At 69.9% G+C, this 98,287-nt stretch carries 94 protein-coding genes, 7 tRNA genes and 1 pseudogene; 40 read left to right on the top strand and 62 right to left on the bottom strand.

The window, feature by feature from the left end; genetic code table 11:
* Positions 1-7: 7 nt before the first annotated feature.
* On the bottom strand, positions 8-1,624 hold the full coding sequence (gene aceB / locus ACYVK3_RS17890; RefSeq protein ID WP_460498685.1) for a malate synthase: 1,617 nt from the start codon (positions 1,622-1,624) through the stop codon (positions 8-10).
* A 43-nt stretch (positions 1,625-1,667) separates the two neighbouring features.
* Complete coding sequence (gene aceA / locus ACYVK3_RS17885; protein WP_460498684.1) at positions 1,668-2,969, bottom strand: isocitrate lyase; 1,302 nt, start codon at positions 2,967-2,969, stop codon at positions 1,668-1,670.
* Positions 2,970-3,107: 138 nt separating this feature from the next.
* Here aceA and ACYVK3_RS17880 point away from each other — a divergent pair, with 138 nt between their 5' ends.
* A complete protein-coding gene (locus ACYVK3_RS17880) occupies positions 3,108-4,628 on the top strand; it encodes a helix-turn-helix domain-containing protein (RefSeq protein ID WP_460498683.1) in 1,521 nt (506 codons plus the stop codon).
* Positions 4,629-4,677: 49 nt separating this feature from the next.
* On the top strand, positions 4,678-5,520 hold the full coding sequence (locus tag ACYVK3_RS17875) for an alpha/beta hydrolase (RefSeq protein ID WP_460498682.1): 843 nt from the start codon (positions 4,678-4,680) through the stop codon (positions 5,518-5,520).
* A 66-nt stretch (positions 5,521-5,586) separates the two neighbouring features.
* Here ACYVK3_RS17875 and ACYVK3_RS17870 read toward each other — a convergent pair whose 3' ends face one another.
* Entirely contained in the window at positions 5,587-6,543 is a 957-nt protein-coding gene (locus tag ACYVK3_RS17870) for an acyl-CoA desaturase (RefSeq protein ID WP_460498681.1), read from the bottom strand.
* Between the two features lie 602 nt (positions 6,544-7,145).
* On the opposite strand from ACYVK3_RS17870, the gene ACYVK3_RS17865 reads away from it, so the two are divergent.
* A complete protein-coding gene (locus tag ACYVK3_RS17865; protein ID WP_460498680.1) occupies positions 7,146-7,724 on the top strand; it encodes a dihydrofolate reductase family protein in 579 nt (192 codons plus the stop codon).
* Positions 7,725-7,845: 121 nt separating this feature from the next.
* On the opposite strand, the pseudogene ACYVK3_RS17860 reads toward ACYVK3_RS17865, so the two are convergent.
* From ACYVK3_RS17860 to ACYVK3_RS17850, 3 genes and pseudogenes are all read right to left on the bottom strand, one after another.
* Positions 7,846-8,424: pseudogene (locus tag ACYVK3_RS17860) on the bottom strand (IS5 family transposase); the annotation flags it as partial.
* Between the two features lie 125 nt (positions 8,425-8,549).
* Entirely contained in the window at positions 8,550-9,191 is a 642-nt protein-coding gene (locus ACYVK3_RS17855) for a response regulator transcription factor (RefSeq protein WP_460498679.1), read from the bottom strand.
* A gap of 22 nt (positions 9,192-9,213) precedes the next feature.
* A complete protein-coding gene (locus ACYVK3_RS17850; protein ID WP_460498678.1) occupies positions 9,214-10,479 on the bottom strand; it encodes a sensor histidine kinase in 1,266 nt (421 codons plus the stop codon).
* Positions 10,480-10,590: 111 nt separating this feature from the next.
* Between ACYVK3_RS17850 and ACYVK3_RS17845 the strand changes: the two genes are divergently transcribed.
* The gene (locus ACYVK3_RS17845; RefSeq protein ID WP_460498677.1) at positions 10,591-11,394 is read left to right on the top strand and encodes an SDR family NAD(P)-dependent oxidoreductase; all 804 of its coding nucleotides are present in this window, start codon (positions 10,591-10,593) and stop codon (positions 11,392-11,394) included.
* On the opposite strand, the gene ACYVK3_RS17840 is transcribed toward ACYVK3_RS17845, so the two are convergent.
* The 7 genes from ACYVK3_RS17840 to ACYVK3_RS17810 are packed head-to-tail and all read right to left on the bottom strand — an operon-like array spanning position 11,382 to position 19,124.
* Complete coding sequence (locus ACYVK3_RS17840; RefSeq protein ID WP_460498734.1) at positions 11,382-12,326, bottom strand: glycosyltransferase family 9 protein; 945 nt, start codon at positions 12,324-12,326, stop codon at positions 11,382-11,384. The genes ACYVK3_RS17845 and ACYVK3_RS17840 overlap by 13 nt on opposite strands.
* Positions 12,317-12,997, bottom strand: a complete 681-nt coding sequence (locus ACYVK3_RS17835) for an SDR family oxidoreductase (protein ID WP_460498676.1) — start codon at positions 12,995-12,997, stop codon at positions 12,317-12,319. The genes ACYVK3_RS17840 and ACYVK3_RS17835 overlap by 10 nt, the downstream gene beginning before the upstream one ends.
* Positions 12,998-13,021: 24 nt before the next feature.
* On the bottom strand, positions 13,022-14,398 hold the full coding sequence (locus ACYVK3_RS17830) for a bifunctional HldE family protein (RefSeq protein WP_460498675.1): 1,377 nt from the start codon (positions 14,396-14,398) through the stop codon (positions 13,022-13,024).
* Positions 14,395-14,985 carry a D-sedoheptulose-7-phosphate isomerase gene (locus tag ACYVK3_RS17825; protein ID WP_460498674.1) on the bottom strand — a complete coding sequence of 197 codons (591 nt, stop codon included), beginning with the start codon at positions 14,983-14,985 and terminating at the stop codon, positions 14,395-14,397. The genes ACYVK3_RS17830 and ACYVK3_RS17825 overlap by 4 nt, the downstream gene beginning before the upstream one ends.
* A 19-nt stretch (positions 14,986-15,004) precedes the next feature.
* Positions 15,005-16,027, bottom strand: a complete 1,023-nt coding sequence (locus ACYVK3_RS17820; protein ID WP_460498673.1) for a glycosyltransferase family 9 protein — start codon at positions 16,025-16,027, stop codon at positions 15,005-15,007.
* Complete coding sequence (locus ACYVK3_RS17815; protein ID WP_460498672.1) at positions 16,024-17,502, bottom strand: HAD-IIIA family hydrolase; 1,479 nt, start codon at positions 17,500-17,502, stop codon at positions 16,024-16,026. The genes ACYVK3_RS17820 and ACYVK3_RS17815 overlap by 4 nt, the downstream gene beginning before the upstream one ends.
* Entirely contained in the window at positions 17,499-19,124 is a 1,626-nt protein-coding gene (locus ACYVK3_RS17810) for a carbamoyltransferase family protein (RefSeq protein ID WP_460498671.1), read from the bottom strand. Before ACYVK3_RS17810 ends, ACYVK3_RS17815 begins: the two co-directional genes overlap by 4 nt.
* Before the next feature lie 156 nt (positions 19,125-19,280).
* Between ACYVK3_RS17810 and ACYVK3_RS17805 the strand changes: the two genes are divergently transcribed.
* Positions 19,281-20,174, top strand: coding sequence for a glycosyltransferase family 2 protein (locus ACYVK3_RS17805; protein WP_460498733.1), 894 nt, complete (start codon positions 19,281-19,283; stop codon positions 20,172-20,174).
* The gene (locus ACYVK3_RS17800; protein WP_460498670.1) at positions 20,171-21,064 is read left to right on the top strand and encodes a glycosyltransferase family 2 protein; all 894 of its coding nucleotides are present in this window, start codon (positions 20,171-20,173) and stop codon (positions 21,062-21,064) included. The genes ACYVK3_RS17805 and ACYVK3_RS17800 overlap by 4 nt, the downstream gene beginning before the upstream one ends.
* Before the next feature lie 27 nt (positions 21,065-21,091).
* On the opposite strand, the gene ACYVK3_RS17795 is transcribed toward ACYVK3_RS17800, so the two are convergent.
* The 3 genes from ACYVK3_RS17795 to ACYVK3_RS17785 form a co-directional block, all read right to left on the bottom strand.
* Entirely contained in the window at positions 21,092-22,273 is a 1,182-nt protein-coding gene (locus tag ACYVK3_RS17795; RefSeq protein ID WP_460498669.1) for a glycosyltransferase family protein, read from the bottom strand.
* A gap of 19 nt (positions 22,274-22,292) precedes the next feature.
* Positions 22,293-23,267, bottom strand: a complete 975-nt coding sequence (locus tag ACYVK3_RS17790) for a glycosyltransferase family 1 protein (RefSeq protein WP_460498668.1) — start codon at positions 23,265-23,267, stop codon at positions 22,293-22,295.
* Between the two features lie 129 nt (positions 23,268-23,396).
* A complete protein-coding gene (locus ACYVK3_RS17785) occupies positions 23,397-24,065 on the bottom strand; it encodes an O-methyltransferase (protein ID WP_460498667.1) in 669 nt (222 codons plus the stop codon).
* Between the two features lie 427 nt (positions 24,066-24,492).
* Between ACYVK3_RS17785 and ACYVK3_RS17780 the strand changes: the two genes are divergently transcribed.
* Positions 24,493-24,927, top strand: coding sequence for an SsgA family sporulation/cell division regulator (locus ACYVK3_RS17780; RefSeq protein WP_460498666.1), 435 nt, complete (start codon positions 24,493-24,495; stop codon positions 24,925-24,927).
* 61 nt (positions 24,928-24,988) lie between these two features.
* Here ACYVK3_RS17780 and ACYVK3_RS17775 read toward each other — a convergent pair whose 3' ends face one another.
* From ACYVK3_RS17775 to ACYVK3_RS17765, 3 genes are all read right to left on the bottom strand, one after another.
* Positions 24,989-26,173: an acetate/propionate family kinase gene (locus tag ACYVK3_RS17775; RefSeq protein WP_460498665.1), complete on the bottom strand. Its 1,185-nt coding sequence runs from the start codon at positions 26,171-26,173 to the stop codon at positions 24,989-24,991.
* 10 nt (positions 26,174-26,183) lie between these two features.
* Positions 26,184-28,232 (bottom strand): phosphate acetyltransferase, encoded by a 2,049-nt coding sequence (gene pta / locus ACYVK3_RS17770; RefSeq protein ID WP_460498664.1) that lies wholly within the window; start codon positions 28,230-28,232, stop codon positions 26,184-26,186.
* Positions 28,233-28,308: 76 nt separating this feature from the next.
* On the bottom strand, positions 28,309-29,448 hold the full coding sequence (locus ACYVK3_RS17765; protein ID WP_460498663.1) for a citrate/2-methylcitrate synthase: 1,140 nt from the start codon (positions 29,446-29,448) through the stop codon (positions 28,309-28,311).
* 226 nt (positions 29,449-29,674) lie between these two features.
* On the opposite strand from ACYVK3_RS17765, the gene ACYVK3_RS17760 reads away from it, so the two are divergent.
* The 3 genes from ACYVK3_RS17760 (at position 29,675) to ACYVK3_RS17750 (ending at position 32,216) form a co-directional block, all read left to right on the top strand.
* Positions 29,675-29,857: a hypothetical protein gene (locus ACYVK3_RS17760; RefSeq protein WP_460498662.1), complete on the top strand. Its 183-nt coding sequence runs from the start codon at positions 29,675-29,677 to the stop codon at positions 29,855-29,857.
* A 151-nt stretch (positions 29,858-30,008) separates the two neighbouring features.
* The gene (locus tag ACYVK3_RS17755) at positions 30,009-31,478 is read left to right on the top strand and encodes an efflux MFS transporter permease (RefSeq protein WP_460498661.1); all 1,470 of its coding nucleotides are present in this window, start codon (positions 30,009-30,011) and stop codon (positions 31,476-31,478) included.
* A 93-nt stretch (positions 31,479-31,571) separates the two neighbouring features.
* A complete protein-coding gene (locus tag ACYVK3_RS17750; protein ID WP_460498660.1) occupies positions 31,572-32,216 on the top strand; it encodes a TetR/AcrR family transcriptional regulator in 645 nt (214 codons plus the stop codon).
* A 78-nt stretch (positions 32,217-32,294) separates the two neighbouring features.
* On the opposite strand, the gene ACYVK3_RS17745 is transcribed toward ACYVK3_RS17750, so the two are convergent.
* From ACYVK3_RS17745 to ACYVK3_RS17730, 4 genes are all read right to left on the bottom strand, one after another.
* Positions 32,295-32,395, bottom strand: a tRNA-Gly gene (locus tag ACYVK3_RS17745).
* Between the two features lie 58 nt (positions 32,396-32,453).
* Positions 32,454-32,554: transfer RNA gene (locus tag ACYVK3_RS17740), tRNA-Gly, on the bottom strand.
* A 158-nt stretch (positions 32,555-32,712) separates the two neighbouring features.
* Positions 32,713-32,788 (bottom strand) — tRNA-Gly (locus ACYVK3_RS17735).
* A 57-nt stretch (positions 32,789-32,845) separates the two neighbouring features.
* Positions 32,846-33,514: a GNAT family N-acetyltransferase gene (locus tag ACYVK3_RS17730; protein WP_460498659.1), complete on the bottom strand. Its 669-nt coding sequence runs from the start codon at positions 33,512-33,514 to the stop codon at positions 32,846-32,848.
* 108 nt (positions 33,515-33,622) lie between these two features.
* Here ACYVK3_RS17730 and ACYVK3_RS17725 point away from each other — a divergent pair, with 108 nt between their 5' ends.
* From ACYVK3_RS17725 to ACYVK3_RS17710, 4 genes are all read left to right on the top strand, one after another.
* The gene (locus ACYVK3_RS17725) at positions 33,623-33,958 is read left to right on the top strand and encodes an ArsR/SmtB family transcription factor (RefSeq protein ID WP_460498658.1); all 336 of its coding nucleotides are present in this window, start codon (positions 33,623-33,625) and stop codon (positions 33,956-33,958) included.
* Entirely contained in the window at positions 33,958-34,203 is a 246-nt protein-coding gene (locus ACYVK3_RS17720) for a hypothetical protein (RefSeq protein WP_460498657.1), read from the top strand. The genes ACYVK3_RS17725 and ACYVK3_RS17720 overlap by 1 nt, the downstream gene beginning before the upstream one ends.
* A gap of 156 nt (positions 34,204-34,359) precedes the next feature.
* Entirely contained in the window at positions 34,360-36,738 is a 2,379-nt protein-coding gene (locus ACYVK3_RS17715) for a phosphoketolase family protein (protein WP_460498656.1), read from the top strand.
* Positions 36,739-36,814: 76 nt separating this feature from the next.
* The gene (locus tag ACYVK3_RS17710) at positions 36,815-37,291 is read left to right on the top strand and encodes a DUF4188 domain-containing protein (protein WP_460498655.1); all 477 of its coding nucleotides are present in this window, start codon (positions 36,815-36,817) and stop codon (positions 37,289-37,291) included.
* Here ACYVK3_RS17710 and ACYVK3_RS17705 read toward each other — a convergent pair.
* Entirely contained in the window at positions 37,288-38,265 is a 978-nt protein-coding gene (locus tag ACYVK3_RS17705) for a phosphotransferase family protein (protein WP_460498654.1), read from the bottom strand. The genes ACYVK3_RS17710 and ACYVK3_RS17705 overlap by 4 nt on opposite strands.
* A gap of 174 nt (positions 38,266-38,439) precedes the next feature.
* Here ACYVK3_RS17705 and ACYVK3_RS17700 point away from each other — a divergent pair, with 174 nt between their 5' ends.
* Positions 38,440-38,910, top strand: a complete 471-nt coding sequence (locus tag ACYVK3_RS17700; RefSeq protein WP_460498653.1) for an Hsp20/alpha crystallin family protein — start codon at positions 38,440-38,442, stop codon at positions 38,908-38,910.
* 106 nt (positions 38,911-39,016) lie between these two features.
* Here the strand turns inward: ACYVK3_RS17700 and ACYVK3_RS17695 are convergent.
* The 3 genes from ACYVK3_RS17695 to ACYVK3_RS17685 all read right to left on the bottom strand — a co-directional run bounded on the left by ACYVK3_RS17695 (position 39,017) and on the right by ACYVK3_RS17685 (position 39,311).
* A tRNA-Cys gene (locus ACYVK3_RS17695) sits at positions 39,017-39,090 on the bottom strand.
* 50 nt (positions 39,091-39,140) lie between these two features.
* A tRNA-Val gene (locus ACYVK3_RS17690) sits at positions 39,141-39,212 on the bottom strand.
* A 26-nt stretch (positions 39,213-39,238) separates the two neighbouring features.
* Positions 39,239-39,311, bottom strand: a tRNA-Gly gene (locus ACYVK3_RS17685).
* A gap of 126 nt (positions 39,312-39,437) precedes the next feature.
* On the opposite strand from ACYVK3_RS17685, the gene ACYVK3_RS17680 reads away from it, so the two are divergent.
* The 6 genes from ACYVK3_RS17680 (at position 39,438) to ACYVK3_RS17655 (ending at position 47,325) form a co-directional block, all read left to right on the top strand.
* Positions 39,438-41,780 (top strand): Tex family protein, encoded by a 2,343-nt coding sequence (locus ACYVK3_RS17680; RefSeq protein WP_460498652.1) that lies wholly within the window; start codon positions 39,438-39,440, stop codon positions 41,778-41,780.
* A 9-nt stretch (positions 41,781-41,789) separates the two neighbouring features.
* Positions 41,790-42,932: a sensor histidine kinase gene (locus ACYVK3_RS17675; RefSeq protein WP_460498651.1), complete on the top strand. Its 1,143-nt coding sequence runs from the start codon at positions 41,790-41,792 to the stop codon at positions 42,930-42,932.
* Entirely contained in the window at positions 42,929-43,600 is a 672-nt protein-coding gene (locus ACYVK3_RS17670) for a response regulator transcription factor (RefSeq protein ID WP_460498650.1), read from the top strand. The genes ACYVK3_RS17675 and ACYVK3_RS17670 overlap by 4 nt, the downstream gene beginning before the upstream one ends.
* A 108-nt stretch (positions 43,601-43,708) precedes the next feature.
* Positions 43,709-45,847, top strand: coding sequence for an MMPL family transporter (locus ACYVK3_RS17665; RefSeq protein WP_460498649.1), 2,139 nt, complete (start codon positions 43,709-43,711; stop codon positions 45,845-45,847).
* A gap of 155 nt (positions 45,848-46,002) precedes the next feature.
* On the top strand, positions 46,003-46,707 hold the full coding sequence (locus ACYVK3_RS17660) for an RDD family protein (RefSeq protein WP_460498648.1): 705 nt from the start codon (positions 46,003-46,005) through the stop codon (positions 46,705-46,707).
* 84 nt (positions 46,708-46,791) lie between these two features.
* Positions 46,792-47,325 carry a hypothetical protein gene (locus tag ACYVK3_RS17655; protein ID WP_460498647.1) on the top strand — a complete coding sequence of 178 codons (534 nt, stop codon included), beginning with the start codon at positions 46,792-46,794 and terminating at the stop codon, positions 47,323-47,325.
* A gap of 125 nt (positions 47,326-47,450) precedes the next feature.
* On the opposite strand, the gene argH is transcribed toward ACYVK3_RS17655, so the two are convergent.
* The 22 genes from argH to ACYVK3_RS17545 all read right to left on the bottom strand — a co-directional run bounded on the left by argH (position 47,451) and on the right by ACYVK3_RS17545 (position 68,082).
* Positions 47,451-48,848 (bottom strand): argininosuccinate lyase, encoded by a 1,398-nt coding sequence (gene argH / locus ACYVK3_RS17650; protein ID WP_460498646.1) that lies wholly within the window; start codon positions 48,846-48,848, stop codon positions 47,451-47,453.
* A gap of 1 nt (position 48,849) precedes the next feature.
* Positions 48,850-50,061 carry an argininosuccinate synthase gene (locus tag ACYVK3_RS17645; RefSeq protein WP_460498645.1) on the bottom strand — a complete coding sequence of 404 codons (1,212 nt, stop codon included), beginning with the start codon at positions 50,059-50,061 and terminating at the stop codon, positions 48,850-48,852.
* On the bottom strand, positions 50,054-50,632 hold the full coding sequence (locus ACYVK3_RS17640) for an arginine repressor (protein ID WP_460498644.1): 579 nt from the start codon (positions 50,630-50,632) through the stop codon (positions 50,054-50,056). Before ACYVK3_RS17640 ends, ACYVK3_RS17645 begins: the two co-directional genes overlap by 8 nt.
* A gap of 58 nt (positions 50,633-50,690) precedes the next feature.
* Positions 50,691-51,638 (bottom strand): ornithine carbamoyltransferase, encoded by a 948-nt coding sequence (gene argF, locus ACYVK3_RS17635; protein ID WP_460498643.1) that lies wholly within the window; start codon positions 51,636-51,638, stop codon positions 50,691-50,693.
* Positions 51,635-52,837, bottom strand: a complete 1,203-nt coding sequence (locus ACYVK3_RS17630) for an aspartate aminotransferase family protein (protein ID WP_460498642.1) — start codon at positions 52,835-52,837, stop codon at positions 51,635-51,637. Before ACYVK3_RS17630 ends, argF begins: the two co-directional genes overlap by 4 nt.
* Complete coding sequence (argB, locus tag ACYVK3_RS17625) at positions 52,834-53,736, bottom strand: acetylglutamate kinase (RefSeq protein ID WP_460498641.1); 903 nt, start codon at positions 53,734-53,736, stop codon at positions 52,834-52,836. The genes ACYVK3_RS17630 and argB overlap by 4 nt, the downstream gene beginning before the upstream one ends.
* Complete coding sequence (gene argJ, locus ACYVK3_RS17620) at positions 53,733-54,887, bottom strand: bifunctional glutamate N-acetyltransferase/amino-acid acetyltransferase (protein WP_460498640.1); 1,155 nt, start codon at positions 54,885-54,887, stop codon at positions 53,733-53,735. The genes argB and argJ overlap by 4 nt, the downstream gene beginning before the upstream one ends.
* Positions 54,884-55,897: an N-acetyl-gamma-glutamyl-phosphate reductase gene (gene argC, locus ACYVK3_RS17615; protein WP_460498639.1), complete on the bottom strand. Its 1,014-nt coding sequence runs from the start codon at positions 55,895-55,897 to the stop codon at positions 54,884-54,886. The genes argJ and argC overlap by 4 nt, the downstream gene beginning before the upstream one ends.
* A gap of 88 nt (positions 55,898-55,985) precedes the next feature.
* Entirely contained in the window at positions 55,986-56,627 is a 642-nt protein-coding gene (locus tag ACYVK3_RS17610; protein WP_460498638.1) for a transcriptional regulator, read from the bottom strand.
* Between the two features lie 67 nt (positions 56,628-56,694).
* Positions 56,695-57,852, bottom strand: a complete 1,158-nt coding sequence (locus tag ACYVK3_RS17605) for a sensor histidine kinase (protein ID WP_460498637.1) — start codon at positions 57,850-57,852, stop codon at positions 56,695-56,697.
* Positions 57,853-57,949: 97 nt separating this feature from the next.
* Positions 57,950-58,363, bottom strand: coding sequence for a DUF4190 domain-containing protein (locus ACYVK3_RS17600; RefSeq protein WP_460498636.1), 414 nt, complete (start codon positions 58,361-58,363; stop codon positions 57,950-57,952).
* On the bottom strand, positions 58,360-59,094 hold the full coding sequence (locus tag ACYVK3_RS17595) for a phosphatase PAP2 family protein (protein ID WP_460498635.1): 735 nt from the start codon (positions 59,092-59,094) through the stop codon (positions 58,360-58,362). The genes ACYVK3_RS17600 and ACYVK3_RS17595 overlap by 4 nt, the downstream gene beginning before the upstream one ends.
* Positions 59,095-59,103: 9 nt before the next feature.
* Positions 59,104-60,681, bottom strand: a complete 1,578-nt coding sequence (locus ACYVK3_RS17590; protein WP_460498634.1) for a penicillin-binding transpeptidase domain-containing protein — start codon at positions 60,679-60,681, stop codon at positions 59,104-59,106.
* A 120-nt stretch (positions 60,682-60,801) separates the two neighbouring features.
* A complete protein-coding gene (gene pheT, locus ACYVK3_RS17585; protein ID WP_460498633.1) occupies positions 60,802-63,267 on the bottom strand; it encodes a phenylalanine--tRNA ligase subunit beta in 2,466 nt (821 codons plus the stop codon).
* A 3-nt stretch (positions 63,268-63,270) separates the two neighbouring features.
* Positions 63,271-64,338, bottom strand: a complete 1,068-nt coding sequence (pheS, locus tag ACYVK3_RS17580; RefSeq protein WP_460498632.1) for a phenylalanine--tRNA ligase subunit alpha — start codon at positions 64,336-64,338, stop codon at positions 63,271-63,273.
* A gap of 146 nt (positions 64,339-64,484) precedes the next feature.
* Positions 64,485-65,291 (bottom strand): TrmH family RNA methyltransferase, encoded by an 807-nt coding sequence (locus ACYVK3_RS17575; protein ID WP_460498631.1) that lies wholly within the window; start codon positions 65,289-65,291, stop codon positions 64,485-64,487.
* The gene (rplT, locus tag ACYVK3_RS17570; protein WP_460498630.1) at positions 65,292-65,675 is read right to left on the bottom strand and encodes a 50S ribosomal protein L20; all 384 of its coding nucleotides are present in this window, start codon (positions 65,673-65,675) and stop codon (positions 65,292-65,294) included.
* A 46-nt stretch (positions 65,676-65,721) separates the two neighbouring features.
* Positions 65,722-65,916 (bottom strand): large ribosomal subunit protein bL35, encoded by a 195-nt coding sequence (gene rpmI, locus ACYVK3_RS17565; RefSeq protein ID WP_460498629.1) that lies wholly within the window; start codon positions 65,914-65,916, stop codon positions 65,722-65,724.
* 79 nt (positions 65,917-65,995) lie between these two features.
* Positions 65,996-66,568, bottom strand: coding sequence for a translation initiation factor IF-3 (gene infC, locus ACYVK3_RS17560; RefSeq protein ID WP_460498628.1), 573 nt, complete (start codon positions 66,566-66,568; stop codon positions 65,996-65,998).
* Positions 66,569-66,887: 319 nt separating this feature from the next.
* Positions 66,888-67,361 (bottom strand): PH domain-containing protein, encoded by a 474-nt coding sequence (locus ACYVK3_RS17555; RefSeq protein ID WP_460498627.1) that lies wholly within the window; start codon positions 67,359-67,361, stop codon positions 66,888-66,890.
* Positions 67,362-67,384: 23 nt separating this feature from the next.
* A complete protein-coding gene (locus tag ACYVK3_RS17550) occupies positions 67,385-67,756 on the bottom strand; it encodes a hypothetical protein (protein WP_460498626.1) in 372 nt (123 codons plus the stop codon).
* A 20-nt stretch (positions 67,757-67,776) separates the two neighbouring features.
* Complete coding sequence (locus ACYVK3_RS17545; RefSeq protein ID WP_460498625.1) at positions 67,777-68,082, bottom strand: hypothetical protein; 306 nt, start codon at positions 68,080-68,082, stop codon at positions 67,777-67,779.
* A 121-nt stretch (positions 68,083-68,203) separates the two neighbouring features.
* Between ACYVK3_RS17545 and ACYVK3_RS17540 the strand changes: the two genes are divergently transcribed.
* The 4 genes from ACYVK3_RS17540 to ACYVK3_RS17525 all read left to right on the top strand — a co-directional run bounded on the left by ACYVK3_RS17540 (position 68,204) and on the right by ACYVK3_RS17525 (position 74,805).
* The gene (locus ACYVK3_RS17540) at positions 68,204-69,697 is read left to right on the top strand and encodes an aminopeptidase P family protein (protein ID WP_460498624.1); all 1,494 of its coding nucleotides are present in this window, start codon (positions 68,204-68,206) and stop codon (positions 69,695-69,697) included.
* A gap of 429 nt (positions 69,698-70,126) precedes the next feature.
* Complete coding sequence (gene acnA, locus ACYVK3_RS17535; protein WP_460498732.1) at positions 70,127-72,850, top strand: aconitate hydratase AcnA; 2,724 nt, start codon at positions 70,127-70,129, stop codon at positions 72,848-72,850.
* Positions 72,851-72,940: 90 nt separating this feature from the next.
* Positions 72,941-73,666 (top strand): sulfite exporter TauE/SafE family protein, encoded by a 726-nt coding sequence (locus ACYVK3_RS17530; protein WP_460498623.1) that lies wholly within the window; start codon positions 72,941-72,943, stop codon positions 73,664-73,666.
* A gap of 86 nt (positions 73,667-73,752) precedes the next feature.
* Complete coding sequence (locus ACYVK3_RS17525; protein ID WP_460498622.1) at positions 73,753-74,805, top strand: NAD(P)-binding domain-containing protein; 1,053 nt, start codon at positions 73,753-73,755, stop codon at positions 74,803-74,805.
* Here the strand turns inward: ACYVK3_RS17525 and ACYVK3_RS17520 are convergent.
* The 6 genes from ACYVK3_RS17520 to ACYVK3_RS17495 form a co-directional block, all read right to left on the bottom strand.
* Positions 74,798-75,634, bottom strand: a complete 837-nt coding sequence (locus ACYVK3_RS17520) for an endonuclease/exonuclease/phosphatase family protein (protein ID WP_460498621.1) — start codon at positions 75,632-75,634, stop codon at positions 74,798-74,800. The genes ACYVK3_RS17525 and ACYVK3_RS17520 overlap by 8 nt on opposite strands.
* An 85-nt stretch (positions 75,635-75,719) precedes the next feature.
* Positions 75,720-76,634: an endonuclease/exonuclease/phosphatase family protein gene (locus ACYVK3_RS17515; protein ID WP_460498620.1), complete on the bottom strand. Its 915-nt coding sequence runs from the start codon at positions 76,632-76,634 to the stop codon at positions 75,720-75,722.
* Positions 76,635-76,797: 163 nt separating this feature from the next.
* Positions 76,798-78,210, bottom strand: a complete 1,413-nt coding sequence (locus ACYVK3_RS17510) for an FAD-dependent monooxygenase family protein (protein ID WP_460498619.1) — start codon at positions 78,208-78,210, stop codon at positions 76,798-76,800.
* 225 nt (positions 78,211-78,435) lie between these two features.
* Positions 78,436-79,602, bottom strand: a complete 1,167-nt coding sequence (locus ACYVK3_RS17505; protein WP_460498618.1) for a VLRF1 family aeRF1-type release factor — start codon at positions 79,600-79,602, stop codon at positions 78,436-78,438.
* 83 nt (positions 79,603-79,685) lie between these two features.
* On the bottom strand, positions 79,686-80,393 hold the full coding sequence (locus ACYVK3_RS17500) for a DsbA family oxidoreductase (protein ID WP_460498617.1): 708 nt from the start codon (positions 80,391-80,393) through the stop codon (positions 79,686-79,688).
* A 47-nt stretch (positions 80,394-80,440) separates the two neighbouring features.
* Positions 80,441-81,187 carry a class I SAM-dependent methyltransferase gene (locus ACYVK3_RS17495; protein ID WP_460498616.1) on the bottom strand — a complete coding sequence of 249 codons (747 nt, stop codon included), beginning with the start codon at positions 81,185-81,187 and terminating at the stop codon, positions 80,441-80,443.
* 93 nt (positions 81,188-81,280) lie between these two features.
* Here ACYVK3_RS17495 and ACYVK3_RS17490 point away from each other — a divergent pair.
* From ACYVK3_RS17490 to ACYVK3_RS17475, 4 genes are all read left to right on the top strand, one after another.
* Positions 81,281-81,355 (top strand) — tRNA-Val (locus ACYVK3_RS17490).
* A 130-nt stretch (positions 81,356-81,485) separates the two neighbouring features.
* Positions 81,486-82,232, top strand: a complete 747-nt coding sequence (locus tag ACYVK3_RS17485; protein WP_460498615.1) for a sensor histidine kinase — start codon at positions 81,486-81,488, stop codon at positions 82,230-82,232.
* Positions 82,229-82,891 (top strand): transcriptional regulator, encoded by a 663-nt coding sequence (locus ACYVK3_RS17480; protein WP_460498614.1) that lies wholly within the window; start codon positions 82,229-82,231, stop codon positions 82,889-82,891. Before ACYVK3_RS17485 ends, ACYVK3_RS17480 begins: the two co-directional genes overlap by 4 nt.
* 237 nt (positions 82,892-83,128) lie before the next feature.
* On the top strand, positions 83,129-83,314 hold the full coding sequence (locus tag ACYVK3_RS17475; protein ID WP_460498613.1) for a sigma factor-like helix-turn-helix DNA-binding protein: 186 nt from the start codon (positions 83,129-83,131) through the stop codon (positions 83,312-83,314).
* A gap of 382 nt (positions 83,315-83,696) precedes the next feature.
* On the opposite strand, the gene ACYVK3_RS17470 is transcribed toward ACYVK3_RS17475, so the two are convergent.
* From ACYVK3_RS17470 to ACYVK3_RS17455, 4 genes are all read right to left on the bottom strand, one after another.
* Positions 83,697-83,984 carry a hypothetical protein gene (locus ACYVK3_RS17470; protein WP_460498612.1) on the bottom strand — a complete coding sequence of 96 codons (288 nt, stop codon included), beginning with the start codon at positions 83,982-83,984 and terminating at the stop codon, positions 83,697-83,699.
* A gap of 8 nt (positions 83,985-83,992) precedes the next feature.
* Positions 83,993-84,982 carry an aldo/keto reductase gene (locus ACYVK3_RS17465; protein WP_460498611.1) on the bottom strand — a complete coding sequence of 330 codons (990 nt, stop codon included), beginning with the start codon at positions 84,980-84,982 and terminating at the stop codon, positions 83,993-83,995.
* 160 nt (positions 84,983-85,142) lie between these two features.
* Positions 85,143-85,445, bottom strand: a complete 303-nt coding sequence (locus ACYVK3_RS17460) for a hypothetical protein (RefSeq protein WP_460498610.1) — start codon at positions 85,443-85,445, stop codon at positions 85,143-85,145.
* A 268-nt stretch (positions 85,446-85,713) separates the two neighbouring features.
* Entirely contained in the window at positions 85,714-86,301 is a 588-nt protein-coding gene (locus ACYVK3_RS17455) for a TetR/AcrR family transcriptional regulator (protein ID WP_460498609.1), read from the bottom strand.
* 134 nt (positions 86,302-86,435) lie between these two features.
* Between ACYVK3_RS17455 and ACYVK3_RS17450 the strand changes: the two genes are divergently transcribed.
* The 9 genes from ACYVK3_RS17450 (at position 86,436) to ACYVK3_RS17410 (ending at position 94,211) form a co-directional block, all read left to right on the top strand.
* A complete protein-coding gene (locus ACYVK3_RS17450; RefSeq protein ID WP_460498608.1) occupies positions 86,436-86,924 on the top strand; it encodes an SDR family oxidoreductase in 489 nt (162 codons plus the stop codon).
* Between the two features lie 61 nt (positions 86,925-86,985).
* Positions 86,986-88,056, top strand: a complete 1,071-nt coding sequence (locus ACYVK3_RS17445) for an aldo/keto reductase (RefSeq protein ID WP_460498731.1) — start codon at positions 86,986-86,988, stop codon at positions 88,054-88,056.
* Positions 88,057-88,125: 69 nt separating this feature from the next.
* On the top strand, positions 88,126-88,872 hold the full coding sequence (locus ACYVK3_RS17440) for an SDR family oxidoreductase (RefSeq protein ID WP_460498607.1): 747 nt from the start codon (positions 88,126-88,128) through the stop codon (positions 88,870-88,872).
* Between the two features lie 221 nt (positions 88,873-89,093).
* Positions 89,094-89,381: a transposase gene (locus tag ACYVK3_RS17435; protein ID WP_460498730.1), complete on the top strand. Its 288-nt coding sequence runs from the start codon at positions 89,094-89,096 to the stop codon at positions 89,379-89,381.
* A gap of 582 nt (positions 89,382-89,963) precedes the next feature.
* Positions 89,964-90,908, top strand: a complete 945-nt coding sequence (locus tag ACYVK3_RS17430) for a P-loop NTPase family protein (RefSeq protein WP_460498606.1) — start codon at positions 89,964-89,966, stop codon at positions 90,906-90,908.
* On the top strand, positions 90,905-91,741 hold the full coding sequence (locus ACYVK3_RS17425) for an ABC transporter permease (protein WP_460498605.1): 837 nt from the start codon (positions 90,905-90,907) through the stop codon (positions 91,739-91,741). Before ACYVK3_RS17430 ends, ACYVK3_RS17425 begins: the two co-directional genes overlap by 4 nt.
* 53 nt (positions 91,742-91,794) lie before the next feature.
* Complete coding sequence (locus tag ACYVK3_RS17420; RefSeq protein ID WP_460498604.1) at positions 91,795-92,997, top strand: sensor histidine kinase; 1,203 nt, start codon at positions 91,795-91,797, stop codon at positions 92,995-92,997.
* Positions 92,994-93,668: a transcriptional regulator gene (locus tag ACYVK3_RS17415; protein ID WP_460498603.1), complete on the top strand. Its 675-nt coding sequence runs from the start codon at positions 92,994-92,996 to the stop codon at positions 93,666-93,668. The genes ACYVK3_RS17420 and ACYVK3_RS17415 overlap by 4 nt, the downstream gene beginning before the upstream one ends.
* Before the next feature lie 141 nt (positions 93,669-93,809).
* Positions 93,810-94,211 carry a hypothetical protein gene (locus tag ACYVK3_RS17410; protein ID WP_460498602.1) on the top strand — a complete coding sequence of 134 codons (402 nt, stop codon included), beginning with the start codon at positions 93,810-93,812 and terminating at the stop codon, positions 94,209-94,211.
* Between the two features lie 12 nt (positions 94,212-94,223).
* Here ACYVK3_RS17410 and ACYVK3_RS17405 read toward each other — a convergent pair whose 3' ends face one another.
* Complete coding sequence (locus ACYVK3_RS17405; protein ID WP_460498601.1) at positions 94,224-94,352, bottom strand: hypothetical protein; 129 nt, start codon at positions 94,350-94,352, stop codon at positions 94,224-94,226.
* A 176-nt stretch (positions 94,353-94,528) separates the two neighbouring features.
* Between ACYVK3_RS17405 and ACYVK3_RS17400 the strand changes: the two genes are divergently transcribed.
* A complete protein-coding gene (locus ACYVK3_RS17400; protein WP_460498600.1) occupies positions 94,529-94,786 on the top strand; it encodes a transposase in 258 nt (85 codons plus the stop codon).
* A 433-nt stretch (positions 94,787-95,219) separates the two neighbouring features.
* Here the strand turns inward: ACYVK3_RS17400 and ACYVK3_RS17395 are convergent, their stop codons facing one another.
* Entirely contained in the window at positions 95,220-96,362 is a 1,143-nt protein-coding gene (locus ACYVK3_RS17395; protein WP_460498599.1) for an amidohydrolase family protein, read from the bottom strand.
* A gap of 205 nt (positions 96,363-96,567) precedes the next feature.
* Entirely contained in the window at positions 96,568-96,822 is a 255-nt protein-coding gene (locus ACYVK3_RS17390; RefSeq protein WP_460498598.1) for a glycosyltransferase, read from the bottom strand.
* Between the two features lie 1,136 nt (positions 96,823-97,958).
* On the opposite strand from ACYVK3_RS17390, the gene ACYVK3_RS17385 reads away from it, so the two are divergent.
* The gene (locus ACYVK3_RS17385; protein ID WP_460498597.1) at positions 97,959-98,123 is read left to right on the top strand and encodes a hypothetical protein; all 165 of its coding nucleotides are present in this window, start codon (positions 97,959-97,961) and stop codon (positions 98,121-98,123) included.
* The last annotated feature ends 164 nt before the right edge of the window (positions 98,124-98,287 follow it).

Genomic DNA, 98,287 nt, shown 5'->3' with positions numbered 1-98,287 from the left:
AGCGATTTCAGCACAGGTGGCGGGCGTACGCCGGCAGGGTCATGAACGTCGGGTACTCCTCCCCCATCGCGCACTCGGTGAACACCGCGAGCGCGTCGTCGAACCGGTCGCCGTCGAAGCGGTCCATGCGCGCGAACTCCTCGCGCATGAGCTCGTCGACCCATTCGCGCGTCACGGCGCGCCCCTCGGCGGTGGTCGAGCCCGCGTTGATCCACTGCCAGATCTGCGAGCGGGAGATCTCCGCGGTCGCGGCGTCCTCCATCAGGTTGTTGATCGCGGCGGCCCCGTTGCCCCGCAGCCAGGACTCCATGTACCGGATGCCGACCTCGATGTTGGCGCGGATGCCGCGCTCGGTGATCTCGCCTTCGGCCGAGGCGACGTCGAGCAGCGCGTGCTCGTCGGGGACGACGTCCTCCCGGAGCCGGTCGATCTGGTTCGGGACGCCGCCGAGCGCCTCGTCGAAGACCTCCATCGCGACCGGGACGAGGTCCGGGTGTGCCACCCAGGAGCCGTCGAAGCCGTCGTCGGCCTCCCGGTTCTTGTCGGCCCTGACCTTCTCCAGCGCGGCGGCGTTGGCCTCGGGGTCGCGCCGGTTCGGGATGAACGCGGCCATGCCGCCGATGGCCGAGGCGCTGCGCCGGTGGCAGGTGCGCACCAGCAGCTCGGTGTAGGCCCGCATGAACGGCTGGGTCATCGTCACCTGCTCGCGGTCGGGCAGCACGAAGCGCGGTCCCCGCTCGCGGAAGTTCTTGATGACCGAGAAGATGTAGTCCCAGCGCCCGGCGTTGAGACCCGCCGAGTGTTCGCGCAGTTCGTAGAGGATCTCCTCCATCTCGAAGGCGGCGGTGATCGTCTCGATGAGGACGGTGGCGCGGATGGTGCCGCGCGGGATGCCGAGCAGCTCCTGGGCGAGGACGAACACGTCGTTCCACAGCCGCGCCTCGAGGTGCGATTCGAGCTTCGGCAGGTAGAAGTAGGGCCCGCGCCCGAGCTCGATGAGCCGGTGGGCGTTGTGGAAGAAGTACAGGCCGAAGTCGACGAGGCTGCCGCTCATGGGCACGCCGTCGACGCGCAGGTGCCGCTCGGCCAGGTGCCAGCCGCGGGGCCTGACGATGATCGTCGGCAGGTCGGTCAGGCTCGCTCCGGTGAGCCGGTAGGACTTGCCCTGCTCGCTGGTGAAGTCGATGCGCCGCTCGATCGCGTCGATGAGGTTGGCCTGGGACGCGATCACGTTGGGCCAGCAGGGCGTGGCGGAGTCCTCCATGTCGGCCAGCCAGCACTTGGCACCGGAGTTGAGCGCGTTGATCGTCATCTTGCGGTCGCACGGGCCGGTGATCTCGACGCGCCGGTCCTCCAGGCCCGGCGCGAGCGTGGCGACGCTCCAGGAGATGTCGTCGCGGATGTCGGCGGTCTCGGGCAGGAAGCGCGGGTCGACGCCGTTGGCGATCTGGGTCCGGCGCTCCTGGCGGCGCTGGAGCAGTTCCTGGCGGCGGCAGATGAACGCGCGGTGGAGCTCGGCGAGGAACTCCAGCGCCTCGGGCGTCAGGATGTCGTCCTGGCGGTCGACGGTCGGTCCGGTGACGGTCGCCGCCTCGACGGTGCGGGTCTCGATGAGGGAGCCCATGTGCCTCTCCTTGTGTCGTGAGTGTCTGGGTGACGCTGCTTGTCTAGAATTGTCCGGATTCGGTGGAACCCGCCAGCGCCAAGGTGGAGCCGCTCGGGTTGAGCGCGCTGGTGACCTGGTCGAAGTAGCCGGTGCCGACCTCTCGCTGGTGCTTGGTGGCGGTGTACCCGCGTTCCTCGGCGGCGAACTCCCGTTCCTGGAGGTCGACGTAGGCGCTCATGCCTTCGCGGGCATAGCCGTGGGCGAGGTCGAACATCGAGTAGTTCAGCGCGTGGAAGCCGGCGAGGGTGATGAACTGGAAGGTGAAGCCCATCGATCCGAGCTCGCGCTGGAACTTGGCGATCGTGTCGTCGTCGAGGTGGCGCTTCCAGTTGAAGGACGGCGAGCAGTTGTAGGCGAGCATCTGCTCGGGGTACTCGGCCTTGACCGCTTCGGCGAAGACGCGGGCGGTCTCGAGATCGGGCGTGCCGGTCTCCATCCACAGCAGGTCCGCGTAGGGCGCGTAGGCCTTGGCGCGGGCGATGCACGGCTCGATGCCGTTTCGGACCCGGTAGTAGCCCTCGGCGGTGCGCTCGCCGGTGAGGAACTCGCCGTCGCGCTCGTCGACGTCGGAGGTCAGCAGCGTGGCGGCCTCGGCGTCGGTGCGGGCGATGATGAGGGTCGGCACGCCCTCGACGTCGGCGGCGAGGCGCGCCGCGCCCAGGGTGCGGATGTGCTGCGAGGTCGGGATGAGGACCTTGCCGCCGAGGTGGCCGCACTTCTTCTCGGAGGCGAGCTGGTCCTCCCAGTGCACGGCGGAGGCGCCGGCGTCGATCATGGCCTTCATGAGCTCGTAGGCGTTGAGCGGTCCGCCGAATCCGGCCTCGGCGTCGGCGACGATCGGGACGAGCCAGTCCTCGACGCTGCTGGTGCCTTCGGCGTACTCGATCTGGTCGGCGCGCATGAGCGCGTTGTTGATGCGGCGCACGACCTGGGGGACCGAGTTCGCCGGGTACAGCGACTGGTCGGGGTAGGTCTGGGCGGCGAGGTTGGCGTCGGCGGCGACCTGCCAGCCCGACAGGTAGATCGCGCGCAGGCCGGCCTTGACCTGCTCGACGGCCTGGTTGCCGGTGAGCGCGCCGAGGGCGTGGGTGTAGCCGCCGGTGGCGGCGTCGTTGGTGAGCCGCTTCCAGAGCTTCTCGGCGCCGCGGCGGGCCAGGGTGTGCTCCTCGGTGACGCGGCCGCGCAGCTTCACGACGTCGGCACTCGTGTAGTCGCGGACGACGTGCTCCCAGCGCGGGTCGGCGGCCCAGTCGAGGGCCAGTCGCTCGGCGGCGATGGACTGCTCGCGTGCGGTGTCGGACATCGTGTTCTCCCAAGGTCGCCCGTGGCCGCCGTCAAGGTCGGCCATTACTTGCAGGTAACAGGATCTTTTCCCGTTTGGAGTCGGGAAGTAAGGCGTTTGGGCTAGAAAGATCGGCATTTCTTCGCTCATAATGAAGAAATGGCAAAGAATTTTCCAAGCGAGCGCTCCCAAGCGCCGGAGCACCGTCCGTGGGGCGCGGTCGAGGCGGCCGAACTGTCGGCCGAGGACGATCCCCTCGACCTCATCAGCCTCGGCAAGCAGATCCGGCACCTGCGCAAGCAGCGGGAGCTGAGCCTCGACGAGCTCGGCGAGACGGTCGGGACGGCGCCGTCGCAGCTGTCGCTCATCGAGAACGGCAAGAAGGAGCCGAAGCTGTCGATGCTGCGCGCGCTGGCACGCGCGCTCGGGGCGAGCTCGGACGAGCTGCTCGGGGCCGAGCCGCCGAACCGGCGCGTGGCCCTGGAGATCGAGCTCGAGCGCGCCCAGCGCTCCAAGCAGTACCAGTCGCTGGGGCTGCCGAGCGTCAAGCCGTCCTCGCGCATCCCCACCGAGGTGCTCGAGGCGCTCGTCGGCCTGCACCGGGAGGTGGACCGGCAGGTGAACCTGCACGCGGCCACGCCCGAGGAGGCGCGGCGGGCGAACACCGAGCTGCGCCGCCGGATGCGCGGGAAGGACAATTACTTCGGCGACATCGAGGCCGAGGCGCGCCGGCTGCTCAAACTGGTCGACTACAGGAGCGGCCCGCTCTCGCAGCACCAGATCTCGAACCTGGCCTCGCACCTGCGGTTCACGCTGCACCACGTCGACGACCTGCCGCACTCGACGCGTTCGGTGACGGACCTGCGCAACCGCCGGATCTATCTGACGCCCAACAAGGACAGCTCGCACGATCCGCGGACCGTGCTGCTGCAGGCGATCGCGAGCCACGTGCTGCAGCACGAGGTGCCGCGCACGTACCTGGAGTTCCTGGGGCAGCGCGTGTCCACGAACTACCTCGCGGCGGCGCTGCTCATCCCCGAGTCGAGCGCGGTGAAGTTCCTGCGGGCGGCCATGGCGGAGAAGGAGATCGCCGTGGAGGACCTGCGGGACAACTTCGCGGTGTCGTACGAGGCCGCCGCGCACCGGTTCACGAACCTGGCGACGCACCATCTGGGCATCCGCACGCACTTCCAGAAGGTCCACAAGTCCGGCATCATCTTCAAGGCCTACGAGAACGACGACGTGGCGTTCCCGGCCGACGCGACCGGCGCGATCGAAGGCCAGCCGGTGTGCCGGTACTGGACGAGCCGCCAGGTGTTCGACGTGCCGGACAAGTTCAACTCGTTCAACCAGTACACCGACACGGCGACGGGCACGTACTGGTGCACCGCCCGGACCGAACGCGGCCCCGACGGGGAGTTCTCGCTGAGCATCGGGGTGCCGTACGAGTCGGCGAAGTGGTTCCGCGGCAAGGAGACGCAGGCGAGGTCGGTCTCGCACTGCCCGGACCCGGACTGCTGCCGGACGCCGCCGCGCTCGCTGGCCGAGACCTGGGCCGGACAGGTCTGGCCCACGGCGCGGGCGGCCTCCTCGCAGCTCGCGGCGATACCGCTGGGCTCCTTCCCCGGCGTGGACGAGACGGAGGTCTACCGCTTCCTGGAGAAGCACTCGAGGGAATGAGCGAGGAACCGCCGCCGCCCAGCGGTGGGGCGGGTGTGAAAATGGCGGCATGACGCCCACCTTCGTCCTCGTCCACGGCTCCAACAGCAACTCCTTCACCTGGGCGCCGCTGCAGCGGGAGCTGGCGCTGCACGGCCACCGCTCACTGGCGCTCGACCTGCCCGGCCACGGCTTCGACGCGAGCTACCCGACGGCGTTCCACACGCAGGCCGACCCCGCCGCGCTCGCGGCGGCGCCGTCCGGCATGGCCGGACGCACCCTCGCCGACAATGTCGAGCACTCGGCCGGAATCCTGCGCCGCGCCAAGGAGCACGGGCCGGTGATCGTCCTCGCTCACAGCCGCGGCGGCGTCACCCTCACCGCGCTCGGCAACGAGCATCCCGAGCTGATCGACCGCATGGTCTACATGTCCGCGTGGTGCTGCGTGGACCACACGCCGGGCGAGTACATGGACGGGCCGGAGTACGCCTCGAGCGTGCTGGGCGAGTCCATGGGCGCGCTCGCGGCCGACCCGGCCGCGGTGGGCGCGATCCGCATGAACTGGCGCACCGCCGACCCCGCGCTGCTCGAAGCGCTGAAGCGGTCGATGCTCCAGGACGGCACCGACGACGAGTTCCTCGTCTTCCTGGCCACACTCCAGCCCGACGAAGGCCTCGACGCCGGCACCGCCGAGGACCGGGCGCGCGCCGAAACGTGGGGGCGGCTGCCCCGCTCCTACATCCGGCTCGCGCGGGACACCTCGCTGCCGCCCGCGCTCCAGGACCGGTTCATCAAGGAGGCCGACGCGCTCACCCCGGACAACCGGTTCGACGTCCACACGCTCGACGCCGCGCACGTCGAACCGCTCGTGCGCCCCGAGCCGCTCGCGGCGATCCTCGCGTCCCTGGCCTGAGCCGGACGCGAACGATGCCGTCGAGGAGGACCTCGACGGCATCGGATGCCTTGCCCGAACCGGTGTTCAGGCGTGGGCGAGCTTGGCCAAGCGGTCGGCGGTGGGCCACTTGACGTCCTTCGCCCAGCCGGCCTTCTCGAACATCCAGATGAACCGGGCCGAGGTGTCGATCTGCCCGCGCTTGACGCCGTGGCGGGCGCAGGACGGGTCGGCGTGGTGGGAGTTGTGCCACGACTCGCCGAACGACAGCATCGCCAGCGGCCAGAAGTTCGCGGCCCGGTCGCGGCTCTTGAAGGGCCGCTCGCCGATCATGTGGCAGATCGAGTTGGTCGACCAGGTGACATGGTGCAGCACCGAGACGCGCACGAGACTGGCCCAGAAGAACGCCGTCAGCGCGCCGATCCACGAGCCGGTGATCATCCCGCCGAGCAGCGCCGGCATGAGGAAGGTCACGACCGTCCACAGCCAGAAGAGCTTGTCGACCGCGACGATGTCCTTGTCGCGCATCAGGTCGGGTGCGAAGCGCTGCTGATTGGTGGTGTTGCCGCGCTGGAACATCCAGCCCATGTGGGCGTGCCAGAAGCCCTTGCTGAGCGCCCAGGCGGAGGTGCCGTACAGCCACGGCGAGTGCGGGTCGCCCTCCTTGTCGGAGTAGGCGTGGTGCCTGCGGTGATCGGCCACCCAGTTGATGAGCGGGCCCTGCACCGACATGCTGCCGAGGACCGCCAGGGCGATCTTCAGCGGCCGGTTCGGTTTGAAGGAACCGTGCGTGAACAGCCGGTGGAAGCCGACCGTGACCCCGTGCCCGGTGAGCTGGAAGAACACGAAGGCGAGCATGATGTCGGTCCAGCTGAGCAGGCCGGTCGTCCACGCGAACGGGACGGCGGCCGCCAGCGCGGCCATGGGGATGATCAAGAAGAGGTAGACCAGCGACTGCCGTCCGGCGTCGCGGTGCTCGCCCAGAATGGGCTTCGGTCCGGCGGCCGGTGCGGCCGCGGGACCGGTGTCGGTCAATACCGCCATGGACGTCCTCGCTCTCGACTGGATGGACTTCTCAATCGTCGTCGAAACAGGACAAGAGCGCAGTGGGGCGAGCACATGCTTCCGGGGACGCCACCTCCCCCTCCGGCAGGGGGTCTGAGCCCCCTAGGCCGTGTTTGAGAATTGAGAAAGCCTCCGGTTGATCTGTTGTGCTGCAACAAGGTTCACCCGGAGGCTTCAATTGTCGCCGCCGGAACCCGACACCGAACGGCACCTGGCGAGCCAGGCGACCACGCTCTGGGCCGCTCGCGCGGGGGCTGGTCGACCAAGCTCCACCTCGCGGTCGATATCGCCGGGTACACCGCCAAGGAGTCGGTCGCAGGAGGCCTGCACCCAGGGCCGGGACGGTTCCGAGGATCTGGGAGCCTGTCTCGGGCACGCATCCGGTGGTTGACGCCTTCGGCGAACCGGGCGCGGCAGGTGCGCGGCGCGGTCGCGGTGTCCGGCGCCGTGTTCCCGATCCTGGACTTCACGGGCGTCGGCGGCCTACGAGGCGGGCGGGTGGCCGGAGTGCGGCGAGCTTTCGAACAGCGGTGGCGGGCAATGCGGCGCGGAGTGTCGGAGGCCGGTGATTGGCTGTCCGGATGGCGAAAACCATCTACAACACCGCGACCAGTATCGACGGATTCATCGCGGACCCCGACAACTCGCTGGAATGGCTGTTCGCCGTTCCCGGAGGACACCCTGAGGAGGTGGGTGAAGGCGAGGAGACGCCCCTGGACGAGATGGGCGAGTTCTTCGCCGGCGTGGGGGCCGTGTGCATGGGATCCACGACCTACGAGTGGATCCTCGAACACGAGAAGGCGCTCGAGCACCCCGAGAAGTGGGAGTACACGATGCCGACCTGGGTCTTCACGAGCCGGGACCTGCCGGCGGTGCCCGGGGCCGACATCCGCTTCGCGTCGGGCGACGTCGCATCGGTCCACGCCGAGATGGCCGCCGCCGCGGGCGAACGCAACCGGTGGCTCATGGGCGGCGGTGAACTGGTCGGCAAGTTCGCCGACGCCGGGCTCCTGGACGAGATCGTGCTCTCACTGGCGCCGGTCTTCCTCGGCGCGGGGGCACCGCTGCTCCCCCGCCGCCTCCTCGCCGACCGCCTCGAGCTGGTCGAGACCAAGGCGATCGGCCAGTTCGCCTGCCTCACCTACCGAGTGAAGAAATAACGCTCCGCCCCCTCTCGTCCGGCCTGCCGCGCAGGGCGGTCCCGGACAAGGCGGGGCGGATGTTCCGTTCAATTAGCAACGCGAAAAAGCTCGACCGCTCCGAGCACCGCCTAGGCAGCGTTTAGGAATGTGGGGTGCGGTCGAGCAGGATCGCGATCTGGATGGTGGCCTCGTAGCGGATGGCGAGCTTGTCGTACCTGATCGAGACGGCGCGGTAGCGCTTGAGTCGGCCGATGGTCCGCTCGACGGTGTTGCGTTCTTTGTAGGCTTCGCGGTCGAAGGCGGGGGGCCGCCCGCCGGAGCGGCCCTTGGCGATCCGGTTCCGGCGCTGGTCCTTCTTTTCGGGGATCACGGCCTGGATGCCGCGGCGGCGCAGGTAGGCGCGGTGGGCCCGGCTCGCACAGGCCTTGTCGGCCAGGACCTTCCGCGGCCTGGATTTGGGGCGGCCGGGTCCGGGCCAGGGCACGCTGACCGCCTCCAGCACCGCAGCGAACTGCGGGTAGTCGCCCCGCTGCCCGGCGGTGAGCTTGAGGCCGATCACGGTCTGGTCGGCGTCGGCGGCGAGGTGGATCTTGGTGGTCCAGCCGCCCCTGGAGCGTCCGAGCGCGTGGTCGGCCGGCTCGCCGGGCACGGGTGCCTTGCGGGCTCCGGCCGCGGCCTGGTGGGCGCGGACGGTCGTGGAATCGACGCTGACCGTCCAGGTCAAGCGGCCCCGACCGTGACCGACGGGCAGTGGGCGCGGCTTGCCAAGGAAGCCTCCTGTTATTTGGATCTTGTTGCGACACAACAGATTCAACAGGAGGCTTCCTCATTCATAAACGCGGCCTAGTTGTCCTCAAGATAGGCGAGGACGGCGAGGACGCGCCGGTTGTCGTCCTCGGACTGGTTGAGCCCGAGCTTGCGGAAGACGTTCGCCGAGTGCTTGCCGACGGCCTTCTCGCTGATGTACATCTGCGAGGCGATCGCGGCGTTGGTGCGACCCTCCGCCATGAGCCCCAGGACCTCCTGCTCGCGGGCGGTGAGAGCGTCGAGCCGGTTCTGCTGCTTGCCGAGGAGCCGGGCGACGACCTCGGGGTCCATGGCGGTGCCGCCGGCGGCGACGCGACGCAGCGCCTCGATGAACTCGCCGACGTTGGAGACGCGGTCCTTGAGCAGGTAGCCGACGGCGCCGCGCCGGTCGCCGAGGAGCTCGCGCGCGTACAGCTGCTCGACGTACTGCGAGAGCACGAGGATCGGCAGCCCCGGGATGGTGCGACGGGCCTCGATGGCGGCGCGCAGGCCCTCGTCGGTGAACGTCGGCGGCAGCCGGATGTCGACGACGGCGACGTCGGGGCGGTGCTTGAGCAGGGCCGCGGTGAGGGCGGGCCCGTTGTCGACGGCCTCGACGACGGTGCAGTCGTGGGCCTCGAGCATGCGGGTGAGCCCGTCGCGCAGCAGTGAGTGGTCTTCGGCGAGGACGACGTCCATGGTGTTCCCTTATGATTCTGTCTCAGCTGACGGCAGTGGTGGGGATGTGCATCGACACGACGGTCGGGCCTCCGACGGGGCTGACGACGTCGAGGGAGCCGTCGAATGCCGCGAGGCGCCGGCGCACACCGTCGATGCCGCCGCCGGCGACGGCGGTGGCGCCGCCCTTGCCGTCGTCGTAGATCTCGATGAGGAGCTCGGCGTCCACGAGGCCGACGAGAACGCGGACCTTGGTGGCCTCGGCGTGCTTGGTGATGTTGGTGAGGATCTCATTGGTGGCGAAGTAAGCGGCGGCCTCCACTGGAGCGGGGAGTTTGTCGCGGAGCCGGTCGACGACGGCGACCGGCAGCGGGTGGTCGAGCGTCATCGCCTGGAGCGCGCCGGAGAAGCCGCGGTCGGCCAGGACCGGCGGGTGGATCCCGCGGACGAGCTGGCGGACCTCGTTGAGCGCCTCCGAGCAGGCCTGGCGGGCCTCGCCGACGAGCACGGCGGCGTCCTCGGGCTTCGCGTTGAGCAGCAGTTCCTCGGCCATGCCGAGGGTGAGGCCGACGGCGGCGATGCGGGCCTGCGCGCCGTCGTGGAGGTCGCGTTCGATGCGGCGCAGCTCGGCGGCGGCGTAGTCGACGGTCTGGTCGCGGGATTCGCGCAGCTCGCTGACGCGCGCGGTGAGCAGGGCGTTCGCGGTCGGGCCGAGGAGCTTCGCGCCGAGATGGGCGTACCAGCGCAGGAACAGCTCGCCCCAGCGCCACCACGCGGCGCCGCACGCGAGCGCCACGGGCACGAGCATGAGGGTCTTGCCCGGTGTGTCGAAATCGTAGATGCCGAAGTCGTTGACGATCGGCTGCGCCGGCCCGGACAGGACGGTGAGCAGCAGCAGCGGCTGCACCAGGTAGTAGACGGCGATGCCGAACACGGCCAGGTACACCAGGTGCACGAGGAAGCCGAGCGTGGCGTCGATGGCGAGCCAGGAGACGTCGCGCCAGGTCGCGGGCTCGCGGATGAGCGCGAGCGCCTGCTGGTCGAGTCGGCCCTTGACACGGGGCTTGTAAGGCGCGGGGATGGCGATGCCGAGCTGGTCGCCGATGACGCGGCGCTCGGTGTTGGCCCAGAGGCGGATCGCGAGGATCACCGCGACGGTGAACGGGATGCCGACCCAGAAGACGACGAGGGCGCCGGTCAGCACACCCGCGGCCAGCAGCGCGGCTGCGGCGAGCGTGAGCCCGAACCGGAACACGGACCAGCCGGGAAGCACGAGTCGCCGGGTGATCGAGTTGGTCAGCATTGGCATGGTCTCTCAAGGGTACCCGTGCGTTATCGCTGGTGAACGCGTCCCGCTTGGCGGCGTCGGCGCGTCGTTAGGGTGGTGTTCTGAGCGCATCGGATTCGAAGGGGGTCGCGCATGGACGACCGACCGTGGGCGCTGGTGACGGGCGCGTCGTCGGGGATCGGCAGGGAGTTCGCCAGGCAGTTGGCGGCCCGCGGCCACTCGGTGGCACTGGTGGCCCGCTCGACCGGGAAGCTCGAGGCGCTGGCGGACGAGCTGGACGCCGCGTACGGGGCCGATACGACGGTGATCTCGCAGGACCTGGCCGAGCCGGATGCGGGCGAGCGGGTGGCCTCGCTCCTGTACGAGCGCGGTGTCGAGGTCGAGGTCCTGGTCAACAACGCGGGGATCGGCAAGTTCGGCGCGTCGGTCGCGATCGACGCGGCCTTCGAGCACCAGGAGGTCATGGTCAACGTCGTGGCCCTGACCGACCTGGTCAAGCGGTATCTGCCGCCGATGACTGAGCGCGGGAGCGGCTCGATCGTGAACGTGGCGTCGATCGCGGGCTTCCAACCGCAGCCGTACATGGCGCTGTACGCCGCCACGAAGGCCTTCGTCGTCAACTACAGCCTGGGGCTGTGGGTGGAGGCGCGCGGCTCCGGCGTGAAGGTGCTGGCGGTGTGCCCAGGACCGGTCGACACGGGTTTCCCGGTGGCGAACCGGATCCGCTACAACCGGGCGCTGCTGGGCTGGATGCTCGCGGATCCGGCGAAGGTCGTCGCCCAGTCGCTGGCCGCGCTCGACAAGGACAAGGGCTACGTGGTGCCCGACCGGCGCAACTGGCCGGAGGCGCATCTGCTGCCGCGCCGACCGCGCAAGCTCGTGGCGCGAGTGGTCGGCGCGGTCCTGCGGCGCTTCTCGGACGCTCAGAACTCGTAGCCTTCCAATACCCGCCGCGAGTGGGCGAGGACCTCGTCGCGGTCGATCTCGAGCAGCCCGGGGTCGGGCAGGCGTCCGTGCGGGTCGCCGGTGCGCCCGGCCCACAGGGTGACGTGGCGCCGCCGTCCCGGCGGCGGGCCCCACAGGTTCGGCGGCGTCGGCCCGAACAGGACGACCGACGGCGTGCCGAACGCGGTGGCGAGGTGGGCGACGCCGGTGTCGCCGCAGACGACGAGGCGTGCGCCGGCGACGACCGCGGCGAGCTCGTCGAGGTCGGTGCGTCCGGCCAGAACCCGCCACGGGGCGATGTCGCCGGCGACGGCGACGGCTCTGGCCAGGCCGATCTCGGTCGGCCCGCCGGTGATGACGACCTCGTGGCCGTCGTCCTGAAGCCGGCCGGCGATCCACCCGAAGCGCTCGGCGGGCCAGCGGCGGGAGCCGGAGGCCGCGCCCGGGTGGATGACGACGGCGCCGACGTGCGGCGTGGGCCTCGGCGGCGGCGCCAGGCTCAGGTCGCTCGGGTCGGTGCCGATCCCGTGCTCTTCCAGCAGGCGGCACCAGCGTTCGACCTCGTGAAGCTCGGGCCGCCACGCCGGCCCCGGCACGTGGGGCAGCTCCTCGTGCCGGTGCGCGATGAGCGCGTTCGGCTGGAGCCGCATGAGGTCGTGCAGGCTCTCGGGCCCCTTGCCGTGCAGGTTGACCGCGAGAGCCGGCGGGTCGAGGTGCCAGCGCAGCTCTCCCAGCCCCGTCGTGGGGTGGAGCCGGTCGACGGCCTCGACGAGGTCGCAGAGCTCGCGCAGCGACTCCGGGGCCGCCAGCACGATCCGTTTGTCGGGGTAGGCCTTCCGCAGCGCCCGGAGCGCCGGGACGGCGGTGAGGAGGTCGCCGACGCCGAGGGCCCGCAGGACCAGGACGGTGTCGCTCACGGCCAGGAGGTCTCCTCCGAGCAGCAGACGGTCATCTCGCGCAGCTCGCATCCGGGGGGCTGCTCGAGCGCGAACAGGACGGCGCGGGCGACGTCGTGCGGGTCGTTGAGCTTCGCGTCCGGCGCGGGCTTGTACTGCTCGGGCCGGTCGTCGAAGAAGGCGGTGCGCATGCCGCCGGGGATGAGGAGGGTGACGCCGATGTGCCCGGCGGTCTCGGCGGCGAGCGCCCGAGTGAACCCGACGACCCCGAACTTGGAGGCGCAGTAGGCGGTGGCGTCGGAGACGGCCTTGACGCCGAGCGTGGAGGCGCAGGTGACAACCTTGCCTCGGCTCTCGGTGAGGTAGGGCAGGGCGGCGCGAACGGTCGCGGCGGTGCCGAGCAGGTTGACCCTGACGACCTGCTCCCACTCGTCGGCCGGCACCTGGTCGAGCCGCCCGCAGGCGTCGATCCCGGCGGCGGTGAACACGGCGTCGAGGCGCCCCGCCTCCTCGGCGAGCTCCCGGACCGCCTCCTGGGTGGCCTCGGTGTCGGCGAGGTCGGCCTTGCGGTAGGGCACCTTCTCGTCGGGTGCCTTGCGGTCGAGGACGAGCGGGGTGCCGCCGGCCGCCAGGATCTCGGCCACCGCGGCGGCTCCGAGTCCCGAGGCGCCGCCGGTGACGAGTACGTTGCCGATCATCGTTGCGTTCTCCGTTCCTTCGTGTCAGGCGCGTGCGCTCATCGTGGCGATGAGTTCGGTCGTGGAGTAGCCGGCGACGGTGGGCACGACGACGACTTCGCCGCCGTGGCGGAACACCGTCTGCGACTCCGGTATCGGCTGGTCGGCGTAGTCGCCGCCCTTCACCCAGATGTGGGGCCGCAGCCGGTCGAGCACCTTGGTCGGCGTCGACTCGTCGAAGACGACGACGGCGTCGACGGTGGCGAGCGCGGCCAGCAGCCGGGCGCGGTCGGCGGCGGTGAGGATCGGCCGCTCCGGGCCCTTGAGCCGCTTGATGGACTCGTCGGAGTTCAGGCACACGACGAGCGCGTCCCCCATGGCGCGGGCGCGCCGCAGGAGGCTGATGTGCCCCGGGTGGAGCAGGTCGAAGCAGCCGCCGGTGGCGACGAGGGTGCCGCCGTTGCGTCGGAGGCGCGCGGCGAGCTCGAAGGCGTCGACGGGGCCGGAATCGGGCGGCGGTTCGGACAGGGTCCGTTCGATGCCGATGGCGGCGACACCGCCGTCGGCGACGAAGCGCGAGGCGGCCTCGACGGCGTGGGCGACGGCCCGGTGGACATCGCGGCCGGTCAACAGCGAGTTCGCGGCGGCGACGCTGAACTGGTCCCCGGCACCGCAGGTGTCGACCCAGCGCTCGGCCGCGGTGGGGACGTCGGCCGGCGGCGGGATGCGCGCGGTCTGGGTCGCCGTGGCGAGTGTGGCGCCGCGGTCGCCTTCGGTGACGGCGACGGCGTGGCTGGCGAACGCGTCCCGCAGCTGCTCGGCGAGCTGCCGCGAACTGCCCGTGTCGGGCGCGAGCCGTTCGGCCTCGGCCCGGTTGGGCGTCACCAGTCGCAGGCCCGGCACCGGCGCGGGCCCGTTCGGGTGGGGGTCCCACACGATCGGGATCGACCCGGCGAGCTCGGCGAGCGCCCGGCGCAGGCCGGGGTGCTCGGCCATGCCCCGGCCGTAGTCGGCGACGAGGACGGCGTCGGCGCTCGCGAGCGTCATCGCGGCGGCCTCGCTGAGTTCGCCGCCCGGCGCGCGGCCGTCGCCGTGGTCGATGCGGGTGATGAGCTGGTCGCCGGCGCGAATGCGCATCTTGCGCACCGTGTCGCCCTCGAGCGGCATGGCGACGAGGTCGACGTGCGCCTCCAGCAGTTCACGCAGCTGCTTGCCGGCCTGGTCGTCGGCGAGCGCCGTGATCAGGCTGGTGCGCGGCGACATCCGGGCGGCCAGCCGCGCGGCCAGTCCGGCCGCGCCGGGCCGGCGGATCTCCCCCGCGGCGTCGACGACGGGGACGGGCGCCTCGGGACAGAGCCGCTTGGAACTGCCGTGGACGTCGATGTCGAGGAACGCGTCCCCGACGATGACGAGATGTCTCATGCCGCCTCCTTCGGCGCGGCCTCGATCGCTTCGTCGAAGGCCCCGCACAGGGCGTGGATGATCGCCAGGTGCGCCTCCTGGATGGTGGCGGTGGTCTCCGCGCGGACGCCGATGGCGTCGTCGGCGAGCGTGGCGAGCGGGTTCGGGGCGGGGCCGGTCAGGCCCCACACCGTCAGTCCCTCCTGGAGCCCGGCCTTGACCGCGTTGAGGACGTTGTGACTGGTGCCGCTGGTGGACAGTGCTACGAGGACGTCGCCGGGGCGGCCGTGGGCGCGCACCTGGCGCGCGAAGTACTCGTGTTCGCCGTAGTCGTTGAGGATGGCGGTCGCCGCGGACGTGTCGGCGTGCAGCGCGATCGCCGAGAACGGCGGCCGGTCGGCCTTGTACCTGCCCACGAGCTCTCCGGTCAGGTGCTGCGCTTCGGCGGCGGAGCCGCCGTTGCCGCAGGCGAGCAGCCGCCCGCCGCCGGAGAGGACGCGCGCGAGGTGCTCGCCCCAGCGGTGGACGCGGGGCGCCTCGGCGCACAGGTGGCTCATGGCGGCGCCGAGTCGCTGCCAGTGCTCTTCGGCGGTGTGCGTGGCGGTCATGGTGCCTTCCTCTCTACTCCTAGACCTCGACTCCGGTCCCGATCAGCGATTCGGCGGCGGCGAGCACCGCCCCGGGCGACACCGTTTCGAGACAGGGATGGCGCGGTACCGGACAGTTGCGCGCGCGGGTGTCGCGGCACGCTGCCGACTGGTCCCCGAGCAGGAGGAACGGCACCCCGTAGGGCTGCCATTTCTCCGCGGGGACGACCGGTGAGAAGAGACTGACGACGGGCGTGCCGACGGCCGCGGCCAGGTGGGCGGCGCCGGTGTTGGGTGCGATGACGGCGCCGGCGCCGGCCAGGACCGCGGCCAGCTCGGCGAGGCTCGTGCGTCCGCCGAGGTCGCAGGCGCGGTCGCGGGCGACGCGGGCGGTCAGGACGCTCTCGTCCTTCGCGCCGGTGACGACGACGGGATGCCCGGCCGCGGCGAGGAGGTCGACCACGGCGGCCATGCGCACGTCGGACATGCGGCGCGCGGGCGCGGTGGCGCCGGGGTGGACGACGAGGTAGTGCTCGGGCAGGTCGAGGTCCTCGATGTCGGGGAGCGGCTCGGCGACCGCGAGACGGCCGTCGTCGCCCTCGGGCAGCCGGTACCCGGCGGCCGTGGCGAGGCTCAGCGCCCGTTCGGCCTCGGGCAGGTGCTCGGGGACCCGGTGGCGCAGGTCGAGCAGCGCTCCCGGGTAGTCCTCGCTGATCGCGCCGACCCACGGGATGCCGGCGAGGCGCAGGAGCATCGCGGTCGGCAGCGGCGACTGGTGGAACGAGGTGAGGATGAGCGCGGTGTCGAAGCGGCGGCGTTCGATCTCGGTCCGGATCGCCTCGATCTCGTCGCGTTCGACCGGCGCGGGCTCCGGGTCGATCCACGGCGCGCACCAGGTGAGCACCTCGTCGACGCCGGGCAGCAGCTCGGCCGCGGCGGCGCCCCGCGGCCCGGCGAGGACGGTGACGGACTCGGCGGAGGCGGCCACGGCTCGAATGCACGGCCCGGCCAGCAGGACGTCGCCGAGATTGTCCTGCCTGACGATGAGCGCCCGTCCGGTCATACGATGTCCCCCAGAGCGAGATTGACGGCTTCGCACAGGTCCCGGGCGACCTCGCCGCGGCGTCGCGCCAGGGCGATCTCCTCGGGCCGCGTGGTCTTGGTGGGAACGAGGATCGCGCGCGCGCCGGCCGCGAGCGCGGCCTCGACGTCCGCGCCGATGTCGCCGATGACGACGCACCGCTTCGGCTTCGCGCCGAGATGGGCGGCGGCGGCCTTGACGAGTCCGGGCGCGGGCTTGCGGCACTCGCACCCGTCCTCGTCGGTGTGCGGGCAGACCTGCCAGGTGTCGAAGGGGCCGAGGAAGTCGTCGACGCGGCGGTTGACGGCCTCCAGCCGTTCCTCCGAGATGTAGCCCCGGCCGACGCCGGACTGGTTCGAGATGACGCCGACCGGCACGTTGGCGGCGCGCAGCCGCCGCAGTGCGATCTCGGCGCCGGGCATGGGGCGGACCTTTTCGGGGTCGTCGTTGTACGGAACGTCGGCGATGAGCGTGTCGTCGCGGTCGAACAGGACCGCGTCGGGCGTCGGCGCGGGCCGGTGCCGGATGGTGCCGACCGTGTTCCAGAAGACCGCGGCGGGCGGGATGAGGACGCTGGAGACGGCCATGTCGGCGATCTCGGCGGGGGTGCGCGGCCCCGGCTCGATGCGCTCGACGGCGAAGGCGGCGGTCCGCCCCGCCCACGCGGCGGCGGCGTGCCCGGCCCAGGGGCGGCGTCGCAGTCCTCCGGCGATCGCCGCGGCGCCGAGTCCGGTGGTGGCGAGGTAGCTGAGGAACCTGGCGGGCCGTTCCCCGGCGCGCTGGCGCCAGGTGAAGCCGTGCTTGGCGCGCATGAGCGCGTTGTCGGCGTTGCCGGCCTGGTCGCGGACGCTCGCGAGGAAGCCGCGCGGGCGCGCCGGGTGCCGCGTGAGGCGCTCGCCGGTGCTGATGCGCCAGCCGGCGTCCACGACGCGCAGTGCCAGGTCGGTGTCCTCGCGGAAAGCACGCTTGAACCGCTCGTCGAATCCGGAGACGGCCTGGAGCACCTCGCGCCGGTAGGCCATGTCCGCGGTGATCCAGCGCGCGTCGGCGAGTCCGGCGGTGTGCCGCTCATTGTCGGTCGGGTTTCGGTCCTCCGGCGCGGGCACCTCGATGCGCCCCTGGGAGGCCGCGTCGTCGTCGTCGAGGCCCTCGAGGTCGGCCTCGAGTTCGGCGAACCAGTGCTGGGAGGGGATGACGTCGTCGTCGAGGAACGCCACCCATTCGGTGTCCGAGGCCCGCCAGCCGAGATTGCGCGCGGCGGCCGGGCCGCGGCCGTAGGAGCGCAGCGTCCCGCATGTGAACGGCAGTTCCGGCAGGTCGAGCCGGTCGGGCCGGGGCCGGTCGTCGACGACGATGAGCCGCCTCGGTTTCGGGCCTTCGGCGGCGGCGAGCGCGAGCAGGAGCGTCCGCAGGCTCGGCCTGGCGAGCGTGGGGACGACGACGGTGACGGTGCTCATCGGCGCCTCACCGCGAACGGGCCGATGGCGAGCAGGTCGATCGGCGCGGAGCCGAAGCATTCGAGGGCGTCGCGCGGGTGGTCGACCATGGGACGCCCGGCGGTGTTGAAACTGGTGTTGACCACGGCCGGCAGCCCGGTGCGGCGCTCGAAGTCGGCGAGCATCGACGCCAGGAGCGGCTGGTCGGCGCGGTCGACGGTCTGGATGCGCGCGGTGCCGTCCACGTGGGTGACGGCCGGCAGGCGGTCGCGCCAGGCCGGGTCGACGTCGTGGACGAACAGCATGTACGGCGAGGGGATCGGGCCGCGACCGAACACCTCGGCGGCGCGCTCGGCGAGGACCATCGGCGCGACGGGCCGGAACGACTCGCGGCCCTTGACGGCGTTGAGGCGTTCGAGGTTGTCGTCGTGGCCGGGGTGCGCCATCAGCGAGCGCTGCCCGAGCGCGCGCGGCCCGAACTCGCTGCGGCCCTGGAACCAGCCGACGACGGCGTTGTCGGCGAGGGCGGCCGCGACTTCGGCGGCGAGGTCGTCGGGGCGCTCGTACGGGACGGCCGCGCGTATGAGCTCGGCCTCGATCTCGGCGTCGTCCCAGCCGCGTCCGAGCGCCGCGGAGCGCATCGGTGCGGGCGTGTCGCCGAGTTCGGAGGCGACGTGGAGCGCGGCGCCGAGTGCGGTGCCGGAGTCACCGGAGGCCGGCTGCACCCACACGTTGTCGAACGGTCCTTCGTCGTGGATGCGGGTGTTGGCGACGCAGTTCAGGGCGACCCCGCCAGCGAGGGCGAGGTTGCTCAGACCGGTGCGCCGGTGCGTCCAGCGGGCGAGGTCGAGCAGGACGTCCTCGACGCGGCGCTGGACGCTCGCGGCGAGGTCGGCGTGCGCGCTGGTCGGCTCCTCGTCCGGCCCGCGGCGCGGCGCGAGCAGGTTCCAGTCGATCGGCTCGGTGCGGAAGCCGCCGTCGCCGGTGGCGTAGACGGCCTCGGACAGCTCGGGCAGGAACCGGGGCGTGCCGTAGGAGGCGAGCGCCATGACTTTGTACTCGTCGCTGGAGCGCGCGAATCCCAGGTGCACGGTGGCGTCCTCGTACAGCAGGCCGAGCGAGTGCGGCAGCTCCTGGGTGGCCAGTTCGACGAGTTTGCCGTCGATGTACTGGCCCGCGAGATACGAGGTGCGCTCCCCGCGGCCGTCGGCGACGATGACGGCGGTGTCCTCGAACGGCGCGGCGGGCGCCGCCGAGGCCGCGTGCGCCACGTGGTGGCGCACGAAGACGACTTTGGAGGGGTCGATGCCCGGCAAAGCGGTGCGCATGAACAGCGGCGCCCGCCTGGCGTAGGTGGTGCGCAGCTCCTCCCACTCCGGGTCGAGACCGCCGCCGTCGTGGTCGACCTGTTCGGGATCGTAGGAGTAGGCGACGGCGTCGAGGTCCTCCGGGCCGATCCCGCCCTCGGCCAGGCACCAGGCCATCGCCTGCTCAGGCAGTTCCCAGGCGCTGAAGGGCACCGGTCGTTTGGCGTGCTTGCGGCGGCTGAACCGCTCCTCTTCCGCCGCCGCGACGGTCTCGCCGTCGACGACCAGAGCGGCCGACGAGTCGTGGAAGATCGCGTTGACACCCAGAATCTTCACTCCATGCCCCCCAGCTCGGTTTATTCGGACGCGCGGACGGCGCGTCTCAGTACGCCATAGCTACCCTCTGTCTTTACTCGTAAACATGAGCCAGGTGAGAGCCGTTATAGTGATCCCGCAGGTGTGCGCGTTGGAAGCGCGGGGTACCCCGTCGGCATGTTCGACGAGCGGACCAGTGTAGTCATAGCGACGAGAAATCGGGCGACCGAACTCAAGCACACCATTGTGGAGCTTCTTGCCCTCGACCCGACGCCTCGGGTGATCGTGGTCGACAACGCCTCCACCGATTCGACGGGCCCCGAGATGCGCGCCTTGGCCGCCGGGTGCCCGTTGCTCGACTACATCCGGCTGCGCACCAACCAGGGCTCGGTCGCCAGGAACGTCGGGGTGCGCGCCGCGACGACCCCGTATGTGGCCTTCAGCGACGACGACTCGTGGTGGGAGCGCCGGGCGCTGCCGAGGGCGGCGGATCTGCTCGACGCCCATCCGCGCCTGAGCCTGGTGGCCGCGGCGACGCTCGTCGGCGACGAAGGCAGGCCCGATCCGCTGAACAAGGAGATGGCCGACAGCCCGCTGGGCACGCCGCCGGACATGCCGGGCCCGGCGGTCTTGGGGTTCCTGGCCTGCGCCTCCGTCGTCCGACGCTCGGCGTTCCTCGAGGTCGGCGGCTTCAGCGCCCTGCTGCGCTTCGCCGGCGAGGAGCAACTGCTCGCCTACGATCTCACCGCCCGCGGCTGGGGTCTGAGCTTCGCCGAGGACGTCATCGCCCGACACCGGCCCTCGAACCTGCGTCCCGCCTCGTCCTGGCGGCGGGCCCGCGAAATGCGCAACCAGGCCCTCACCTCGTGGATGCGCCGTCCGCTCGCCGTGGGCATGCGCGACACCAAGCCGCTCGCGGCAGCGGCGCTGCGCGACAAGAGCGCCGCGGGAGCCTTCGCCGGTCTGCTCGCCCGCCTCCCGGCGGCCCTGCTCTCCCGCCGACGCCTGCCCGCTCACGTCGAGGACGCGATCGGCCTGCTCGAGGCACCGCAGAAGGAGCAGCACCGATGAGCGGCGGGCGCGTCACGGTCGCCGTCATCACTCGCGACCGCCGCACCGAACTGGAGCGGACCCTCTCCCACATGACGGGCCTGCCCGACGCGGCGCCCGTCATCGTCGTGGACAACGCCTCCAGCGACGGCACCGCCTCCGCGGTGCGCACCAAGTTCCCGCAGGTCGAGCTCGTCCGATCCGAGCGGAATCTGGGCGCGATCGGCCGCAACATCGCCGTCGGCCTCGCCCGGACGCCGTACGTGGCGTTCTGCGACGACGACACGCGATGGGAGCCCGGCTCGCTCACCCGCGCCGCCGAGCTGCTCGACGCCCACCCCTCGGTCGCGAGCATCACCGGACGGTGCCTGGTCGAGCCGGGCCTGGAGGAGGACCCGATCACGCCGGAGCTGCGCGAGTCGCCGGTGCCGGGCCCCGCATGGCTTCCCGGCCGGCCGCTCATGGGCGTCCTCGCCGGGATCACGATGTTCCGAGTCGAGGCGTTCGAGCAGGTCGGCGGGTTCGACCGGCGCATGTGGTTCAGCGGCGAGGAGGAACTGCTCGCGCTCGACCTGGCCGCGGCGGGCTGGTGGATGTGCTGGGCCGAGGACGTCGTCGTGCGGCATCATCCCTCGCGGCAGCGCGACAGCTCGGGCCGCCGCCGGCTCGGCATCCGCAATACGCTGTGGACCCAGTGGCTTCGCCGCCCCGCCCGGAGCGCCATGCGCCGCAGCCTGGAGGTCCTGCGATCCTCGCCCGCGGACGCGGTCACGGCCGGGGCCGTGCTCGACGCCGTCCGCGGCGCGCCGTGGGTGCTGCGCCGACGCCGCGTCCTCCCGCCGAGCCTCGAGGCGTCGCTGCTGCTCCTGGAAGGACCGCAGCGCGCCTCCAAGGCGCGACGCTACATCTAAGGCCGTGTCCAGGTGGCCCGACCGTTCTTAGGCGGCGGCCTGCTCGTAGGCCTTGATCGACTCGGCGGCGATGGCGTCCCACGAGTAGAGCGCGGTCGCGCGCAGCCGCCCGGCCTGCCCGGTGCGGCGGCCCAGATCGGAGTCCTCGAGATAGGGCCGGATCGCCTCGGCGACGGCCTCGGGAGTCGGCTCGGGGACGAGCGTGCCGGTGACGCCGTCCTCGACGCTGTCCTTCATGCCGCCGACCGCGCTGGCCACGACCGGGACGCCGCAGGCCATCGCCTCGAGCGGCACGATCCCGAACGGCTCGTACCAGGGCGTGCAGACCACGACGTCCGCCGCGCGCAGCTGCGCCGGCATCACCTCGTGCGGAACGCGCCCCGGCATGATCACGCGCTCGGAGACGCCGGCGTCGGCGGCGAGCCGGCGCAGCCGTTGCGCCTCCGGGTCGTCCAGCACCGGCCCCTCGGCCGGTCCCCCGGCGATGACGAGTTCGGCGTCCGGCAGGTGGACGAGCGCCTGGACGGTCGTGTCGATGCCCTTGCGCTTGACCAGTCGCCCGGCGGTGAGGACGCGGTGGCGGCCGAAGCGCTCGGCGGTCGGCCCGACGGGGTTGAAGTGCTCGAGGTCGACGCCGCAGGGGATGACCGCGACCTTGTCGGGCGGCACGTCCATCTGCGCGAGCTCGTCGACCTCGTCCCGGCAGGTGGCGATCACGCCGGCGCAGCGCACGCCGATCTCGCGTTCGAGCTCGATGCGGCTCGGCGGGCTCGTGTCCGCCTCGCCCTGGTGGCGCCGCTTGACGGTGCCCAGCGCGTGGTAGGTCTGCACGACCGGAAGACCGCGCTCCTCGGCCGCCCGCAGCGACGCCAGGCCCGACATCCAGAAGTGGGCGTGGACGATGTCGGGCGGCTCGGCGTCCCATGCGGCGCGCAGCCGGTCGCCGAACTCACGCATGTGCGGCAGCAGGTCGTCCTTCGCTAGGCGCTCGGGCGGGCCGGCGTCGACGTGGACGACCGCGTACCCGTCCGGCGCATCGAGGCGCTCCTTCAGATCCGGCCGGTCCCTGCGGGTGTACACCGTGACCTCGTGGCCCTGCCTGATCAGCGCCGCGGCCAGCTGCGCGACGTGGACGTTCTGCCCTCCGGCGTCCTCCCCGCCCATGTCGGCGAGCGGGCTGGCGTGCTCGGAAACCATCGCGATCTTCATGTTGCCTCCTCGATCGGTGTCAGGCGGCGGCCCACGCCAGCAGCGCGTCCCACCGTGCCAGGTACTGGCCGAGACCGAAGTTGGCCAGCGCGTACTCGCGCGCCGCCGCCCCGGCCGCGACGGCGAGGTCTCGGTCCTCCATGAGCGCCTCGACGCGCGCCACCAGGGTCGGCAGGTGCGCCGAGACCGCCCCGATCTCAGGTGGGAGGGTCGCTGCCGCGGTGCTCGCCACGACCGCCACCGGCATCGCCAGGTGCATCGCCTCGATCAGCGAGAGCCCGAGCGAGGTCCAGCGGGCCGGATGGAGGTAGACGCGGCGCCGGGCCATGGCCCCGTGCAGCTCGTCGAGTTCCAGGTCGGGGCCGCCGAGGAGCTCGTGCCGCGAGGGTCCCGCCTCGATCCGCATCTGCGCGGCCTTGATCCCGAAGACGTCGACCGGCGCGGCGGCGCAGAACTCGGGCAGCAGGTCGCCCCCCGCGGCCCGGCCGCGGCGGATCGGCTCGTTGATGACCGCGACGGCGCGCTCGAGCTCGCCGGTGTACCGCGGCCCGGGGTCGACGACGCCGTGGTCGATGACGGTGGTCGGGGCGGCGCCGCAGTCCCACATGAGGCGGTTGAAGTCGGTGACGTGGACGATGGTGATGTCCTCGCGGTCGGCCAGGACGTGCCGGGTGGTGGCCGCGGCCTCGTGCGGCGCGTTGTGCTCGACGTAGACGGCGGGGACGTCGACGCCGGGCTTGCGGCCCAGCCAGCGCTCGGCGAGTTCGATCTCGTCGGGCCGCTGGAGCACCACCACGTCGACGTCGGTGTCTCTCAGCTGCGTCGCCTGCACCTCGATCGCGTTCCGGGGCCAGGCGCGCCCGGCCCGGCCCAGGCCCCACGGGCCGCGTTCGGGCAGCGTGGGCAGCAGGTAATCGTGTCCGCCTTGGACGAAGGAGTTCTGCCACGAGCCGTGGACGTGCCAGGACAGCACCCGGAGCCGATCGGCGCTCATGGCGCGCCGTCCGTTCGCGGACGGGCGCGGCGCTCGGCGACGGGCCGATTGATCAATCTGCTGGTACTTCGCACCCCCGGTCTTTACCCAGAAGTGGGTGGCGTCAATCTTCGCCGAGGGCGCTTACCGTCACTCCAGTACGCGGGCGATCGAGATCCCGTCGTAGCCCTTGGCGCCGACGGTCTGCACGACGGTGCCCTCCAGTCGCGGGTCCGCCCCCACCGCCTCGAGGTAGGCGCGCACGCCCTGGACGTTGGTGTCGCGACTGAGCTCGTCGGCGACCGCGCCGCCGCGCACCACGTTGTCGGCCACGATGATCGCGCCCGGTCGCGTGAGTTTGAGCGACCAGTCGAGGTAGGCGGGATATCCGGCCTTGTCGGCGTCGATGAAGACCATGTCGAACGGTTCGGGGTTCTCGGCGGCGAGCTTCGGCAGGCTCTCGGAGGCGAGTCCGACCCGGATCTCGACGGTGCCGACCAGGCCCGCCCGCGCGATGTTGCCGCTGGCGACCTCGGCGTGCCTCGGGCTCGCCTCCATGCTGATGAGGTGGCCGCCCTCGGGCAGCGCCCTGGCCATCCAGATGGCGCTGTAGCCGCCGAGCGTCCCGATCTCGAGCACGCGCTTGGCGCCCTGCATCTTCGCGAGGAGGTAGAGGAGCTTGCCCTGGGGGGCGGACACCTGGATCGGCGGGAGTCCGGCCCGGTCGCTGGAGGCGACGGCCTCGGTGAGGGCGTCGTCTTCTCCGATGAGGAGCGTGCCGAGGAATTCGTCGACTTCGGTCCACTGCGATTGGCCCATGGTGCTCCCCCTTCGCGGAGTCCGAACGCTATGGGGAAACGCTATCACCCGCCTGCGAAGCGGGCCAGTGCGAATCGTTCGGCCTCGCGGGGCCATTGCGCTCGCCTGGCGGCGGCCGTACCACTCCCGGGGCGGAAAATCATGGTTTCGAAGGGGACCGGAAATGGTACCCCTAAAGCATGAACAGCGCTGTTGTAATTACGACATTGACGCCGATCGTGCGGTGGTCATTTGTAGGTTTTTGCCCCCGAATCGCCAGAACGCGCCGCGATCGGTCTTGCGGATCGTCGTACGGCGCAAGGGCTTGAATGATAGACCTGAATCACGACATGTTCGCCGCCACGATTCCGGATCGACGCCGGGCCGCGGTGGGCGGGACGGCCGGTCGGCTTCGGGGGGAGACGGCCGCACACTGGGGGGTATCGCTATGAGCATGGCACGATCGGCGACGGTCGACATCGGCACCACCATGCGACTCGTCGCGCCCGACTTCGCGACCGTGAGCGTACGCGCGAGCCTTCGCTACGACCCGGAGGACCCGTACGCCGTCAGCGTCATGTTCCACCCCGACGGATCCGATGCCGACCAGGTGGCGTGGTCGTTCTCGCGGGAGCTGCTCGCGAAGGGACTCGAGGAGCCCACCGGGATCGGGGACGTGCGCGTCTGGCCGTGGACCACGCCGAGGGGCGAGTCGGTGGCGCTGGCGCTGTCCTCGCCGGACGGGAACGCGCTGTTCGAGATCAACCGCGGCGTGGTGCAGCGGTTCCTCAGGAGGGCGTACAGCCTGGTGCCGCGGGGACGCGAGCCCGGGCACGTGGACATGGACACGGCGTTGACGAAGCTCTTGGCCGGGGGCGTTTGAAGGCGTCGGTCTGCAGACGTAGGACGGCAGGGGCGGGCGAGTGCCCGCCCTGCTTCGTGTCTCAGGACCGCAGCAGGGCCGCGGTCTGGCTGGCGATCTCGCCTTCTTCGTCGGTGGGGATGACCATCGCGGTGATCAGGGAGTCGGAGGTCGAGATGATCGGCCCGCCGGCCTGGTTGGCGGCCTCGTCGAGCCGGACACCGAGGGCCGTCAGCGACTGGAGCGACCGGGCCCGCACTTCGGCGCTGTTCTCCCCCACCCCGGCGGTGAACGCGATGGCGTCGGCGCCGCCGAGCGCGGCGAAGTAGGCGCCGATGTACTTCCGGATCCGGTAGCAGTAGATCTCCAGGGCGTCCTCGGCGGCCTCCTCGCCGTCGGCGGCGGCCTCCACGATGCCGCGCATGTCGATCATGCCGGTCATGGCGAGCATCCCGGACCGCTTGTTGAGCGCGTCGTCGAGGTCCTCGAAGGAGGCGCCGGTGCGTCGATGCATGTGGAAGATGATCGCCGGGTCGATGTCGCCCGAGCGCGTCCCCATGACCAGCCCTTCGAGGGGCGTCAGGCCCATCGAGGTGTCGATGGAGCGGCCGCGCTCGACGGCCGTGATCGACGCGCCGTTGCCGAGGTGGGCGACGATGACGTTGACTTCCTTGGGATGCCTGCCGAGCATCTCGGCGGCCTTGCGGGAGACGTAGGCGTGCGAGGTGCCGTGGAAGCCGTATCGGCGCACGCCGTGGCGCTCGCGCCACTCGTCCGGGACGGCGTAGAGGTGGGCGCGCTCGGGCACGGTGGCATGGAAGGCCGTGTCGAACACCGCGACCTGAGGGAGCTTGGGGAACAGCTTGCGCGCCACCTGGATGCCCTCGAGGTTCGCGGGATTGTGCAGCGGCGCGAGCGCGACCAGCTCCCCGATCGCGGCTTCCACCTCGTCGTCGACCACGACCGGCTGCACGAAGCGGTCGCCGCCGTGGACGACGCGGTGGGCGACGGCGATGAGCCCGGCTCGGGAGAGCGGCAGGCCGGACTCGTCGAACGCGGTGACCATGGCCTCGAGGCCGGCGGCGTGATTCGGCAGCTGCTCGTTCCAGGTCCGCTCGCCGTCCGGCGTCCGGTGCGTCATGACCGACTCGGACTGTCCGATTCGCTCGATGAGCCCCGAGATGGACGCCTCGCGGGTGTCGCCGTCGACGAGCTGGTACTTGATCGACGACGATCCGGAGTTGATCACCAGGACCGGTGCGCTCATTGCGGTTCCTCTACTCTGCTTGGATCGCGGTCAGTGCGACGGTGTTGACGATGTCGGGCACGGTGGCGCCCCGCGACAGGTCGTTGACGGGCTTGCGGAGCCCCTGGAGGACCGGGCCGACGGCGATCGCACCGGCCGAACGCTGCACGGCCTTGTACAGGTTGTTGCCGGTGTTGAGGTCGGGGACGATGAAGACCGTCGCCTTGCCCGCCACCTCGGACCCGGGCATCTTGGTGCCCGCGACTCCGGCGTCGGCGGCGGCGTCGTACTGGATCGGGCCCTCGACCGGCAGCCCGGGCCGGCGGGAGCGGACGATCTCGGTGGCCTCCCGGACCTTTTCGACCGCTTCGCCGTGGCCCGAGGTGCCGGTGGAGTAGGACAGCATCGCCACGCGCGGTTCCACGCCGAACTCGGCGGCGGTGTCAGCCGAGGATAGCGCGATGTCGGCGAGCTCACCGGCGTCGGGGTTCGGATTGACGGCGCAGTCGCCGTAGACGAGGACGCGGTCGGCCAGGCACATGAAGAACACCGAGGAGACGACGGCGACTTCGGGCTTGGTCTTGATGATCTCGAAGGACGGCCGGATCGTGTGGGCCGTGGTGTGGACGGCGCCGGACACCATGCCGTCGGCCATTCCGGTGTGGACCATCATGGTGCCGAAGTAGGAGACGTCGGCGACGGTGTCGTAGGCGGCCTCGGCGGTGACGCCCTTGTGGGCGCGCAGCTTCGCGTACTCCTCGGCGAAGCGCTCGCGGATCTCGTGGTCGCCGGGGTTGAGGATGGCGGTCTTGCCGATGTCGACGCCCAGTTGCGCGGCCTGCGAACGGATCTCGGACTCCTCGCCCAGGAGCGTCAGCCTGGCGACGTCGCGGCGGATGAGGATCTCGGCGGCCTTGAGGATGCGCGGCTCGGCGCCCTCGGGCAGCACGATGTGCTTGTCGAGGGCCTTGGCGCGGGCGAGCATCGAGTGCTCGAACATGATCGGGGTGACGACCGTGGGCTGGGCGAGCCGCAGCCGGTCGAGCAGCTCGTCCCCGTCGACGCCCGCGGCGAAGCCCTCCAGCGCCAGCGCCTTCTTGCGCTCCCCGCCGGCGGCGAGGGAGCCGGTGACGTCGCCGACCAGGTTGGCCATGTCGAAGGTGTCGTGGCCGACCAGCGCGATCGGCAGCCGCGAGTCGAGTCCGGCGACGATGCTGAGGACTTGGGGTTCGGGCCGGATGCCGCCGGTGAGGAACACCGCCGACAGGCTCGGGGCGCCCTCGGCCTGGTGGGCGGCGAGGAGTCCGAGCAGGACTCCGGAACGGTCCCCGGGGAGGATGACGGCCTTGTCGTCGGCCAGGCGCAGCAGCAGGTTGGGGAGGGTCATGGCGGCGACGACCACGTCGCCGACGGTGCGGGTGAGGACCTCGGGGTCGCCGGAGACGAGGGTGGCGTCGGCGGCCTCGACGAGCTCGGCGACGGTGGGGGCGTTCAGCGCCGGGCTCTCGGCGATGACGCCGGTGCCGGGGTGCGCGGCGCGGACGGCGTCCACGTCGGCGGGCTCGACGCGGTTGACGACGGTGCCCACGACGGTGGCGTGGGCGGACTCGGCCTCCTGGACGCCGAAGCGGAGCGCCGCGTCGATGTCGGCGGGGGTCTGCCGGTAGCCGGTGATGATGAGGAGCATCGGGGCCGCGAGGTTGACCGCGACGCGGGTGTTGAAGGTGAACTCGACCGAGGCCGCCACATCGGAGTAGTCGCTGCCGACCACGAGGACGACCTCGTGCTCGTCGGCCAGGGCGTGGTAGCGCTCGACGATCCGCCCGAGCGCCGTGTCGGCGTCGTCGCGGACGTCGGTGTAGGTGACGCCGACGCTGCTCTCGTACGGGGCGGGGAGCCGGTAGTGGTCGCGCAGGAGGGTGATGACGGGGTCGCCCGAGGAGGTGTGCCCGTCGCGGACGATCGGCCGGTAGACGGCCACCGAGCCGGCGCGCTTGGTGAGGAGGTCCATGACGCCGAACGCGACGGCCGACTTGCCGCTGTTCGCGTCCAGGCTGGCGAGATACAGACTTTGAGCCACGTAGTCAACGCTATCCATCGCGGGAGCGCCGCGCAGTGGATCTGCGCGGCGACTCACCTGTGACCTTGCGTGCAGCTTAAGGGTGGACGACGGGGACCGGTTGCGGCGGCGGGGCGCCGACGTAGCGGGCGCGCGGGCGGATGATCTTCGAGTCGTGGGCCTGCTCAAGGATGTTCGCGCTCCAGCCGACGACACGGCTGGTGGTGAAGGTCGGCGTGAACATGGGGCGGGGGACCCCGGCGAGCTCCATGACGACTCCGGCGTAGAACTCCACGTTGGTGTAGAGCTTGCGACCGGGTTTGACCTCCGCGAGGATCTCGACGACGCGGCGCTCGACGGTCTTGGCGAAGTCGACGATGTCGCCGTCGAGTTGTTCGGCGACGTCGCGAAGGTGGTTCGAGCGCGGGTCGTCGGTCTTGTAGACGGCGTGGCCGAAGCCCATGATGCGGCGCCCGGCCTCGAGCTCGGTGCGGATCCAGTTGTCGATGTTGTCGACCGAGCCGATGCCGTCGAGTGCGTCGAGGGCGCGCGAGGGGGCGCCGCCGTGGAGCGGGCCGGAGAGCGCGCCGACCGCACCCACAAGGGCCGCACCGAGGTCGGCGCCGGTGGACGCGATGACGCGGCTGGTGAAGGTGGAGGCGTTGAAGCCGTGGTCGATGGTGAGGATGAGGTAGTGCTCGATGGCGCGCGCGTTGGCTTCGGAGGGGACCTCGCCGGTCATCATGTACAGGTAGTTGGCGGCGTAGCCGAGGTCGTCACGCGGCTGGAGCGGCTCGGCGCCCTGGCTGAGCCTCCACAGTGCGGTGAGGATGGCCGGCGTTACGGCGCAGGCGAAGAGAGCGTCGTCGCGGCGCGCCTCGTCGTCGATGTCGAGCATCGGGCTCATGGGGCGGGCGGCGCAGGCGGCCGAGAGGGCGGTGCGCAGACCGTCGAGCGGCGAGGAGCCCTTCAGGTGCGGCAGGAGGTCGAGCAGTTCGGGACTGAGCTTGCGGTAGGGGGCGACGGCGGCCTTGAACGCGGCCAGTTGGTCGTCGTCGGGGAGTTCGCCGTGGATCATGAGGTGCCAGACCTGCTCGAAGGAGCAGCGCTCGGCGAGCTCGACGGCGTTGTACTGGCGGTAGTGGTAGAAGCCCTCTTCGCCTCGGACGTCGCCGATCTCGGTGTCGGCGACGATGACGCGGTCGAGGCCTCGGGGAACTTCGATGAATTCGGTCATTGGGTCCTCCCGACCATGGCGACTTGCGAGCCTGGCACTCGTGACGACGCCTTCGAGTCATACATGTACACAGTCCATTGCGGGACCGGTGCTTGGGGCCGAAGACTAGTGCCACCGGCGCCGAGCGGCGCCGCGGCGGTGGGGATCTGTGTCACCTCTCATGCGATACCGGCCTCTCTGGCACGATATCAACAGACGGTAGCCCCCTGATCTGATTGGTGTCCGCATGAACGAAGATTTGAGTGCCGCTCCCGGTGTGGCGGTTGGGATCCTGCTCATCATCGCAGCGGTCATGTGGTTCTCCCCCGGGGCGCGTCACAAGTTCCGCAAGGCGACGCTGTGGCTGGTGATCGTGGCGGTCGCCATGATCATCGTCTTCGGCTACCTGGGAGCCGGCGGGCGGAGCTGAAGCCGTAGGGCGGCGTTCGCGCCGCTCAGGCCCGGGTTTTCTGGTGTCTCGGAATGTTGTCGACCTCCGAATGGAACGGATCATTCCGGTCTGTTATAGTGGAATCAAGCGTTCCGTTCCTATCAATTCGGATGACCTCCTGGAGGCCCCAGTGACCGTCCTAGCCGACCCCCAGCCCGCAGCGGCCCCCGCCGCCCCGAGCGAGACCGTCGAAGAGCCCCGTTTCCCCCGCCGCTGGTGGGGCCTCCTCGCGATCCTCGCCGCGACCCTGCTCAACCTCCTCGACGCCTCGATCGTCAACGTCGCGGCCCCGTCGATCCGGGCCGAGCTCGGCGGCAGCGCCGCCACGATCCAGTGGCTCGCCGCCGGCTACATCCTCGCGCTCGCCATCGGGCTCCTCACCGGAGGACGGCTCGGCGATATGTTCGGCCGCAAGCGCGTCCTCATGGTCGGGCTCGTCGGCTTCCTCGGGTCCTCGCTCGCCTGCGGAGCGGCCGGCTCAATCGAGGTGCTGCTCGCCTCGCGAGTGGTCCAAGGCGCGTTCGCGGCGATCATGGTGCCGCAGTGCTTCGGGCTCATCCGCGACATGTTCGGGCGCGAGCTCGGCAAGGCCTACGCGCTGTTCGGGCCGCTCATCGGGCTCGCCTCGATCGCCGGGCCGGTCGTGGCCGGGCTGCTCATCGACGCCGACGTCTTCGGCACCGGCTGGCGCTCGATCTTCCTGATGAACCTGCCGATCGGCCTCGCCGCCCTGGTCCTGGGCGCCAAGATCCTGCCGGCCGGAGCGCCGAGCGTCAAGGGCCTCAAGCTGGACCTGGTCGGCGCGCTCGTCGCCGCCGCGGGCATGTGCATGCTGCTCGTGCCGCTGGTCGAGGGCCGCGAGCTGGGCTGGCCGACCTGGTCGCGGGTGATGCTGGTCGCATCGGTGCCGCTGCTGGGCCTGTTCGCCCTCGGCCAGGTGCGGCGCTCGCGCTCGGGCCGGACGGCGCTCATCGAGTTGAGCGTCTTCTCCAAACGCTCCTACACCTCGGGCATCGCGTTCGTCGTGGTCTTCTTCGGCGGGGTCACCGGCTTCACGCTGGCGGTCGGACTCTTCCTCCAGCTCGGCCTCGGCTTCAGCCCGCTGAAGGCGAGCCTGGCCATGGCGGCCTGGGCGGTCGGCGCCTTCATCGGCTCCGGGGCCAGCGCCGGGCTCGCGCCGAAGCTCGGCCGCAACATCCTCCACGTGGGACTGATCGGGATGACGGCCGGCCTCGCGATCCTGTTCTTCCAGTTCGGCGGCGAGGCGGCACCCGGCGTGTGGTCCCTGTCGCCGGCGCTGCTGGTCTACGGGATCGGCATGGGCATGATCTTCGTGCCGCTGTTCGGCATCATCGTCGGCGACTTGGAGGACCACGAGATCGGCTCGGCTTCGGGCCTGCTGGAATCGTTCCAGCAGGGCGCTGCGGCCCTCGGAGTCGCGGGCCTTGGCACGATCTTCTTCAGCCAGTTCGCGATCGGCGCCGGCGAGGGCCAGGCCATGTCGGCGGCTCAGTCGGTGACCGGGCTGACCATCGGCCTGACCGTCGTGGCCTTCGCGGTGGTCTTCGGACTGCCGAAGCGGGCGCGCGACGAGCACTGAATCGGTTACGGCGAAGCCGCGGACCCGGCCGGGTCCGCGGCTTCGCCGTAACCGATTCAGAACAAAACACTCTGTTCCAGTTAGGATGAGTATATGACCGACAAGCCGCTGAGCGGGCGCAAGGCCCAGGCAGCCCGCAACGACAAGCTCATTCTCGCGGCCGCCCGCGAGGTCTTCATCGCCGACCCCGAGGCGCCGATCGCCGACGTCGCCAAGCAGGCGGGCGTGGGGATCAGCGCGCTGTACCGGCGCTATCCGAGCAAGGACGATCTGCTGCGCAAGCTGTGCAGCGATGGGCTGGCCCGGTATACCGAGCTGGTGAAGGAGGCGGTCGAGTCGGAGGAGGCCCCGTGGGACGCGTTCCGCGCGTTCATGCGGAACGTCGTCACCGCGGATACGCCCTCGATGACGGTCAAGCTGGCCGGGAGGTTCGCGCCGACGGAGGACATGTTCAAGGCCGCGGCGGAGGCCGACGAGCTGAACCGGGCGCTGATCGGGCGGCTCAAGGAGGCCGGCCTGATGCGGGCCGACGTCGAGACCGGGGATCTGGCGCTCATTACCGAGTCGGTCGCCTCGATCGATCTGGGCCAGGCCGAGCGGAGCACTGAGCTGCGACTGCGGTGCCTGGAGCTGCATCTCCAAGCGCTGCGTGCGCCCGGCTCCGGGCCGCTGCCGGGAACGGCCCCGACCGAGGAGGAGATGGGCGCACGCTGGGTACCGAAGCACACGCGGAAGTAGTGGACGAGCTTGAGAGGCACCCGATATAGGTGCCTCTCTGCTTATGGCGCGACAAAGCCCGGCTCGCAGGCCGGGCACTGGAGCGGACGACCGGGATCGAACCGGCGACCTACACCTTGGCAAGGTGTCGCACCAGCACGAAGTGCTGCCAACAGCACCGCCAACTGCGCTACGCCCGCACCCCGAGCCGACCGACGACACCGCACAACGACAAAGCCCGGCACGCAGGCCGGGCACTGGAGCGGACGACCGGGACCGAACCGGCGACCTACACCTTGGCACGGTGTCGCACCAGCACGAAGTGCTGCCAACAGCACCGCCAACTGCGCTACGTCCGCGCCCCGAGCCCACCGACGACACCGCACAACCTACACCTTGGCACGGTGTCGCACCAGCACGAAGTGCTGCCAACAGCACCGCCAACTGCGCTACGTCCGCGCCCCGAGCCCACCGACGACACCGCACAACGACAAAGCCCGGCTCGCAGGCCGGGCACTGGAGCGGACGACCGGGATCGAACCGGCGACCTACACCTTGGCAAGGTGTCGCGCTACCAACTGCGCTACGTCCGCATTCCGCAGGTTGATCCCGCGAACGCTCAATACTTTAGCGCATCGTTTCCCGCTTGTTCAGGGGGCCTTCGGCGCCTCGTCTGTGAGACCGAGCATCTTCAGGACGTCCTCGTCGAGGCCCTCGATCGCGACTTCGCGGCGGCGGCCGGCTTCCCAGTCCTCGCGGCTGAGCCGCCAGCGCCGCTCGAGGCGTCGCTGGTCCTGCACAACACAGAACTCGATGCCGTCGGCCTTGTAGCCGAGCTTGCGAGACACGCCGGCCGACGGCTCGTTGCCGTCGAAGGAGGCGCTGGTCGCCCATTCGGCGCCTATGCCGGCGAAGCCGAAGTGGAGGACGGCGGCACGCATCTCGGTGCCGATTCCTTTGCCCTGGTGTTTAAGACCGAGCCAGGAGCCGGTCGTGACCTCGCGCGTGATCGAGAATCGATCGCCCCAGATCTCTTGGAGCCCGACCGGCTCGTCCTCGTGGAAGACCGTGAAGGGCAGCTTCCATCTGTCGGCCTCGTAGGCGCCGACCGTGCGGAGATACCACAGCACTACGCTGCGGGCGCGCTGCTCGGGGGTGGTGTCGGTCCAGGGGAACACGAAGGGCATGAAGTCCGGCTGGTGGACGCCCTCGGCGGCGACGTCGGCCAGCGCGCCGAGCTCCTCGAGGTCGGGCAGGCGCAGCTCCAGCCGCTCGGTGCGCAGCCGCAGCCTGTAGATCGGGAGGTGGTCGGTGAGCATGGGTCGATTCTGCTGGTGGCGCGGCTCACGGGCAAGCGAATTAGCCTTGACTTGCGTACACTTCTTACACATGTCAGAATGTACTGACATATACTAGGGATGGTTGACATGAGCTCTGAGGAACTGACCGGCGCGGAGCTGGTCGCGGCCTTCGCCGCGCTGGCCAATCCGCACCGCTTGCGCATCCTCGGTGCGCTCGCCGACGGCAGGCAGTACGTGAGCCTGCTGGCCCGCCAGCTCGGCATGAGCCGCCCGCTGCTCCATATGCACCTCCAGAAACTCGAGGCCGCGGGCCTGGTCACCGGCGAGCTGGAGCTGTCCGAGGAGGGCAAGGCGGTCAAGTACTTCGAACCCACTCCCTTCTCGTTCCAGATCACCCCGCAAGCCATCAAAGCGACCGTGCCGACTCTGCCCGAGTCGGCTGACCGAAAGGAAACCGACTGATGTCCACCGCGAACGCCGGGATGCTCTTCGTATTCGGCTTCGGCCTCCTGGTCACAGCCATCGTCATCGCCGTGATCGTCTACGCGGCCTCGTCCGCGAAGGCGAAGGCATCGGCCGCCCGCGAGGCCAACTACCGCGAGCTCGCCGAGAAGACGAGCCTCGACGCCGCCGAGATCAAGGCCTCGCTGGCGGAGATCAAGGGCCGGGTGTCCACCATCGAGCGGATGCTCAAGGAGGTCGAATGACCGGCCGCGGCCGGCGGTCACGGGACCTCGTAGCGGCCCAACGGCCCTGGCCGCTTCGTCGCGTCCTCTCCGGTCAGGGCCCGCGTGCGGCGAACAGCCGAGAACAATTCGCTCGAACAGTCCACAACCAGTGCCCGATACGGCAGTCTCGGACTCATGAGCACTTCCGAGAGCAACCTCCAGACTCCCTTGCCGGCGGACGAACTCGAGCGCCTCGATGCCTACTGGCGCGCGGCGAACTATCTGACCGTCGGCCAGATCTACCTTCTCGACAACCCGCTGCTGCGCGAGCCGCTCCGGCCCGAGCACATCAAGCCTCGCCTGCTCGGCCACTGGGGAACGAGCCCGGGCTTGAGCCTGCTGTACGCGCACCTCAACCGGTGCATCAAGATCCGCGACCTCAACATGATCTACGTGGCCGGTCCCGGCCACGGCGGTCCCGCCCTGGTGGCCAACACCTGGCTGGAGGGCACCTACCCCGAGCGGTACCCCTCGGTCGACCACTCCGAGCAGGGCATGAAACAGCTGTTCCGGCAGTTCTCCTTCCCCGGCGGCATCCCCTCACACGTGGCCCCCGAGGTCCCCGGCTCCATCCATGAGGGCGGCGAGCTGGGCTACGCCCTCTCCCACGCCTACGGCGCGGCGTTCGACAACCCGGACCTGACCGTCGCCTGCGTCATCGGCGACGGCGAGGCCGAGACCGCCGCACTGGCGGGGTCCTGGATGTCGAACATCTTCCTCAACCCGGTCTCGGACGGCACCGTCCTGCCGATCCTGCACCTCAACGGCTACAAGATCGCCAACCCGACCATGTTCGCCCGCATCTCCGAGGAGGACCGGAACTCGTTCTTCCGCGGCTGCGGCTACGAGCCGTTCACCGTTGAGGGCGACGACCCGGCGGCGGTGCACCAGCAGCTCGCGGCGACGCTGGACACGTGCTTCGACCGGATCGCCGAGATCAGGTCCGAGGCGAGACGCCACCCGGCGAGCCCGCCGCGTCCGCGCTGGCCGATGATCGTCCTGCGCACGCCGAAGGGGTGGACTGGGCCGCATGAGGTCGACGGCGTCCCCGTCGAGGGCACGTGGCGCTCCCACCAGGTACCGCTCGCGGCCGTCCGCGACAATTCCGAGCACCTTGCGGCATTGGAGGAGTGGATGCGCTCCTACCGTCCCGAGGAGCTGTTCGACGCCACCGGCGCGCCGGTGGCGGAGCTGCTCGACTTCGCCCCGCGGGGCACGGCCCGCATGAGCGCGAACCCCCACGCCAACGGCGGGCTCGTCCTGCGCGACCTGGTCCTGCCGGACTACCGCTCCTATGGCGTCGAGGTCGAGGGCCACGGCCACACGATCGGCGAGGCCACCCGTGCGCTCGGCGCGTGGCTGCGCGACGTCATCGCCGCCAACCCCGACCGGTTCCGCCTGTTCGGGCCCGATGAGGTGGAGTCCAACCGGCTCGGCGCGGCCTTCGAGACCACCGATCGGCAGTACGAGGCCGAGCTGTATCCGACCGATGTCGGCCAGGCGCCGCACGGGCGCGTCATGGAGGTGCTCTCGGAGCACTTGTGCGAGGGCTGGCTGGAGGGCTACCTCCTGACCGGCCGCCACGGCCTGTTCACTTCCTACGAGGCGTTCATCCACATCATCGACTCGATGTTCAACCAGCACGCGAAGTGGCTCGAATCGAGCAACGAGATCCCCTGGCGCCGGCCGATCGCCTCGCTCAACTACCTGCTGTCCAGCCACGTCTGGCGCCAGGACCACAATGGATTTTCGCATCAGGATCCGGGCTTCATCGACCTCGTCATGAACAAGAAGGCGGACGTCGTGCGCGTCTACCTCCCGCCGGACGCCAACACCCTCTTGTCCACGATGGACCACTGCCTGCGCTCGCGCCAGTACGTCAACGTCGTCGTCGCCGGCAAGCAGCCCGCGCTGCAGTACACCAGCATGGAGGAGGCCGTCCGCCACTGCGAGCGGGGCCTGGGCATCTGGGAGTGGGCCTCGAGCGACGACGGCACCGCGCCCGACGTCGTCCTCGCCTGCGCCGGCGACGTCCCCACCCTGGAGGTCGTGGCCGCCGCCGACCTGCTGCGCACGCATCTGCCGGATCTGCGCGTCCGCGTCGTCAACGTCGTCGACCTCATGCGGCTCCAGCCCGACACCGAACACCCGCACGGCCTGCCCGACCGGCAGTTCGACACGGTCTTCACCACCGACAAGCCGGTCATGTTCGCGTACCACGGCTATCCGATGCTCATCCACCGGCTCACCTACCGGCGCACCAACCACCACAACATCCACGTGCGCGGGTACAAGGAGGAGGGCACCACGACCACGCCGTTCGACATGGTGATGCTCAACGACCTCGACCGGTACCGGCTGGTCATCGACGTCATCGACCGCGTGCCGGGCCTGGGGCAGAACGCGGCGGGGGTGCGTCAGCGGATGGTCGACGCCCGCCACGCCGCCCGCGAGTACACGCGGGTCCACGGCGCGGACATCCCCGAGGTCGCCGAATGGCGTTGGCCGCACTGAGCCGTGGGTGACACCGTCGGCACGTGCGGTTAGCCTTGAGCAGAGGTGTCCCCTACTCCCCCAGGGAGGGCCGCACGTGCCCAGAGTCCACCCCGGCCGCGTCGTCGTCGACTACGACGAGGACCTCGTCGTCTTCACCGTCGGCATGCGCGTCAACAAGATCTGGAAGGTCCACAAGTGGTGGCCGGTCTTCACCTCGATGCCGCGGATGCTCCGCGAGCTCGAGGCGGAGCCCGGGCTCGGGCTCCTCGACTCGCGGACCATGTTCGGAGGCAGGGTCGTCATGGTGGTCCAATACTGGCGCAGCGCCGACCACCTCGAACGCTTCGCGCATTCCCGGCAGCACGCGCATCGCGGCTTCTGGAAGTGGTTCAACAGCGCGATCAAGGACAACGGCGACGTCGGGCTGTGGCACGAGCTGTACAAGGTCTCGGCGGGAGATTACGAGACGTCCTACATCAATATGCCGCCCTACGGGCTGGCCAGGGCCACCGCGGAGCGACCGGCCGAGCGGACCGACCCCGACGAGCACGAGCACGCGGAGGAGCGCTAGGACTCCAGCGCGGCCAGGTCCTTGACGAGCTGTTCCGAGGCCCACCGCTGCTGGTTCGCGGTCTGCTCGGGGCCGTAGCCGCGGACCTCGCATTCGACGATGAGCATCAGCCAGATGTAGAGGCGGTACAGGCGCAGCCGCCGGATCTCGTCTTCGACCGGCGCCCGGCCGAGGAACGCGTCGACCACGCTGTCGGCCTCCGATCGCGGAATGAACGCGGTGAGCGAGGCCAGCTCGGCCACCGGATCGCCGTAGAAGGCCCGCTCACCGTCGATGAATGCCTCGACCTCCCAGCCGGAGCCGCCCCGCCGCACGAAGATGTTGCCGTCCCACAGGTCATAGTGGACCAGTCTGGGGTGTCGGACCGTGTCGAGCAAGGGGCGGTGGGCGGCGATCAACGACGCGATCTGCGCGGCGGGCCTGGGCAGCTCCGTGCCGAACTCCGCCGCGTCCGCGAGCACATCGTCGATGATGGCCGTGAAGGACTCGGCCCAACTGGAGGACCGCGTGCGGCCGTCCTTCCTGGGATAGCCGAACAACTCCCCCTCGACGGCGCCGATCCGGGCGCTGAGCTCGCCGATCTGCCGCCGCAGGGCCGGCAGTTCGCCCTCGGGGATGTCGGCCTTGCCGTGCTGGAGATTGACGCCTTGGAGCCGGTCCATGATCATCAGACCCGCGGTCGCGTCGGCATGCCAGAGCTTCGGCAGCGGCACCCCCGCCGGGGCGGCCCGCTCGAAGAACTCGATCTCATGCGCCATCAGGTCGACCTCGTAGCGCATCAGCTTGAGGTCCACGTCGGGAGCGACCTTGACGACCAGGTGGCGCCCGTCGGCGAGGGCGACGGCGTGCGCGGCGTTGAAGAAGCCGTCGGTGAACTCCTCGTGGCCGACCACTGCGACGTCGCCACTGAGGCGCTCGCGGACGAGCGCCTCGACGTCGGCGCGGCAGAGCCTGGGGCGGATGGCGATTTGCATGGCGACATTCTTCCCGCCTGGGGAGCGCTTTCGCAACCGCGATCTCGAGCGGCCGGACCGTCGCAATGAGTGATGCACGCCACGGCGGAAATATTCGGCGGGCCCGATTCGTCTTAGCTGTCGTTAGCACTCTCAAGGTTCGAGTGCTAATCGCAATGAAGGGAGACCACCACCATGATCGTTCGCTACCAGCACCCTCTCGCGGCGTTCCGGCAGTTCGACAGGGAGTTCGAGCGCCTGGTCCGACGCGGGTTCGGTCAGCGGGCCGTGCAGTACTCGCTTCGCGCCGACGTCTACACCGAGGGTGATGACGCCGTCATCACCGCCGCGGTGCCGGGCATCGACCCCGAAGACGTCTCGGTGTCGCTGGAGGGCCGCCGCCTTTCGATCACCGCCGAGCGCCGCGAACGCGAGACGGCCGAGGGCGACCGCTACATCGTCCGCGGCCTGACCCCCGGCAGATTCCGCCGCGAGTTCACCGTCCCCGAGGGCACGGAGCCCTCGCAGGTGAGCGCCGACCTGGCCGACGGCCTGCTGACCGTCCGCATCGCGGGCGCCGTCAAGCCGGCCCCCGAGGCCCGGCGCATCCCGATCACGAGCGCCAAGCCCGCGATCGAGGGCGAGGCCGCGACCGAAACCGAGTAATCGAATACCAGAGCGCGAGGGGCGGTCCCGGAATTGAACCGGGGACCGCCCCTCGTCGCTTTGCGAACGCTGTATGAGAAATCGGCGACACGCCGATGACGACACTTGGAGGTGGGTACGGGAGTCGAACCCGTGTGGACGGCTTTGCAGGCCGCTGCCTAACCACTCGGCCAACCCACCCCGATGTGAAGAGAGCCCGGGCCTTAGCGACCCGGGCCCCTTCACAGCTGTGGACGATACTGGGATTGAACCAGTGACCTCTCCCGTGTCAGGGGAGTGCTCTCCCGCTGAGCTAATCGTCCGGGATGTGGTGCTCTTTCGAGCTCCGAGCGGACGACCGGGATCGAACCGGCGACCTACACCTTGGCAAGGTGTCGCGCTACCAACTGCGCTACGTCCGCATGTCATCAGGAGGTTTTCGCTGCCCCCCGGCGACGGGATAGAACTTTACCCAATGCCCGCGAGAGCGTCCACTCGGGGGTCCGGTCCCACGGCTTCGGGCGCCGTTGTCGCAGCACTCTGGCAGAATGCCTCGCGTGGCTCAAGCTATCGATCAACGCATCGCCGAAGAACTCTCGGTCGGCGCCCATCAAGTCCGCGCGGCCGTCGCCCTCCTCGACGACGGCTCCACCGTCCCCTTCGTCGCCCGCTACCGCAAGGAGGCCACGGGCGGCCTCAGCGACGAGCAGTTGCGCACGCTCGAGGAGCGCCTCGGCTACCTGCGCGAACTCGACGCCAGGCGCGCCGCGATCCTGGAGGCGGTCCGCGAACAGGGCAAGCTGACCGATCAGCTGGCCGCGCAGATCGACGCGGCCGACACCAAGTCGCGCCTCGAAGACCTCTACGCCCCGTACAAACAAAAGCGCCGGACGAAGGCCCAGATCGCACGCGAGGCAGGCCTGGAGCCGCTCGCCGACGCGCTCATGAGCGATCCGACGCAGGACCCCGAGACCGCCGCGGCGGGCTTCCTCAACCCGGAGGCCGAGATCAACGACGCCGCCGCGGCGCTGGCAGGGGCGCGGGCGATCCTCACCGAGCGGTTCTCCGAGGACGCCGACCTCATCGGTGAGCTGCGCGAACGCATGTGGCAGCGCGGACGCATCGTCTCCAGGGTCCGCGACGGCGCCGAGGAGCAGGGCGCCAAGTTCTCCGACTACTTCGACTTCTCCGAGACGTTCACCACCCTTCCCTCGCACCGTGTCCTGGCGCTGCTGCGCGGCGAGAAGGAGGAAGTGCTTTCTCTCACACTGGAACCGGGCGAGGACGAGTCCGCTTCGGACGACTTCCAGGGGATGATCGCCGCGAAGTTCGGCATCAAGGACGCCGGACGCGCGGCGGACGCGTGGCTGGCCAAGGCCGTCGGCTGGGCGTGGCGCACGCGCATCCTCATCAAGCTCGGCGTCGACCTGCGGATGCGGCTGTGGCAGAACGCCGAGGACGAGGCCGTCAAGGTCTTCGCCGCGAACCTCAAGGATCTGCTCCTGGCCGCGCCGGCCGGCCCGAAGACCGTCATGGGCCTGGACCCCGCCTACCGCACCGGCGTCAAAGTCGCCGTCGTCGACCCCACCGGGAAGGTCCTGGACACCGCCGCGGTCTACCCGCACCAACCGCAGAACCAGTGGGACACATCACTGGCGACGCTCGCGGCGCTGGTGCGCAAGCACGGCGTCGAGCTCATCGCCATCGGCAACGGCACCGCCTCCCGTGAGACCGACCGGCTCGCCGGCGAGCTCGTCGCGGCCCTGGCCGGCAAGGCCGAGCTGGCGAAGCTCGTGGTCTCCGAGGCCGGCGCCTCGGTGTACTCCGCCTCGGCCTACGCCACCAAGGAACTGCCCGAGCTCGACGTGTCGCTGCGCGGCGCCGTCTCCATCGCCCGGCGCCTCCAGGACCCGCTCGCCGAGCTGGTGAAGATCGATCCCAAGCACATCGGCGTCGGCCAGTACCAGCACGACCTCACCGAATCCAAACTCACCAAATCCCTTGAGGCGGTGGTCGAGGACGCCGTGAACGCCGTCGGCGTCGACCTCAACACCGCCAGCGTCCCGCTGCTGAGCCAGGTCTCCGGCCTCAGCGAGGGCGTCGCGGCCAACATCGTCGCCTGGAGGGACGAGCACGGCCGCTTCAACGACCGCAAGGACCTGCTGAACGTGGCTCGTCTGGGGCCGAAGGCCTTCGAGCAGGCCGCCGGGTTCCTCCGGATCCCGGGCGGATCGAATCCGCTCGACGCCTCCGCCGTCCACCCCGAGGCCTACCCGCTCGTCGAGCGGATCCTCGCCGGCACCGGCCAGGACATCACCGGGCTCCTCGGCAACGCCGGCACCCTGCGCAAGCTCAAGCCGGGCGACTTCGCCGACGAGCGCTTCGGCGTCCCGACGATCTCCGACATCCTCGCCGAGCTCGAGAAGCCGGGCCGCGACCCGCGCCCCGAGTTCAAGGCGGCCACGTTCAAGGAGGGCGTCGAGAAGGTCGGCGACCTCGAACCCGGCATGATCCTCGAAGGCGCGGTCACCAATGTGGCCGCCTTCGGCGCGTTCGTCGACGTCGGCGTCCACCAGGACGGGCTCGTGCACATCTCGGCGCTGGCGAACCGCTACGTCGAGGACCCGCGAGAGGTCGTCAAGCCCGGCGACGTGGTGCGGGTCAAGGTGCTGTCGGTGGACGTGGCGCGCCAGCGCATCTCGCTGACGATGCGGCTCGACGACGAGCCCGAGGCCGGCGGCGGCAAGGAGCGCGGCGGCGGCGCGGGTCAGCGCGGCAAGGGCGGCAAGGGCGGCGGGAAGCCGAGCCGGCAGCGGGGCGGCCAGCCTCCGCAGCAGCAGCCGCAGGGGGCGATGGCGGAGGCACTCAGGCGCGCCGGCCTCACCAAATAGGCTGGAGGCGTGTTCGACCGCTACTCCGACCGCAAGGGCGACCTCATCGTCGGCACCGCGGTGGCCGCACTGGTCTTCGTGTGGAGCGCGATCGACGCCGCGCTGTTCTCGCCCGAGGGCGAGGCGCTCGCCGAGCCGCTCGCGTGGGCGGCGGCCGTCGTCGCCTGCGCGGTGCTGTTCGTCCGCAGCCGGTACCCGCTCGCGGTGGCGATCACCACCTTGGTGTGCGTCGTGGTCTACTATCCGGCCTCTTCCATCGACGGGCCGACGCTGGCGCCGTTCGTCGTGGCCTTGTACACGCTGGCGGCGCTGGGCCGCACACGCGCGGCGTCGGCGGTCGCCGCGGCGGCGTTCCTGGTGCTGCTCATCCCAGAGGTCCTGAGCGGCTTCGCGCACGTGTCGCCGATCGAGACGATGCTGATGTCGGGCTGGTTCGTGTCGATCGTCGCGCTCGGGGCGCTGGTGGCGAATTACCGCGCCTACCGCGCCGAATCCGAGGTCGCGGTCAACGAGACCCGGCGCCGCAGCGTCGCCGAGGAGCGGCTGCGGATCGCCCGGGAGCTGCACGATGCCGTGGGGCACCATCTGTCGCTGATCAACGTGCAGACGAGCGCCGCGATGCGCAAGCTGAAGAAGGATCGCTCGTATTCGACCGAGGAGACGCTGAAGGTCGTCGCCGAGACCAGCCGGCTGTCGCTGCGGGAGCTGCGGTCGCTGGTAGGAGTGCTGCGAGAGGCCGGGGAGGACTCGCCGACCGGTCCGGGGCCGAGCCTCGCCCAGTTGCCGTCGCTGGTGGCAGTGGCCGAGGCCACCGGCCTGGAGGTGACGCTGCGCCAGGACGGGCACGCGGAGCTGCCGGCGGCGGTGGACGCGGCGGCCTACCGGGTGGCGCAGGAGGCGCTGACGAACGTGATCAGGCACGCGAACGCGGAGCGGGCGTGGATCAACGTCGTGACCGGGACGACGACGCTGGCGGTGAGCGTCGCCGACGACGGTACGGCGCCCGTCAAGGCGGGCAAGGTGGCCGCCGGGAACGGTCTGACCGGGATGCGTGAGCGCGCCGAGGGGCTCGGCGGTACGTTCGACGCGGAACCGCGCGAGGACGGCGGTTTCATCGTGGAGGCCACGTGGCCGTTGGAGGTGCAGCCGTGATCCGAGTGATGCTGGTGGACGACCAGCGACTGGTGCGGGCCGGGTTCGCTTCGATCCTGGGCGACGAGGAGGACATCGAGATCGTCGCGGAGGCGAACGACGGCGGCGAGGCGCTGGAGCTGATCCGCAGGCACCGCCCCGACGTGGTCCTCATGGACATCCGCATGGCCGGTGTCGACGGTCTGGAGGCGACGGAGCGGATCGGCGCCGACCCGAGGCTCGAAGGGGTCAAGGTCGTCATCCTGACGACGTTCGACGAGGACGACTACGTGTACCGGGCGCTGCGGGCGGGCGCGAGCGGATTCCTGGTGAAGGACACCGACCCCGACGAGCTGATCCACGCGGTGAGGGTCGTGGCCGACGGGGAGGCGCTGATCTCGCCGAAGGTGACGAGGAGGCTCATCGGCGAGTTCGCCGGGAGGATCGCCAGGCCCGAGCCGAGCCCGCGCCTGAACGCGCTCACCGAGCGCGAGGCCGAGGTGCTCAAGCTGGTGGCGACGGGGATGAGCAACGACGAGATCGCGGGCGCGCTGTTCTTGGCGCCCGCGACGGCGAAGACGCACGTCAGCCGGATCATGTCGAAGCTCTCGGCGCGCGACCGCGCGCAGTTGGTGGTCACGGCCTACGAGTCGGGTCTGGTGCGCCCGACCTGGACCGACGGCGAGTAGTGCGACCCGGGGAGTACGCGGGCAGGCGGCGCTGACGCCTGGGTGGTAGGCCGATTGCCTCTGCGGCGCCGATGCGGCGGGGCGGCGCGGGCGCCGATAGTGGCTGTCATGGAAACACGACTGACCTCTCCCGGCAGACCTTCGATCATGGCGCGGCTGGCCCATTGGACGCAGCGGCGCCCCGTCATCGCCCTCGTCGCCTGGGCGGTGGTGTTCGCCGGCGCGGTCGCCGCCGCCTCGTCGATCGGATCGGCGTTCGAGGACGACAACTCGATGCCCGGCACCGAGTCGCAGGAGCTGTTCGACCTGCTGGAGGAGCGCGCCCCCGAGGTCAACGAGTCCTCGGTCCGGGTCGTCTTCGGCGACGAGGAGGGCGTGGAGACCGAGCGGGACCGGATCGAGTCGCTGCTCGCCCAGATCGAGGACATGCCCGGCGTCATCGACGTCGCCGATCCGTTCGCCGGCCCGGGGGCGGTCTCCGGGGACGGCACCGTCGCCTATGCCGAGGCCGGGTTCGACGGCACCGCCGAGGAGGCCGCCGCGCTGGCCGAGACGGTCGAGGAGGCCGACGGCGACGGCCTGAACGTCGCGGTCGGGGGCGAGCCCGTCCGGGAGGCCGCCGAGGGAGGCGGCGGGGCCGCCGAGGGCGTCGGCATGCTGGCGGCGCTGGTAATCCTGGTGCTCATGTTCGGCTCGCTGCTGGCCGCGAGTCTGCCGCTCATCACCGCGGTGTTCGCCGTCGGCATCACCTTCTGCCTGTCGATGCTGGTGTCCCATGTGGTCACACTGCCGACGTTCCTGACGCCGATCATGTTCCTGGTCGGTTTCGGCGTCGGCGTCGACTACGCGCTGCTGATCTTCGCCCGCTACCGCACTGAGCTGCTGGCCGGTTCGAACCGCGAGGGCGCGGCCGCGGTCGCGCTCGACACCGCCGGGCGCTCGGTGATGTTCGCCGGTTCGGTCGTCATCGTCGCCCTCATGGGCCTGTTCGCGCTGGGGCTCGGCTCGCTCCAGTCGGTGGCGCTGGCCGTGGCACTGGTGGTGCTGGTGACCATGCTCGCGTCGGTGACGCTGCTGGCGGCGCTGCTGGCGCTGTTCGGCAAGCGCATCGAGAAGCGGGTGCGGGGGCACGCGGCGAAGGCGAAGCGCGCCACCGGCACGCGCTGGAACACATGGTCGCGCTTCATCGAGAAGCGCGCCTGGGTGGCGCTCGTGGTCGTGTTCGCCGGGCTGCTGGCGCTCTCGGCGCCGCTGACGGGCCTGCGGCTCGGCTTCGCCGACGCCGGATCCGATCCCGAGTCCTCGACCACCCGCGAGGCCTACGACATGCTCTCGGAGGGCTTCGGACCGGGCTTCAACGGCCCGCTGCTGGTCGTGACCGACGGCTCCCGGTCCGAGGCCGACGCCGCCGCGGAGGCGATGTCCGGGCTGGAGACGGTCGACCACGTCTCACCGGCGTTCCCGATCGGCGAGGGCCTGTGGATGTCCACCGTCGCCGGCACGGCGGGGCCTTCCGATGAAGCCACTGTGGATCTGGTGCACCAGCTGCGCGACGACGTCCTCGACGAGGTTCGGGGCGAGCAGCTCGTCGGCGGCTCGACCGCGGCGGCGATCGACTTCGCCGACATCATGGTCGACAAGGCGCCGCTGTTCCTGCTGTTCGTCGTCGGGCTGTCGATGCTGCTGCTGACGGTGGTGTTCCGCTCGATCCTCATCCCGATCAAGGCGGCCGTGCTGAACCTGCTGACCATCGGCGCCTCGCTGGGCGTGATCACCTGGATCTTCCAGGAGGGCCTGTTCGGGACGAGTCCCGGCCCCATCGAGGCCTTCGTGCCGGTGATGATCTTCGCGATCGTGTTCGGCCTGTCGATGGACTACGAGGTGTTCCTTGTCTCGCGGATGCGCGAGGAGTGGGTCCGCACCGGCAACGCGATCGAGGCGGTCCGCAAGGGGCTGGCCTCCACCGGCGGCGTCATCACCGCGGCGGCGGCGATCATGATGGCCGTGTTCGGCGCGTTCATGCTCTCCGAGGCGCGGCTGCTCCAGCAGTTCGGCATCGGCCTGGCCGTCGCCATCTTCATCGACGCGATCGTCATCCGCTGCCTGCTGGTCCCGGCGATCATGAAGATCATGGGCCGGGCGGCCTGGTGGATGCCGGAGTGGCTCGACCGGGTTCTCCCCCACGTGACCGTCGAACCCGAGTCGGACGCGCCGGTCGAACGCCGCGAGATGGTCCGCAGCCGCTGACCGGACACCGCGGCACGCCCAAGGGCGGCCCCGGCGCCGACGCTGCGCCCGGGCCGCCCGCGTTCGGCCTCCACCGGCGCCTGGGCAGTACACTCGGGGCATCAATCCGATCCGGCGCACTGTCCACTTTTCTCGCGCATTGACGGGACGATTCCATGACACACCCCCCGCCCCACCCCGGTTTCCAGCTCGGTTCGCAGCCTCCCCCTGGGCCCGGTCCGTTCGGCGGCGACGCCGCGGCTCCCACGGCACCGGTCCAGCCGGGACCGAAGGCGGGCAGGAAGATCGCCGCACGCGCGGTCGACGCGGCGATCGGGGCGCTCGTCGTGTCCTTGGTCGCGACGCTCACCTTCCAGAGCATCGGCGAGCGGGCCTCGAACCTCGTACCGGCCCAGGCGATCGGCGCGGTCGTCGACGTGCTGTTCTCCGGAGGCGACGTCGAGGCCGCCACCGACGAGGTCGGGACGTCGGTCTGGAACATGGTCGTGTCCCGGATCCGAGGCTCGATCTTCATCCTCATCGGACTCCACCTGCTCTATGAGACTGGCGCGAACCTGTGGAAGGGCCGCACGCTCGGCCGCATGCTGCTCGACCTGCGCATCGCCGCCCGGGGCCGTTCCGGCGTCGGCTTCGGCCGAGCGCTCGTTCGTGCGGTGGTGACCGTCGCTTGCACCGGGAGCCTGTACGGGCTGGCCTGGATCGTGCTGCTGCAGGGCGACTTCATGGGCGGCCTCGGGCTGTGGCTGCTGCCGCGGAGACTGAGCGGGGCCGGCGTCTGCGCCGGCTCGGGTCGAGTGCGAAGGACCGCGCCAAGGACACCTATCGCCGGCGCACCGGCGGCGGCGCTTGACAAGAGATAGTTACATTTAGATACTGCTATGTAGTCCGCGAATCCACGGAGCGCGAGGTTGGGTGCGCTGCCGACGACCCGTCCGGGAGCCTCCATGCATCGTTTCCATCGCCTTCGCACCTCGCTCGTCGCCGCTGTCGCGGGAGGACTGCTCGCCTTCGGTCTCGCCGCACCGGCCGCTGCCGAGCACCCCCAGTACGCGCCCGCGCCATTCGCGGTCGCTGACATCGGCGAGGACTACTGCACCTTCTTCGACTCGGCGGGGCAGGCCGCCTGGCCCGAGCTGCACGTGCCCGAGCGCCCGGGCGTGCACGTGGAGGGCACCGCCTGGATCTCCAGCGCCCCGCCGGGGACGGTCTGCCTGGGCGTGGTCCCCCGGCCCCGCCAGATCGAGTTCACCGGCTACGTCAGCGACGAGCCGGTCGTCGAGCACGTGGTCAAGTTCGATCGGCTCGACGACGGCACCGGATTCCCCGGCACGCGATTCGACTACGAGTTCCCGCTCGCGGCCCCGTCCGGGGACACGATCGAATATCTGACCGTGGCGATCTGCCAGAGCGGGGAGCCGGGAACCCCGTGGGACGGCCGCTGCGGTGAAACCGTCTTCGTCGCCCCCGGCGGCCGGTAAGGGGCTCGGACCGCGCGCCCAGGCGATTCACTCAGGCGCCGCGGCGCCGGCGCCGGTTGCCTTCGTCCCGGCGCGGAGACCCGTTGCGGAGCCGCGGGGCGCTCACCGGTGCCCCGCGGCTCGTCTCAGCGGCCGGACCAGCTTCTCCAGGTCGCGAGCTGCTCGCGAACCGACGCGAGCTGATCGGCCACGGCCTTCGGTCCGGTCGAACCGGGGGTCGTGCGTGCCGCGAGCGCCCCGTCGACGTCCAGCACGTCCTTCACCGTCGGATCGAGGTGCTCCGAGATTCCGGCCAGGTCGGCGTCGTCGATCTCGTGCAATTCGATGCCGCGCGACTCGCAGTGGGCGACGCAGGCTCCGGCGATCTCGTGGGCGCTGCGGAACGGGACGCCCCCGCGCACCAGCCAGTCGGCGATCTCGGTCGCCAGGCTGAAGCCCTTCGGGGCGGCCGCGCGCGGCACCTCGACGTTGAACGTCAGGGTCTCGATCATGCCGGTCACCGCCGGCAGCAGCAGCGCCAGGTTGTCCAGGGAGTCGAAGACCGGCTCCTTGTCCTCCTGGAGGTCCTTGTTGTAGGAGAACGGCAGGCCCTTGAGCGTCGTCAGCAAGCTCACGAGGTTGCCGGTCAACCGCCCGGCCTTGCCTCGCGCGAGCTCGGCGACGTCCGGATTCTTCTTCTGCGGCATGATCGACGAGCCGGTCGAGAAGGCGTCGTCCAGCGTGACCCAGCCGAACTCCTGGCTGGACCACAGAATGACCTCCTCCCCCAGGCGCGAGAGGTGGACGCCGACCATCGAGCAGACGAACAGCAGCTCGGCGGCGAAGTCGCGGTCGGCCACCCCGTCGAGCGAGTTCGCCACCGGCGCGTCGAAGCCGAGCTCCTCGGCGACGGCGACCGGGTCGAGCGGGAGCGAGGAGCCCGACAGCGCGCCCGAGCCCAGGGGCGAGAGCGCCGCCCGCTTGTCCCAATCGGACAGCCGCTCCAAGTCGCGCAGGAAGCCCTGCGCGTGGGCGAGCAGTTGGTGTCCCAAGGTCACCGGCTGCGCGTGCTGAAGGTGCGTCATGCCCGGCGCGGGTGCGTCGGCGACCGTCGCGGCCTGCTCGGCGAGCGCCGAGACGAGGTCGGCGAGGTCCGCCGCCAGACCGCGCGCGTGGTCGCGGCAGTACAGGCGCAGGTCGGTGGCGATCTGGTCGTTGCGGCTGCGCCCGGCGCGAAGCTTCCCGCCGAGTTCGCCGAGGCGTTCGACCAGGCCGCGCTCCAGCGCGGTGTGGACGTCCTCGTCGGCGACGGTGCCGGTGAAGGCCCCGGATTCGACGTCGGCGCCGAGGCCGTCGAGCGCTTCGAGCATCCGATCCAGTTCGGCCTCGTCGAGCAGTCCGGCCCGGTGCAGGACGCGGGCGTGCGCCCCTGAGGCCGCCAGGTCGTACGGCGCCAGCCGCCAGTCGAAGCCGATCGAGGCGTTCAGGGCTTCGAGGGCGGCGGCGGGGCCGCCGGAGAAGCGGCCTCCCCACAGTTTCGCCACGCTACTTGCCCTCGGCCTTGATCCGCTCGTTGCGGGCGGCCGCGAGCTTGGACGGCAGGCTCCACAGCTCGACGAAGCCGCGCGCGTTGGACTGATCGAAGGAGTCGCCCTCGTCGTAGGTGGCCAGGTCGAAGTCGTAGAGGCTGGCCTCGGAGCGCCGGCCGGTGACGGTGGCCTTGCCGGCGTGGAGCGTCAGGCGCACCTCGCCGGAGACGTGGGCCTGGGTGTCGGCGATGAACGCCTCCAGGCTGTGCTTCAGCGGGGAGAACCACAGGCCGTCGTAGACCAGTTCGCCCCAGCGCTGGTCGACGTTCCGCTTGAAGCGGGCCTGCTCGCGCTCGAGCGTCACGTTCTCGAGTTCCATGTGGGCGGCGATGAGCGTGATGCCGGCCGGGGACTCGTAGACCTCGCGGCTCTTGATGCCGACGAGCCGGTCCTCGACCATGTCGATCCGGCCGATGCCCTGGGCGCCGGCGCGCTCGTTGAGGTCGTGGACGAGGTCGAACGCGGACTTGGCGACGCCGTCGAGGGCGACGGGCTTGCCGGCCTCGAAGGAGATGACGACCTCGTCGGCCTCGCGCGGCTGCGCGGGGTCCTGGGAGTAGGCGTAGATGTCCTCTACCGGTCCGTTCCAGATGTCCTCGAGGAAGCCGGTCTCGACGGCCCGTCCCCACAGGTTCTGGTCGATCGAGTACGGCGACTTCTTGGTCACGTCGATCGGGAGCCGCTTCTCCTCGGCGAACGCGATGGCCTTGTCGCGGGTCCAGGCGAAGTCGCGGGCGGGCGCCACGATCTTCAGGTGCGGGGCCAGCGCGGCGAGGCCGGCCTCGAACCGCACCTGGTCGTTGCCCTTGCCGGTGCACCCGTGGGAGACGATCGTCGCGCCGTGCTTCTCGGCGGCGGCCACCAGATGCTTGACGATGAGCGGGCGCGACAGCGCGGAGACGAGCGGGTAGCGGTCCATGTAGAGGGCGTTGGCGGCAACGGCCGGGAAGCAGTACTCGGCGGCGAACTCCTCGCGGGCGTCGATCACTTCGGCGGCGACCGCGCCGCAGCCCAGGGCCCGCTCCCGGATGGCTTCGAGGTCCTCGCCGCCCTGGCCGACGTCGATCGCCACGGCGATCACCTCGGCGTCGAGCTGCTCGGCCAGGTACGGGATCGCCACCGACGTGTCCAGGCCGCCCGAATAGGCGAGCACTACCTTCTCAGTCATTGCTGTTCTCCTTCATCTCACTGGTGGTGTAAGGGATGGTGGTCTCCGTGGAGGCGTCGTCGCCTCCGGCGTCTTGGGTGGGGGCCTTGCCGGCCCACTGGAGCATCTGGTCGGCGACCTGGCGCCCGATCACACCGTCGCGGGCGATGACGGCGATGGTGTCGTCGCCGGCGATGGTGCCGATGACGTCGGCCAGGCCGGAGCGGTCGATCGCGCTGGCCAGGTATTGGGCGGCCCCCGGGGGGACCCACAGGATGGCCATGTTGGCCGAGTAGTCAGCACCGACGAGCAGCTCGCGCAGCAGCCGCTTGAGGCGGTCGGGGGCGGCCTCGGCGTCGCGCAGGGGCCGTTCGCCTTCGGGGAAGATCGAGTAGACGGCGCTGCCGCCGTCGGTGCCGCGGACCTTGATCGCGCCGAGCTCTTCGAGATCGCGCGAGAGCGTCGCCTGGGTGACCTCGATGCCTGATTCGGCGAGGAGTTCGGCCAGTTCGGACTGGGACTTGATCGCCTGGTTCGAGATCAGTTCGACGATGCGGGCCTGCCGCGCGGCCTTGGTGGCGGGTTGGTTCATCAGCGTTCACTCCGGTTCGGGGAGAGGCGAGCCGGCGGGCGGGGCGAGCGGTGCGTGCTCATGGCCGCTCGCCTCCGAGGAGCCAGGAGAGCAGGGCCTTCTGGGCGTGGAGCCGGTTCTCGGCCTGCTCGAAGACCTTCGAATGCGGGCCGTCCATGACGGCGTCGGTGATCTCCTCGCCGCGGTGGGCCGGAAGGCAGTGCAGGACGATCGCGTCCTCGGCGGCGTGGCCGAGGAGTTCGTCGTTGAGCTGGTAAGGGGCGAGGTCGGCGAGGCGCTGGCCCCTGTCGGCCATGCCCATGGAGACCCACGCGTCGGTGGTGACGACGTCGGCGCCGGCGACGGCCTCGACGGGGTCTTCGGTGACGGTGAGCGAACCGCCGGTCGCGGCGTTGATCTCGGCGGCGCGGGCGAGCACGTCGGCGGCGGGCTGGTAGCCGGCGGGGGCGCCGACACGGACGTGCATCCCGGCCATCGAGCAGGCGATGGCGGTGGAGTTGCCCATGTTGAAGGCGGCGTCGCCGACGTAGGCGATATGGGTGCCGCGCAGCGTGTGGAGGGTGCTCCCCCGGTGCTCGGCGATGGTCTGGAGGTCGGCCAGGAGCTGGCAGGGGTGCCAGCCGTCGGTGAGGGCGTTGACGACCGGGACGGTGGCGTGCTCGGCGAGCTCGGCGAGCCGGTCGTCGCCGAAGGTGCGGATGACGATCGCGTCGACGTAGCGGGACAGGACCCTGGCGGTGTCGGCGATGGTCTCGCCGCGGCCGAGCTGGCTGGACTGGGAGTCGACGACGACGGGGTTGCCGCCCAGTTCGGCGATGCCGATCTGGAAGGACAGCCGGGTGCGGGTCGAGGGCTTCTCGAACACGACCGCGACCGACTGGAGCCGACCGTCGTGGTTCAGGCCGTCGAAGCCGTGGCGGTCTTCTTTCATGGCCGCGGCGAGGCGCAGCAGCTCGGCCTGTTCGGCCGGCGTGATGTCGTCGTCTTGCAAGAAGTGCCGGGTCACGGTCGTCCTCCTGGGGCTGGCTGTACCTCGTCGAGCGCCGCGATGAGTTTGTCGCAGAACTCGTCGAGTTCGGTGGCGGTGATGGTGAGGGGCGGCGCGATCCGGACCGTCTCCGGCCTCACGGGGTTGGCCAGCACACCGTGTTCGGCGAGGTGCGCGCACACGGCGGCCGCGACCGGCTCGGCGAGGGCGATGCCGCGCCACAGGGCGCTGCCCCGCACCTGCTCGATGCGGCCGTCGCCCGAGAGCCGCTCGTCGAGGCGTTCACCGAGGGTCCGCACGTTGTCGAATAGATGCTCGCGTTCGATGGTGTCGATGACGGCCAGCACGGAGGCGCAGGCGATCGGGTTGCCGCCGAAGGTGGAGCCGTGCGTGCCGGGGGTGAGCACCTCGGCGTAGGGGCCGATGCCGATGGCGGCGCCGATGGGGACCCCGCCGCCCATGCCCTTGGCGACGGTGATGACGTCGGGGGTGATGCCCGCGGCGTGGTGGGCGAACCAGGCGCCGGTGCGGCCGAAGCCGGACTGGACCTCGTCGACCACGAGGGCGGCGCCGAAGGCGGCGGTGATCTCGCGGGCGGCCCCGAGGTAGCCGGGCGCGGCGGCGACGACGCCGGCCTCGCCCTGGGTGGGTTCGAGGAAGACCGCGGCGGTGGTCTCGTCGACGGCGGCCTTGAGGGCGTCGGTGTCGCCGTAGGGCACGAACGCGACGTTCCGGCCGAGGGGTTCGAACGGCTCGCGGATGGCGGCCTTGCCGGTGATCGACAGCGAGCCGAGGGTGCGGCCGTGGAAGCCGTTCTCGGCGGCGACGATCTTGGTCCGCCCGCTCGCCTTGCCGGCCAGGAGGGCGAGCTTGAGGGCGGCCTCGTTGGCCTCGGTGCCGGAGTTGCACAGGAACACCTTGCCCTCGACCCGCGCGAGTTCGAGCAGCTTCTCGGCGAGCTCGACCTCCTTCTCGTGCAGGTAGAGGTTCGAGGTGTGGGCGAGCCGGGCGGCCTGGGTGGCGACGGCCTCGACGAGCGCGGGGTGGCTGTGGCCGAGGCTGGAGACGGCGATGCCGCCGATCATGTCGAGGTAGGTGTTGCCGTCGACGTCGGTGACGTGGCGGCCTTCGCCGTGGCTGATGGCAACGGGCGGCAGCCCGTAGTTGCCCATGAGGGCGGCCTCGAACCGCCCCTTGAGTTCGTCCGAATAGGTCATTGTTCCTCCATGACCATCGTGCCGACGCCGTCGGAGGTGAAGATCTCCAGCAGCGTCGAGTGGGGGACGCGACCGTCGATGACGTGCGCCTGGGGGACGCCGCCCTTGACCGCCCGCAGGCAGGCCTCCATCTTCGGAACCATGCCCGACTGGAGCTTCGGCAGCAGCTCGGTGAGCTCGGCGGTGGTGACCTGCCGCAGCAGCGAGTCCTTGTCGGGCCAGTTCGCGTACAGGCCTTCGACGTCGGTGAGGATGACGAGCTTCTGCGCGCCGAGCGCCTCGGCGAGCGCGGCCGCGGCGGTGTCGGCGTTGAGGTTGTACAGGACGCCCTCGTGGTCGAGCGCGACGGTGGAGACGACGGGGATGCGTCCGGCGCCGATGATGTCGTCGATCGCGGCGGTGTTGACGGAGGCGACGTCGCCGACGCGGCCGACGTCCACGCGCTCGCCGTCCACATCGGCCCAGCGGCGCTTCGCGGTGAACAGCTGGGCGTCCTCGCCGCTCATGCCGACCGCGTGCGGGCCGTGGTTGTTGATGAGTCCGACGAGCTCCCTGCCGACCTGGCCGACCAGGACCATGCGGACGACGTCGGCGGCCTCGGGCGTGGTGACGCGCAGCCCGCCCTTGAACTCGGACTCGATGTCGAGCTTGTCGAGCATCTTGGAGATCTGCGGGCCGCCGCCGTGGACGACGACGGGCCTGATGCCGGCGTAGCGCAGGAACACCATGTCGGCGGCGAACGCCGACTGGAGTTCGGGGCGGATCATGGCGTTGCCGCCGTACTTGACGACGACGACCTGCCCGGCGAAGCGCTGGAGCCAGGGCAGGGCCTCAATGAGCGTCTCGGCCTTGCCGAGCGCCGATTTCAGGTGCGGTGCCAGGTCTTCGATGCCGCTCATGTGGAGTAAGCCGAGTTCTCGTGGACGTAGTCGTGGGACAGGTCGTTGGTCCAGATCGTGGCCGACGCCGGGCCGTGGTGGAGCTCGACGTCGATGGTGACGTCGCGGCCCTTGAGGTCGACCTCGTCGCGGCTTTCGCCCGCGGCGCCGGCCTTGCAGATCCAGACGCCGTTGACGGCCACGTCGACCTGGTCGGCGTCGAACGGCGCCTTCGCGCAGCCGACGGCGGCGAGGATGCGGCCCCAGTTGGGGTCGCAGCCGAACATGGCGGTCTTGACGAGGTTGTCGCGGGCGACGCAGCGGGCGACCTCGACGGCGTCGTCCTCGGTCCGCGCCCCCGAGACGGTGATGGCGATGTCCTTGGTCGATCCCTCGGCGTCCGAGAGCAGTTGCCGGGCCAGGTCCTTGCACAGCTCGGTCAACGCGGTGGTGACCTCGTCGGCGCCGGCCCGGACGCCGGAGGCGCCGGAGGCCAGCAGGAGGACGGTGTCGTTCGTGGACATCGAGCCGTCGGAGTCGAGCCGGTCGAAGGAGTACCGGCAGGCCGTGCCGAGCGCGGCGTCGGCCGTCTCGGCGTCGATCTCGGCGTCGGTGGTGAGGACGACGAGCATCGTGGCCAGGCCGGGCGCGAGCATGCCGGCGCCCTTGGCGATGCCGCCGACCGTCCAGCCCGCCGGGGAGGTGATCGCGGCGTTCTTGGCGACGGTGTCGGTGGTCATGATGGCCGTGGCGGCGGCTGCGCCGCCGGTCTCGCTGAGCGCGGCGGCGGCCTCGTCGACGGCGGGCAGGAGCTTGTCCATCGGCAGGCGCTCGCCGATGAGCCCGGTGGAGCAGACCGCGACCTCCGCGGCGCCGCATCCGAGGGCGGCGGCGACCTTCTCGGCGGTGGCGTGCGTGTCCTGGAAGCCCTCGTGGCCGGTGCAGGCGTTGGCGCCGCCGGAGTTGAGGACCACGGACTTGAGCCTGCCGTAGGTGAGGACCTGCTGGGACCACTTGACCGGGGCGGCCTTGACGCGGTTGCCGGTGAAGCGGCCGGCGGCCACCTGCGAGGGGCCGTCGTTCACGACGAGCGCGAGGTCGGACTTGCCGGACTCCTTGAGCCCGGCGGTGATGCCGGAGGCCCGGAAGCCCTCCGGGGTCGTGATCGTCACGGTGCGACTCCGTTCACGGTCAGGCCGGCGGCCTCGGGAAGGCCGAGCATGAGGTTGGCGCACTGGACGACCTGCCCGGCGGCGCCCTTGCCGAGGTTGTCGATCGCGGCGCACACGATGAGGCGGCCCGAGTCGATGTCGACGGTGCCCTGGAGGTGGGCGGCGTTGGTGCCGTAGGTGGAGGCCGTGGCGGGCCATGAGCCTTCGGGCAGCAGGCGCACGAAGTGCTCGGCGTCGTAGGCCTTCGACAGGGCCGCGCGCACGTCGGCGGCGGTGACGTCGCCGGCGGGCTTGGCGGTGACGGTGGAGACGATGCCGCGGGGCATGGGCGCCAGCAGCGGGGTCATCGTCAGACTCGTCGCGCCGGTGGCCTGCTTGATTTCGGGCGCGTGCTGGTGCGCGCCGACCTTGTAGGGACTCATCGAGCCGATGACCTCGCTGGCGAGCAGGTGCTTCTTCGGCGCGTTGCCGGCCCCGGAGGTGCCGGAGGCCGCGACGACGACCACGTCGTCGGGCTCGGCGACGCCGGCCTCGATGAGCGGGCGCAGCGCGAGCGTGGCGGCGACGGCGTAGCAGCCTGTGGCGGCGACCCGGTTGGAAGCGGCGATGTCCGCGCGCTGACCGGGCAGCTCGGGCAGGCCGTAGGTCCAGGTCCCGGCGTGCGGGCTGTGGTAGTAGGACTCCCAGGCGGCGGCGTCCTCGAGCCGGTGGTCGGCGCCGAGGTCGACGATCTTGACGTCGTGGCCGAGCTGGGCGGCCAGCGGGCCGGACTGGCCGTGCGGGAGGGTCATGACGACCAGGTCGGCGCCCGCGAGGGCGTCCGGGGTGGTCTCGCAGAATCGTCGGTCGCCGTAGGCGGTCAGGTGCGGGTGGACTGCGGTGATCGGCTCACCGGCCTGGCTGTGCGCGCTGGCGGCTACGACCTCGAGCTGCGGGTGGTCGGCGAGCAGCCGCAGCACCTCGCCTCCCGCGTAGCCGCTGGCGCCGGCCACGGCGACCTGGTACGTCACTGGAAACCTCCGGGTTGAATGCTTATGCAAGCTAATGTATCAGCATCCATGCCGAGGTTCAACGGCCTATTCCAGTACGTGGGATCGGCTATCGGGCCTGTTCACGGGCGAAGATGGCGGCTTGGACGCGGCTGTTCAGGCCCAGTTTCGCGAGCAGGCGCGTGACGTGTGATTTCACCGTAGCCTCGGCCATGCCCAGTTCGGCCGCGATCGCCGCGTTCGCGAGGCCCTCGCCGATCAGGGCGAGCACCTCGGTCTCACGGGGTGTGAGAGCCGCGAGGCCCTCGCTCTCGACCGGGATCGACGCGTAGGCGGGGCGGGTGCGCCCGAATTCGGCGATGAGCTTGCGGGTGACGGCCGGAGAGATCAGGCCGTCGCCGCGGGCGACGACGCGCACGGCGTCGACGAGGGTCTCGGCGTCGGCGTCCTTGAGAAGGAATCCGCTCGCACCGGCCCGGAGGGCGTCGAAGACGTTCGCGTCGTCGCCGTAACTGGTGAGCACGAGGACGTCGGCGACGCCGCGCAGCTCGGCGGCCGCGGCGATGCCGTCCTTGCGGGGCATGCGCACGTCCATGACCACCACGTCGGGCGACAGCCGCCTGGCGAGCTCGACGGCCTCGACGCCGTCGGCGGCCTCGTCCACCACCTCGATGTCGTCGGCGCTGTCGAGCAGCATGCGCAAGCCGGCGCGCACCGCGGCATGGTCGTCAGCGAGCAGGACCCTTATCATCAGTGTTCACTCCGGTTCGGGGAGAGGCGAGCGCAGCGAGCCGGCTGGGCGGGGCGACGAGTGCGGGTCATGTGGCGTGTACTCCTGCCGGTATGTCGGCGCGGACCCGCCACCTGCCGGCCTCGGGTCCGGCCCGGACGGTGCCGCCGAGCAGCCTGACGCGCTCGGTCATGCCGATCAGCCCGGAACCGCCGCCGGGGACGGTGGCGGCCTTGGGGTCCATGGCGTTCGTGACCTCCACCGTCAGGCCGCCGGGTTCGTAGGCGAGGGCGACCGAGGCGTCCTTGCCGTACTTGAGGGCGTTCGTCAAAGCCTCCTGGACGACGCGGAAGGCTGCGGTCTCGGTCTCCGCCGGCAATTCGCGTTCGGGTCCCACGTTCGCGAAGTCGACCGCCAGGCCGGCGCGGCGCATCCGATCGATCAGCGCGGGGACCTGGTCGAGCCGGTGGGAGGCGAGCTCCTCGCCCGTGTCCGCCGTGCGCAGGAGCCCGATGATGCGCCGCAGCTCCGCGAGGCCCTCGACGCTGCTTTGGCGGATCGCGGCCACCGATGCGCGGACGGTCTCCGGATCGGGGTCCTTGCGGGCCTGCAGGCCGGTGGACTGCAAGGCGATCGCGCTCAGGTAGTTGGCGACCGTGTCGTGCAGCTCGCGGGCCATGCGGGTGCGCTCGCGCAGGACCGCCTCGCGGCGGCGCACATCGGCCAGCCGGGCGATCTGCTCGGCCCGCTCGGCCTCCAGGCTGGCCCGGTCGTGGGCCTGGCGGACGATGACGCCGGTGCCGGGCGGCGCTATCAGGACGAGCGCGCCGATGGCCATGGTGCTGAGCACGCCGCCGGCCGCCGCGCCGTCGAAGGCCGCCCAGACGCCGAACGCGACGATCACCGCCGCGCAGGCCGCCAGCAGGATCCTCATGCCGCGGCGCGGTCCGTAGCGGGCGAAGGCGTAGAGGTTGTCGGTGAAGACGAACACGGTCCCCAGCGACAGGCCGAGCAGCAGTTCCATGCCGAACCCGACGCTTCCCAGGCCCAGGCACCAGAGCGGGTCGGTCCTCCTGACGACGACGCCGAGGCAGACCAGGGCCAGGGGAATGAACCGCACCGGCAGCGGCACCCAGGGCGCGTACGGCTCGAAGCTGCCCAGGCCGATGAGGATCGCACCGGCGGTGAACAGCGCGGCGGCGGCGATGAGCTCGGCGCGTCGGGCGCTGAGGAAGTGGCCGATCATGCACCCCATCCCATCACGGCCGCGCCGCGCCCGCGTCGGCCTCAGTGCCGAGACGCGGCTCCTACTTTGGTGGTAGCGACCGCGGTCACCACCGCCGTCAGGACTTGGACCACAGCCACGTGGGGAAGTCGCTGGGGCCGGTGGTCGGCCAGTTGTCGGGGCCGCTCATCTCGGAGACGAACGGCACCCAGATCGAGAAGACCACCAGCAGATACAGGACCCAGAAGATCACCGATGCGACGCCGATCCAGCCGAGGACGATGCCGGTGACGGCGAAGCCGTCGCCCTGCTCGCCCGTTTCACGGATCTGCCGCCTGGCGATCGTGCCGAAGATGAGGCCGAGGATCCCGATCGGATTGCAGGCGCCGACGATGCCGACGATCATCGCGGCGATGGCCATGCCGTTGTACGGGCGGGGCGGCACGTACGGGTAGCCGTACGGGGGCGGGTAGGGGTACGTCGGAGGCGGCTGGGGCGGCTGCTGTCCGGGCTGCTGGGATTCGGAGGTCATCGTGAGCCCTTCGGGCGGTCGGGCAGTGGTGGTGCCAACGGTAAGGCCTTGGCTCCGTTGGGTGCATCGCGGATTCGTGCCATGTCGGCGCGCCGCTCGCGTTCGCGCCGCAGCAGCGGATCGAACGCGCGCCAGCACAGCATCGACACGCCGATGGCGAAGGCGGCCCCGCCGACGGTGTCGGTGAGCCAGTGGGCGTGTTGCCAGGTGCGCGACCACATCATCGCGAGGACCAGGGCCGCCGCGAGCGGCCACCACCAGCGCCTGGCGGCCACGGGGACCGCCACGACGGTGAGCACGACGACCAGGGAGGCCATGCGGGCCGCGTGGCCCGAAGGGAAGGCGTTGGAGGCGACCCCGACCATCGGATCGGGCGGGCGGTCCCGATCGCCGACGAGCTTGAGGACGTCGACGAGGTAGTAGGTCGCGGTGACGGCGACGACGGCGAACAGCGCCGACGCCCAGCGCCGCAGCACGAGCAGCGTCCCCGCTATGACCAGCACGATCGCGATCCCGACCGGGCCGCCGGAATGGTTGAAGGCATCGGCGACGACCCATAGGGCGCCGTCGTGGGGTCCGCCCATGACGCCCAGCCAGGCGTCGTCGAGGCCCTGGAACGGCGGGGAGACCGGATCGGCGCGCACCCAGAGCGCGACGGCCACGACGGCGAGCGTCAGGAGGACGGCGACGGGCAGCGCTGCCTTCGACTCAGGGAAGGGCCTCGGTGCCATCCGCCGACCCTAGCAGTCGGGGTCGAACCAGCCGCAGTCTTCGGTCGGTTCGTCCTCAGTGGGCTCCTGTGTGGGCTCTTGCGTCGGCTCCTCCTCGGTCGGCCCGTCTTCGGTGGGCTCCTCGGTCGGCTCGTCCTCAGTGGGCTCGTCTTCGGTCGGCTCCTCGGTGGGCTCCTCGGTCGGCTCCGCTTCCTCCCGGCAGGCGTCCGCTTCGGGGTTGGCCTGGCAGTATTCGCTGCCGGGATCGATCGAGCCATCGTCGTTCTCGATGCCGTCGGTGACGTCGTCGCCGGCGCCGACCACGCCGGGCCACGGCTCGGGCGCGTACTCCATGACCTCGATCGCGGTGTCGATGACGCTGCGCCACACCGGGAGCCCCGTGCCGCCGGCCGAGTCGGCCTCCCCGACCCAGGCCGCGACGCTCAGCTGCGGGATCGCGCCGACGTACCAGGACTGCGCGGGCCCCTCGCTCCAGGTGCCCTCGAGTCCGAAGAACTCGCGGTCCTCGATGGCGTCGCCGGTGCCGAGTCCGACGTACTGGAGGTCGCGTGCGGTCTCGGTCCGGACGGCCTGGGCGGTGGGAATGCCCTCGACCGGCTTGATCGTGTTGCCGGAGCCGTCGACGACGCGGTCGACGAAGTGGGTCTCGGCGTGGACGCCGTCGTTGGCGATCGTGGCGTAGACGGTGGCCATGTCGATGACGCTGACCGGGTAGGTCCCGAACTCGGCGGCGTCGAAGGCGCTCGCGTCGGCCTCGCCGCCCTCGAAGACGCGCACCGTGCCGTCGGCGTCGCCCATCGCGGTCAGACCGAGGTCGACGGCCGTGCCGAGGACGGCGTCGGCGCCGTATTCCTCGGCGACGGCGGCGATCGCGGTCGGGTGGGATTCGCGGACGGCCTCGGTGAGCGTGACGTCGGCGTCCTCGCCGGGCCACCACGATTCGATGGAGGCGCCGTTCTCCAGGGCGGTCGCGGCGGTGATCATGTCGAACACCGCGGACGGCGGGTGCGGGGAGGCCGCGCCGGCCTGGTCGACGCCGGTGGCGTCCTCGCCGCCGTAGTAGCACAGGACCGCGCCGGAGCCGGGCTCGACGGCGACGACGCCGCCGGGCGCCGCGGTGGACTCGGCGGTCTCCTGGAGGTGCTGGTCGAGGGTGAGGGCGACGCGGTGGCCGTCGGGGTTCGCCCCGGCGTCGTAGAGCTCCTCGGTGGTGATGCCCCATCGGGACTCGAGTTCGCCGAACACCTTGGCGGCGAGACTCGGGTGTCGTTCGGCGAAGTCCACGGGGAGCGCCGTGCCGTTGGAGTACAGCAGCGGCGCGTCCGCCTCGTTGCCGGCGCTGTAGCCGGGGTCCTCGCTGCGCAGGAGGCCCACGCTGACCGTGATGGCGGCGGCGATGACGGCGCAGCCGGCGGCGGCGAAGAGCAGGTGGAGCCGGCTCGGTCGGAACCCCGGCCCGCCCGAGGCGCGGTGCCGTCCGGCGCCGCCCGTCGCGAAACCGCGGGAACCGGCTCGGTGGCTGCCGCGCGCGGCGCCACCCGTGCGTCTCCGGCCGTCACTTTCGCGAGAGGGGTTCCCATTATTCACTCTCGTAGGGTAAAAGGCGCGGACTATCCGGCATGCCCCGGCACCCGACTATCGGCCCAATACCGTCGCAAAGAGACGGGCCGGCGGGGGCGAACCCCACCGGCCCGACCAGGCGGATCGCTACTCGCGGATCGCCGCTCCGAAGCGCTCGGCGGCGAGCGCGACGGCGGCGTCGCGGATCGCGACGCCCTCCTCGTTGGTCAACGTCCTGTCGTGCGCGCGCAGCTCCATCTTGAACGCCAAGGACTTGCGACCCTCGCCGAGCTTCGCGTCGCGGTAGACGTCGAACAGGCGCAGCCGCTCGAGCAGTTCCCCGGCGCCCTCGCGCAGCGCGGTCTCGACCTCGCCGGCCGGAACGGCCTCGGCCACCACCAGCGCCACGTCGATGAGCGTCGCCGGATAGTGGGAGATGACCGGCGCCGGCGCGAGCGGCGGCAGCGGGATCGCGGTCAGGTCGAGCTCCATCGCGGCGGTGCGCCCGGGCAGTCCGAGCGCCTCGCACACCGCGGGGTGGAGCTCGCCGGCGTGGCCGACGACCTCGCCGTCGACGCTCAGCCGGGCGCATCGGCCCGGGTGCCACGGCGCGGTCTCGCCCTGGGCGGTCTCCAGCGTCACGCCTGAGGCATCGGCGACGATCTCGGCCGCCTCGACCGCGTCGGCCCAGTCGACCTGCCGCCCCGGCGCATCGACGCCGTTCGGGACGGCCTGGCCGCACAGGATCGCGGCGAGGTGCCGCGGCTGCGTCGGCAGGCGCCGCACGGCCGCGGCGATCGCCTCGTCGCCCGGGCGCTCGGACACCGGCAGCTCGACGGTCTCGAGCTCGGTCCAGCCTTCGGAGGGCTGGAAGACCAGGCCGTCCTCGAACACGGCGAGGTCCCTGGTGCCGCGCGCCAGGTTCGTCTTGACGGCGCCCACGAGGCTCGCAAGCACCGTGGTGCGCAGCAGCGGCGCGCCGTCGTCCATCGGGTTGAGCACCGCGATGGCGTCGCGACGCGGGTCCTGCTCGTCCAGTCCCAGCTCGTCGGCCCGCTCGTGCGGGACGAACGGGAAGGTGTAGGTCTCGACGAAGCCGTTGTCGGCCAGCGCGCGGGCCACGCGGCGGCGGCGGCGCTGCTCGGCGGTCAGGCCGGTTCCGGCGAGGGCGCGCGGGATGCTCGACGGGATGTGCTGGTAGCCGTGGAGCCGCGCGACCTCTTCGACCAGGTCGGCCGGGTCGGTCAGGTCGGGCCGCCAGGAGGCGGGTGTGACGGTGAGGACGTCGCCGCCCTCCACGGCGCATCCGGCGGCTTCGAGCATCGCGACGACCGTGGCGCGCTCGTAGTCGACACCGATGGTCTTCGCGGGCAACTCGACCGGCAGCTCGATCGGCGTGACCGGCTTGCGGTGGTCGACGTCGGCGACCTCGATGCCGAGGGTGCCGCCGCCGTACTCGACGAGCAGGTCCGCGGCGCGCTGGGCCGCGAGCATGCTGATCGCCGGGTCGGCGCCGCGCTCGTATCGCTTGGAGGCTTCGCTGGTGAGCTTGTGCCGCCTGGAGGTGCGTGCGATCGAGACGGGATCCCAGTGGGCCGCTTCGATGAGGACGTTGCGGGTGTCCGGGCCGACCTCGGAGGACTGGCCGCCCATGACGCCGGCGAGCGACAGCGGGCCCGAGCCGTCGTAGATGACCATGTCCTCGGGGTCGAGCGCGCGTTCGACGTCGTCGAGGGTGGTGAGCTTCTCCCCCTCGTTCGCGCGCCGCACGACCAGGTCGCCGGAGAGCCGGTCGAGGTCGAAGGCGTGCAGCGGGTGGCCCAGTTCGAGCATGAGGTAGTTCGTGACGTCGACGGCCAGGCCGAGCGGGCGCATGCCGGCCTGGACGAGTCGCTTGGCGATCCACTCGGGGGCTTCGGCGTTCGCGTCGACGTCGCGGACGGCGCGCAGCGTGAAGCGGGTGCAGCCGTCAGTCTCGACGCGGAGCGGGTAGGGCGGCTGGTCGGTCGCCCGCGGCTCGACGGCCTTGTCGGCCGGGTCGGTGAAGGCGACGCCGAGGCGGTGGGCGACCTCACGGGCGATGCCGCGCACCGAGAAGCAGTAGCCCATGTCGGGGGTGATGGCCAGCTCGAAGACGACGTCGTCGAGGCCGATCAGCGGCCGGGCGTCCTCGCCGACGGCGCCCTCGGGCAGGACCATGATGCCCGAGTGGTCCTCGGAGACGCCCAGTTCGCTGGCCGAGCAGATCATGCCGTCCGACAGGCGGCCGTAGGTCTTGCGCGAGCCGATCGCGAAGCCGCCGGGCAGCACCGCGCCGGGGAGCGCGACGACGACGAGGTCGCCTTCGGCGAAGTTGCGGGCGCCGCAGACGATCGAGCGCGGCTCGTCCTCGCCGACCTCGACATGGCAGTGCCGGATCGGCTTCTTGAACTCGGTGAGCTCCTCGATGGAGGCGACCCGGCCGACGACGAGCGGGCCGGTGACCTGCTCGCGCAGGTCGTGCACCGCTTCGACCTCGAGGCCGGCGTCGACCAGGGCCGTGTCGAGCTCGGCGGTGGAGAGGCCCTCGGGCAGGGCGGCGTACTCGGACAGCCAGGAGACTGGGATCCGCATCGGTTATTCCTCCACTCGCAGGCCGGCGGGGAAGCGGACGTCCCCGTCGATGATGTCCCTCAGGTCGGTGATGCCGTGGCGCAGCATGAGCGCGCGCTCGACGCCCATGCCGAAGGCGAAGCCGGAGTAGACGTCGGGGTCGATGCCGCAGGCGCGCAGGACGCGCGGGTTGACCATGCCGCAGCCGCCCCACTCGATCCAGCGGGCGCCGTCCTTGTGCGCGGAGAACCAGACGTCGACTTCGGCGCTCGGCTCGGTGAAGGGGAAGTACGACGGGCGCAGGCGCGTCTTGGCGTCGGGCCCGAACACGGACTTCGCGAAGTGGTCGAGGGTGCCTTTGAGGTCGGCCATGGTGATGCCCTCGTCGACCACGAGGCCCTCGGTCTGGTGGAACACCGGCGAGTGGGTGGCGTCGAGCTCGTCGGTGCGGTAGACGCGGCCGGGCGCGACGGTGTAGATCGGCGGCTCTTTGGTGAGCATGGTGTGGATCTGCACGGTCGAGGTGTGGGTGCGCAGGACCATGTTGGAGCCGTAGCCGCCGTCGCCGTCGGCGATGTGGAACGTGTCCATCATGGTGCGGGCGGGGTGGTCGGGGTGGATGTTCAGCGCGTCGAAGTTGAACCACTCGAGCTCGACCTCGGGGCCCTCGCCGATCTCGTAGCCCATCGCGACGAACAGGTCGGCGATGCGGTCCATCTGGACGTTGACCGGGTGTCGGGCGCCGGTGCGGCGCCTCGGGGTGCGGGCGGTGACGTCGAGGGTCTCCTCGCGGAGGATCCGCTCGGCCTCGGCCGCTTCGAGGACGACCTTGCGGGCCTCGTACGCCTCGGTGATCTCGGCGCGGGCGGCGTTGACGTTCCGTCCGGCCTCGCCGCGCTCCTTGCCGGGGATGGAGCCGATCGCTCGGCGGGCCAAGGACACCGGGGCCTTGTCGCCGAGGCACGCGGACTTGGCGGCGGCGAGCGCCTCGAGGGTCTCGGCGGCCTCGATGGCCGCGCTCGCTTCTTTGACGGCCCTGGACAGGGCCTCGGGCTGGAGCAGGCCAGCCTGGTTCTCGTTGTCGTTACTCATGCACTCTTCTCCTGGCGGGTCCTGAAGGAGTCTAAGGAAGCCGCGCGGCTCGGCCGCAGCCCGCCGGAGGAGATGTGGACAGCTAGCGCCACAGCCCGCACCCGGCGGGCTGGATAAACGAGCGGCTGCTGTACGACATGGTCCGATCATATCCTCTTGCGCTGCGCGGAGGCACTCTCGTATAGGCACACTCCGGCGGCGACGGCGAGGTTGAGGCTCTCGGCTTTCCCCCAGACGGGGACGCCGACGCGGCGGTGCGCGAGCGCGGCGGTGGCGTCGTCGAGGCCGTGGGCCTCCGCTCCGAACAACCAGACGGTCGGCGCGTCGAGCTCGCCGTTCGCGCCGAGCGCGAACAGGTCGTCGCCTCCGGCGTCGGCGGCGAGGATCTGGGTCTCGTTGAACACGTCGAGCATCTCGGCGGTGTCGGCGCCGCGGATCACCGGCAGGTGGAACAGGCTGCCGGCCGAGGCGCGCACGCACTTGCCGTTGTAGGGGTCTACCGAGTCGGTGCCGAAGACGACGCAGTCGGCTCCGGCGGCGTCGGCGGCGCGCAGGATCGTCCCGGCGTTGCCGGGGTCGGTGATGCCGTGGAGCACCGCGACCAGCTTCGCTGCGGGCGGCAGGCGCTGGTCGAGGAACCGGCAGACCGCGATGAGCCCCTGCGGAGTCACGGTCTCGGCCAGCGACTCCAGGGCTTCGTCGGTGACCGGGTGCAGGTGCGCGCCGGCCGCGTGGGCGGCGTCGACGAGGTCGTCGTGCTTGACGTCGGCGTCGATCGTGTAGAACAGGTCGTCCACGACGCCGGCCCCGATCGCCTCGCGCACGGCCTGCGGGCCTTCGGCGAGGAACCGCTCGGCCTTGTCGCGGCCGCGCCGGCGCTGGAGCTTCCGGGCAGCGACAACCCGGGACGATCGCGGCGTGAGCGCGTCCGTCCCGGGTTCGGCGTCGGTCATCTACTGCTCGACGGGTGCGTTGACGTCCTCGGGCAGCGCCGCCTTGGCGACCTCGACGAGCGCGGTGAACGCGGCTGCGTCGTTGACGGCGAGCTCGGCGAGGATCTTGCGGTCGACCTCGACCTCGGCGAGCTTCAGGCCCTGCATGAAGCGGTTGTAGCTCATGCCGTTGGCGCGGGCGGCCGCGTTGATGCGGGTGATCCACAGCTTGCGGAACTCGCGCTTGCGGGCCTTGCGGTCCCGGTAGGAGTAGGTGTACGAGTGCAGCAGCTGCTCTTTGGCCTTGCGGTACAGGCGGGAGCGCTGGCCACGGTAGCCCTTGGCCTCCTCGAGTACGGTGCGACGCTTCTTCTTGGCGTTCACCGAACGCTTAACGCGTGCCACAGTTCTTTCTCCTTGCGATAAAGCGGATGTGAGTCAACGGGGGGAGCTAACGGCCCAGCAGCTTCTTGACCTGCTTCTGGTCGGCCTTCGCCACCTCGGTGCGGCCGTCCTTGCCGCGCTTGAGCTTGGAGGTCTTGTGCTCCATCAGGTGGTTCTTGCCGGTCTTGCGGCGCATCAGCTTGCCGGAACCGGTGACTTTGAACCGCTTCTTGGTGCCGCTGTGGGTCTTCATCTTCGCCATCGTGCTTCTCCTCATCGTTCAACGGCCGCGGCTGGAGCGGGCGCCGGGCGCCCGCTGTCGCTCACGGCACGTGGGCGGTCTACTCCGCGGTGGCTTCTTCTTCGACCTCGCGGTCACGGCCGCCCTTGCGGCCGCCGCCTTTGACATCGCCCTTCGGGCGGTGCGGTGCGACCACCATGACCATGTTCCGGCCGTCCTGCTTCGGGGCCGACTCGACGGAGCCGAGCTCGGCGATCTCGTCGGCGAGCTTGTCGAGCAGGCGCCGTCCCAGTTCGGGGCGCGACTGCTCGCGGCCGCGGAACATGATGGTGATCTTGACCTTGTCGCCGGCCTTGAGGAAGCGCACGATGTGACCCTTCTTGGTCTCATAGTCGTGCGTGTCGATCTTCGGCCGAAGCTTCATTTCCTTGATGACGGTCTGCTGCTGGTTGCGGCGCGAGGCACGGGCCTTCTGAGCGGACTCGTACTTGAACTTGCCGTAGTCCATGAGCTTGCAGACCGGCGGTCGGGCGGTGGGCGCAACCTCGACCAGGTCCATGTCGACGTCGGCGGCCAACTGCAGGGCCTTGTCGATCGACACGATGCCGACCTGCTCACCCTGCGGGCCGACCAGCCGCACTTCCCGTGCCCGGATCTGGTCGTTAACGCGCAAATCGCTGATGGGGCCTCCTAGTTTCGCGATTCTCGCCGGTGCCTCGCACCGGCGACCCGTGGTCGTTTCTCGATTCTCATGTCCGCGCCGGGTAACGCGTCCACGCAGCAGGCCCCAGTTCCCAACAAAAAAGCCTCGGCGCACAGCCAAGGCCCATTTCCATGACACGACGGCCTCGGGTGAGGTGTCGTGTGCGACCCGTTCGCCCGTGGGGCTGCGGGTGGGAGCTGGGCTCCGCTTTACGGTGCGCCGCCCGAAGGCACGCACAACTGTCAAGTATAGCCACACGCTACGGACGCTGGCGCCTGAAGGACCCCGGCTATGAGCTGCGCGACTGTTCGAGCAGCGCTCGCAGGTGCTTGATGGCGGCCACGGCCCGCTCCTTGTCGGTGATCTGGATGGCCATGATCGAGATCTCGTCGTCGTCGGCCAGCTCAAGGGTGGCCCATTGGACGCGCTCGGGCAGGGAGACGTCGGCGACCAGCTCCCAGGGCAGGCGGTGGGTGGCGACGACGTTGCGGATCTCGACGCCGTGCTCGTCGGCGCGGACCCGCAGGCGCAGGAACGACAGGATGAGCGCGGCGCCGATGACGCCGAGCCCGATCATGGCGGCCTGGTCGGCGGGGTGGACCGTGCCGCCGCCTTCGGTGCGGGCGCCCAGCGAGAAGGACAGCGCGAAGAAGGAGCCGGCGAACATGATGGCACCGGCCCACGCTCCGATCCGGGACTTTCGCGGCTTGTAGTCGAGCGGGCCGACCTCGGTCATGGGCTTCGTCTCCTGTACGGCGTTCATGCTTCTCCCTCCGGGGGCTACCCCTATGGCAGCTGGTCTATCTCCAGGCCCGAGTCGAATGCCAGCAGTGTCTTCGGCTCACCGGTCACGATGGGCCAGCCGGGGCGTTTCAGACCACACCAGGCGACGTGCCCGGCGGCGATGTTGCCGTGCTGGCGCGAACGCGAGAGCATCAGGCCGACGTCGCGGGCGGACTTCTTATCGAGGTCCATGACCACCGTGACCGGCAGGCCGAGCAGCACCAGCAGGGCGTCACGGTCTCGGCGGCGCGCCTGCGCCCATGCCTCGGCGAGCGCGCCCGAGGGAATGGCGAGCACCACGTTCTGCTCGAGCGCGGTGAACACCACTGCCTGGGGGTAGGGCATGGAGGTGGCGAAACCCACGATGGCCGACACGTCCAGAATTCGGCCACCGATCACTTCTTGCCCTCTCCTTCGTCGTCGTTGACGCCGAGGACTTCGCGGGCCCAGGCCAGGTGCTCGGCGCCGGGCGCCTGCCCCTTGCGTTCGAACAGGTCTTGGAGCTCGCTCAGGGAGCGGTCGCGTTCGAGGCGCTCGGCGACGGCCGCGATCACGTAGTCGGCGACCGAATCGGCTCTCCCCACGGCGACGAGCCGGCGGATCTGCTCGATCTGCTCGGCGGGCAGGGAGATGCTCGAACGCGGGGAGCCCGCCCCCGCTCCGGATGGAGGATTGAGCGACGAATTGGCGCGATCGGTCACGGTCACAGATTAACGGGGCGCGGCGCTCGGGCGGCACCCGACATGACCGCATTTGCGCCCCGACCACAGAGGTACGGTCAGAGGGAACGCTTGAAACCCGAGCTGTAGAGAAGGACCAGGCATGGCTGAGAAGAAGTCCGGTGAACGGCCGCACGACCCCAAGTTCCCCCAGAAATTCCTGGAGTTCATGCGCTCGGGTTGGGGCCCTTCCGATCTCGACGTCACCGAGCTCGATCTGGCGCCGTACTGCGCGCGGCGGCGCGAGGCCGTCTCGGCCGCGTTCCCCGGCGAGGTGATCGTGGTGCCCACCGGCGAGGAGCAGGTGCGCGCCAACGACACCTTCTTCCACTTCCGGCCCGGCTCGGACTACGCGTGGCTGACCGGCGACCTCGACCCCGAGGGCGTGCTGGTGATGCAGCCGACGGGCGCGGGCCACGACGCGGTGCTCTACCGCAGGCCCCGCAAGGGCACCGACTCCGACGAGTTCTTCCGCTCGGCCAAGTACGGGGAGCTGTGGGTCGGCCGCAAGAACTCCCTGGAGGAGACCGCCACGCTGCTCGGGATCGAGTGCCGCGACATCGACGGCCTCGGCGCCGTGCTCGACGGGGTGAGCCGCTCGCGGGCCCGCGTGCTGCGCGGCATCGACCCGAAGATCGACGCCTGCTTCGAGGCCGAGGAGGCCACCGACGCGGAGGGCAGGCCGGCGCTGACGCGCGACGGCGAGCTGGCCGCCGTGCTCTCGGAGCTGCGGCTGACCAAGGACGCCTGGGAGCTGGCGCAGCTCCAGGAGGCGATCGACGCGACGGTGCGCGGCTTCGAGGACGTCGCGCGGATCCTGCCTGCCACCGGGTCGATTCCCGAGCGCCTCATCGAGGGCGTCTTCGGCACGCGGGCGCGGCTGGAGGGCAACGGCGTCGGCTACAACTCGATCGTCGGCGCCGGTTCGCACGCGACGGTGCTGCACTGGATCACCAACGACGGGCGCACAACGCCCGGCGAGCTCATCCTCATGGACATGGGCGTGGAGAACAACCGGCTCTACACCGCCGACGTCACCCGCACGCTCCCGGTGAGCGGCTCGTTCACCCCGCTCCAGCGGCAGGTCTACGACATCGTCCACGCCTCGCAGCAGGCCGGCATGGACGTCATCAAGCCGGGCACGGAGTTCCAGGAGATCCACCGGACGTGCATGCGGGTCCTCGCCGAGGGCCTGTCCGACCTGGGCGTGCTGCCGGTCTCGGTCGACGAGGCGCTCGCCAAGGACTCGCTGGTCTACCGCCGCTGGACGCTGCACGGCTTCGGGCACATGCTCGGCCTCGACGTCCACGACTGCGCGGCCTCACGCCCCGAGCACTACTACAAGGGCCGGGTCGAGGAGAACCACGTGTTCACCGTCGAGCCGGGCCTGTACTTCCAGCCCAACGACGAGCTCGTGCCCGAGGAGCTGCGCGGTATCGGCATCCGCATCGAGGACGACGTGCGGGTCACCGCCGAGGGCTGCGAGAATCTTTCGGCCGGGCTCCCGCGCGGCGCCGACGAGGTCGAGCAGTGGCTCGCCGCTCAGCGCGAGGCCGGACCCCGCTTGGCGACGCTCGCGAGCCATGATCTGGCCTAGCTTGGCGACGCTCGCGAGCCATGATTCGGCCCGACTTGGCGACGGAGTCCCCACTGTATGGAGTATTCGCTGGTACACATGCCAAGGTCAGGGTGCGTGCAGGGACCGAAATCCCCCCGCGTATAGTCCGAATTAAGGCTTATATCCACCGCACCGGGCCGGCGGCGGCGATCAACACCGCACACCAACCGCCCGCCGCCGCCGGCCTTTAACCTCTCCGGTGCGAGTGTCCTCCCTTTCCCAGATCAGGCGATCGCCGCCGCCTAGAATCGGCGTGGTAAGGTTGCACTCGTTAAATAAGACGGACGTACTGTTTACTTATTCGGGCTCTGTGCCGCCGCTCCCCTCCCGGCCGACCTCCGTCGCCGATGCCTGACGCTGCGGCAGACTGAGTCCGACAACCCAGATCAGAATCAGGAGCTCTAGATGGTGAGCACGGACTCCTTCGGCGCCCGCGAGGCCCTGCGGGTCGGCGAAAACGAATACGACATCTTCCGCATCGACAAGGTCGAGGGCCACGACCGGCTGCCGTACAGCCTCAAGGTCCTGCTCGAGAACCTGCTGCGCAACGAGGACGGCGCGGACATCACCGCCGACCACATCCGCGCGCTCGGCTCGTGGGACCCGGCCGCCAGGCCCAGCACCGAGATCCAGTTCACGCCCGGTCGCGTCATCATGCAGGACTTCACGGGCGTCCCGTGCGTGGTCGACCTGGCCACCATGCGCGAGGCCGTGCGCGACCTCGGCGGCGACCCGAGCAAGGTCAACCCGCTCGCACCCGCCGAGATGGTCATCGACCACTCAGTGATCGTCGACTTCTTCGGCCACCCGGACTCCTTCAAGCGCAACGTGGAGCGCGAATACGAGCGCAACCGCGAGCGATACCAGTTCCTGCGCTGGGGCCAGACCGCCTTCGACGAGTTCAAGGTCGTCCCGCCGGGGACCGGCATCGTCCACCAGGTCAACATCGAGCACCTCGCCCGCGTGGTCATGGTCCGCGACGGCCAGGCCTACCCCGACACCTGCGTCGGCACCGACTCGCACACGACCATGGAGAACGGCATCGGCGTCCTCGGCTGGGGCGTCGGCGGCATCGAGGCCGAGGCCGCGATGCTCGGCCAGCCGATCTCGATGCTCATCCCGCGCGTGCTCGGCTTCAAGCTCTCCGGCGACCTGCCGCCCGGGGCCACCGCCACCGACCTGGTCCTCACCGTCACCGAGATGCTCCGCGACCACGGCGTCGTCGGCAAGTTCGTGGAGTTCTACGGCGACGGCGTCGCCAGCGTCCCGGTCGCCGACCGCGCCACGCTCGGCAACATGAGCCCGGAGTTCGGCTCGACCTGCGCGATCTTCCCGATCGACGAGCGCACCGTCGACTACCTCCACCTGACCGGTCGCTCGCCCGAGCAGATCGAGCTGGTCGAGGCCTACGCCAAGGCCCAGGGCCTGTGGCACGACCCGAGCCGCGAGGCCGCGTACTCCGAGTACCTCGAGCTCGACCTGTCGACCGTGGTGCCCTCCATCGCCGGGCCCAAGCGCCCGCAGGACCGCATCGCGCTCGACCGGGCCGACCACCAGTGGCGCCGCGACGTGGGCAACTACGTCACCATCGACGAGGGCAGCTGGGAGTCCTTCCCGGCCTCCGACTCCCCCGCGGTCACGCCCAACGGCGACCGCCCGCACAACCCGCAGACCGTCAAGGCCGACGACGGCGTGTTCGAGCTCGACCACGGCGACGTCGTCATCGCCGCGATCACCTCCTGCACCAACACCTCGAATCCGTACGTCATGGTCGGCGCCGGGCTCCTGGCCAAGAACGCCGTCGAGGCCGGCCTGGCCTCCAAGCCGTGGGTCAAGACCTCGCTGGCACCGGGCTCGCAGGTCGTCACCGGCTACCTGACGCGGGCGGGGCTCTCGTCCTACCTGGACAAGCTCGGGTTCAACCTGGTCGGCTACGGCTGCACCACCTGCATCGGCAACTCCGGGCCGCTCCCGGAGGAGATCTCCCAGGCCGTCCAGTCCGGCGACCTCGCCGTCACCTCGGTCCTGTCGGGCAACCGCAACTTCGAGGGCCGCATCAACCCCGACGTGAAGATGAACTACCTCGCCAGCCCGCCGCTGGTCGTGGCGTACGCGCTCGCCGGGACGATGGACGTCAACCTGACGAGCGACCCGATCGGCAAGGGCAAGGACGGGCAGGACGTGTACCTGCGCGACATCTGGCCGACCCTCGAGGACATCCGCGAGGTCGTCGACGGCAATATCGGCCGCGAGATGTTCCTCGAGGAGTACTCCTCCGTCTTCGACGGCGACGAGACCTGGAGGAGCCTGCCGATCCCGACCGGCGACACCTTCGAGTGGGAAGACGACTCGACGTACGTGCGCAAGGCCCCGTACTTCGACGGCATGCCGGCGAACCCGACCGCGGTCGAGGACGTCGAGGACGCCCGGGTGCTCGCCAAGCTGGGCGACTCGGTGACGACCGACCACATCTCCCCGGCCGGTTCGATCAAGGCCGACTCGCCGGCCGGCGACTACCTGAAGTCCAAGGGCGTCGGACCGAAGGACTTCAACTCCTACGGTTCGCGGCGCGGCAACCACGAGGTCATGGTGCGCGGCACGTTCGCGAACATCCGCCTGCGCAACCAGCTCGCCCCCGGCACCGAGGGCGGCTGGACGCGCGACTTCACGCAGGCCGACGGCCCGGTGTCGACGATCTACGACGCCGCCCAGAACTACGCCGCGGCCGGGACGCCGCTGGTGGTGCTGGCCGGCAAGGAGTACGGCACCGGCTCCAGCCGCGACTGGGCCGCGAAGGGCACGCGCCTGCTGGGCGTCAAGGCCGTCATCGCCGAGTCGTACGAGCGCATCCACCGCTCGAACCTCATCGGCATGGGCGTCCTGCCCCTCCAGTTCCCCGAGGGCGAGTCGCACCAGAGCCTCGGCCTGACCGGCGAGGAGACCATCTCGATCAGCGGCATGACCGCGATCGACGACGGCATCCCGCCGAGCGTGACGGTGCGGGCCACCGCTCCCGACGGCACGGAGAAGACCTTCGCGGCCGTCGTCCGCCTGGACACCCCCGGAGAGGCCGCCTACTACCGCAACGGCGGCATCCTCCAGTACGTCCTGCGGGGCCTGCTCGCGAAGTAGCCGCATCGATCGATCAGGGGCGGACCGTACGGTCCGCCCCTTTTCTCCTGGACCACCTCCCGCCTCCCGCCTCCCGGAAAGCCTCCCCCCGTGCTCATCTTCATCGGCGTGTTCGCCGTGCTCGCCCTCGCCTCGGTCGTGCGGACCACCGCCGGCTTCGGGTTCGCGCTCGTCTCGGTCCCGCCGCTGGCGTTCCTGCTCGATCCCGTCACGGCGGTGGTCGTCGCCGGCATCATCGCCGCGCCGCTGAGCATCTCGATCGCGGTCAGGGACCGCGAGCACATCGACCGCCGCCTGCTGGCGGTCATCCTCGGCTTCGGCGTGCCGGGGGTACCGCTCGGGGTGTGGGCGCTCAACGTGCTGCCCGAGGACGCCCTCATGCTCGTCATCGCCGCGGTGGTCCTGCTCGGCATGTTCATCGTGTGGCGCAAGACCGTCCTTCGCGGCGGCATGGCCACCCTCGCCGGGGTGAGCCTGTTCGCCGGGGCCTCGTACGGCGCCACCGGCATCGACGGCCCGCCCATGGTCGCCGCCGCGCAGGGGCTCGGCCTGCTGCCGCGGGTCCAGCGCGCGACGCTGTCCGTGTCCTTCGCCGCCACGAGCCTGACCGCGCTGGCCGGCTTCGCCGTCAGCGGGCAGCTGACACCGGCCGTCGGGCAGACGCTCCTGATCGGCGTCCCGGGTCTGCTCATCGGCATCGTCGCCGGGGAGCGCCTGTTCAAGCGGCTCAACGCCGAGCGGTTCCGGCAGGTCGTCCTCGCGCTCCTGGTCGTCAGTTCCGTCTCGGTCCTCACCCGCGCGCTGTCCCTCGGCTGAGGGCGGCGGAACGCTTCCCCGCCCCGGAGTCGTGAGGGCCCTCACGCCCGGGAATTCGCTCCCGGCACCGCCGGGTTGCACCTGGCATGAGGCGCGAGGTCGCAGTGGTCGTCGTCGGGGCCGGGCAGGCCGGCCTGTCGGCCGCTTACCACCTGCGCAGGCACTTCGAACCGGAGACCGGCTTCGCCGTCCTCGACCACGCCCCGACCGCCGGCGGCGCCTGGCAGTTCCGCTGGCCGACCCTCACCTTCACGACCGTCAACGGCGTCTATCAACTGCCCGGCATGCCGGTGCCCGAGCCCGACGAGTCCACCCCCGTCGCCGACGTCATCCCCGGATACTTCGCCGAGTACGAGCGCGCCTTCGACCTGCGCGTCCAGCGGCCGGTGTCGGTGCGGTCGGTCAGGTCGCTGCCCGACAAGCGCCTCGCGGTCGAGACCGACCGGGGCGTGTGGATCGCCAGGGCGCTCGTCAACGCCACCGGCACGTGGGAGCGGCCGTTCTGGCCGCACTACCCCGGCCAGGAGCGCTTCGCCGGGCACCAACTGCACACCGCCCAGTACCGCGGCCCCTGGGAGTTCGAGGGCCGGCGCGTCGTGGTCGTCGGCGGCGGCATCTCCGCCGTCCAGCATCTGATGGAGATCCATCCGCTCGCCGCCGAGACCCACTGGGCGACCAGGCGCGCACCCGAATGGCTCGAGGAGGAGTTCGACTTCGAATACGGCCGCAAGGTCGTCGCGAAGGTCGAGGAGCGGGTGCGCCGGGGCCTGCGCCCGCAGTCGGTCGTCAGCGTCACCGGTCTGCCGGTGACCCCCGAGATCGAGGCGGCGCGCGAGGCGGGCGTCCTCGATCGGCTGCCGATGTTCGACCGCATCGAAACGGACGGCGTCGCTTGGGACGACGGCCGTTTCCTCACCGCCGACGTGATCCTGTGGGCCACCGGGTTCCGGGCCGCCCTCGACCACCTCGCGCCGCTGAAGCTGCGCGGACCGGGCGGCGGCATCGCCATGGACGGCACGCGCGTCGCGGCGGATCCTCGCATCCACCTGGCGGGCTACGGGCCGTCGGCGAGCACGATCGGCGCCAGCCGGGCCGGGAGGGCCGCGGTCGCCGAGATCCGCGAGCTCCTCGCTACCTGAGGCTCACCAGCGCCTGCACCGGCCAGTGATCGGACGGCGTCAGGCCGTCCTCCGCGAAGCTGTTGACGGCGGCGCGGTGGACCGCGAGGCCCTGCTGGACGAGGATCCAGTCGATGCGGCGGCTCCCTTCGACCGGGCCGGGCCGCCAGCCGTTGAACGTGTTCCAGGCGGGGGTGAGGCGCTCGTCGGCGACGTCCCAGGCATCGATGAGGCCGCCGCGGACGAGGATCTCGTACGCCTTGGAGTCCGGGTTGCAGTTGAAGTCGCCGGCGACGATGGTCGGGGAGCCGAAGTCGGCGATGACGCGAAGGTTGAGTTCGGCGCCCTTGCGCCTGGCGCGCTCGGAGCGGTGGTCGAGGTGGTTGTCGACCACGTGGAACTCCTTGCCGGTCTCCAGATCGCGGAAGCGGACCCACGTGAGCATGCGGACGGTATGGCTGCCCCAGCTGCGGGAGCCGATGACGTGCGGGCGCCGGGAGACCCACAGGTGGTCGTACTCGACCGGCGTCAGCCGCCGCTCGTCCCAGAAGATCGCGGTGGCCTCGCTGCGGCTGCCGCCGCCGCGTCCGAGGTGGACGCAGTCGTAGCCGTCGAGATCGGCCTTCAGGTCGAGGATCTGGCGGAACCGTCCCTCCTGTGTGCACAGCACCGTGGGGCGTTCGCGTCTCAGGAGGGTCCTCACGAGCGGTCGGCGCTTGCCCCACGAGTGCGGCGCGGTGCCGGTGGCGGCGCGGAGGTTGTAGGTCATCACGTGGATTCGGGGTCCGCGCGCGGGGCCGATGAGCGGCGTGTCGCGGTCGGGTTCGAGCCGATCTTCCGGGGCGACCATGCCTGCGACGATAGCGTCTGCGGCGGTGATTGTGTCGTGAACGGCCCGAGGCGGCCGCATTCGACGGCCGCCTCGGCATCGGTCGCTAGAGCGAGATCAGCGCCTGCGCCGGCCAGTGGTCGGACGGCGTGAGGCCCTTCTTGGAGTAGGTGTTGACGCCGGCTTGGTGGATGCGGACGTCGGGGGTGGCCATGATCCAGTCGATGCGCCTGGCCTCCTCGCTGGGGACCGGGTCCCAGCCGTTCCAGGTGCCGTAGACGGGCGTGACCTGCTGCTCGGCATCGAGCATCGTGTCGACGAGCCCGCCGTCGGTGAGGATCCGGTGGATCGCGGTGTCCGGGGTGTTGTTGAAGTCGCCGGCGACGATGACCGGCGCGTCCCACGGGGCGATGACCTCGAGGTTCATGTGCGCGCCCCTCTGGCGCGAGTCCTCGGACTGGTGGTCGAAGTGGTTGTTGACCACGTAGAAGTCCCGGCCGGTGCGCAGGTCCTCGAAGCGGACCCAGGTGAGCATGCGGACGACGTTGTTGCCCCAGCCCTTGGAGCCGATGAGTCGCGGCGTGTCGGACAGCCACAGGTGGTCGTACTCGAGGACCTTGAGGCGGTCGCGGACCCACATGATCGCCGTCGCCTCGCTCTGGGAGCCGCCGAGGCGTCCGAGGTGGACCCAGTCGTAGCCGCGGAGGTCGGCGAGGACGTCCTGGAGTTGGCCGTACAGGCCCTCCTGAGTGAACAGGATGGTGGGCTGCTCGGTGCGCAGGACCGTCTTGACGCGGGGGCGGCGCTCCTCCCAGGTGTGCGGGGAGGGGTTGCCACCCTCGTAGCGAAGGTTGAAGGTGAGCAGGTGGATCCGGTCGCCCGAAGGCGGACCGATGAGAGCGCCGTGCCCGGCGGCGTCCTGGGCGTGCGCGGTGCCGGTGAGGGCGGTGTTCGCGACGGCGGTGGCGCCGAGCGCGAGGCCCGCGCCGAGGACATTTCGTCTACTGAGGACTTTTCTCATGGAAGCTCCTGATCTCAGGAGGAACAGGGTACAGAGAAAGTTCACGACAAAAGAGACGATTGAGCAAGCCTCACATCATGAACGTCCCGCGAACACCGGCTGTCGCGCAAGGCAACTACACGATCAGTGCTCGCATTTCCCGGTCTCAGGCGCTTCCGTCCTGTCAGGAGCGGCCCGCGTGGGCGTCGAGGTAGGCGGCGATCGCGTCGGGGTCGTCGTCGCCGGCCCAACCGATATAGCCGTCGGGCCGGACCACACGAGTGACGCCGTCGGGTTCGGCGGTGGCGGCGATCGCGGCGCGATCGTCGTCGGCGGCGCTGTCGAGGACGACGAAGGCGCCGCCGCGCAGGCGTTCGTACAGGCGCGTGCCGTCCTGGAGTTCGACGTCCTCGGCGCGGTGGCCGACGAGGCGGTGGTCGCCGTGGGAACGCCCGTAGTGGATGCCGATGCCGCTGATCATGCCCATGGCACGGTGCGCGATCGGCTTGACGCGCAGGGCGACGCCGGCGAGGTTGGTCCCGACGGTCCGCTTCAGCCGGGAGCGGGTGGCCGCGAGGCGGATGAGGGCGCCGCTGGTGGCGAGGACCTCTTCGCCGACCGGGTGGCGCTCGGCGTTGTAGGTGTCGAGCAGTTCGGCGGGCGCGCCGTTGAGAACGGCCACGAGCTTCCAGCTCAGATTGGCGGCGTCCTGGAGGCCGGTGTTCATGCCCTGACCGCCCGCCGGGGAGTGGCAATGGGCCGCATCGCCTGCGAGGAAGACGTTGCCGTCGCGATAGGAGGGGACCTGGCGCTCGTCGGAGTGGAAGCGGGAGATCCAGCGCGGGTCGTGCATGCCGAAGTCGGTGCCGAAGGTGCGCTTGGCGGCCTCAGAGATCTCCTCGAGGTCGACCGGTTCGTCGTCGGACTTCTGGTCGGCGCTGTTCCAGGCGAAGATCCGCCAGTACTCGTCGCCGAAGCCGGCGATGAAGCAGAAGGTTCCCAGGCCCCCCTGGACGACCGGGTTGTCCTCGGGCGGATCGGTGAACTTGACGTCCGCGAGCATGATCGACCGCAGGACGGCCTCGCCGGGGTAGGGCATGCCGATGGCCTGCCTGACGGCGCTGCCGACCCCGTCCGCGCCCACCAGGTAGCGCCCCGCGAAGTCGCCGGCTCCGGTGTGGGCGGTGACGCCGTCGTCGCTCTGGTCGATGCCGGTCACCTCGGCGTCGTAGACGATGCGCGCTCCGCCGTTGAGCGCGCGCTCGCGCAGGACTTCCTCCACGTTGTACTGCGGGGTCACCAGGAGGTAGTTGAAGCGGCTGTCGAGTTCGGACAGGTGCAGGTGGGCGTGGTCGAACAGGCGCAGGCGGCCGAGCTTGGAGCCGCCGAGGGCGAGCAGGTCGTCGGTGATGCCGCGTGCGTCGAGCATCTCCATGGTGCGGGCGTGGACCCCGAAGGCGCGCGAGAGGTTCGACAGCTCGGCGCCGCGCTTCTCGAGGATGACGACTTCGACGCCCGCTTCGGCGAGGTCGCCGGCGAGCAGGAGGCCGGTGGGCCCGGCGCCGACGACGATGACTGTTGCCTGCCGGTTCGACATGACCGTCTCCCTTGAGGTGGTGGCCGCACATCACAATTCATCATGTGATGAATTAACGGTAGCATCCACCGGGACACACGGGAAGGCCTTGGCGCACGGGAGGTCGGATGACGCCGGACACAGGGCGGAGAAACAGATCAGGGCCGCGGGAGGTGAGAAACCCGCGGCCCTAAGCGAACTGCCGATATTAGGTTAGCATAGCCTAACTATGAGATCCAGCGACTCCTACCAGCGCAGGAACGCGCCGACGCCGCCCGCCTTCTCCGGCAGGTGCACGCCGTCGCTGAGGATCGACACCGAGGCGTCGGTGCCGATCGCCATCTCGATCATCTGCTCCCCCAGCCGCGCTTCGGAGACGGCGGTGGCGATGTCCGGGTCGTCCGGGACGATCCCGTCGGCGAGCACCGCTCCGGCCGGGATGCGCTCGCCGCTCCACACCGAGTCGCGCTCGAGCAGCAGCCGGTCGACCCGGCCGTTCTGAAGCGCGTCCGTCACCGCCTCGAAACCGAACGCGGCCTTCGGCGGGGCTTCGGCGAAGTCGGCGGCGAGCCGCTCGTCGTGGCGGCGGCGGGCCTCGGCCATCTCGGGCGCCAGCGCTTGCTGGATCTGCGCCGGGGTGGCGTGGCTGAGCACGAGCTGCGTGGGCACCACCTCGGTCTTCAGCGAGTTGTCGAGCGACTTCGAGGCCGCCTCGACCAGCTCGGGCTCGCCGGTGACGACGAGGTATTCCCAGCCGAAGGTGGCCACGTGCGTCTCCAGCGTGGTGTGCGCGGCGGCGAGGAACCGGGCGAGGTGCTCGCCGATGCGGAAATCGAACAGGTCGCGCTGCGAGGAGGAGGACTGGCCCTCCTTCTTGCCCCAGGCGCTCTTCTGGGGAGCGGGTCCGGCCAGTTCGCGCCATTCCTCGGTGGCGAGCTCGAAGGCGAGTACGGAGATCTCCTCGCAAAGGCCGAAGCGCGAGTCGAGGATGCGCATGCCCTGGCCGTCGACGACGGCGATCCCCGCAGGCGAGCCTTCCGACCAGGCGGCGTACATGGGGGCGATGTGCGAGCGGGGCGCGAGCGCGACCCGGTCGGTCAGGGGCGTCTGCATCTGGACGTCGAACGTCTCGCCGTTGCTCAACGGGATGAACAGTGCCCGTCCGATCCCCGGCGATCCGGGCCGGATGAGCTGCTCGATCTCCAGTTCCAGCTCGTGGAGTCGTCGGTCCAGCGCTGACCGGGTGGGTCCCTCGACCGTCTCGAGGAGCTGTTTGACGCCCTTCTCGAGACGGGTCTTCCAGGGCGGTTGCGACCCCTCCTGCTTGGGGTCGGCGTTGACGTAGAGCGAGAGCACGCCGGTGTCATCGCGCAGGTTGATCAGACGCAGTTGTGTCTCGCGGTCCATCGGCATGGTGTCCTCCTCGTTGGTGAGCGGGATTCGCCCCAGGATATTCCGGGAGCAGACCTCACGTGAACGATTCGGCCAGTCGGTGACTAAACGGCGCAACCGTCCGGACCGCATGCCCCCGAACCCTCGGTGCCGACGACGTTCGTCAGCTTGGGTTGCCTTTCGGCCCAAGCCTTGTCGAGGACCTGTGTGAAGACCTCGGTGGGCTGGGCGCCGGAGATCCCGTACTTGCCGTCGACGACGAAGAACGGGACGCCGGTGGCGCCGATGCCGGCGGCCTCGGCCTCATCTGCACGGACGGCGTCGCGGTAGCGCTCGGGGTCGTCGAGGACGGCGGTGACGTCCTCATCGGCGAGCCCGGCGGAGACGGCGACGGCGACAATGCGCTCACGGGTGAACAACGAAGCCTCGTCGGCGAAGTTGGCGGTGTAGAAGGCCTGCCAGGCCTCGGAGGCGAGATCGCGCTCGGCGGCCAGATGCAGCAGCCGGTGAATGTCGAAGGTGCCGGCGACCTCTCGGCCCTCGGCCTGGTAGTCGAGGCCTTCGGCGGCGGCGAGTTCGCGCAGGCGTTGCTCGCCTTCCCGGGCCTGCTCGAGGCTCGTGCCGTACTTCTCGGCGAGCATCGCGGTGACCTGGGTGGTCTCCTCGGGGCCGCGGCGGGGGTCGAGCTCGAAGGAGCGGAGACGGACCTCGACTTCCGGGCCGTGGGCAAACTGCTCGATCGCCTTGTCGAACCGGGCCTTGCCGACGTAGCACCAGGGGCAGACGATGTCGGACCAAATATCAACGCGCATGGAAGCTGCAACGACACCCGAAAGCCCGGAATTCCGTGAGCACCGACTCACCGCACGGCGATGAGCCGCCGCATCGGCACGGGGACCTCCGCCCCGGCGCGCCTCCATGCCCGCAGCCACCGCCGAGCCGCCCGAAGGCGGCGCCGGGAGACACCGGGCAAATACATCGACGCCAAGAACGCGTCCACATCCGCACGCTCGGCGAACCGGTAGCCGAAACGCCGCCGCTGGTCGCTGACGAGCGTGAGCCCGGCGCGGGCGAACAACCGGGAGGGCTCGCGCAGCGAGGCCGCGTTCGGATACTCGGGCGAACGCCCGAGCGCCCCGACCATCCCCGACAGCAGCGGCCAATCCCGCAATCGAACCGGCCCGGTCACGGGAACCAAGGCGACCAGCCGTCCACCGGGCCGCAACACCCTCGCCGTCTCCCCCACCGCGGCGTCAATGCCCTCGATGACCTGCAAGGCCATGGAGCACACCACGGTGCCGGCGGAGGCTCCCGCCAGCGGCAGGGCCTCGGCCCGAGCCAGCGCCACGGCCGCACCGCGCTCCCGAGCGACCCGGAGCTCGGCCTCCGAGGAGTCGAAGCCCAAATACTCCAGCTCGCCGACCAAGTTCCTGAGCGGCGCGCTCCCGCAGGCGACATCGACCACCGGGCCGTCCCCCACGCCGCCGGCCAGCCACTCGTACGGACTCTGACCGCTGTCGCTCGACCGGCCGAGCACGCGCTCAGTGATCCCGGGCCGCCGCTCATGGAAACGCCCCAGATAGCCCGACCAGTCACTCCCCACCATCCAGCCAGGCTACGACCCCCGGCCCTGGACTCGCGCCCAAGTCCGCGTTCAGGTACCCTTTTTCAGGCTCGGTGCGCCCGTTCGGCGTGCCCAGGGTGCTTAGCTCAGCGGTAGAGCGCTGCCCTTACAAGGCAGATGTCACTGGTTCGAACCCAGTAGCGCCCACCAGCCAAAACGGCCCGCGACGTGAATCCGTCGCGGGCCGTTTGTCGCCATATCCGGGGCCAAAGGTGGTGTAATTCTGTCCCGAGAAAGTCCTCTCCGAACACTTCGTCAAGTAGTCGCCGGCAGCGTCGTCATGCCGTGGGCACTGGGTCGCTGGGCCCTAGAGCGCGCTGCCCGGCGTGAACGCGAGCGGATGGCAAGCGCCGAACGCGGACGCAGCGAAGAGCGCGTGCGAATCGCGCACGGGATGCACGATTCGCTCGGCCACCACCTCAGTCTCGCGGCCCTGCAAGCGGGTGCCCTGGAGATGGCGCCAGGGCTAGACGACGCGCACCGGGCTGCGGCTCAGGACCTGCGTGGGGCCATCGCGAAGGCCTCCGACCGATTGGAGGAGATCATCGGCATCCTCGATGCCGATGCCGATCCGTCGCCGACGAGCCCGGTCAACGAGAGCATCGATGACCTCATCGCCCGCGCCCGCTCGGCGGGCATGGACGTTCATCTGCACACCCGCGGGCGGCCCGCCGCGCTGCCGCCGCTCATCGACCGGGCGGCCCACCGCGTGGTGCAGGAGGCGCTCACCAACGCCGCGAAACACGCCCCCGGTGCGGCGGTGAGCCTGGACCTCGAGTACCGCGCAGGGGAAATCGCCATCAGCGTGCGCAACGACCGCTCGCCCGGATCGGTGGACTCGACGCGGCCGAGTTCGAGCGGACGCGGTCTGATCGGACTGCACGAGCGGGTGCGCCTGGCTGGCGGCACCTTCCGAGTCGGCGCCGGCGAGGAAGGCCGATTCAGCGTCGAGGCCCGCCTGCCGATGGACGCCGAACCGTCCGGCACTGGCCGTTCGACGGCCTCCACTTCGGGCAGGTTCGTATGATCAGCGTGCTCCTGGCCGACGATGATGCGCTCACCAGGGCGGGCATCCGGGCGATTCTGACCACCGAACCCGGGATCGCGATCGTCGCCGAGGCCGCTGACGGGCAGCAGGCCGTCGCGCTGGCGCAGCGGCACCGGCCCCGGGTCGCGGTCCTGGACATTCGCATGCCGCGGCTCGACGGCATCAGTGCGGCCAAAGAGATCCGGCGGACCATGCCGGATACGGCGGTCATCATGCTGACCACGTTCGGTCAGGACGCGTACATAGCCGACGCGATCGCCGTCGGGTCGAGTGGATTCCTCCTCAAGACCGGCGGCCCCCGGGACATCATCGCGGGCGTCCGCGCCGCGGCCGACGGTGCCGCCTTCCTCTCGCCGAAGGTCGCCCACCGGATCATCAGCCACATGAACAGCAGCCGGCTGGCCCGCGGACCGGCCGCGCGCAGCAGCATCGGCGACCTCACCGAGCGCGAGCGCGAGGTCCTGAGCCTCGTTGGCTCGGGTGCCTCCAACGCGCAGATCGCCGCCGACCTCCATCTCACCGAAGGCACCGTCAAAGGACACGTCAGCATGATCCTCAGTAAGCTGGGCCTGGCCAACCGCGTGCAGGCCGCGATCCTCGCCTACGATGCCGGGCTGGTCGACCACCTCCGCGAGTAGCACCGGGAGTGTCAGGCAGTTCTTTGGCGAACTTCGGAGTGCAGGGCGACCGTCACATCTCGGGATCCACATACATCGATTCGTTGTGGAGGTACTGCACGCTTATGCGAACCCAACCCGCAGGTAGATGCCGCACTAGATCGCCTCGCGGAGCCTGCCGAGCCCTGGATCTCGGAGTCAGGGCCCTCATGGGAGCCGCGTTCCGACTGCGATCCTGCCCTTGACGATGCGCCGCCGGTGCCGCCGCGCCCGCTCAATCGGCGGCTCACGACTGAACAGCGTGAAGCTATTGTCATGGCGTACAACCACGGCGTGCCGCAGAAGACCCTCGCTGTCCAGTATGGCATCGGAGACCGAAGTGTCAAGCGCTTGATCGCGAACGCCCGGAAGTCAGGGATGCGGCTCCGGACTCGAGCGATCTGACCTGAACGGAGCGGGTGCCTTGACAGGAGCGAGGACGTAATTCGAACCCGTTCACTCATCGCACAGTCTATTGTCCAGGTCGAGCTGCCATGCGCCACCAGCCAAGGTAACTTACGTTGACCTCTGTTCTTGATCGGGACGGAAACCTCCATGTCCATTGCGCCCGTCGCGCGGTCGAACACGTGGTAGGTGAGGTGATCGTCGTCGTCGGTGTAATCCATTTCGACGGCGTGGATCTTCGTCTCCGAGAACGTCCAGATCGAGGCCGTGTCGCCGCCGGTCTGGCGCGTAAGCCCGGTGTCGAAGACGACCTCGGTTTCGCCGGTGCCCACCGTTGTCGAGAAGGCGCGGATCGCGGTCACGGTGTCGGCGGGCGGCGTGGTCATGACTGCCTCCAGGCGAGGACGGACCGAAATCCAGGGCATAAGCAAAGTCGTCTCGGTTGATAGGTCGGTTCGATGACGGCGAGCCCGAGAATTTCCAGCGGCAGTGTGTAGGGGTGGTTCGCGATACGGTCGCCCAGCGCGGTGATGCCTTGACCGCCAATGGCTTTCAGGTTCGCGATAGTGACGTTGCGCAAGCTCGCGAGGTGCTGCGGGGCGAAGCCCGACCGCGGGAGGGAAGGCGCGCGGCTCCACTTCGACAGCGACGCCGCGCGCTTCTGCGACATTGCGATCGTCAGAATGTAGCCGCCAGGAGCTTCGCGACCTCCTCGACCTGAGCGGCGGTGAGCGGCCCCTTCTCTAGGGCCCCTGCGTTCTCCTCGACCTGGGCGGTGGTGCGGCAGCCGGGGATCGGGACGGTGGCGTCGCTGACCGCCCACAGCCACCCGAGCGCGCCCTGGGCTAGGGTACGGTCGCCGCTGGAGAGGACGTCGCGGACGGCCTCGAACCGGGCCAGGTACTCGGGGGCGGGCCGGCCGTCCTCGAACAGGGTCTTCTCGCCGCCGCTGCCGCGGATGTCGTCGGGGCCGAGCTTGGTCTCGGCGGTGTACTTGCCGGTGAGCAGGCCCATCGCCAGCGGGCCGCGGTTGATGCAGGCCAGGCTCAGCCGCTCGCAGACCTCGACGACGTCGGTCTTGCCGCCCTTCATGACCGAGAAGTCGTGCTGGACGGCGGTGCAGTGCTCGCCGCCGTTTCCCCACGCCTCGGCGCGGTCGGGGAAGTCGGTGCTCCACCCGTAGGCGCGGATCTTGCCCGCTTCGACCAGGGCTTCGAGCGTGTCGAGCTGCTCTGCGGCACTGTCGACGGGGTGGTCGTTGAGGTGGAACTGGTAGAGGTCGATGTAGTCGGTGCCGAGTCGGCGCAGGGACGCCTCTACCGCTTCGCGGAGGTATCGGGGTCCATGACCGGGCCCGGTGAGGACTTTGGTGTCCTCCTCGAACCGGTTGCCCCACTTGGTCGCGATGACGACCTGGTCCCGGCGGCCCTCCAGGGCCCTGCCCAGGACGCGCTCGCTGTGTCCGGCGCCGTAGACATCGGCGGTGTCGAAGAAGGTGACGCCGAGGTCCAGCGCGCGGCGGACGGCGCGGACCGACTCCTCGTCGTCCACCGCGCCCCAGCCGAGGGCGGTCCCCTCCGGGTTGAAGAACGGACCGCCGATGGCCCAGCAGCCCATGCCGAGCCCGCTGATTTCGATGCCGCTTCTGCCGAGTGTTCGTGTCATCATGCCCTCGACGCTAGAACCTGGAGTGCACTCCAGGCCAAATCCTGTTTCAGGTTTTCTTCGCTGCGAGGGCCGGCCGCCATGCGACCACAGCGTCGATCGACACGGTCGTGGAGACTCGCGCTGGCCGCTGAAGCTTCGAAGCTCGGCCTCGATGCTGCTTCTACGAGCAACCCGCACAGGCCCCGATCGCCGCCAGTACGGCGGGCAGCTGCGAAGGGCTGGTGATCGCGTCGGCGACCAGTCGTGCCGCGCGGGCGATCGCGGGTCCGGCCGCGGTCAGGCCCCGCCATGCATCGGTCAAGAAGTCGCGTTGCACCGAGAGCGGCGCGTTCGAGCCCGCCGGGTGCTCGGGGAGCCGCTGAACCTGCGCACGAGCTTCGACGGCCGCCTGCTCCTCGGGTGAACAGTCGCAGGTGTGATCACCGCACCGCTGGACGGCAGCCGCGGCGGGTGGTGCGAGCATGCGTAGCACCGCCCTGTTCCCGGCGGCTCGCTGAGTCGAACCAGGTCTGCAGCCGTGCGGACCTGCCCACGCGGGCCGTGTCCAGCGGCGGCGCCGACTGCGCCGGCGGGATGGCGAGCAGTGGTCCGCTGGGATGACCGCGGGGCCCGACGGTCCAGCATCCCCGACCCCTCCCGCCTGGCTCGCCCTGCCTCGATCGTGCCCGATACGGCTGTGAGGAGCTTTGCCCGCAAGGGCAGAAGATCGGGCATCGCATCGGGCATTCGGGTCAGTTCGACCTGAGGCCGTCGACGACGACGTCCAGCATGCGCCTCAGCTGGGGGCGCTGCTCGGGGGCGCCGGCTACCGAGAGCAGACCGGCGAGGATGCCGCCCACGACGACAGGTTCGATGTCGCCGCGGAGTTCTCCTGCCGCGGCGCCGGCCTCGAGCAACATCGCCAAGATCTGCTGGACCTCGTCGCAGACCGGTCCGGTGCCGAAGCGGCCGGAAGCGCTCATGGCGACCAGGGCTTCGCAGATGCCACGCCGTTCGCTGGCCCAGTCCGCGAATCGGAGCGTCCACGCGTGGAGGGCCTGCGCGGGCGGCTCGGCGACCAGCAGGATACGCGCGTCTTCGCGCAGGGGGCGGATCTGGTCGCGGTAGACCTCTTCGACCAGATCCTCTCGGGTGGGGAAGTGCCGGTACAAGGTGGCATTCCCCACCCCTGCGCGTTTGGCGATCGCGTCCAGTGAGATCGCGCGTCCGGATGCGAAGGCTTCGGTGGCCGTGACTATCAGCTTCTCGCGGTTGCGCTGCGCGTCGGCGCGCAGACCGTTGCGCTGAGTGTCGTGCCGAGTACTAGGTGGAGGTGCCATGGCCCTTTCGATCGTGAGTGACGGACAAGACTAGGGGGAGAATTGGGGACCTCCCCGATTAAGTGTACCGTGAGACAAGCGGGGACCTCCCCGCTAAGTTCGACTCGCACTTCCTCAGCCACGAAAGGGCTGCCATGCCTACAGCACTCATCACCGGTGGGACGACCGGGATCGGCAGAGCGACAGCCGAGCTCCTGCACGCGCGCGGCTACCAGGTCGCGGTCACCGGACAGAATCCCGATTCACTCGCATGGGCCCAGTCCGAGCTCCCCGACGATGTGCTCGTCCTCCGGTCCGATGCGCGCGTACTCTCCGACACCGACGCTTTGATGTCGGCGGTGTCGGAGAGGTTCGGGTCACTGGACGTGCTCTTCCTCAACGCCGGGATCTTCCGGCCCGCACCGATTACCGAAATCACCGAGGAATCGTTCGACCAGCACGCCGACCTCAACTTCAAGGGTCAGTACTTCACCCTCCAAAGGGCTCTTCCTCTCATGAACGACGGCGGCTCGGTCGTGCTGACCGTGGGCATCGAAGTCGTCGCGTTCCTCGCCTCGGACGCCGCTGGCTACATCACCGGCCAGGACGTCACCGTGGCCGGCGGCTACGGACTCGGCGCCTGACGTGCCCGTCACCGGCCCGCACTTCCCGACCGACACGAACAACAACCCTCAGGAGAACACGATGGCACGCTCTCTCGACACCTATCGGCTTCTGGGCCGCTCCGGACTCCGGGTCTCGCCGCTGGCGCTGGGCGCCGCGACCTTCGGCACCGAGTGGGGCTGGGGCGCCGAGCGAGAGGAGGCGCGCAAGCTCTTCAATCGCTACACCGAGCTCGGCGGCAACTTCTTCGACACCGCCAGCACCTACACCAACGGCACCTCCGAGCGGCTGCTGGGCGAGTTCACCCGCGGCAACCGCGACAAGATGGTGCTGGCGACGAAGTACTCAACGCTGCGTCAGGCCGACGACCCCAATTCTGGCGGTACGCACCGCAAGAGCATGCTGGCGTCAGTGGAAGCCAGTCTGCGGCAGCTGAACACGGACTACATCGATCTGCTCTATGTGAACGTATGGGACTTCAGGACGCCGGTGGAGGAGATCCTGCGAGGCCTGGACGACCTGGTGAGGCAGGGCAAGGTTCTGTACGTGGGGATTTCCAGCGCCCCGGCCTGGCAGGTGTCGCGCATGCAGGCGATCGCCGACATGCGCGGCTGGGCACCGCTGGTCGCGCTGGAGATCGAGTACAGCCTGATCGAACGAACCGGGGAACGCGACCTGATCCCGATGGCACGCGAGATGGGACTCGGCGTCGTCTCCTTCTCCCCGCTGGGCGGCGGGCTACTCACCGGCAAGTACAACCGACAGGACCAGAACCCGGCCGACCCAGTCGCCGGCGAAGCCGCCGGCAACCGCAAGAGCCTCAACGCCGCCCTGGGATGGGTCACCGACCGTAACCTCTCTATCGCCGACGTGGTGAAGGAGGTGGCCTCGGAGCTGGGCCGCACACCCGCCCAGGTCGCACTGGCCTGGGCCCTGAACGCCCCGGGCGTGACGGCGCCCATCATCGGCGCCCGCACCATCGCGCAGCTGAGGGACAACCTGGGCGCCCTGGAGGTCGACCTCACGCCTTCCCATCTCGCCCGCCTCTCCGAGGTCAGCGCCATCGACCTCGGCAATCCGCACAGCCTGCTCGCCAGCGACCACATCCGCACGGTCACCTCAGGCAACCTGAAGATCGAGACCCGAAGCTGATGCACTGCATGGAAAGCCGCATCCGTATGTATCGACAAGTTTTTCGCGTTGGATTGGAGCAGTCTCAGCATGGGTGAGTACGGCGACAAGAATGTGGTGATCACGGGAGGCAGCAGCGGCATGGGGCTCGCCCTCGCGGAGATGCTGGCGCGCGACGGAGCTCGCGTGGTCATCACGGGCCGCTCTCAGGCCAAGCTCGACGCAGCGCAGGAGCGACTCGGCCGGAATGCCGTGACCGTCCAGGCAGATGCGGCCTCACTGTCTGACCTGGATATGCTCACCGACCGTGTGAAGACCGAGCTCGGCTCGATCGAGGCCCTGTTCGTCAACGCCGGCATCTCACCGCTCACGCCCCTCGAGTCGACGACCGAGGAGATGTATGACGAGCTGTTCGCGATCAACGTCAAGGGCGCCTTCTTCACCGTGCAGAAGCTCGCCCCGCTGCTGAGCGCGAACGCCGGCGTCGTCCTCACCACATCGATCGCCAACGTCATCGGCATGGCGGACTCCAGCGTCTACGCGGCCGGCAAGGCGGCGCTTCGCTCCATGGCCCGTACCTTCTCCCGCGAGCTGCTCCCGAGGGGAATCCGCGTCAACGCCATCAGCCCGGGCCCCATCGACTCAGGGATCCTGAAGACGATGAACTTGTCCAAGGAGGCCGAAGAGGAGTTCAGGGCGGAGCGGACCGCGAGCAATCCCATGAAGCGCTATGGCACCGTCAACGAGTTCGCCAGGGCGGCAGCATTTCTCGCCTTCGATGCCACCTACACCACCGGCATCGAACTGGCCGTGGACGGCGGCGAAACCCAACTCTGAGCTCGCAACCGCCACCTGGGCATAGAACCCGCCACCACGACGAGCCCAGAGGTCATCGGACCGCACACGGTCGCGTCAACCTGACCAACGGCCAGGCCACGCAGGGCGTCCGGCTGGACTTCCCAATCCGAACGCCCTGCGTGGGTCCAGCGGTTCCCGCAAAATAATCTGATGCGCATGAAAATAGTGACCCTCAGGTCCGGACCGCCAAATCCCGCGGGCTGCGCCTGCTGCCCTCACAGACCTGGGCGGTCAACGAGTCCTGGATCCTGGCCGCGAACATCGCCGCAGACCTCGACGCCTGGACCAAACTGCTCGGCCTGCGCGACCAGCCTGCTCTCGCCGATGCTGAGATCGACACGATGCGACACCGCCTCTACGCCCTCCCCGCCCGGCTCGCCCGCTACGCACGAAAGCGCACCCTGCGCCTCGCGAAGGACTGGCCGTGGGCCAAAGCCTTCACCCGGTGCTGGCACCGGATCGGCGCGATCACCCCGACACCGACCTGACCGGCACCCCGGCCCCATCGACCCGCCGCCGAGAGGAGCAGTAACGGCCGCCACCAGGCAAGCGAGACCGCCTGGCGCTACCAGGGGAGCACCCTGGCCCGGCACCACCCGACACGGCGAGGGACAAACCGGGAGAACCCAGGCCGACACTCAAACCACACAGGACACTGACGAATCGAGGCTAGACACACGCGTTTTCGCACGTGAACGGGAACCTTTCCTCATCGGGTTCCATCAAGGACGTTGCGCCGCAGAATAACTGAGGTTAGACGGTTGTGAGTTGGGGTTCGTAGTCAACCGGCACCTGGATCTTCTAACGCCGAGCCTACCGGCCCGGCGATCAGGGTGTCCCCACCAAGGGGGAAGCTTCAGTGAGCAGCAGTACCTGGAGCTGATGGGTCGACGCGTCGCCGAGGGGAAGCATGTCGGATCGGAAGGGCCGTTCCCACACCGCCCTGTAACCGAGCTCGCGCCTACTGCGGGCGCAGTAGGCGCGATTGCCTGCGCAGAGACGACGACGGGCGCAGTTGCGATGCGGATGGTGGGAGGTGCACAGCCATCCGTGCAAGGAGCACCAACGAGATGATCGAGGTCATCAACCTCACGAAACACTACGGCTCACATACCGCCGTCGATGGCTTGAGCTTTACCGTCAGACCCGGTGTGGTCACGGGTTTCGTCGGCCCCAACGGAGCGGGGAAGTCGACGATGATGCGCATGATCCTCGGGCTCGACAGGCCCACCGCGGGGCGGTCGCTGGTGAACGGCAGACCTTTCGAGAAGCACCGAGCACCGCTGCGCGAGATCGGGGCGCCGCTCGACGCGAAGGGCACCCACCCGGCCCGCTCTGCCCGCGATCACCTGTCGGCACTCGCCGCCACCACAGGCATCTCGAAGCGCCGTGTCGCCGAGGTGCTCGACCTCGTGGGTTTGAGCGAGGTGGCCGATCGCCGCTGCGGCGGCTTCTCACTCGGGATGGGACAACGCCTCGGCATCGCGTCCGCCCTACTCGGCGATCCGTGTACGGTGATGCTGGACGAGCCGGTGAACGGCCTCGACCCGGAGGGAATCCTATGGATCCGCAAGCTGCTCAAGTCGCTGGCAGACGAGGGACGCACGGTTCTCGTGTCCTCGCACCTGATGAGTGAGAAGGCGCTCACGGCCGAGCACTTCATCATCGTCGGGCGGGGACGATTGATCGCCGACATGTCGGGCTCCGATCTCACCGCGATGACCGATCCGGCCAGCGTCCGCGTCCGGTCGCCGCACGCCAGCCAGCTTCGTGGTCTGCTCGCCGGCGACGCGACCGACATCGTGATCCGCGGCCACGACCTATGCGACGTCGTCGGCTTGGATGCGGACGAGATCGGTGCTCGAGCGCGGTCGGCGAACTCGCAGCTCCAGGAGCTGACACCCGCACGAGCGTCGTTGGAGGACATCTTCGTCGATCTCACCAAGGAAGTCGTGGACTACCACGGGGCCACCGATTCCACCAACAGCACGCGCAAACCGGAGAACCCGCGATGAGCACCACCAACACGACACTGGTCTCACCAGCCGAATCGCCGCGAGCCGACGACCTTTGGGCCTCCGACACCACCCTTCCTCGGGTCATCCGACCGGAGTGGATGAAGTTGCGATCGGTCCGCTCGAGGATCGTCACGCTGGGCCTGACCGCCTGCGCCGTCATCGCCACCGGTGTGTTGGTGTCGATGCTCGGCGACGGCGCCCCCATAACCGCCGAAGACGAGACGATCTACGACCCCGCGGGCAACAGCTTGTTCGGGGCGACGATCGCCCAGCTCGTGCTCGGCGTCCTGGGCGCGTTGGTCATCACGTCGGAGTACTCGACGGGTCTGATCCGCACGACGCTCACTGCAGTGCCCCGGCGGCTGCCAGTGTTGTGGGCCAAGGTGACCGTCCTCGCCGCTGCTGCGTTCGCCACGATGGTGGCATCGCTATCGGTGGCGTTCTTCGTCGGACAGGCCGTCTATAGCGGTGGCGGGCCGTCGGCGTCGCTGTCCGACCCAGGTGTGCTCGGAGCCCTGCTCGCGGCGGCGCTGTTCCCGACCATGATCGCAGTGATGGGTGTTGCCTTCGGCGCGTTGATGCGGCACACCGCGACAGCGATCGGCATCCTGGTCGCGACCTTGTTCGTCCTGCCCACGCTGTTCGAAACGCTGGGCGGGGTGTGGGGCCGTGCCTCCGAGTACCTCCCGGGCGAAGCGGGAAAGGCGATGATTACTGTCGTCAGGGAGTCGGGCGATATGTCACCGGGCACTGCTCTGCTCGTGCTGATCGGCTGGATCGGGGCTCTGCTCGCCGCAGGGACGATCGCCCTCAAGCGCCGGGACGCGTGAGGATCGCCGACCTGCGATGTGGCCCCAACGCACAGTTCGTACAGGTGTCTGCCTTGTCTAACCTTTCGGGTATCGATCGCTCGTGGCCAGCACTGCGCCCTATCGTCGTCGATCTGGCGATCGCCGCCACCGTCTGCGCTGGAGCCCTGATCTTCGAGGTGTTCGACGCGGGCGACGTTGGCGCCAGCCTCGATGCCGTCGACTTCGTAACGAGCGCTGGCGCGGCGGCGCTGATCCTGTTGCGCCGGCGTGCTCCGCTGCCGGTGTTGGTGGTCGCTGTGATCGCCGCCGTGTGGTCGCTGATCCCGGACGATGACCACGGTGTACTGGGGGTCGCAGCGATCGTCGCTCTGTACACCGTGGCGTCGACGTCGGGCCGTAGGACCGCCTGGATGGCCGGCGCGGCGACGGCAGCTGCGCTGTCCGTGACGGCGGCGATCACATCACCGGGCCCGTGGTACGACGGCGAGAACCTGGAGCTGATCGCCTGGGCCGGCCTCGCCACCGCGGCAGGCGACGCCATGAGGAGCAGGCGCGCATACAATCTGGCACGGCAGGAGAGAGCGACAGCCCTTCAAGATCGCGCCGAACGCGCAGAATTTGCGCTCGAGGAGGAGGCCAGGCGGCAAGTGATCGAGGAGCGCATGCGCATCGCTCGCGAGCTGCACGACGTCGTGGCTCACCACATCGCCGTGATCAACGTCCAAGCTGGGGTCGCCGCACACCTCCTACGGGACGACCCGACCAGTGCGCAGGAAGCGCTCACGCATGTCCGTCGCGGAGCCGCAAGTGTGCTCGACGAGCTGAGCAGCATCCTCAGCGTGATCCGTCGGTCCGACGAAGCGACCTCGAATACAGACCCTCTCCCCACCCTCGACGACCTGCAACGCCTCATCGACGACTTCGCCAAGGTCGGCCTCGAGATCGAATGGCACACCGCCGGCGCGCGCAGACCGGTGGCGCCGGCGATCGGCCTCGCCGCCTACCGGATCATCCAGGAATCCCTGACCAACGCCCATCGCTACGGCTGCCATCATCGAGCCACCCTGCGACTCACCTACGAGCGCGATGCGCTGCGCATCGAGATCCTCAACGACATCGACACCGCCCGACCCATTGGAACGCGACGAGGACACGGCATTGTCGGCATGCGAGAGAGGGCCGCCGCCGCCGGTGGCACGATCGAGATCGGGCCGACCGCAGGCGGCCGGTTCCGCGTCCATGCCACCCTCCGCACCGAACAGGCCGAACCATGACGATCCGTGTGCTGCTCGCCGACGACCAAGCGCTCATTCGTGCGGGCTTCAAGGCCCTGATCGACTCCGCCCCCGATCTCACCGTCGTCGCCGAAGCGGCAACCGGCGCCGAGGCCGTGAGGCAAGCCCGGTCGAGCCGCGCTGACATCGTGCTGATGGACATCCGCATGCCCGACATGGACGGCATCTCGGCGACACGAGCGATCACCACAGACGACGACATGGCCGGTGTCCGTGTCGTCATCCTCACCACCTTCGAGATCGACGACCTCGTGATCAGCGCCGTCCAGGCCGGAGCCAGCGGGTTCCTCGGCAAAGGCGTCGACTCCGCTGAACTCCTCGACGCGATCCGCATCGTCGCCTCCGGTGAGGCACTGCTCTCCCCGCGAGCGACGAGCGGTCTGCTGGCCCAGCTCCGCCACCACGAGCGGCCCCTCCCGACGACTGAATCCGAACGGTTCAACAGCCTCACCGCACGCGAGCGCGAACTCACGACGCTCGTTGCCACTGGACTCAGCAACGACGACATCGCCGAACGCCTCTACCTCTCACCGCTCACCGTCAAGACCCACGTCAACCGGGCCATGATGAAACTCGGGGCGCGCGACCGCGCCCAACTCGTGGTCCTCGCCTACGAAGGTGGGCTCATCCAACCCGGCCAGCAACCCTGACCCTCGCGGAACAGATAGCCAACCTCAGTTATGCTGCGGCCCAACGTCCTTGATGGAACCCGATGAGGAAAGGTGCCCGTTCACCTGCGAAAATGCGTGTGCTTAGTACACAAGAACGCGGGTTGAAGGAGCACCTTTCAGGTGAATCGTCTCGGGTGGGATCGCGGCCTGGACGTGGCCGCTGGCGGTAAGGGCCTGGTCGGTCATGCGGGAGCGGTGCTGTTGGCATGGTGCGCCAACACCCTCGAATGCCTGCATATGGCCCTGCGGCCGGGCAACGCCGGCGCGAACGACGCGGCCGACCACCTCACGGTGTTCACCGCCGCCCTCGCACAGCTCCCGGCCACCATGCGGCGCCGGATCCTGGTCCGGATCGACGGGGCCGGGGCCAGCGGGGCGCTGCTGGAACACTTCAGCTCGCTGAACACCAGGTGGCGGCGGGTCCTATTACACGGTCGGCTGGGCGATGCGCTCCGCCGAGGAGGCCGCGAGCGCCTCGCTGCCCGAGTCCGCCTGGGCCGAGGCGGTCCACACCGGCGGTGAGGTCGAGCACGGCTACTGGGTCGCCGAGCTCACCGCCCTGGCCGCCAAGCCCGGCTGGCCCGCAGGGATGCGGCTGATCGCCCGCCGCGTGCGGCCCTCCAGGTGGCAGATCAAGAACATGACCGACTTCGAACGATCCACCGGCTGGGTCTACTCGGTGCAGGCCACCAACATCGGCCACACCGGCATCGGACGGCTCGCCGGGACCGGCACCGTCCAGGTCCTGGACGTCCTGCACCGAGGCCACGCCGTGGTCGAAGACCGCGTCCGGCAAGCGAAAGCCTGCGACCTAGCTCCTACCCTCCCAGTCCTGGGCCGTGAACGAGGGCTGGATGCTGGCCGCGAACATACCCGCCGACCTCGACACCTGGCTCAGACTCCTGGGCCTGCACGACCAAACCGACCTCTCAGGCGCCGAGATCCACACGATGCGACACCGCCTCTACGCCATTCCCAGGCGCCTTGCCCGCCACGCCCGCAGGCGCACCCTCCGCCTCGCTGCCGACTGGCCCTGGGCCACAGCGTTCGCTTTGTGCTGGGAGCGCATCGGCACTCTTGCGCCGGACCCGACCTGACCGAAACCCCCGCCCCCGCCGACCCGCCGCCGAAAGGAGGAACCGCGGCCGCTACCAGGCGAGTGACACCCCTGGCGCCCAACCGGAACGAGACCCCGGCCCGGCACCACCTCACACGGTCGAGGACAAACCGGGAGAACCCAGACCGCCATTCAGACCACAATAGGCGAAGACGAATCGAGGTTAATACTCGTTCGTCGTCTTGCTCTTGGTGCTCCGTTTTAATCAGGAGTTGGATCCTCGGGCGAACCCGGTGCGGTTCAGGGTCACATCATGTCTTCAATGGGTACTGCTTCGGATTTGTATGACGGCACGTTCGTGCGCTGAATGCGCGTGGCTTTGGCTGTACCTTCACGGTACAGCCAAAGTCACTGCTGTTGCGCCCGCCGTTGACACGAGAACAAGCTGGATACCTCGGTCCGGCCCCGATGCGTCAGACCTTTATGCCGAACAGTTTCTCGGCATTGCGGAATGCGATCTTTTCCTTGTCTTCACGCGGAAGATCGACTGCTCGGAACCAGTCGGTCCCTTCTTTGATGCCTGCGAAGGGATAGTCGGTTGCGAACATCACTCGATCCACACTGATGTATTTCAGCAAGAGATGGAGCAGCTCATCCTGGAAGAACGCGCTGGTTGTGAACCAGAAGTTGTCCTGGAAGTACTGCTCAAAGGGCTTCTCGAGCGAGTTTTCGGTCGGCTCGCCCATGTCTCCGGCGATCCGCTCGTAGTAGAACGGAAGGCCTTCGCCCATGTGGCCGATGATGATCTTCAGATTGGGGAATCTGTCGAAAACCCCGTACGCGATCATCCGGATGCATTGGGTCAGCACCTCCTGGTGCCAGCCATATCCCGACCCACTGAAAATGTAGTCTTGGTACTCGTCCGTGTATTCCGACCGCGTCGTGCTGTAGTAGATCTGGAAGATCTCGTCAGCCGGATAGCCGGGATGCAGGTAGATCGGCACATCGAGAGCTTCGGCACGCGCCAGAACGGTCTCAAATTCGGGATGATCGAGGTATTTCTTCCCGATGTGTCCGTTGGTCAGTGCGCCCAAGAAACCGTCTTCCCGAACCGAGCGTTCCAGTTCGTCCGCAGCCGCCTCCGGGCTCTGCAAGGGCAAGGTTGCGAAGGCCTGGAAGCGGCCCGGATAACTGGCCATTGGCCCTTCTACAAGCTGTCGGTTGAGACTATAGGCAAGGTCGATGCCCTCTTGCCCCGGGACATTCTGTACAGACGGCGTATGCGCAGAGAGGATTTGAACGTTGAGGCCCCCCTCGTCCATATCACCGATGCGGCGCTCGCCTAGATCCGAAAGACCTATTTCCTCAAGGAACGCTATGTGATCCTCGTTGATGGAGTTCAGCATCAACAACTCGGGAGTCGTAAAGGTCTCCTCCGTACCGATAAATGGCAGGTCTTGGTCACGAAGCGAGATGTCCGGGTCCTTTTGGTCGTCGGCGCATGACGCGAGTGCCGTCGCGGACAATCCAACGCCAGCGCCGAGTGCAGCCGCGCGAGTGACAAAACTGCGGCGTCCCATCAACAGTTGCGCGGGGCCTTGTTCGATCGGTTTCATGTCTGTGTGTGCTCCTTTGTTGTGTTGTGTAGTGAGCGTCGGCAAGTTCGTGGAACAGGCCGGGGAGTTCGTCCTCGAGAGTCATGACAGTCCCGTGCGGATCTTGGCGAGTGCGCGGGCGTGGCGCGACTTGACCGTCCCGGGGCGACGACCGAGATGGGCGGCGATCCACTCGACGGGCCAGCGACACCAGCCAACCAGGTCATCAGCGGCCAAACCAGGGCCTCAACCCGCCGAGCATCGAGTGCAACGCCACAACCGTCGGGACACCGTGGTGGCTCACCGCCGATGCGACCAAGTAGGCGAGCGGCGTGGCGATCCCGGTGTGGACGTGGACGACATCGCACGACCCCGCGAGCACCGCACGTCGCGCAGCGCGAATCGCTGACGGCGACCAACTCGCGAACGTGCCACCCGAGCGGCTCGCGACGTCGAGCGGTAGATCGTTGCCTCTCGACACGCCCGCCACCGGTTATCACGTCAACCTCGAAGCCGAACTCCCGCTGCGCCCGTGCCAGGTCGCACACGTGTCGTTCGATTCCTCCGAGCCGCGGCAGGTAGAAGTCGGTGACATAGGTTACTCGGACCGTCGCCGACCGCGGACTCGACACCGATCGCCGAGGTGCCCAGTTCGGTGCTGGAAGGACGAGCGGGGGGGTCACGCCCGGCACCTTCGTGAGGCCGTCAGCTCCTGCGGCCACAGCCGCCCGGACGACGCGAGGCCGAGGCGTCCCATTGCCGAGTTCGAAGCCGCTACTGCTGCGATCGGCGATCTCGTCTACACCGTCGAGGCCGAGCACCTCGCCGACAACGGGTTTGACGCTGAAGCTCGAGTCATCGACGGCGGCGTGTCTGCCGTAGTAGTTCGCAAGGTTGGTGGCTTCGATCATCTTCGTTGTCCTGCGTCTAGGGGTGGTTGTGCACGTCCCATCATCCGCATCACGCCTGCGCTTGTCGTCGTCTCTGCGCAGGCGATCGCAGCTACTGCACCTGCAGTAGGCGACAGCTCGTCAACGACGATCACACCGGTCACCCGCTCCACGCACACTCACCGCGACGACCGGCGAAAGGTACGTGCAGCACCGTTGCGCCATCGCAACCCCTATGTCGATTGCGGGGTCTATGCCGCCGGAACCCTCGTCATCACGGCGTCGCGCCAGCGCATCTGCGTCACGGCTTCGACGACTTGCTGCGCCGATGCGCATCCTCACGACCGACTGACGTCGCGGCGGGCCGCTGGCCGACGGGCGTGTTCATCCGCGTCGGTCGGAACAGGCAGCCAGGTCGGCCGACAAGGGCAGCGCATTGATTATTTCGGGGTGCAGTGGCCCCATTTCCAGGACGGATTGGCTCCACTTCTGGCGCTTGGCCGGGGACCCCTGGAGATACGCGTCGGAGACCAATGCAGACGATCGGGGTAATGCCCGTCTCCGTCGCGGCCCAGCTTAACCTCGATTCGTCAGTGTCCTGTGTGGTTTGAGTGTCGGCCTGGGTCCTCCCGGTTTGTCCCTTGCCGTGTCGGGTGGTGCCGGGGGCGGTCGACCACGGCCAGGCGGTGAGGTTGGCCCAGCGCGAGGTTTGAAGGGGGTTCATCTGGTGGTCACTCTCCCGATAGGAGATGAAGAGCCGGGCCGAACCCCCAAGCAGACCGTCTCCGGGGCGCAGCGCTTCATTATCGGCGAGGCGGACGAGGAACTGAACCACTTCGCCGACGAGGAGGTCCGAGTCTTGCTCGCCCGGTACGGGGTGGGCCACGCCTGACCTCGGTCAACCCAAGAACTCCCTACGGCACCGGCCGACTCGTTGATCAGCAGGCCGCCAGCGCGGCCAGGGCCGTCGTCTCGGCAAGGAGGCCGCCGGCCCCTATCGTGTCGCCGCCGGCGCCCAGGCGGCGGCGCCAGCAGCGGGAGGCGAGCATCGGGGGG

Source organism: Glycomyces tarimensis, assembly GCF_054776215.1.
This window is presented reverse-complemented; position numbering and strand designations above follow the sequence as displayed.

Excerpts from the sequence above, each read along its gene's own strand:
- aceB (WP_460498685.1), bottom strand. The coding sequence starts at position 1,624 with ATGGGCTCCCTCATCGAGACCCGCACCGTCGAGGCGGCGACCGTCACC.
- aceA (WP_460498684.1), bottom strand. The coding sequence starts at position 2,969 with ATGTCCGACACCGCACGCGAGCAGTCCATCGCCGCCGAGCGACTGGCC.
- ACYVK3_RS17880 (WP_460498683.1), top strand. The coding sequence starts at position 3,108 with ATGGCAAAGAATTTTCCAAGCGAGCGCTCCCAAGCGCCGGAGCACCGT.
- ACYVK3_RS17875 (WP_460498682.1), top strand. The coding sequence starts at position 4,678 with ATGACGCCCACCTTCGTCCTCGTCCACGGCTCCAACAGCAACTCCTTC.
- ACYVK3_RS17870 (WP_460498681.1), bottom strand. The coding sequence starts at position 6,543 with ATGGCGGTATTGACCGACACCGGTCCCGCGGCCGCACCGGCCGCCGGA.
- ACYVK3_RS17865 (WP_460498680.1), top strand. The coding sequence starts at position 7,146 with ATGGCGAAAACCATCTACAACACCGCGACCAGTATCGACGGATTCATC.
- ACYVK3_RS17855 (WP_460498679.1), bottom strand. The coding sequence starts at position 9,191 with ATGGACGTCGTCCTCGCCGAAGACCACTCACTGCTGCGCGACGGGCTC.
- ACYVK3_RS17850 (WP_460498678.1), bottom strand. The coding sequence starts at position 10,479 with ATGCCAATGCTGACCAACTCGATCACCCGGCGACTCGTGCTTCCCGGC.
- ACYVK3_RS17845 (WP_460498677.1), top strand. The coding sequence starts at position 10,591 with ATGGACGACCGACCGTGGGCGCTGGTGACGGGCGCGTCGTCGGGGATC.
- ACYVK3_RS17835 (WP_460498676.1), bottom strand. The coding sequence starts at position 12,997 with ATGATCGGCAACGTACTCGTCACCGGCGGCGCCTCGGGACTCGGAGCC.
- ACYVK3_RS17830 (WP_460498675.1), bottom strand. The coding sequence starts at position 14,398 with ATGAGACATCTCGTCATCGTCGGGGACGCGTTCCTCGACATCGACGTC.
- ACYVK3_RS17825 (WP_460498674.1), bottom strand. The coding sequence starts at position 14,985 with ATGACCGCCACGCACACCGCCGAAGAGCACTGGCAGCGACTCGGCGCC.
- ACYVK3_RS17820 (WP_460498673.1), bottom strand. The coding sequence starts at position 16,027 with ATGACCGGACGGGCGCTCATCGTCAGGCAGGACAATCTCGGCGACGTC.
- ACYVK3_RS17815 (WP_460498672.1), bottom strand. The coding sequence starts at position 17,502 with ATGAGCACCGTCACCGTCGTCGTCCCCACGCTCGCCAGGCCGAGCCTG.
- ACYVK3_RS17805 (WP_460498733.1), top strand. The coding sequence starts at position 19,281 with ATGTTCGACGAGCGGACCAGTGTAGTCATAGCGACGAGAAATCGGGCG.
- ACYVK3_RS17800 (WP_460498670.1), top strand. The coding sequence starts at position 20,171 with ATGAGCGGCGGGCGCGTCACGGTCGCCGTCATCACTCGCGACCGCCGC.
- ACYVK3_RS17795 (WP_460498669.1), bottom strand. The coding sequence starts at position 22,273 with ATGAAGATCGCGATGGTTTCCGAGCACGCCAGCCCGCTCGCCGACATG.
- ACYVK3_RS17790 (WP_460498668.1), bottom strand. The coding sequence starts at position 23,267 with ATGAGCGCCGATCGGCTCCGGGTGCTGTCCTGGCACGTCCACGGCTCG.
- ACYVK3_RS17785 (WP_460498667.1), bottom strand. The coding sequence starts at position 24,065 with ATGGGCCAATCGCAGTGGACCGAAGTCGACGAATTCCTCGGCACGCTC.
- ACYVK3_RS17780 (WP_460498666.1), top strand. The coding sequence starts at position 24,493 with ATGAGCATGGCACGATCGGCGACGGTCGACATCGGCACCACCATGCGA.
- ACYVK3_RS17775 (WP_460498665.1), bottom strand. The coding sequence starts at position 26,173 with ATGAGCGCACCGGTCCTGGTGATCAACTCCGGATCGTCGTCGATCAAG.
- ACYVK3_RS17765 (WP_460498663.1), bottom strand. The coding sequence starts at position 29,448 with ATGACCGAATTCATCGAAGTTCCCCGAGGCCTCGACCGCGTCATCGTC.
- ACYVK3_RS17760 (WP_460498662.1), top strand. The coding sequence starts at position 29,675 with ATGAACGAAGATTTGAGTGCCGCTCCCGGTGTGGCGGTTGGGATCCTG.
- ACYVK3_RS17750 (WP_460498660.1), top strand. The coding sequence starts at position 31,572 with ATGACCGACAAGCCGCTGAGCGGGCGCAAGGCCCAGGCAGCCCGCAAC.
- ACYVK3_RS17730 (WP_460498659.1), bottom strand. The coding sequence starts at position 33,514 with ATGCTCACCGACCACCTCCCGATCTACAGGCTGCGGCTGCGCACCGAG.
- ACYVK3_RS17725 (WP_460498658.1), top strand. The coding sequence starts at position 33,623 with ATGAGCTCTGAGGAACTGACCGGCGCGGAGCTGGTCGCGGCCTTCGCC.
- ACYVK3_RS17720 (WP_460498657.1), top strand. The coding sequence starts at position 33,958 with ATGTCCACCGCGAACGCCGGGATGCTCTTCGTATTCGGCTTCGGCCTC.
- ACYVK3_RS17715 (WP_460498656.1), top strand. The coding sequence starts at position 34,360 with ATGAGCACTTCCGAGAGCAACCTCCAGACTCCCTTGCCGGCGGACGAA.
- ACYVK3_RS17705 (WP_460498654.1), bottom strand. The coding sequence starts at position 38,265 with ATGCAAATCGCCATCCGCCCCAGGCTCTGCCGCGCCGACGTCGAGGCG.
- ACYVK3_RS17700 (WP_460498653.1), top strand. The coding sequence starts at position 38,440 with ATGATCGTTCGCTACCAGCACCCTCTCGCGGCGTTCCGGCAGTTCGAC.
- ACYVK3_RS17680 (WP_460498652.1), top strand. The coding sequence starts at position 39,438 with ATGCCTCGCGTGGCTCAAGCTATCGATCAACGCATCGCCGAAGAACTC.
- ACYVK3_RS17665 (WP_460498649.1), top strand. The coding sequence starts at position 43,709 with ATGGAAACACGACTGACCTCTCCCGGCAGACCTTCGATCATGGCGCGG.
- ACYVK3_RS17660 (WP_460498648.1), top strand. The coding sequence starts at position 46,003 with ATGACACACCCCCCGCCCCACCCCGGTTTCCAGCTCGGTTCGCAGCCT.
- ACYVK3_RS17655 (WP_460498647.1), top strand. The coding sequence starts at position 46,792 with ATGCATCGTTTCCATCGCCTTCGCACCTCGCTCGTCGCCGCTGTCGCG.
- ACYVK3_RS17645 (WP_460498645.1), bottom strand. The coding sequence starts at position 50,061 with ATGACTGAGAAGGTAGTGCTCGCCTATTCGGGCGGCCTGGACACGTCG.
- ACYVK3_RS17640 (WP_460498644.1), bottom strand. The coding sequence starts at position 50,632 with ATGAACCAACCCGCCACCAAGGCCGCGCGGCAGGCCCGCATCGTCGAA.
- ACYVK3_RS17630 (WP_460498642.1), bottom strand. The coding sequence starts at position 52,837 with ATGACCTATTCGGACGAACTCAAGGGGCGGTTCGAGGCCGCCCTCATG.
- argB (WP_460498641.1), bottom strand. The coding sequence starts at position 53,736 with ATGAGCGGCATCGAAGACCTGGCACCGCACCTGAAATCGGCGCTCGGC.
- ACYVK3_RS17610 (WP_460498638.1), bottom strand. The coding sequence starts at position 56,627 with ATGATAAGGGTCCTGCTCGCTGACGACCATGCCGCGGTGCGCGCCGGC.
- ACYVK3_RS17605 (WP_460498637.1), bottom strand. The coding sequence starts at position 57,852 with ATGATCGGCCACTTCCTCAGCGCCCGACGCGCCGAGCTCATCGCCGCC.
- ACYVK3_RS17600 (WP_460498636.1), bottom strand. The coding sequence starts at position 58,363 with ATGACCTCCGAATCCCAGCAGCCCGGACAGCAGCCGCCCCAGCCGCCT.
- ACYVK3_RS17595 (WP_460498635.1), bottom strand. The coding sequence starts at position 59,094 with ATGGCACCGAGGCCCTTCCCTGAGTCGAAGGCAGCGCTGCCCGTCGCC.
- pheT (WP_460498633.1), bottom strand. The coding sequence starts at position 63,267 with ATGCGGATCCCAGTCTCCTGGCTGTCCGAGTACGCCGCCCTGCCCGAG.
- pheS (WP_460498632.1), bottom strand. The coding sequence starts at position 64,338 with ATGAGTAACGACAACGAGAACCAGGCTGGCCTGCTCCAGCCCGAGGCC.
- ACYVK3_RS17575 (WP_460498631.1), bottom strand. The coding sequence starts at position 65,291 with ATGACCGACGCCGAACCCGGGACGGACGCGCTCACGCCGCGATCGTCC.
- rpmI (WP_460498629.1), bottom strand. The coding sequence starts at position 65,916 with ATGGCGAAGATGAAGACCCACAGCGGCACCAAGAAGCGGTTCAAAGTC.
- ACYVK3_RS17555 (WP_460498627.1), bottom strand. The coding sequence starts at position 67,361 with ATGAACGCCGTACAGGAGACGAAGCCCATGACCGAGGTCGGCCCGCTC.
- ACYVK3_RS17540 (WP_460498624.1), top strand. The coding sequence starts at position 68,204 with ATGGCTGAGAAGAAGTCCGGTGAACGGCCGCACGACCCCAAGTTCCCC.
- ACYVK3_RS17525 (WP_460498622.1), top strand. The coding sequence starts at position 73,753 with ATGAGGCGCGAGGTCGCAGTGGTCGTCGTCGGGGCCGGGCAGGCCGGC.
- ACYVK3_RS17520 (WP_460498621.1), bottom strand. The coding sequence starts at position 75,634 with ATGGTCGCCCCGGAAGATCGGCTCGAACCCGACCGCGACACGCCGCTC.
- ACYVK3_RS17515 (WP_460498620.1), bottom strand. The coding sequence starts at position 76,634 with ATGAGAAAAGTCCTCAGTAGACGAAATGTCCTCGGCGCGGGCCTCGCG.
- ACYVK3_RS17510 (WP_460498619.1), bottom strand. The coding sequence starts at position 78,210 with ATGTCGAACCGGCAGGCAACAGTCATCGTCGTCGGCGCCGGGCCCACC.
- ACYVK3_RS17505 (WP_460498618.1), bottom strand. The coding sequence starts at position 79,602 with ATGCCGATGGACCGCGAGACACAACTGCGTCTGATCAACCTGCGCGAT.
- ACYVK3_RS17500 (WP_460498617.1), bottom strand. The coding sequence starts at position 80,393 with ATGCGCGTTGATATTTGGTCCGACATCGTCTGCCCCTGGTGCTACGTC.
- ACYVK3_RS17495 (WP_460498616.1), bottom strand. The coding sequence starts at position 81,187 with ATGGTGGGGAGTGACTGGTCGGGCTATCTGGGGCGTTTCCATGAGCGG.
- ACYVK3_RS17485 (WP_460498615.1), top strand. The coding sequence starts at position 81,486 with ATGCCGTGGGCACTGGGTCGCTGGGCCCTAGAGCGCGCTGCCCGGCGT.
- ACYVK3_RS17480 (WP_460498614.1), top strand. The coding sequence starts at position 82,229 with ATGATCAGCGTGCTCCTGGCCGACGATGATGCGCTCACCAGGGCGGGC.
- ACYVK3_RS17470 (WP_460498612.1), bottom strand. The coding sequence starts at position 83,984 with ATGTCGCAGAAGCGCGCGGCGTCGCTGTCGAAGTGGAGCCGCGCGCCT.
- ACYVK3_RS17465 (WP_460498611.1), bottom strand. The coding sequence starts at position 84,982 with ATGATGACACGAACACTCGGCAGAAGCGGCATCGAAATCAGCGGGCTC.
- ACYVK3_RS17460 (WP_460498610.1), bottom strand. The coding sequence starts at position 85,445 with ATGCTCGCACCACCCGCCGCGGCTGCCGTCCAGCGGTGCGGTGATCAC.
- ACYVK3_RS17455 (WP_460498609.1), bottom strand. The coding sequence starts at position 86,301 with ATGGCACCTCCACCTAGTACTCGGCACGACACTCAGCGCAACGGTCTG.
- ACYVK3_RS17450 (WP_460498608.1), top strand. The coding sequence starts at position 86,436 with ATGCCTACAGCACTCATCACCGGTGGGACGACCGGGATCGGCAGAGCG.
- ACYVK3_RS17445 (WP_460498731.1), top strand. The coding sequence starts at position 86,986 with ATGGCACGCTCTCTCGACACCTATCGGCTTCTGGGCCGCTCCGGACTC.
- ACYVK3_RS17440 (WP_460498607.1), top strand. The coding sequence starts at position 88,126 with ATGGGTGAGTACGGCGACAAGAATGTGGTGATCACGGGAGGCAGCAGC.
- ACYVK3_RS17430 (WP_460498606.1), top strand. The coding sequence starts at position 89,964 with ATGATCGAGGTCATCAACCTCACGAAACACTACGGCTCACATACCGCC.
- ACYVK3_RS17425 (WP_460498605.1), top strand. The coding sequence starts at position 90,905 with ATGAGCACCACCAACACGACACTGGTCTCACCAGCCGAATCGCCGCGA.
- ACYVK3_RS17415 (WP_460498603.1), top strand. The coding sequence starts at position 92,994 with ATGACGATCCGTGTGCTGCTCGCCGACGACCAAGCGCTCATTCGTGCG.
- ACYVK3_RS17395 (WP_460498599.1), bottom strand. The coding sequence starts at position 96,362 with ATGAAACCGATCGAACAAGGCCCCGCGCAACTGTTGATGGGACGCCGC.